This is a genomic window from Microtetraspora glauca, assembly GCF_040656155.1.
GTDB lineage: Bacteria > Actinomycetota > Actinomycetes > Streptosporangiales > Streptosporangiaceae > Microtetraspora > Microtetraspora glauca.
This window is the reverse complement of record NZ_JBFALK010000016.1, coordinates 1-115343: the sequence shown is the minus strand read 5'-3', so window position 1 is coordinate 115343 and position 115343 is coordinate 1. Positions and strand designations below refer to the sequence as shown.

At 71.5% G+C, this 115343-nt stretch carries 104 protein-coding genes; 75 read left to right on the top strand and 29 right to left on the bottom strand.

Annotation, left to right across the window (positions count from 1 at the left end):
- Positions 1-65: 65 nt before the first annotated feature.
- Complete coding sequence (locus AB0I59_RS27555; RefSeq protein ID WP_358137445.1) at positions 66-698, bottom strand: hypothetical protein; 633 nt, start codon at positions 696-698, stop codon at positions 66-68.
- A gap of 127 nt (positions 699-825) precedes the next feature.
- Between AB0I59_RS27555 and AB0I59_RS27550 the strand changes: the two genes are divergently transcribed.
- Together AB0I59_RS27550 and AB0I59_RS27545 are read left to right on the top strand one after the other, a co-directional pair.
- On the top strand, positions 826-1329 hold the full coding sequence (locus AB0I59_RS27550; RefSeq protein ID WP_358137442.1) for a DUF5713 family protein: 504 nt from the start codon (positions 826-828) through the stop codon (positions 1327-1329).
- A gap of 353 nt (positions 1330-1682) precedes the next feature.
- Complete coding sequence (locus AB0I59_RS27545; protein WP_061252704.1) at positions 1683-2534, top strand: HpcH/HpaI aldolase/citrate lyase family protein; 852 nt, start codon at positions 1683-1685, stop codon at positions 2532-2534.
- Positions 2535-2601: 67 nt separating this feature from the next.
- On the opposite strand, the gene AB0I59_RS27540 is transcribed toward AB0I59_RS27545, so the two are convergent.
- The 6 genes from AB0I59_RS27540 to AB0I59_RS27515 form a co-directional block, all read right to left on the bottom strand.
- Positions 2602-3777 (bottom strand): CaiB/BaiF CoA transferase family protein, encoded by a 1176-nt coding sequence (locus AB0I59_RS27540; protein ID WP_358137439.1) that lies wholly within the window; start codon positions 3775-3777, stop codon positions 2602-2604.
- 99 nt (positions 3778-3876) lie between these two features.
- Entirely contained in the window at positions 3877-4662 is a 786-nt protein-coding gene (locus AB0I59_RS27535; protein WP_358137436.1) for a TetR/AcrR family transcriptional regulator, read from the bottom strand.
- On the bottom strand, positions 4659-5816 hold the full coding sequence (locus AB0I59_RS27530; RefSeq protein WP_061252706.1) for an acyl-CoA dehydrogenase family protein: 1158 nt from the start codon (positions 5814-5816) through the stop codon (positions 4659-4661). Before AB0I59_RS27530 ends, AB0I59_RS27535 begins: the two co-directional genes overlap by 4 nt.
- Before the next feature lie 334 nt (positions 5817-6150).
- Complete coding sequence (locus AB0I59_RS27525) at positions 6151-7305, bottom strand: acyl-CoA dehydrogenase family protein (RefSeq protein ID WP_061252707.1); 1155 nt, start codon at positions 7303-7305, stop codon at positions 6151-6153.
- 2 nt (positions 7306-7307) lie between these two features.
- Positions 7308-8462, bottom strand: a complete 1155-nt coding sequence (locus AB0I59_RS27520) for an acetyl-CoA C-acetyltransferase (protein ID WP_061252708.1) — start codon at positions 8460-8462, stop codon at positions 7308-7310.
- A 57-nt stretch (positions 8463-8519) separates the two neighbouring features.
- The gene (locus AB0I59_RS27515; RefSeq protein ID WP_061252709.1) at positions 8520-9317 is read right to left on the bottom strand and encodes an SDR family NAD(P)-dependent oxidoreductase; all 798 of its coding nucleotides are present in this window, start codon (positions 9315-9317) and stop codon (positions 8520-8522) included.
- Positions 9318-9475: 158 nt separating this feature from the next.
- Here AB0I59_RS27515 and AB0I59_RS27510 point away from each other — a divergent pair, with 158 nt between their 5' ends.
- From AB0I59_RS27510 to AB0I59_RS27495, 4 genes are read left to right on the top strand one after another with little or no spacing between them, the layout of a single operon-like run.
- Positions 9476-9928 carry a MaoC family dehydratase gene (locus tag AB0I59_RS27510; protein WP_061252710.1) on the top strand — a complete coding sequence of 151 codons (453 nt, stop codon included), beginning with the start codon at positions 9476-9478 and terminating at the stop codon, positions 9926-9928.
- The gene (fabG, locus tag AB0I59_RS27505) at positions 9925-10710 is read left to right on the top strand and encodes a 3-oxoacyl-ACP reductase FabG (protein ID WP_435831093.1); all 786 of its coding nucleotides are present in this window, start codon (positions 9925-9927) and stop codon (positions 10708-10710) included. Before AB0I59_RS27510 ends, fabG begins: the two co-directional genes overlap by 4 nt.
- Entirely contained in the window at positions 10707-11510 is an 804-nt protein-coding gene (locus AB0I59_RS27500; RefSeq protein ID WP_358137429.1) for an enoyl-CoA hydratase/isomerase family protein, read from the top strand. The genes fabG and AB0I59_RS27500 overlap by 4 nt, the downstream gene beginning before the upstream one ends.
- Before the next feature lies 1 nt (position 11511).
- On the top strand, positions 11512-12321 hold the full coding sequence (locus tag AB0I59_RS27495) for an enoyl-CoA hydratase/isomerase family protein (RefSeq protein WP_061252712.1): 810 nt from the start codon (positions 11512-11514) through the stop codon (positions 12319-12321).
- Between the two features lie 24 nt (positions 12322-12345).
- On the opposite strand, the gene AB0I59_RS27490 is transcribed toward AB0I59_RS27495, so the two are convergent.
- Complete coding sequence (locus AB0I59_RS27490; RefSeq protein WP_061252713.1) at positions 12346-13374, bottom strand: MBL fold metallo-hydrolase; 1029 nt, start codon at positions 13372-13374, stop codon at positions 12346-12348.
- Positions 13375-13467: 93 nt separating this feature from the next.
- Between AB0I59_RS27490 and AB0I59_RS27485 the strand changes: the two genes are divergently transcribed.
- The 17 genes from AB0I59_RS27485 to AB0I59_RS27405 all read left to right on the top strand — a co-directional run bounded on the left by AB0I59_RS27485 (position 13468) and on the right by AB0I59_RS27405 (position 31695).
- Complete coding sequence (locus AB0I59_RS27485) at positions 13468-14268, top strand: enoyl-CoA hydratase/isomerase family protein (protein WP_061252714.1); 801 nt, start codon at positions 13468-13470, stop codon at positions 14266-14268.
- A gap of 193 nt (positions 14269-14461) precedes the next feature.
- The gene (locus tag AB0I59_RS27480; protein ID WP_358137423.1) at positions 14462-16105 is read left to right on the top strand and encodes a class I adenylate-forming enzyme family protein; all 1644 of its coding nucleotides are present in this window, start codon (positions 14462-14464) and stop codon (positions 16103-16105) included.
- A 76-nt stretch (positions 16106-16181) separates the two neighbouring features.
- Positions 16182-17879, top strand: a complete 1698-nt coding sequence (locus AB0I59_RS27475) for a class I adenylate-forming enzyme family protein (protein WP_082776452.1) — start codon at positions 16182-16184, stop codon at positions 17877-17879.
- The gene (locus AB0I59_RS27470; protein WP_358137420.1) at positions 17876-19126 is read left to right on the top strand and encodes an aromatic ring-hydroxylating oxygenase subunit alpha; all 1251 of its coding nucleotides are present in this window, start codon (positions 17876-17878) and stop codon (positions 19124-19126) included. The genes AB0I59_RS27475 and AB0I59_RS27470 overlap by 4 nt, the downstream gene beginning before the upstream one ends.
- A complete protein-coding gene (locus AB0I59_RS27465) occupies positions 19123-19617 on the top strand; it encodes an aromatic-ring-hydroxylating dioxygenase subunit beta (RefSeq protein ID WP_061252717.1) in 495 nt (164 codons plus the stop codon). The genes AB0I59_RS27470 and AB0I59_RS27465 overlap by 4 nt, the downstream gene beginning before the upstream one ends.
- Positions 19618-19630: 13 nt before the next feature.
- On the top strand, positions 19631-19852 hold the full coding sequence (locus AB0I59_RS27460; RefSeq protein WP_358137417.1) for a hypothetical protein: 222 nt from the start codon (positions 19631-19633) through the stop codon (positions 19850-19852).
- A complete protein-coding gene (locus tag AB0I59_RS27455) occupies positions 19845-21143 on the top strand; it encodes an acetyl-CoA hydrolase/transferase family protein (protein WP_358137414.1) in 1299 nt (432 codons plus the stop codon). Before AB0I59_RS27460 ends, AB0I59_RS27455 begins: the two co-directional genes overlap by 8 nt.
- Positions 21140-22351: an acetyl-CoA C-acetyltransferase gene (locus AB0I59_RS27450; protein WP_061252719.1), complete on the top strand. Its 1212-nt coding sequence runs from the start codon at positions 21140-21142 to the stop codon at positions 22349-22351. Before AB0I59_RS27455 ends, AB0I59_RS27450 begins: the two co-directional genes overlap by 4 nt.
- A complete protein-coding gene (locus tag AB0I59_RS27445; RefSeq protein WP_358137411.1) occupies positions 22348-23754 on the top strand; it encodes an OB-fold domain-containing protein in 1407 nt (468 codons plus the stop codon). Before AB0I59_RS27450 ends, AB0I59_RS27445 begins: the two co-directional genes overlap by 4 nt.
- Positions 23751-24944: an acetyl-CoA acetyltransferase gene (locus tag AB0I59_RS27440; RefSeq protein WP_061252720.1), complete on the top strand. Its 1194-nt coding sequence runs from the start codon at positions 23751-23753 to the stop codon at positions 24942-24944. The genes AB0I59_RS27445 and AB0I59_RS27440 overlap by 4 nt, the downstream gene beginning before the upstream one ends.
- Before the next feature lie 138 nt (positions 24945-25082).
- Positions 25083-25934: an enoyl-CoA hydratase/isomerase family protein gene (locus tag AB0I59_RS27435; protein ID WP_358137407.1), complete on the top strand. Its 852-nt coding sequence runs from the start codon at positions 25083-25085 to the stop codon at positions 25932-25934.
- Between the two features lie 4 nt (positions 25935-25938).
- Complete coding sequence (locus tag AB0I59_RS27430; protein ID WP_061252722.1) at positions 25939-27099, top strand: acyl-CoA dehydrogenase family protein; 1161 nt, start codon at positions 25939-25941, stop codon at positions 27097-27099.
- A 70-nt stretch (positions 27100-27169) separates the two neighbouring features.
- The gene (locus tag AB0I59_RS27425) at positions 27170-28033 is read left to right on the top strand and encodes an SDR family NAD(P)-dependent oxidoreductase (RefSeq protein WP_358137405.1); all 864 of its coding nucleotides are present in this window, start codon (positions 27170-27172) and stop codon (positions 28031-28033) included.
- Between the two features lie 4 nt (positions 28034-28037).
- On the top strand, positions 28038-29354 hold the full coding sequence (locus AB0I59_RS27420) for a phytoene desaturase family protein (RefSeq protein WP_061252724.1): 1317 nt from the start codon (positions 28038-28040) through the stop codon (positions 29352-29354).
- Positions 29355-29383: 29 nt separating this feature from the next.
- The gene (locus AB0I59_RS27415; protein WP_061252725.1) at positions 29384-29575 is read left to right on the top strand and encodes a ferredoxin; all 192 of its coding nucleotides are present in this window, start codon (positions 29384-29386) and stop codon (positions 29573-29575) included.
- A complete protein-coding gene (locus AB0I59_RS27410; protein ID WP_358137401.1) occupies positions 29572-30789 on the top strand; it encodes an NAD(P)/FAD-dependent oxidoreductase in 1218 nt (405 codons plus the stop codon). Before AB0I59_RS27415 ends, AB0I59_RS27410 begins: the two co-directional genes overlap by 4 nt.
- Positions 30790-30888: 99 nt before the next feature.
- Positions 30889-31695 carry a nitroreductase gene (locus tag AB0I59_RS27405; protein ID WP_358137398.1) on the top strand — a complete coding sequence of 269 codons (807 nt, stop codon included), beginning with the start codon at positions 30889-30891 and terminating at the stop codon, positions 31693-31695.
- Between the two features lie 19 nt (positions 31696-31714).
- On the opposite strand, the gene AB0I59_RS27400 is transcribed toward AB0I59_RS27405, so the two are convergent.
- Positions 31715-32407 carry a TetR/AcrR family transcriptional regulator gene (locus AB0I59_RS27400; protein WP_061252727.1) on the bottom strand — a complete coding sequence of 231 codons (693 nt, stop codon included), beginning with the start codon at positions 32405-32407 and terminating at the stop codon, positions 31715-31717.
- Positions 32408-32562: 155 nt separating this feature from the next.
- Between AB0I59_RS27400 and AB0I59_RS27395 the strand changes: the two genes are divergently transcribed.
- Entirely contained in the window at positions 32563-33573 is a 1011-nt protein-coding gene (locus AB0I59_RS27395; RefSeq protein WP_358137396.1) for a MaoC family dehydratase, read from the top strand.
- Between the two features lie 126 nt (positions 33574-33699).
- Here the strand turns inward: AB0I59_RS27395 and AB0I59_RS27390 are convergent, their stop codons facing one another.
- Positions 33700-33891 (bottom strand): hypothetical protein, encoded by a 192-nt coding sequence (locus AB0I59_RS27390; RefSeq protein ID WP_061252729.1) that lies wholly within the window; start codon positions 33889-33891, stop codon positions 33700-33702.
- Positions 33892-33988: 97 nt separating this feature from the next.
- On the opposite strand from AB0I59_RS27390, the gene AB0I59_RS27385 reads away from it, so the two are divergent.
- From AB0I59_RS27385 to AB0I59_RS27330, 12 genes are all read left to right on the top strand, one after another.
- Entirely contained in the window at positions 33989-34558 is a 570-nt protein-coding gene (locus AB0I59_RS27385; protein WP_358137393.1) for a DUF488 domain-containing protein, read from the top strand.
- A 42-nt stretch (positions 34559-34600) separates the two neighbouring features.
- Positions 34601-34726, top strand: a complete 126-nt coding sequence (locus AB0I59_RS27380) for a hypothetical protein (protein WP_358137390.1) — start codon at positions 34601-34603, stop codon at positions 34724-34726.
- Positions 34727-34796: 70 nt separating this feature from the next.
- Entirely contained in the window at positions 34797-35111 is a 315-nt protein-coding gene (locus AB0I59_RS27375; protein ID WP_061252730.1) for a rhodanese-like domain-containing protein, read from the top strand.
- 151 nt (positions 35112-35262) lie between these two features.
- Positions 35263-36603 (top strand): MBL fold metallo-hydrolase, encoded by a 1341-nt coding sequence (locus AB0I59_RS27370; RefSeq protein ID WP_358137386.1) that lies wholly within the window; start codon positions 35263-35265, stop codon positions 36601-36603.
- A gap of 62 nt (positions 36604-36665) precedes the next feature.
- Positions 36666-37256: a rhodanese-like domain-containing protein gene (locus tag AB0I59_RS27365; protein WP_061252732.1), complete on the top strand. Its 591-nt coding sequence runs from the start codon at positions 36666-36668 to the stop codon at positions 37254-37256.
- Positions 37257-37310: 54 nt separating this feature from the next.
- Positions 37311-38219, top strand: a complete 909-nt coding sequence (locus AB0I59_RS27360) for a sulfite exporter TauE/SafE family protein (protein WP_435831090.1) — start codon at positions 37311-37313, stop codon at positions 38217-38219.
- 49 nt (positions 38220-38268) lie between these two features.
- Positions 38269-38634: a thioredoxin family protein gene (locus AB0I59_RS27355; RefSeq protein WP_358137383.1), complete on the top strand. Its 366-nt coding sequence runs from the start codon at positions 38269-38271 to the stop codon at positions 38632-38634.
- 52 nt (positions 38635-38686) lie between these two features.
- On the top strand, positions 38687-39976 hold the full coding sequence (locus AB0I59_RS27350; protein ID WP_358137380.1) for an MFS transporter: 1290 nt from the start codon (positions 38687-38689) through the stop codon (positions 39974-39976).
- A 62-nt stretch (positions 39977-40038) separates the two neighbouring features.
- Positions 40039-41424, top strand: coding sequence for an MBL fold metallo-hydrolase (locus AB0I59_RS27345; RefSeq protein WP_358137377.1), 1386 nt, complete (start codon positions 40039-40041; stop codon positions 41422-41424).
- Positions 41425-41444: 20 nt separating this feature from the next.
- Positions 41445-41648, top strand: coding sequence for a hypothetical protein (locus AB0I59_RS27340; protein WP_358137374.1), 204 nt, complete (start codon positions 41445-41447; stop codon positions 41646-41648).
- 39 nt (positions 41649-41687) lie between these two features.
- The gene (locus tag AB0I59_RS27335) at positions 41688-42263 is read left to right on the top strand and encodes a PadR family transcriptional regulator (RefSeq protein WP_061252738.1); all 576 of its coding nucleotides are present in this window, start codon (positions 41688-41690) and stop codon (positions 42261-42263) included.
- Positions 42260-43183, top strand: coding sequence for an SGNH/GDSL hydrolase family protein (locus AB0I59_RS27330; RefSeq protein ID WP_358137371.1), 924 nt, complete (start codon positions 42260-42262; stop codon positions 43181-43183). Before AB0I59_RS27335 ends, AB0I59_RS27330 begins: the two co-directional genes overlap by 4 nt.
- Positions 43184-43297: 114 nt before the next feature.
- Here AB0I59_RS27330 and AB0I59_RS27325 read toward each other — a convergent pair whose 3' ends face one another.
- Together AB0I59_RS27325 and AB0I59_RS27320 are read right to left on the bottom strand one after the other, a co-directional pair.
- Entirely contained in the window at positions 43298-44656 is a 1359-nt protein-coding gene (locus AB0I59_RS27325; protein WP_061252739.1) for a hypothetical protein, read from the bottom strand.
- Positions 44657-44927: 271 nt separating this feature from the next.
- Positions 44928-47951, bottom strand: coding sequence for an alpha-mannosidase (locus AB0I59_RS27320; protein WP_358137369.1), 3024 nt, complete (start codon positions 47949-47951; stop codon positions 44928-44930).
- A gap of 308 nt (positions 47952-48259) precedes the next feature.
- Here AB0I59_RS27320 and AB0I59_RS27315 point away from each other — a divergent pair, with 308 nt between their 5' ends.
- The 22 genes from AB0I59_RS27315 (at position 48260) to AB0I59_RS27210 (ending at position 80292) form a co-directional block, all read left to right on the top strand.
- The gene (locus AB0I59_RS27315; protein ID WP_061252741.1) at positions 48260-49936 is read left to right on the top strand and encodes an NAD(P)/FAD-dependent oxidoreductase; all 1677 of its coding nucleotides are present in this window, start codon (positions 48260-48262) and stop codon (positions 49934-49936) included.
- On the top strand, positions 49933-51390 hold the full coding sequence (locus AB0I59_RS27310; protein ID WP_358137365.1) for an ATP-binding protein: 1458 nt from the start codon (positions 49933-49935) through the stop codon (positions 51388-51390). Before AB0I59_RS27315 ends, AB0I59_RS27310 begins: the two co-directional genes overlap by 4 nt.
- On the top strand, positions 51387-51743 hold the full coding sequence (locus AB0I59_RS27305) for a UBP-type zinc finger domain-containing protein (RefSeq protein WP_061252743.1): 357 nt from the start codon (positions 51387-51389) through the stop codon (positions 51741-51743). Before AB0I59_RS27310 ends, AB0I59_RS27305 begins: the two co-directional genes overlap by 4 nt.
- A 446-nt stretch (positions 51744-52189) precedes the next feature.
- On the top strand, positions 52190-53080 hold the full coding sequence (locus tag AB0I59_RS27300) for an LLM class flavin-dependent oxidoreductase (RefSeq protein ID WP_061252744.1): 891 nt from the start codon (positions 52190-52192) through the stop codon (positions 53078-53080).
- A 281-nt stretch (positions 53081-53361) separates the two neighbouring features.
- Positions 53362-54807, top strand: a complete 1446-nt coding sequence (locus AB0I59_RS27295) for a DUF7405 family protein (RefSeq protein WP_358137362.1) — start codon at positions 53362-53364, stop codon at positions 54805-54807.
- Positions 54808-55975: 1168 nt separating this feature from the next.
- Positions 55976-57334 (top strand): lysine N(6)-hydroxylase/L-ornithine N(5)-oxygenase family protein, encoded by a 1359-nt coding sequence (locus AB0I59_RS27290; protein WP_358137359.1) that lies wholly within the window; start codon positions 55976-55978, stop codon positions 57332-57334.
- Positions 57331-58395, top strand: coding sequence for an NAD(P)/FAD-dependent oxidoreductase (locus AB0I59_RS27285; protein ID WP_358137356.1), 1065 nt, complete (start codon positions 57331-57333; stop codon positions 58393-58395). Before AB0I59_RS27290 ends, AB0I59_RS27285 begins: the two co-directional genes overlap by 4 nt.
- Positions 58389-60629 carry a class I tRNA ligase family protein gene (locus AB0I59_RS27280; RefSeq protein ID WP_358137353.1) on the top strand — a complete coding sequence of 747 codons (2241 nt, stop codon included), beginning with the start codon at positions 58389-58391 and terminating at the stop codon, positions 60627-60629. Before AB0I59_RS27285 ends, AB0I59_RS27280 begins: the two co-directional genes overlap by 7 nt.
- Positions 60626-64009, top strand: a complete 3384-nt coding sequence (locus tag AB0I59_RS27275; RefSeq protein WP_358137351.1) for a non-ribosomal peptide synthetase — start codon at positions 60626-60628, stop codon at positions 64007-64009. The genes AB0I59_RS27280 and AB0I59_RS27275 overlap by 4 nt, the downstream gene beginning before the upstream one ends.
- On the top strand, positions 64006-65529 hold the full coding sequence (locus tag AB0I59_RS27270) for an AMP-binding protein (protein ID WP_358137348.1): 1524 nt from the start codon (positions 64006-64008) through the stop codon (positions 65527-65529). The genes AB0I59_RS27275 and AB0I59_RS27270 overlap by 4 nt, the downstream gene beginning before the upstream one ends.
- Positions 65519-65785 carry a phosphopantetheine-binding protein gene (locus AB0I59_RS27265; protein ID WP_061252749.1) on the top strand — a complete coding sequence of 89 codons (267 nt, stop codon included), beginning with the start codon at positions 65519-65521 and terminating at the stop codon, positions 65783-65785. Before AB0I59_RS27270 ends, AB0I59_RS27265 begins: the two co-directional genes overlap by 11 nt.
- Complete coding sequence (locus AB0I59_RS27260) at positions 65782-66414, top strand: GNAT family N-acetyltransferase (RefSeq protein ID WP_358137345.1); 633 nt, start codon at positions 65782-65784, stop codon at positions 66412-66414. The genes AB0I59_RS27265 and AB0I59_RS27260 overlap by 4 nt, the downstream gene beginning before the upstream one ends.
- Complete coding sequence (locus AB0I59_RS27255) at positions 66414-67460, top strand: C45 family autoproteolytic acyltransferase/hydrolase (protein ID WP_358137342.1); 1047 nt, start codon at positions 66414-66416, stop codon at positions 67458-67460. Before AB0I59_RS27260 ends, AB0I59_RS27255 begins: the two co-directional genes overlap by 1 nt.
- 28 nt (positions 67461-67488) lie before the next feature.
- The gene (locus AB0I59_RS27250; protein ID WP_061252751.1) at positions 67489-68331 is read left to right on the top strand and encodes an isocitrate lyase/PEP mutase family protein; all 843 of its coding nucleotides are present in this window, start codon (positions 67489-67491) and stop codon (positions 68329-68331) included.
- Positions 68328-69251 (top strand): beta-ketoacyl-[acyl-carrier-protein] synthase family protein, encoded by a 924-nt coding sequence (locus AB0I59_RS27245; protein WP_061252752.1) that lies wholly within the window; start codon positions 68328-68330, stop codon positions 69249-69251. Before AB0I59_RS27250 ends, AB0I59_RS27245 begins: the two co-directional genes overlap by 4 nt.
- 28 nt (positions 69252-69279) lie before the next feature.
- Positions 69280-71475 carry an iron-containing redox enzyme family protein gene (locus AB0I59_RS27240; protein ID WP_358137337.1) on the top strand — a complete coding sequence of 732 codons (2196 nt, stop codon included), beginning with the start codon at positions 69280-69282 and terminating at the stop codon, positions 71473-71475.
- Positions 71475-72749 carry an acyl-CoA dehydrogenase family protein gene (locus AB0I59_RS27235; protein ID WP_061252754.1) on the top strand — a complete coding sequence of 425 codons (1275 nt, stop codon included), beginning with the start codon at positions 71475-71477 and terminating at the stop codon, positions 72747-72749. The genes AB0I59_RS27240 and AB0I59_RS27235 overlap by 1 nt, the downstream gene beginning before the upstream one ends.
- 10 nt (positions 72750-72759) lie before the next feature.
- Positions 72760-73920 (top strand): cytochrome P450, encoded by a 1161-nt coding sequence (locus AB0I59_RS27230; RefSeq protein ID WP_358137334.1) that lies wholly within the window; start codon positions 72760-72762, stop codon positions 73918-73920.
- Between the two features lie 57 nt (positions 73921-73977).
- Complete coding sequence (locus AB0I59_RS27225) at positions 73978-75294, top strand: MFS transporter (protein WP_358137331.1); 1317 nt, start codon at positions 73978-73980, stop codon at positions 75292-75294.
- Positions 75295-75320: 26 nt separating this feature from the next.
- The gene (locus AB0I59_RS27220; protein WP_358137328.1) at positions 75321-78581 is read left to right on the top strand and encodes a non-ribosomal peptide synthetase; all 3261 of its coding nucleotides are present in this window, start codon (positions 75321-75323) and stop codon (positions 78579-78581) included.
- A gap of 30 nt (positions 78582-78611) precedes the next feature.
- Positions 78612-79493, top strand: coding sequence for an alpha/beta fold hydrolase (locus AB0I59_RS27215; protein ID WP_358137326.1), 882 nt, complete (start codon positions 78612-78614; stop codon positions 79491-79493).
- A gap of 1 nt (position 79494) precedes the next feature.
- A complete protein-coding gene (locus AB0I59_RS27210; protein WP_358137323.1) occupies positions 79495-80292 on the top strand; it encodes a thioesterase II family protein in 798 nt (265 codons plus the stop codon).
- Positions 80293-80307: 15 nt separating this feature from the next.
- On the opposite strand, the gene AB0I59_RS27205 is transcribed toward AB0I59_RS27210, so the two are convergent.
- Together AB0I59_RS27205 and AB0I59_RS27200 are read right to left on the bottom strand one after the other, a co-directional pair.
- A complete protein-coding gene (locus AB0I59_RS27205; protein WP_061252759.1) occupies positions 80308-80787 on the bottom strand; it encodes an OsmC family protein in 480 nt (159 codons plus the stop codon).
- Between the two features lie 149 nt (positions 80788-80936).
- The gene (locus tag AB0I59_RS27200) at positions 80937-81521 is read right to left on the bottom strand and encodes a CGNR zinc finger domain-containing protein (protein WP_358137320.1); all 585 of its coding nucleotides are present in this window, start codon (positions 81519-81521) and stop codon (positions 80937-80939) included.
- A 210-nt stretch (positions 81522-81731) separates the two neighbouring features.
- Here AB0I59_RS27200 and AB0I59_RS27195 point away from each other — a divergent pair, with 210 nt between their 5' ends.
- From AB0I59_RS27195 to AB0I59_RS27190, 3 genes are all read left to right on the top strand, one after another.
- On the top strand, positions 81732-82610 hold the full coding sequence (locus tag AB0I59_RS27195; RefSeq protein WP_358137317.1) for a glycoside hydrolase family 16 protein: 879 nt from the start codon (positions 81732-81734) through the stop codon (positions 82608-82610).
- A 242-nt stretch (positions 82611-82852) separates the two neighbouring features.
- Positions 82853-83008 (top strand): NucA/NucB deoxyribonuclease domain-containing protein, encoded by a 156-nt coding sequence (locus AB0I59_RS42145; RefSeq protein ID WP_435831086.1) that lies wholly within the window; start codon positions 82853-82855, stop codon positions 83006-83008.
- 98 nt (positions 83009-83106) lie between these two features.
- Positions 83107-83724 carry a hypothetical protein gene (locus AB0I59_RS27190; protein WP_358137314.1) on the top strand — a complete coding sequence of 206 codons (618 nt, stop codon included), beginning with the start codon at positions 83107-83109 and terminating at the stop codon, positions 83722-83724.
- A gap of 207 nt (positions 83725-83931) precedes the next feature.
- Here the strand turns inward: AB0I59_RS27190 and AB0I59_RS27185 are convergent, their stop codons facing one another.
- From AB0I59_RS27185 to AB0I59_RS27175, 3 genes are all read right to left on the bottom strand, one after another.
- Positions 83932-85320, bottom strand: a complete 1389-nt coding sequence (locus AB0I59_RS27185; protein WP_358137311.1) for a hypothetical protein — start codon at positions 85318-85320, stop codon at positions 83932-83934.
- A 449-nt stretch (positions 85321-85769) separates the two neighbouring features.
- Complete coding sequence (locus AB0I59_RS27180; RefSeq protein ID WP_061252768.1) at positions 85770-86525, bottom strand: SDR family NAD(P)-dependent oxidoreductase; 756 nt, start codon at positions 86523-86525, stop codon at positions 85770-85772.
- Positions 86525-87706: an acyl-CoA dehydrogenase family protein gene (locus tag AB0I59_RS27175; RefSeq protein WP_358137309.1), complete on the bottom strand. Its 1182-nt coding sequence runs from the start codon at positions 87704-87706 to the stop codon at positions 86525-86527. Before AB0I59_RS27175 ends, AB0I59_RS27180 begins: the two co-directional genes overlap by 1 nt.
- A gap of 84 nt (positions 87707-87790) precedes the next feature.
- Between AB0I59_RS27175 and AB0I59_RS27170 the strand changes: the two genes are divergently transcribed.
- Together AB0I59_RS27170 and AB0I59_RS27165 are read left to right on the top strand one after the other, a co-directional pair.
- On the top strand, positions 87791-89155 hold the full coding sequence (locus AB0I59_RS27170; protein WP_358137306.1) for an enoyl-CoA hydratase-related protein: 1365 nt from the start codon (positions 87791-87793) through the stop codon (positions 89153-89155).
- 15 nt (positions 89156-89170) lie between these two features.
- Entirely contained in the window at positions 89171-90283 is a 1113-nt protein-coding gene (locus AB0I59_RS27165) for a CaiB/BaiF CoA transferase family protein (RefSeq protein ID WP_061252770.1), read from the top strand.
- Positions 90284-90326: 43 nt separating this feature from the next.
- Here AB0I59_RS27165 and AB0I59_RS27160 read toward each other — a convergent pair whose 3' ends face one another.
- The 4 genes from AB0I59_RS27160 to AB0I59_RS27145 all read right to left on the bottom strand — a co-directional run bounded on the left by AB0I59_RS27160 (position 90327) and on the right by AB0I59_RS27145 (position 94628).
- Positions 90327-91310: an NAD(P)H-dependent flavin oxidoreductase gene (locus AB0I59_RS27160; RefSeq protein WP_061252771.1), complete on the bottom strand. Its 984-nt coding sequence runs from the start codon at positions 91308-91310 to the stop codon at positions 90327-90329.
- 68 nt (positions 91311-91378) lie between these two features.
- Positions 91379-92200, bottom strand: a complete 822-nt coding sequence (locus tag AB0I59_RS27155) for an SDR family NAD(P)-dependent oxidoreductase (RefSeq protein WP_358137302.1) — start codon at positions 92198-92200, stop codon at positions 91379-91381.
- Positions 92200-93822: a class I adenylate-forming enzyme family protein gene (locus tag AB0I59_RS27150; RefSeq protein ID WP_358137299.1), complete on the bottom strand. Its 1623-nt coding sequence runs from the start codon at positions 93820-93822 to the stop codon at positions 92200-92202. The genes AB0I59_RS27155 and AB0I59_RS27150 overlap by 1 nt, the downstream gene beginning before the upstream one ends.
- Positions 93819-94628, bottom strand: a complete 810-nt coding sequence (locus tag AB0I59_RS27145; protein ID WP_061252774.1) for an enoyl-CoA hydratase/isomerase family protein — start codon at positions 94626-94628, stop codon at positions 93819-93821. The genes AB0I59_RS27150 and AB0I59_RS27145 overlap by 4 nt, the downstream gene beginning before the upstream one ends.
- 115 nt (positions 94629-94743) lie before the next feature.
- Here AB0I59_RS27145 and AB0I59_RS27140 point away from each other — a divergent pair, with 115 nt between their 5' ends.
- Genes AB0I59_RS27140 through AB0I59_RS27115 form a run of 6 tightly spaced genes read left to right on the top strand, consistent with a single transcriptional unit; the run spans position 94744 to position 101486 of the window.
- A complete protein-coding gene (locus tag AB0I59_RS27140) occupies positions 94744-95622 on the top strand; it encodes a branched-chain amino acid ABC transporter permease (RefSeq protein WP_061252775.1) in 879 nt (292 codons plus the stop codon).
- On the top strand, positions 95622-97433 hold the full coding sequence (locus tag AB0I59_RS27135) for a branched-chain amino acid ABC transporter ATP-binding protein/permease (protein ID WP_358137295.1): 1812 nt from the start codon (positions 95622-95624) through the stop codon (positions 97431-97433). Before AB0I59_RS27140 ends, AB0I59_RS27135 begins: the two co-directional genes overlap by 1 nt.
- Complete coding sequence (locus AB0I59_RS27130; protein WP_358137292.1) at positions 97430-98125, top strand: ABC transporter ATP-binding protein; 696 nt, start codon at positions 97430-97432, stop codon at positions 98123-98125. The genes AB0I59_RS27135 and AB0I59_RS27130 overlap by 4 nt, the downstream gene beginning before the upstream one ends.
- Positions 98126-98164: 39 nt before the next feature.
- Positions 98165-99376 carry an ABC transporter substrate-binding protein gene (locus AB0I59_RS27125; RefSeq protein ID WP_358137289.1) on the top strand — a complete coding sequence of 404 codons (1212 nt, stop codon included), beginning with the start codon at positions 98165-98167 and terminating at the stop codon, positions 99374-99376.
- The gene (locus tag AB0I59_RS27120; RefSeq protein WP_358137286.1) at positions 99377-100543 is read left to right on the top strand and encodes an acyl-CoA dehydrogenase family protein; all 1167 of its coding nucleotides are present in this window, start codon (positions 99377-99379) and stop codon (positions 100541-100543) included. It begins immediately after the preceding gene.
- On the top strand, positions 100533-101486 hold the full coding sequence (locus AB0I59_RS27115) for an acyl-CoA dehydrogenase family protein (RefSeq protein ID WP_358137283.1): 954 nt from the start codon (positions 100533-100535) through the stop codon (positions 101484-101486). The genes AB0I59_RS27120 and AB0I59_RS27115 overlap by 11 nt, the downstream gene beginning before the upstream one ends.
- A 69-nt stretch (positions 101487-101555) precedes the next feature.
- On the opposite strand, the gene AB0I59_RS27110 is transcribed toward AB0I59_RS27115, so the two are convergent.
- The 6 genes from AB0I59_RS27110 to AB0I59_RS27085 form a co-directional block, all read right to left on the bottom strand.
- Positions 101556-102368, bottom strand: a complete 813-nt coding sequence (locus AB0I59_RS27110; RefSeq protein WP_358137280.1) for a FadR/GntR family transcriptional regulator — start codon at positions 102366-102368, stop codon at positions 101556-101558.
- A complete protein-coding gene (locus tag AB0I59_RS27105) occupies positions 102368-103192 on the bottom strand; it encodes an SDR family NAD(P)-dependent oxidoreductase (protein ID WP_061252781.1) in 825 nt (274 codons plus the stop codon). Before AB0I59_RS27105 ends, AB0I59_RS27110 begins: the two co-directional genes overlap by 1 nt.
- A complete protein-coding gene (locus AB0I59_RS27100) occupies positions 103189-104295 on the bottom strand; it encodes an acyl-CoA dehydrogenase family protein (protein WP_358137277.1) in 1107 nt (368 codons plus the stop codon). Before AB0I59_RS27100 ends, AB0I59_RS27105 begins: the two co-directional genes overlap by 4 nt.
- Positions 104292-105383, bottom strand: a complete 1092-nt coding sequence (locus AB0I59_RS27095) for an acyl-CoA dehydrogenase family protein (RefSeq protein WP_358137274.1) — start codon at positions 105381-105383, stop codon at positions 104292-104294. Before AB0I59_RS27095 ends, AB0I59_RS27100 begins: the two co-directional genes overlap by 4 nt.
- 204 nt (positions 105384-105587) lie before the next feature.
- Complete coding sequence (locus tag AB0I59_RS27090; RefSeq protein ID WP_061252784.1) at positions 105588-106511, bottom strand: RNA polymerase sigma-70 factor; 924 nt, start codon at positions 106509-106511, stop codon at positions 105588-105590.
- A 156-nt stretch (positions 106512-106667) separates the two neighbouring features.
- On the bottom strand, positions 106668-107141 hold the full coding sequence (locus AB0I59_RS27085) for a carboxymuconolactone decarboxylase family protein (RefSeq protein ID WP_061252785.1): 474 nt from the start codon (positions 107139-107141) through the stop codon (positions 106668-106670).
- A gap of 435 nt (positions 107142-107576) precedes the next feature.
- On the opposite strand from AB0I59_RS27085, the gene AB0I59_RS27080 reads away from it, so the two are divergent.
- The 6 genes from AB0I59_RS27080 to AB0I59_RS27055 all read left to right on the top strand — a co-directional run bounded on the left by AB0I59_RS27080 (position 107577) and on the right by AB0I59_RS27055 (position 113992).
- Complete coding sequence (locus AB0I59_RS27080; protein WP_358137271.1) at positions 107577-109280, top strand: ABC transporter substrate-binding protein; 1704 nt, start codon at positions 107577-107579, stop codon at positions 109278-109280.
- On the top strand, positions 109267-110226 hold the full coding sequence (locus AB0I59_RS27075) for an ABC transporter permease (protein ID WP_358137268.1): 960 nt from the start codon (positions 109267-109269) through the stop codon (positions 110224-110226). Before AB0I59_RS27080 ends, AB0I59_RS27075 begins: the two co-directional genes overlap by 14 nt.
- Positions 110223-111209: an ABC transporter permease gene (locus AB0I59_RS27070; RefSeq protein ID WP_358137265.1), complete on the top strand. Its 987-nt coding sequence runs from the start codon at positions 110223-110225 to the stop codon at positions 111207-111209. The genes AB0I59_RS27075 and AB0I59_RS27070 overlap by 4 nt, the downstream gene beginning before the upstream one ends.
- Positions 111202-112236: an ABC transporter ATP-binding protein gene (locus tag AB0I59_RS27065; protein ID WP_358137262.1), complete on the top strand. Its 1035-nt coding sequence runs from the start codon at positions 111202-111204 to the stop codon at positions 112234-112236. The genes AB0I59_RS27070 and AB0I59_RS27065 overlap by 8 nt, the downstream gene beginning before the upstream one ends.
- Positions 112233-113021, top strand: a complete 789-nt coding sequence (locus tag AB0I59_RS27060; protein WP_061252789.1) for an ATP-binding cassette domain-containing protein — start codon at positions 112233-112235, stop codon at positions 113019-113021. Before AB0I59_RS27065 ends, AB0I59_RS27060 begins: the two co-directional genes overlap by 4 nt.
- A gap of 122 nt (positions 113022-113143) precedes the next feature.
- On the top strand, positions 113144-113992 hold the full coding sequence (locus AB0I59_RS27055) for an alpha/beta fold hydrolase (protein WP_061252790.1): 849 nt from the start codon (positions 113144-113146) through the stop codon (positions 113990-113992).
- Here the strand turns inward: AB0I59_RS27055 and AB0I59_RS27050 are convergent.
- Complete coding sequence (locus tag AB0I59_RS27050; protein WP_358137259.1) at positions 113979-114941, bottom strand: LysR family transcriptional regulator; 963 nt, start codon at positions 114939-114941, stop codon at positions 113979-113981. The two genes, AB0I59_RS27055 and AB0I59_RS27050, sit on opposite strands and share 14 nt — an antisense overlap.
- A 196-nt stretch (positions 114942-115137) precedes the next feature.
- On the bottom strand, positions 115138-115343 hold a 206-nt coding region (locus AB0I59_RS27045; RefSeq protein WP_358137256.1), incomplete at its 5' end, for a hypothetical protein.

Sequence of the window (115343 nt, the reverse complement as noted above, 5' to 3'; positions counted from 1 at the left end):
CTTCGATCGATGGTCCGTCCGGAGGCGGCACCGTCCCGGCATGGTGGACCGGTCGGTCACGCCTGTCACCACTCGTCGAGCGAGCCGAAAAGCATCCACCCGGCGATCCCGGTGAAGAAGACGCCGAACACGATCTCCATGACGAGACCAACCCCGGTGTCCAGGCCGTAGGCCAAGGCATCCGTCGTCATCCTCACCGGCACGATACTCATGAACATCCAGGCGAACGTGCGGAAGGCGAGCATGAAGACCCCGTCCCACCAGCCGAACAGCAGTCCCCACAGCAGGACCCCGAGGCCGAAGAAGGCCAGGGACAGCGAGTAGCCGAGCGTTCTGCCGGACTCCGGCAGGAACCACTGTGTTTCACCCATCACCTCCACGCCGACGACCTCCCCGCGCCAGAGCCGCAGTGTGGCCGGTTGTCCCTCCCGGGCCTTGCCGTACAAGCTCGACGACACGTCGCGGGTCTGCCGGGAACCGTTGGCCCGCCGCCAGGTGACCTCGTAGTGGGTGGTCGTGGTCGTGGTCGTGTTGCCATTGGCGTCGGTGTTCGTCGTCGTCGTGGTATAGGTACGCCGCCCGACAATGGAGCCCGGCTCGTTGCCGAAACAATCGCCGGCGCCCCGCTCGCACGCCACGGCCTCGCGAAACTCCCGGGTCTGCAGATACGGTTCGGCGCCGGCGGCGAGCGCCGCCACGAGTACACCCAGACCGACCGCGACCACGATCCACCGCCCGAGGGAACGCTTGGGCAACGATACGCGGAGCGGCAGTCGACGGTACCGGCGGAGTCTCATGACCCATCCCCATGACGATCATCCATGCATGGTGTCTGTCTCCATGATGCTCGCCCGCGGTTCGTGGCGGCCCTTCCGCCGATACCTGAGTTCGATCTGGCGCATCATGTCCGCCGCGGGCCCGACGAGCGTTGTCAGTGGTGCGGTGCAGTATCGAGACACCGGCCGTATTACAGAACAGGAGATTGCGGTGTCGCCCACAAACCAGCAGGTGGCCACCCATGCGTTTCTCAGGGGCATGTACGAGGACGGGTACTTCCCGGACCATGTCGTTGACAAGGGGAAAGCGATCCTGCTGAGGCTGTGCGAGCGGATAGAGGCCGAGCGGCCGTCGGATCTGGCGGCGCTGTACGTGCTCACGGAGGCTGCGACGGAGGAGTTCAACACGCTGGAGGCGGATTTCGAGGCGGCCGGCAGCGGGATCGAGACAACTGCACGAGAGATGATCGCCGAGGATTTCTGGTTCGTGGCGTCGGCATACGGGTTCGCGGAGGCGGACGCGGAAGAGTTGGTCGCCGCCCGGGATTGGTGATTCCTCCTCGCCGGACCGCAATGGTGACCACACCACCCAGGGCCGGGTCGAAGCCGACCGCCTGCCCATCTCCCCACGCCGCGTGGCCCGCCTCCTGGCCGACCACGCTGCTCGTCTGTGACGGCCACATGGTCGTCGTCACCGGCCTGAACCTGGCCGAGGGCCGCCCATACGGATCCGGTACCCGGCATCGTCCGCGACCGCCGGGCCATGCCCTGCCTACCGGCCTCCAGGAACCAGCAGTCCATCGCCCTGCCGCAGTGCCACGTACGTGACCAAGGCGGCCGGCCCTGCCACATACTTCGTCTCCCACGCTGATAATCTAATATAGATTAAATAATGATGGGAGAGTCATGACACCTACCGCCGCACCTCGTTCGTGCCTGTCGGTTCCGGGAATGGATGCCAGGAAGATCCGCAAGGCATGGGAATCGGAGGCCGACGAGATCGTGCTCGATCTCGAGGACGCCGTACAGGCCGCGCGCAAGGCGGAGGCCCGCGACCTCGTCACCACCCTGTCCGGTCGCACGGGTTCGCGGGTCGCGGTCCGGGTGAACGCCGCCCGTTCCGCGTGGTGTCATCTGGACATCGCCGCCTGCGCCGGACCAGACGGGCCGGCCGAGTCCGTCGTGCTGCCCAAGGTGGAGAGCGCGGGGGACCTGGAGTTCCTCGACCGGCTGCTCGACGGGGCAGAGGCGGCCTCGGGGCTCGGCGAACCGCTCGGCGTGCAGGCGCTGATCGAGACCGCGAAGGGCCTGGCCAACCTGCGGGACATCGTGACGGCCACACCTCGGCTGCGCACGCTCATCCTCGGCTACGCCGACCTGGGCGCGTCGCTCGGGCGGTCGGCCGACAGGTGGTCCTACGCCCAGGACGCGGTGCTGGTCGCCGCGCGGAGCGCGGGCCTGGCGGCCATCGACGGCCCCTTTCTCGGCGTCGCCGACGATGAGGAGTTCCGCCGCCGCGCACAGCACGCGAAAGAACTCGGTTTCGACGGCAAATGGGTGATCCATCCGCGCCAGATCGGCACGGTCAACGCCGTGTTCACCCCGGGCGCGGACGAGGTCGCCCACGCCCGTGCCGTACTTGACGCCTTGCACGGCGCCGACAGGGGCGCCGTCGAGCTTGAGGGCAAGATGATCGACGAAGCGGTCGCGGTGGCGGCCAGGCGAGTCCTGGCGCGGGTGGACGGAGTGCGCCGCTGAGGGTCACACGGTCCCGATGGGCCGCCCCCGCCCGTACGGCAGGCGGCTCACCGGGTCCGCCACGGACTCATCCACGGCGCGGATCCTTCGTCGCGTCGGCGGACACCTGCACCGCCGCTCCGGATTCGATCAGGGCCGCCGCATCGGGCACACCCCACTCGTCGAGGACCTCCAGGGTGTGCCTGCCCGGGACCGGAGGGGGCGTGCCGAGCATGGTAGGGGTCAGGGAGAACCGGGGCGCGGGCGCGGGTTGAAGCAGCCCGTCGTGCTCCACGATGGAACCGCGCGCCTTGATGTGCGGGTGATGCGCGGCGTCGCGCAGGCTCATCACCGGAGCCACGCAGGCGTCGGACCCGGCGAAGATCCCCGACCACTCCGCCTGCGTCCTGGCGGCGAAAGCGGCCGCGATCCGGGCGCGTAGCGCGGGCCAGAGAGTCCGGTCATGCTGCCTGGCCGGGTCGTCGTCCAGCCCGAGTCCCGCGAGCAGCTCGACGTAGAACTTGGGCTCCAGAGCGCCGACGGCCATGTGGCGGCCATCGGCGGTTTCGTACACGGAGTAGAAGGGCGCCCCGCCGTCGAGCAGGTTGGCGCCGCGCTCGTCCACCCACGTGCCGGTGGCGAGCATCATGTGCGTCCCGGCCAGGAGGTGCGCGGCGCCGTCCACGATCGCGGCGTCGACGACCTGCCCGCGCCCGGTGCGATCCGCTTCGCGCAGGGCGGCGAGCACTCCGATCACGAGATAGTTCCCGCCGCCGCCGAAGTCACCGACCAGGTTGAGCGGTATCCGCGGCGGCCCGCCCGCTTCGCCGATGGCGTGCAGGGCGCCGGTCAGCGCGATGTAGCCGATGTCGTGGCCCGCCGTCCGTGCCAGCGGACCGTCCTGTCCCCAGCCGGTCATCCGGCCGTAGACCAGCCGGGGATTCCGCGCCTGACACTCGCCGGGACCAAGCCCCAGCCGCTCGGCGACACCCGGACGGTACCCCTCGATCAGCACGTCGGCCTCGGCGGCCATGTCCAGTACGGTCGCCACCGCCTGCGGCCGCTTGAGATCGAGGAGGATGGATTTCTTACCGCGATTCAACAGGTCGAGATGCTCGGCTCCGGGGAAGAACCCGCTGCCTCCGGGCCGGTCGACGCGGACGACCTCGGCGCCGAGGTCGGCCAGCGTCATCCCGGCGAAGGGCGCCGGTCCGATCCCGGCGAGCTCCAGCACCCTGACTCCGGACAGTGGCCCGCTGTTCATCGTCACTCCAGTCGATCCGGCGACGCGTGGCGCCGCCTGTTTGGTGAAATCACGTCCATGGGTTCCGAGCGCCCGGTCGCGAGGAGCGGGGACGGGGGATCAGGGCGTTCGGCGAGCCGGGTGCCGCTGCCCATGGATCACGCCCGGCCGGGGCGGCTCGGCCAGGTGTGATCTGCCGCTGAGGCCGTGCCGGACGAGTGACTGGGCGGTGCGGACGACCGTCTCGAACGAGCCGCGCCTGGGGTTCCACCACTCGGCCGCCCAGTTCAGGGCGCCGACCACCAGCATGTGGGCGATGCGCAGGTCGAGCTCGGGGCGGAGTTCACCGGCGTCGTCGAGGTCGCGGAAAAGGTCGCGCCACAGCTTGCCGTACTCGGCCTCCTCGGCGAGCTGGCGGGTGCGCAGATCCTCCGGAACCTGGCCCGAGTTGCGGATCAGGGCGGTGGCGAAGTCGGAGAGTTCCAGCTCGATGCGGAGGTGGGCTTCGACGGCGGCGCAGATCCGATCCATCGGGGCGGTCTCGGCGGGCAGCGCGTCGAGGGCCTGGCCGACGTGTTGCCGTACGCGCTGCGCGCCGGTCCACATGACCTCTTCGATCAGCTCTTCGCGTGACCTGAAGTAGTAATAGATCGCGGGTGCCTGGAGTTGTGCCTGGTCGGCGATGTCGCCGAGGCGTGTCCCGGCGTAGCCCTTGCGGCTGAGGACGTGCGCCGCCGCGTCGAGGATGCGCTCGCGGGTACGGCTGGACTTCGCGCCGTGCGGGTCCTTCGCGACGGGCCTCGTCCGGGGTTTTCCGTGCGCCGACCGGTCACGGGAGACGGCTCCGCCGCCCGATGGAACCGTCTGCCCATGGCCCCGGGGGATCGATGAGGGCGTGTCGATCACGTGTCGAGGCCCCCTCTGCTCACCAGCTGCGCCGCGATGACGTTGCGCTGGATCTCGTTGGTGCCCTCCCCGACGATCATGAGCGGGGCGTCGCGGAAGTAGCGTTCGACGTCGAACTCGGTGGAGTAGCCGTACCCGCCGTGGATCCGCACGGCGTTGAGCGCGATCTCCATCGCGGTCTCGGAGGCGAAGAGCTTGGCCATCCCGGCTTCGAGGTCGCAGCGCTGCCCGGTGTCGGCGCGCTCGGCGGCGTACAGCACGAGCTGGCGCGCGGCGGTGAGCTTGGTGGCCATGTCGGCGAGGTAGTTGCCGATGGACTGGTGCTTCCAGATCGGCTTGCCGAAGCTCTCGCGCTCCTGGGCGTACCGCAGGGCGTCGTCGAACGCGGCCCGCCCCACGCCAAGCGCGCGGGCGGCGACCTGGATGCGGCCGGTCTCCAGCCCCTTCATCATCTGCGCGAACCCCTGGCCTTCCACGCCGCCGAGCAACGCGGAGGCGGGAGCGCGGTAGTCGTCGAAGGACAGCTCGCAGCTCTCCACGCCCTTGTAGCCGAGCTTGGGCAGGTCGCGGGAGACCGTCAGTCCGGGGCCGTGCTCGACCAGGAGGATGCTCATGCCGGTGTGCGCCGGTTTCGCGGCCGGGTCGGTCTTGCAGAGGAGGGCGATGAGCTGGGAGCGGCGGGAGTTGGTGATCCAGGTCTTGGCGCCGTTGATCACGTAACCGTTGTCCCCATGCCGGGCGACGGTGGTCATGGCCTGCAGGTCGGAGCCGCCGCCCGGCTCGGTGAGTGCCATCGTGGCACGGACCTCACCGGTGGCCATGCGCGGCAGGTAATGTTGTCTCTGCTCCTCGGTGCCGAAGATCGAGATGAGCTTCGCGACCACCGTGTGCCCGCCCATGGCGCCGGCCAGGCTCATCCAGCCCCGGGCGAGTTCCTCGGTGACCATGACATAACAAGCGGTGGAGACCAGGACGTCGCCGTAGGGCTCGGGCACGGCGAGACCGAAGATGCCGAGTCGTTTCATCTGCTCGATCAGCGCCTCGGGGTACTCATCGGCGTGTTCCAGGTCGCGCGCGACGGGCCGGACCTCGCGGTCGACGAAGTCCCGGACCGTCGCCACGATCGCCTGCTCCTCCTCGGACAGCGCTGCCATCTCGGCTCCTCTCGTGTGCCGCCGGTCGTGTGGTCCCGGCCGGCAGCCTCGCAAATGTCTTGATACGGATGAGAATTTCGAGACCCGGGGCCGGGACGCACGGTCCCGGCCCGGAGGGCCATAGGTCGTGTCTGAGAAATCCAGCCCTGCCGCGCACGGCCCAGACGGCGCCTCGCCGCGTTGTCGCCCCACCCGCGAAAACGCCTCGCAGGCTCGGAGTTTCCGCGGGGCCCGGGAATGTCGGCCGGAGGCTCCCGCTCCGACCTTCTCCTCCGCCTTGCGAGGCATCCATCTGGATCCGCGTTCGCGACGGGCGGCATTCGTCAGACACTCCCTAGGACCGCGCCGCGACGTCCCGGCCGATGATCTCTTTCATGATCTCGGTGGTGCCGCCGTAGATGGTCTGGATCCGGGTGTCGACGAAGGCCCGGGCGACGGCGTACTCCGTCATGTATCCGTAACCGCCGTGCAGTTGCAGGCACCGGTCGACGACGCGCTTCTGCAGCTCGCTGATCCACCATTTTCCCTTGGCCGCGTCCACGGGCGTCAGCTCGCCGGCGTTGTAGGCGAGCACGCACCTGTCGGTGTAGGCCTGGGCGATGTCCAGCTCGGTCTCCATCTCCGCCAGCGCGAAGCGGGTCGCCTGGAAATCGCCTATCCGGCGGCCGAAGGCCTCGCGCTGGAAGCAGTAGTCCCTGGTCAACTCGTAGACGGCCCGCGCACCCGTCATGGACTGCGCGATGATTCCCAGCCGCTCGCGGGGCAGATGGCTCATCAGGTGTCGCAGTCCGTGCCCCTCGGTGCCCAGCAGGTTGGCCTGCGGCACCCGGACGTCCTCGAAGAACAGCTCCGCGGTGTCCTGGCCGTGCAGTCCGAGCTTGTCGAGCTTGCGGCCCCGGGTGAAGCCGGGCATCCCCTCCTCGACGACGAACAGGCTGAAGCCGCGCGACCCCGCCTCGGGGTCGGTACGCGCGGCGACGATCACCAGGTCCGCGGTGACGCCGCTGCTGATGAACGTCTTCTGCCCGGTGAGCAGCCAGGAATCGCCGTCACGCCGGGCGGCGGTGCGCATGCCCTGGAGGTCGCTGCCCGTTCCCGGCTCGGTCATCGCCAGCGCGCCGATCACGTCGCCGCCGGCGAACCCGGGTAGCCAGCGCTGCTTCTGCTCCTCGGTGGTGAGGTCCAGCAGGTAGTTCAGGACCAGGTCGTCCTGGAGCCCCAGAGTGACCGTGAAGGTCGTCGCCTGCGCGCGGGCCACCTCCTCGCACACCACCATGCGGTAGCGGTAGTCGCTCACCCCGGCGCCGCCGTACTCCTCGGGGATCTCGAGACCGGCGACGCCCTGCCTGCGCGCGGAGGCGAGAACCGCGCGGTCCATGCCGCGCTCCTCCTCCCACCGGCGGTAGTGGGGGATCACCTCGCGGACCAGGAACTCCCGTACGGTCTGCCGGAACAGCTCATGATCATCGGTATAGAGATCGCGGCGCATGATCAGCCGAGCCGCTCGATGATGGTGACATTGGCCTGGCCGCCGCCCTCGCACATCGTCTGCAGGCCGTACCGTCCGCCGGTGCGCTCCAGCTCGTGCAGCAGCGTGGTCATGATGCGGGCGCCGGAGGCGCCGATCGGGTGGCCCAGCGCGATGGCGCCGCCATTGACGTTCACGCGGGCGGGGTCGGCGCCGGTGTGCTTCTGCCAGGCCAGCACCACGCTGGCGAACGCCTCGTTGACCTCGGCCACGTCGATGTCATCGATGGTGAGGCCGGCCTTGCGCAGCGCGTGCTCGGTGGCCGGCAGCGGTGCGACCAGCAGGTTGACCGGGCTGGCGCCGCGCACGGAAAGGTGGTGGATCCGGGCCCTGGGGACGAGACCGTACGTGCGTACGGCCCGCTCGGAGGCGATCAGCAGCGCCGCGGACGCGTCGGAGATCTGGCTGGAGACCGCGGCGGTCAGCCGCCCGCCAGGCGTGAGGGGCTTCAGCCCGGCCATCTTGTCCAGCGAGGTGTCCGCGCGCGGGCCCTCGTCGTGCTCGACCCCCTCGTACGACAGGATCTCGCGGTCGAAGCGGCCCTCCCGGCGTGCCGCGACGGCCCGCCGGTGGCTCTCGAGGGAGAAGCGCTCCATGTCCTCGCGGGAGAAGCCCCACTCCTCCGCGATCATCTCCGCGCTGCGGAACTGGGAGATCTCCTCGTGGCCGTAACGGGCCTCCCAGCCCTTGCAACCGGTCCACGGGTCGGTCGCGCCGTACGGCTCGCCGGCGCCGAACGCCGACAGGATGGGGTACTGGCTCATCTTCTGCACACCGCCGGCGATGACCAGGTCGGAGGTGCCGCTCATCACCGCCTGCGCGGCGAAGTGCACGGCCTGCTGCGCCGATCCGCACTGCCGGTCGACGGTCACGCCGGGGACCGACTCGGGCAGTCCCGCGGCGAGTGCCGCGGTGCGGGCGATGTCACCGGCCTGCGAGCCGATGGCGTCCAGGCAGCCGTACACGACGTCGTCGATCGTCTCCGGGTCGAGGCCGCTTCGCTCGACCAGGGCGCGGATCGGCGCGGCGCCCAGATCGGCGGGGTGTACGGCGGCGAACCCGCCACCGCGCCGGCCGGTGGCGGTCCGGACGGCGTCAACGATGTAGGCCTCGGGCATTTCTTCCTCCATGCGATAAGTGGGGCGAATTCCACAAGAGCTGGGTGAGACTGCGGCTCAGGGCATCGCGTAACCTCCGCTGACCGAGATCACCTGCCCGGTGACCTGCCGGGCCGCCACCGGGGAGGCGAGCCAGAGCACGGATTCGGCGATGTCCCTCGCCGTGGTCAGCCGGCGCAGCGGGGTGGCCTTGAGCATGTAGTCGACCTGGCGGTCGTTGAAGATCGCGCCCTGGCCTCGCGCCCACAGGCTGGTGGCGGCGACGGCCTCCGGCCCCTCGGGGATGACCAGGCCGGGGCAGACGACGTTGGAACGGATGCCGTGCCGTCCGTGCTCCCTGGCGGTCGTCCGGGCCAGAGCGACGACGCCCGCCTTGGAGGCGCCGTAGACGCCCTGCCGGATCTCGCCGAACGCGGCGTCGCTTGCGATGTACACCAGGGACCCGCCGCCGGCCTCGCGCATCGGCCCGAGCACGGCCTGCGTGCACTCGATCGCCGCGAAGAGATTGACCTCGAAGGTGCGCTGCCATTCTGCGCGGTCGGTGTGTTCGGCGATGAACCCGGGGATGCTGATGCCCGCGTTGCTCACCAGCACGTCGATGCCCCCCCAGGCGTCCAGCACCCGGCCGGCGGCGCGGGCGGCGGCGCCCTCCTCGGCCAGGTCGGACCGTACGACCTCGACGGAGGCGGCTCCGCGGTCCAGGGCCTCGCCGCGGACCCGCCCGGCCTGCTCCCCGTCGAGGTCGCAGATGGCGATCCGCGCGCCTTCGGCGGCGAAGCCGTGCACGATGCCCCGCCCGATGTTGGAGGCGCCGCCGGTCACCAGGACCCGAGCGCCGGTGAGACCAAGATCCATGTCGCTGCGTTCCTTCGCGCTGGGGCCGGATGCTCCCGGACCGGATGGGCCGGGGTGCCACGGGTCGCGGCAGGACCCGGCCTTGTAACTGGATTCTTATCTAATCTAGATTAGAACAGAAAGCCGGGTGCGGCGGCACCCCCATCCGAGGAGGGAACATGAGGGTTTTCAGTGGCCTCGACGAGCTTGTGAAGGCGCGCGGAGAGGTGCTGGGCACCAGCGACTGGATCACGGTCGAGCAGGAGCGCGTCGACGGGTTCGCCGACGCCACCGGTGACCACCAATGGATCCATGTCGACGTGGAGCGGGCCAAGGACGGCCCCTTCGGGGGGACGATCGCGCATGGCTTCCTCACGCTGTCGCTGCTCCCGGTGTTCTTCCAGCGGATCTACCGGGTCGACGGCGTTCGGATGGCGGTCAACTACGGCCTGAACAAGGTGCGTTTCCCCATGCCGGTCCGGGTGGGCTCGAAGGTGCGGGCGACATCGCGGCTCGCGGAGGTCACCTTGATGGACGGCGCGGCCCAGGCGGTGCTGTCCACCACCATCGAGGCCGAGGGCGCCGGCAAGCCTGTGTGCGTGGCCGAGTCGGTCGTGCGGTACTTCGCATGAGCGCGGCAGGGACGGATGCCGGGACAGCGCCAGGGATGGAGGCCGGGCTGGTGGCGGGCCGTACCGCGATCGTGACGGGCGCGGCCCGCGGCATCGGGCTGGAGATCGCCCGTCTGCTGCGTGAACACGGAGCCCGGGTAGTCCTGGCGGACCGGGACGCCGAGGAGGTGGCGGCGGCCGCGGCGGGGCTCGGGGACGAGCGGGCCGTCTGGTCGTGTGGCTGCGACGTCACCGACGAGGCCCAGGTCGACGCTCTCGTCGCGGGCGCCGTCGAACGGTTCGGATCGCTGGACGTCTTCGTCAACAACGCCGGCATCACCAGGGACGCCTCGCTGAAGAAGATGAGCGTTTTGGACTTCGACGCGGTGATCAATGTGCACCTGCGCGGCACCTGGCTGGGTGTGCGCGCCGCCGCGGCCGTGATGCGCGAGGCGGGCTCCGGCTCGATCGTCAACATCTCCTCCCTGTCGGGGAAGTCCGGCAACCCCGGCCAGACCAACTACAGCGCGGCCAAGGCGGGCATCGTCGGCCTGACCAAGGCCGCGGCCAAGGAACTGGCGCACCGTGGGGTCCGGGTCAACGCCGTGCAGCCCGGCCTCATCCGTACGGCGATGAGCGAGGCGATGCCGCCCGACGTCTTCGCCGCCCGCGAGGCCGACATCCCGATGAAGCGGGCGGGCGAGCCGCGCGAGGTCGCGGGGGCGGTCCTGTTCCTCGCCTCGGATCTGGCGAGCTACATGACGGGGGCGGTCCTCGAGGTCGGCGGCGGGAGGCTGATGTGAGCGAGCGAACCGATGGGCACACCGGCACGCCCGCGCCTCCGGTGGCCGCTGACGGCGTGCGGACCCGGGTGGACGGTGGGGTCGGGCACATCGTGCTCAACCGCCCGGAGGCGATGAACGCGATCACCGTCGAGCTCGGGGCCGAGCTCGAGCGGGCGCTGCTCCGGCTCGCGGACCAGGTGAACGTCATCCTGGTGCGCGGGGCGGGCGGGAACTTCTCCGTGGGCGGTGACTTCCACGAGCTCGAACGGCTGCGTGTCCGGGGGAGGGAGGCGATGCGCCCGCTGTTCGCGAACTTCGGCCGGGCCTGCGCCGCCATCGCCGGACTTCCGGTGCCCGTGGTCGCCGCCGTCGAGGGGTACGCGATGGCCGGCGGTTTCGAGCTGATGCAGGCCTGCGACGTCGTGCTGGTGCACGAGAACGCGAGGATCGCCGACAACCATGCCAGATTCGGGCAGGTGCCGGGCGGAGGCAGTACCCAGCGGCTGCCCCGGCTGGTCGGGCGGCAGCGCGCACTCGGCCACATTCTCTCCGGTGAGAGGCTGACCGCGGCCGAGGCGGTCGCCTGGGGGCTGGCCTACCGGTCGCTGCCCTCCGACGGCTTCGACGATGCGGTGAACGCGTTCGTCACGAACCTGGCCGGGCGGAACCGTGACGCGCTGACCAGGATCAAGCGCCTGGTGTACGCCGGACTGGACCTGCCGTCGGCGGAAGGGCTCGCGCTCGAGATGGAGACCGTGCTCGACCACCTCGGCGGGGAGGCCGCCGCGGCGGGCATCGCCGCTTTCAAGGGAGCCTGACATGACACGTGAACTGATCGATTCCGGCCCGGTGCTGCTGGACCTCGACGCGGACGGGGTGGCCCGCCTGCGGCTCAACCGGCCGGAGGCGTCCAACGGGATGGATGTGCCGTTCCTGCGGGCGCTCTACACAGCGGTCATGCGCTGCCACGGCGAGCCGGGCGTGCGGGCCGTGCTGCTCACCGGAGAGGGCAGGAACTTCTGCGCCGGCGGCGACGTCAAGACCTTCGCGGCCAAGGGGGAGGGTCTGCCCGACTACCTGCGCGAGGCCACCTCCTGGCTGCAGATCTCGACGTCGGCGCTGATGCGGCTGCAGGCGCCTGTGGTGGCCGCCGTACACGGCTTCGCCGCGGGCGGCGGCGGGTTCGGCCTGGTGTGCGCGGCCGACCTGGTGCTCGCCGCCGAGTCGGCGAGGTTCCTGGCTGGGGCCACCCGGGTGGGCATGGCGCCCGACGCGGGTGTGTCGGTCACCCTCACCCGGCTGGTCGGGCTGCGCAAGGCGATGGAGATCGTGCTGACCAACCCGGTGCTCAGCGCCGCCGAGGCCCTCGACATCGGCCTGATCACGCGGGTGGTCGCGGACGACATCCTGTACGACGAGGGCCTGGCGCTGGCCCGCGCGCTCGCCGAGGGCGCCCCCCGGGCGCTGGCCGCCACCAAGCGCCTGCTCTGGGACGGCCTCGGGGCGAACGTGGAGGCCAGGCTGCCCGAGGAGGCGCGTACGGTCGCCGAGCTGTCCGGCACGGCCGACGCGCGCGAGGGCCTGGCCGCCGTGATCGAACGCCGGAGCCCGGTCTTCACCGGCCGCTGACGCCGTACGCGCACACGCGTGATCTCAGGACCGCGCGTACGCGCGGACGCCGCCCAGATCGGCGGCGACGAGCACGCCCTGGTCGGTCAGCAGATCCAGATGGGCGTCCGTCTCCAGTACGGCGAGCATCTGGCTGAAGAGGTCGAGGTCGTCCAGCGTGCGCCGCCGGCGGGTCCACGGCAGGGCCAGGGCCACCTCGTACGCGGTTCCCGCCCCGGAGCGGACCGCGTGCAAGGTGGCGTCCAGCCGCTGCTCGTGATGGACCAGCAGCTCCTCGACCCGGGTGTGGACGCTGGGGGTCACCGGACCGTGCGCGGGCAGCAGCAGGGTGTCGGGCATCCCGCGGACCAACCGCAGGGAGTCGAGATAGCTGCGGAGCGGCTTGGGATCGGGGACGACCTCAAGCCCGAGGGACGGGGTGATGTGGGGGAGCACGTGGTCGCCCGCGTACAGCAGGCCGGCCGCGGCGTCACGCAGCACCACGTGCCCCCTGGTGTGCCCGGGGGTGGCGAACACGTCGAGCCCGACCGGGCCGAGGGACACCCGCTCGCCGTTGTCCAGCCAGCCGTCGGGGAGCTTCCACGGCACGTCGCGCTCGTGATCGGAGATCTCCACGGTGGCGATGCGATCGGCGATCTCCGCGGCCCCGCAGCGGCGCAGCAGCTCGACCTGGCGAGGGTAGAGCCCCTTCTCCGGGTCGAACGCCTCGATGGAAGGCCGCTCCCCCCGGCCGATCCGCACCCGGGTGCCGAAGGCGCCGCGCAGCGCCAGGGCCTGGGAATAGTGGTCCCAGTGGGCGTGGGTCACCAGGACGCACGCGACGTCCGCCAGCCGGTGTCCGAGCGTTCTCAGCGCGTCGGCCAGCGCCTTCTCCGTGTCCGGCATCGCCCAACCGGAGTCGACGACCACCGGCCCCTCGGGGCTCTCGATCACGTAGGCGTTCACCGCGTGCAGGCCGTTCGAAGGGAGCGGCAGCGGCACCCGGTGCACGCCGGGCCGTACCGGATGGGCGCCCGGCTCGGTCCAGTCCTCGGGTTGCTCTGCGATCGTCATGGGTCGTCTCCTCACCACTGGTGGCTTGTCTCGTAGTCCGGGACGGGCCTACTCTATTATTTGAAAATAAATTCAAAAACTGAGGGTGGGAACATGCCGCAGCAACCCGACGTGACCAGCGAGAGTGCCCGCGTCCTCGTGCGGGACCACGGGGCCGTACGGGTGCTGACCCTGAACCGGCCACGCAGTCGCAACGCCATCGACATGACCCTGCGAGTCGTGCTCGCGGAGCGGATCGAGGAGGCGATGGCCGACGCGGCGGTACGGGTGATCGTGCTGACCGGGGCCGGCGGCACGTTCTGCTCCGGTGGTGACATCTCGACGATGCGCCGCCAGTCGCCCGAGCTGACCCGGCCCAGGGCGGAGGCGGCGCAGCGCATCGTGCGCGCGATGTGGTCCGGGCCCAAGCCCGTGCTCGCCGCCGTCGAGGGCTTCGCCTTCGGCGCCGGGGCGGCGCTCGCCCTCGCCTGCGACCACGTGGTCGCCGCCTCCGACGCCACGTTCAGCGCGACGTTCACCAGGGTGGGGCTCGCCGGTGACTTGGGCGTCTTCTGGTCGCTGCGGCGGCGTGCGGGAGCGGCCGCGGCGCGCAGGATGCTCATGCTGCCCCGCGAGGTCCGCGGGGAGGAGGCGCTGGCCATGGGACTGGCCGATGTCCTGACCGAACCCGGCGCCGCGCTGGACGGCGCGCTGGCCGACGCGGAGCGGCTGGCCGCGGGGCCGCCGCTGGCGCTCGCCGCGATCAAGAGGATGCTGGTCGAGGGACCGTCCGACCCCTACGAGGTGCTGGCGTGCGAGGTCGAAAACCAGGTCCGGCTGTTCGACACCGACGACTTCGCCGAGGGTGTGGCGGCGTTCCACGAACGCCGCCCGCCGGTCTTCCTGGGCAGGTAGGCGGTCCCGTGCCCGGCGATCCCCTCCGGAAGCCGGGCGCGGGATCCGCGTCCCGGCGGGTACGCCGCGACATTTGGGGTCTTACGTTTCTAATTTAGATTATGTAGCGTGTGCGACACCTCGCGATGTGAGCCGGCCGATCACGTACCCGCCGTCCCGCGAGAGTCGGTTTCGCACCCCGGAGGTAGGACCCGTGACCACTCATCAGATCACTCATCCGCAGGTGGCCCTGCCGCTGCGGGAATCCTTCTGGCCGCGTGACACCAGCGTGCCGCTCATCGAGCACACGGTCGGCTCGCTGCTCGCGGAGCGCGCCGTGACCCACGCCGACTCACTCGCCCTCGTGGGCAGCGCGCACGGCACCGGCGAGGAGCGCAGGCTCACCTATCGGGAGCTGTACACCGAGGCGCGGCGGGTGGCCGCGGGGCTGCGGCGGCTCGCCGAACCGGGCGAGCACGTCGCTCTGTGGGCGCACAACGTGGTGGAGTGGCCGATCATCCAGTACGGCGCGGCGCTGGCCGGGGTGACCCTGGTGGCGCTGAACCCGGTGCTGCGTCAGGACGAACTCCTTTACGCGCTGAACCACTCACGTGCCGTCGTGCTGCTGCACGCCGACCGCAGCCGCGACTACGACCTCGCGGCGGTCGCCAGCGAGGTCGGCCCGCACTGCCCGGCGCTCCGGCACACGATCAGCCTCTCCCACCCCGAGCTTTGGACAGCCGATCCCGGGGATTCGCCGAGGCCGGAGATCACCCCGGACTCGCCGGTGATGCTGCAGTACACCTCGGGCACGACCGGCAAGCCGAAGGGGGTGCTGCTGTCCCACCGGGCCCTGGTCAACGTGGCGAAGCTGACCGTGGAGGTCGCCGAGATACCCGCTGGGGCTGTGTGCGCCGCGCCACTCCCCATGTTCCACACCGCCGCCTGCGTGATCTCGACGCTCGGCCCGCTGTGGCTGGGCGGGACCGTGCTCCTGGTCGAGCGGTTCGATCCCGCTTTCGTGCTGGGACTGATCGAGCGGGAGTCGGCCACGGTGCTGTTCTACGTGCCGACGATCCTGATCGCGGTCCTTCAGGCCGCGCGGGCCGGAGCCGGGCCGATGCCGCGGCTGACCGCCGTGGTCGGCGGCGGTGCGAACGTTCCCGGCGCGGTGATCGAGGCCGTGTCGCGGGAGTTCGGCGCCTCGGTGCACAACCTGTTCGGGCAGACGGAACTCGCTCCGGTGCTCACCCTGACCCGTAGGTCGGACACCCCGGAAGACCTGGTGAACACCGTGGGACGCCCGATCCCGCAGGTGGACTGCAAGATCGCCGATGCGGTCACCGGAGAGGTGCGGCCGCTCGGGAGCGAGGGCGAGATCTGCGCCCGTGGCTATCAGCAGTTGATCGAGTACTACGACGACCCCGAGGCGACCGCGCTCGCCGTCGACGCCGACGGCTGGGTGCACACCGGCGACCTCGGCACGATGGACGAGCGGGGCGTCGTGACCGTCACCGGCCGGATCAAGGACCTGATCATCCGCGGCGGGGAGAACATCGCGCCGGCCGAGATCGAGTCCTGCCTGGTCGCGCACGAGGCCGTGGTGGACGCCGCGGTCGTGGGAGTGGCCGACGACCGGTGGGGTGAGACGGTCGGCGCTGTGGTCGTGCCGCGCGAGCCCGGCCGTCCCGGGCTCATGGAGGAGCTGGTCGCGCACTGCCGGGAGCGACTCTCGCCGTACAAGGTCCCGCAGCACTGGTTCTTCGTGGACGCTCTGCCGCTGACCGCCACCGGCAAGTCGCACAAGCCCACGATCAGGTCGTCCATCGCCGAGGGCCGGCTGACGCCGGCGAACTGACGGCCGCGGCACCGGGCATCCGCATGCCTTGACCGATTAATCTAATTAAGATTAAATGAACTCCAGGAGGTTCTCTGTGATCCCGAGTGTCGATGAGCGCCGCGAGCAGCTGAGCGAGCGGTTCCCCGTGTGGACGCCGCTCACTCTCGACGCACGGCTGGACCGCTGCGCGGAGGAGTTCGGCGAGCGCCCGCTCGTCCTGACCGACGAGCGGACCCTGACCTACGCCGAGGCCGCCGAGTGGTCGGCGCGGCTCGCCGACGGGCTCGTGGCGCTCGGAGTCCGGCCGGGTGACCGGGTCGGCCTGCTGATGGCCAACTACCTGGAGTTCGTCCCGCTGAAGTTCGCGATCGCCCGCGCCGGCGCGGTCGCCATTCCGTTCAACTACCTGTACCGGCAGGACGAGCTCGCCTACGTCCTCGCCCAGTCCAAGTGCGACGCACTGATCACCATGACCGGCTTCGCCGGGCTGGACTACCTGGACATGCTCGACAACGTCGCCCCCGGATGGGACCGCGGCGGGAGCGAGACGCTGCCGGACCTGCGGCAGGTCGTGCTGCTGTCCACGGACGGGAGGACCCGCGAGGGTGCTCTCACCGTTGACGGCCTCGGCGAAGTCGGCGCGCGCAACCCCGGCGCGGCCGTGCCCGGCACGCGGAACCCCGACGATCTCGGGGACATCCTCTACACCTCCGGCACCACCGGCTCGCCCAAGGGCGTGATGGTGACCCATGACGCGGTGCAGCGCACCGGCTACGCCTCCGCGCTGACCCGGGCGTTCGAGGACGGCCGGCGCATCCTGTTCTCGCTGCCGTGCTACCACATGTTCGGCTACGTGGAGGGGTTGCTGGCCGCCATGATGGTGGGCGGGGCGATCATCCCGCAGCCGGCCTTCAGCCCGGCCCGCTACTTCGAGGGGATCGAGCGCCATCGGGCCACCGAGATCCTGTGCGTGCCGACCATGACGGTCGCGCTGCTCGAGCACCCCGACCGGGTCACGCGTGACCTGTCCTCGCTGTTCGCCATCCTCTCCGGCGCCGCGCCCTCCCCGGTCTGGCTGTGGGAGCAGGTGCGCGCCGAGCTCGGCGTCACCGAGGTGACCACCGGGTACGGCATGACCGAGTGCGGCGGGGCGATGACGATGTCCCTGCCCGAGGACCCGCTGGAGCGCGCCTCGGACACCGTCGGCCGGCCGAAGCTCGCGGGCGTCGCCGGGTTGCCCGGTGACATCTGCGTCTACCGGACGGCCGACCCGATCACGGGAGAGTTCCTGCCGCCCGGCGCCGAGGGGGAGATCGTCTCCACCGGCCCGACACACATGCTGGGCTTCTGGGACAAGCCGGCCGAGACCGCGCTCGCCCTCAGGGACGGCTGGGTGTACTCGGGCGACCTCGGCCGCGTACGCGACGACGGATACCTGGAACTCACCGGCCGAAGCAAGGAGCTCTACAAGAGCGGTGGCGAGCTGGTGATGCCCAAGGAGATCGAGGACCTGCTCACCAAGCATCCCGGCGTCAGCCAGGCATACGCGGTCGGCGTACCCGACGAGAGGTGGGGCGAGACCGGGTGTGTCTGGATCGTCCCCGAGCCCGGCGCGCGGCTCGACGCCGACGAGGTCATCGCGCTCTGCAAGGAGAACCTGGCCCGCTTCAAGGTGCCCAAGCACGTGCTTTTCGCGGAGCCGTCCGAGCTGCCGACCACACCGACCGGAAAGATCCAGAAGTTTCGGCTCGTCCAGCAGGCCAAGGCACGAATCGAAGGAGGAACGTCGTGACCGTCCAGTACTCGGAGCTGATCCAGCCCGAGAGAGTGCACGGCTCGCTGTACACCGATCCGAGCATCTTCGCGGAAGAGCTCGACCGCATCTGGTACCGGACCTGGGTGTGCGTCGGGCACGCGAGCGAGGTGGCGCGGCCCGGCGACTACGTACGCAAGAAGGTCGCCGCGCAGGACGTCATCATGACCAGGAGCACCGACGGCGAGATCAGCCTGCTGCTCAACAGGTGCGCGCACCGGGGCAACCTGGTCTGCGAGGACGAGCGGGGCAACTCCGGCTCCTTCCGCTGCCCCTACCACGGCTGGACGTACCGCAACACCGGGGAGATGCTCGGCTACCCCTACAACCAGGGGTACGGCGGCAAGGGCAAGCTGTCCCTCGGTCTCGGCCGGGTGCCGCGGGTGGACACCTACCAGGGCTTCGTGTTCGCCAGCTTCGCCGCCGACGGCCCCAGCCTGAAGGAGCACCTCGGCGCCGCGGCGGGCGAACTGGATCGGCTGGCCAGGCTCTCCCCGGAGGGAGAGGTCGAGCTCACCGCCGGCTGGCTCAAGCACCGCGCGAAGGCGAACTGGAAGCTGCTGGTCGAGAACGAGACCGACGGCTACCACCCGCAGTTCGTGCACGGCTCCGTCTTCAGCGTCACCGGCAGCCACATCGGCAACCTCTACAGCGACAAGTCGACCGCCGTCACCCGCGACCTCGGCGGCGGCCACAGTGAGAACGACCTGCGCCCGGAGTTCCGCCGGATGGGCACGCCGATGACCTGGTTCGGAACGTCCGAGGCCAAGGTCCCCGAGTACGTGGCGAAGATGCGCGAGCTCCACGGCGCGCAGGCCGAGGAGATCCTCATCGAGGGCGCACCGCACGTCATGGTCTTCCCCAACCTCTTCGTCGCCGAGATCAGCGTCTTCATGATCCAGCCGACGGCGGTGGACGAGACCGTGCAGAACGTCACCGCCGTGCAGCTCAAGGGCGCGCCGGAGATGAACCGCAGGCTGCTGTCGCAGTGCGTCGGTTCGGTCGGACCCGCGGGCATGTTGCTCGCCGACGACTCCGAGATGTACGAGCGGAACCAGCGCGGCATGGCCGCCCGGATGCCCGAATGGCTCGACATCCGCCGCGGCGTGGGTCGCGAGCGCGTCGACGAGAACGGATTCCGGGTCGGCGCGGCCAACGACGAGACGGGGATGCGCGGGTTCTGGTCGCACTACCGGAGCCTGATGGAACGGGAGGACGCGCGGTGAGCAGCCTGGCCGAACACACAGGCCTGGATCTCCGGGAGGTCGAGCGGTTCCTCTACCGGGAGGCGCGGCTCGCCGACGAGCACGACTACGACGGATGGGAGGCCCTGTGGACCGACGACGCCCTCTACTGGGTGCCCGCAGGAAGCCCTGACGCCGATCCCCAGCGGCTGATGTCGGTGATCTACGACAACCGCAGCCGCATCCGGACCCGGATCAGCCAGCTCAAGACGGGTAAGCGGTATGCCCAGTCGCCTCCGTCGAACATGCGGCGGCTGATCTCCAACATCGAGGTGGTCGCGGTCGAAGGGGCCGACACCGTGGTCGGGGCGAACTTCCTGCTCATCGAGTCCCGCGAGCGCGGGACCACCATGTGGGCGGGCCGCACCACCTACCGGCTGCGCCGCGTCGAGGACGACATCCGGCTGGCCTACAAGAAGGTCGTCCTGGTGGACAGCGCGGAGGCGCTCTCCACCCTGGCGTTCCTGATCTGAAGGAGCCGGGACAGTGGATCAGTGGATCATCGCCAGCGAGTTCGCGGAGGTGGCGGTGAGCCTCGACACCGAGGCCAACGGGCCACGTCTGCGTCTTACCGACCTACGCGGCGGCCGGGTCCGGTACCTGGACGCGCTGGAACTGGAGGCGCTCGCCTGGCTGCCCGACGAGCGGATGCGTGAGCTGCTGGACCCGTCGGCCGGCCGCTGGAGCGACGGCCGCCGCGATGGCTGAGATCCTCGACCGGATCGGGCGGCTGGACCTTGCGGCCCACGTCAGGCCCGGCGACACGGTCGTCTGGGGGCAGGCGTGCGCCGAGCCGCTCACCCTCACCGAGCGGCTCATGGAGCAGCGCGCCGCGATCGGCGGCTTCCGGTGCTTCGTCGGCGCCCCCGCCTCGGGCACGGTCCGCCCGGAGCACGCCGACCACGTGTCGTTCCTGTCCTACTGCGGCAGTGGCGGCAACCGGGCGATGCACCGCGCGGGGGTCCTGGACATCCTGCCGGTCCACTATTCGACACTGCCGGACCTCATCGAGAGCCGGATACTCCCCGTCGACGTCGCCCTGGTCCAGCTGTCACCCGCGGACGCGGCCGGTCGCCACAGCCTGGGCCTCGCCGACGAGTACCTGTCCGCCGCGATCGACCGGGCCCGCGTGGTCATCGCCGAGGTGAACGACCAGGTGCCCTGGACGCGTGGGACGCGGACGCTGACCGCCGCCGACCTGGACGTGATCGTGCACACCTCCCGACCACCCGCCGAGATCCTCAGGAACGAGCCGGGCGCCGTCGAGGAACGGGTCGCCGACCACGTCGCCGATCTGGTCGATGACGGCGCCACCCTGCAGCTGGGGCTCGGAGCGCTGCCGGAGGCGATCGTCGCGCGGCTGGCCGACCGCCGTGATCTGGGCGTCCACTCGGGCCTGATCGGCGACACCGTCGCCGATCTGATGGAGGCCGGAGTGATCACCGGCGCCCGCAAGACGGTCGACAGGGGCCGCACGGTCACCGGGGCACTGATGGGCTCGTCGCGGTTGTTCCGCTACGCCCACCGCAACCCGGCGATCGAACTGCGGGACACGCGCCACACCCACGATCCCGGCGTGCTCGCGGCCCAGGAGCGCTTCGTCGCGATCAACTCGGCGATCGAGGTGGACCTGTCCGGCCAGATCAACGCCGAGGTCGCGCGCGGGTCGTACGTCGGAGCCGTCGGCGGCGCGATCGACTTCCTGCGTGGCGCGGCCCGCTCACGGGGCGGCCTGCCCATCGTGGCCCTGACGTCCACAGCGAGATCCGGCACGGCCAGATCCGGCACAGCGGAATCAGGCGCCGGGAACACCGTGAGCCGGATCGTGGCGAAGCTGAGCGGTCCGGTCAGCACGCCCCGCGCGGACGCCGGGATCATCGTCACCGAGTACGGCGTCGCCGACCTGCGCGGGCGGTCCCTGGACGAGCGGCGCGCCCGGATGCTCGCCATCGCCCACCCTGACCATCGCCCCGCGCTCGAGAAGGAGTGCCACCTATGAGAAGAGCCGCGATCGTCGCACCGGTCCGCACACCGGTCGGCGCCTTCGGCGGAACCCTGCGCCCGGTACCCGTGGAGGATCTGGCGGCCACCGTCATCAAGGCCGTGGTCGAGCGCTCGGGTATCGACCCCGGACGGATCGAGGACGTGGCGATGGCGCAGTCCTACGCCAACTCGGAGACGCCGTGCGTCGGCCGCTGGGCCGCACTGCACGCCGGCCTGCCGGTGGAGGTCCCCGGCTTCCAGATCGATCGGCGGTGCGGCGGCGGCCTGCAGGCCGTGGTCACCGCCGCGATGATGGTGCAGACCGGAGCCGCCGACGTGGTGGTGGCCGGCGGCGTGGAGAGCATGAGCAACGTCGAGCACTATTCCACCAAGGTCCGCTGGGGCAGCCGCTCCGGCGGGGTTCACCTGTACGACCGGCTGGACCGGGGCCGCGAGCGGTCCCAGCCCGAGGGCCGCTTCGGCCGCATATCCGGGATGATCGAGACGGCCGAGAACGTGGCCCGCGAGTACGGGATCACCCGCGAGCAGGCCGACGCGTACGCCGCGGGCAGCCATCGCCGGGCCGCCGCGGCGTGGGAGGCGGGCGCCTTCGACGACGAGATCGTCCCGGTCCAGGTGCCGGTACGACACGGCGACCCGGTGTCGTTCGAACGCGACGAGGGCATCCGCCCGGACACCGACACCGAGAAGCTGTCGAGGCTGCGGACGCTGATGCCGGGCGGCACCGTGACCGCGGGGAACTCCAGCCAGCAGAACGACGCCGCGGCGGCCTGCCTGCTGGTGGCCGAGGACAAGCTGGACGAGCTCGGGTTGGAACCGCTGGGATTCCTCGTCGGCTGGGCCGCGGCGGGCTGCGAACCGGCCACCATGGGCCTCGGCCCGGTGCCTGCCGTGGCCAGGCTGCTCGCCGCCACCGGCGTGAAGTTCGACGACATCGACCTGGTGGAGCTGAACGAGGCGTTCGCCTGCCAGGTGCTCGGCGTGCTCAAGGCCTGGGGGTTCGACGACCCGGCCGACCTCGGCGACCGGCTGAACGTCAACGGCTCGGGTATCTCGCTCGGGCACCCGATCGCCGCGACCGGGGTACGCATGCTCACCACGATGCTGCACGAGCTGCGTCGGCGGGGCGGCGGCTACGGCCTGGAGACCATGTGCGTCGGCGGCGGCCAGGGCATGGCCGCCCTGTTCGAGGGGGTGTCGTGACGCACATCAGGCGGGCCGCGCCGAAGGGACTCGTGGCCTATGCCACCCACCTGCCACGGCACCGGCTGCGGCACGCGGACCTCGCCGCCGCGCTCGGCGGCAGAGGCGGGCCGGGGGGCCGCGTGGCCGCCTCCTTCGACGAGGACAGCACCACGCTCGGGATCGAAGCCGCCCGGCGGGTGGCGGGGGCGCGGCCCGAGGCGATCTACTTCGCCACCACCTCGCCCGCGTATCTCGACAAGACCAACGCCGCCGCCGTGCACGCGGCGCTCGGCCAGGGTGCGGACGGCCCGGGCATCGACGGTTTCGCGGTGGACCTGGCCGGGTCGGCGCGGTGTGGCGCGGGCGCCCTGCTCGCCGCCGCCGCGACCGGGGGCCTCGCCGTACTCGCGGATGTCCGTACCGGCCTGCCGGGCTCGGCCGACGAGCGCGACGGTGCCGACGGGGCGGCGGCGTTCTTGTTCGGCGATCCCGGTCACGCGATCGCCGAGATCGTCGCCCGCGTGTCGGTGACGGCCGAGTTCCTCGACCGCTGGCGCGTTCCCGGGGAGTCGGCCGCCCGCCGGTGGGAGGAGCGTTTCGGGCTGGAGAGCTACCTGCCGCTGATCACGGAGGCGGGGCGGCGGGCGTTGAAGGAGGCGGCCGTCGGGGCGCCCGACCATGTCGTGCTCTCCTCGCCGAACCCGCTGGTGATCAGGCGAGCGGCGGGGCTGTTCCCGGCGCGGGTTCCGGTGGGGAGGATGCCGGGCCACGCGGGCGCGGCGGACGTCGGCCTCGGCCTGGCGGACGTCCTGGATCGGGCGGCCCCGGGCGAGACCGTCCTGGTGCTCGCCGCCGTGGACGGCTGCGACGCGCTGGTGCTCCGTGTCACGGACCGCATCGAGCGCGGACGGCAGGCCCGTCCGGTCTCCGCGCAGCTCGCCGCCGGGCGGGCTGTGCCGTACGCCACCTATCTCACCTGGCGCGGCCTCCTGGACCGGGAGCCGCCCCGGCGTCCCGAGCCGGAACTGCCCGCGGGGCCGCCGTCGGCCCGGTCGCAGGCGTGGAAGTTCGCCTTCACCGGGTCGCGGTGCCGCGGCTGCGGCTTCGTCCACCTTCCCCCGGCCCGGGTGTGCAAGGGCTGCGGTGCCGTGGACGAGATGGAGCTCCACCCGCTGTCCGGTGCGCGGGGCACCGTCGCCACCTTCACCGCGGACCGGCTGGCCTACTCTCCCTCGCCGCCGCTGATCGACGTGGTCGTCGACTTCGACGGCGGCGGCCGGTACACGATGGAGCTGGCCGACGCCGCACCGGACGAGGTGACGATCGGCATGCGCGTCGAGACGACGTTCCGCAGGCTCCACACGACCGGGGGAGTGCACAACTACTTCTGGAAGGTACGGCCCGTGGAGGGCGAGAGATGAGCACCAAGGGCATCAAGGACCGGGTCGCGATCGTCGCGATGGGCTGCACCCGCTTCGGCGAACACTGGTCGGCCTCCGCCGACGATCTGCTGATCGACGCGGTGGGGGAGTGCCTCGCCGCCGTGCCGGGCACGGATCTGGCGGACGTGGAGGCGTTCTGGCTCGGCACGCTCGGCTCGGGACAGTCCGGCCTCACCCTCAGCCGCCCGCTCGCCCTGGACTACCGCCCGGTCACCCGGGTGGAGAACTACTGCGCCACCGGCTCCGAGGCGTTCCGCAACGCTTGCTACGCGGTGGCGTCCGGAGCGTACGACCGGGTCATGGCGGTCGGGGTGGAGAAGCTCAAGGACTCCGGCTTCTCCGGGCTGACCCGGATGGACCCGCCCGGCGACGGCACGGCTCCGGAGAACACGCTCACCGCTCCGGCGGCGTTCTCGCTGCTCGACCCGGCGTACTGCGCGAGGTACGGCGTGGACCCCGCGGACATGCGGGACGCCATGACGCACGTGGCCTGGAAGAATCACGCGAACGGCGCGCTCAATCCCAAGGCGCAGTTCCGTTCGGCGGTGTCCAAGGAGAAGATCGCCGCGGCGCCGCTGGTGGCCGGGCGGCTCGGGGTGTTCGACTGCTCGGGCGTTTCCGACGGCGCCGCGTGCGCGCTGATCGTCCGGGCCGAGGACGCCCACCTGTACACCGACCGGCCCGTGCTGGTGAAGGCGCTGTCGCTGACGGCCGGGCCTGGGCGCGCCGCCATGGACGCGGACTTCGACTACACGACCTTCCCGGAGGTGGTGCGCAGCGCTCGCGACGCCTACCGGCAGGCCGGGATCACCGATCCGCGCACCGAGATCTCGCTGGCCGAGGTGCACGACTGCTTCACGCCCACCGAACTGGTGCTGATGGAGGACCTCGGCTTCGCCGAGCGGGGGGAGGCGTGGCGGGACATCCTGGACGGCGCCTTCGAGCTAGGCGGGCGGCTGCCCGTCAACCCGGACGGCGGCCTGAAGTCCTTCGGCCACCCGGTCGGCGCGAGCGGGCTGCGGATGCTCTATGAGTGCTGGCTGCAGTTCCGCGGCGAGGCCGGGCAGCGGCAGCTGAGCGACCCCAGGCTCGCGCTCACCCACAATCTGGGCGGCCGCCCGGGCGCCTGCGTCTCCTTCGTCTCCCTGGTCGGCGCAGAGCCGGGCTGACACCGGCCGGGACCGGCTCCGTGTCCATGGCCGGGGCCGGGGGCGGCCACCGGACGCTCCGCCTGACCGCGCCGGGTACGAGAGCTCGACCTGGCGGTAGTATTTATTCTAGTTTAAATTAACTATTTGGAGGTTCGTATGGCATCGAACGCCGAGTCGCCCGCCGCGGGCCCGCCGCCGGGCACCGGACCTGGGTCGGGGGATCTTCCCGCGGTCGGCTTCGAGTTCGCCGACGGTATCGCCCATGTCAGGCTCGACCGACCGGACACCCGCAACGCGCTCGACACCGCCATGGCCGTCGGCCTGCGCGACGCCGCGCGGCGCTGCGCGGAGGCGAGCGGGCTCAGGGCTCTGCTGATCAGCGGCGCCGGTCCGGCCTTCTCGGTAGGGGGCGACATCGGCGTGTTCGCCGAGGCGACCGACCACGAGCGAGCCGCCCTGCTGCGCGGCATGGCGGCCCTCTACCACGAGGCGCTCCGGCGATTCCTCGATCTGGACGCGCCCATCGTCTGCGCCGTCCACGGCGCGGTCGCCGGAGGCGGGCTGGGCCTGCTCTACTGCGCCGACCTCGTGCTCGCCGCCGAGGGCACCAGGTTCGCCCTCGGCTATGGGGCACTCGGCCTCTCCAGCGACGGAGGGAGCTCCTGGTTCCTGCCACGGATGGTCGGGCCCAAGCGAGCCGCGGAACTCTACTTCGAGCAGCGCATGCTGACCGCCCACGAGGCCGCCGAGTGGGGCCTCGTCTCCCGCGTCGTCCCGGCCGAGGCGATCAGGGAGGAGTCGCTCGCGGTCGCCCGGCGGCTGGCCGCCGGGCCCACCCGGGCCTACGCGGAGATGCGTCACCTGCTCAACGACTCCGGTGACCGGAGCCTGACCGACCACCTGGCCGCGGAGGAGCGTGCCATGTTCCGCACCGCCGCAACGGCCGACGCGGCCGAGGGCATCGCCGCGTTCGCCGGCCGGCGCGAGCCCCACTACCAGGGACGGTGACGACGTGACGGGACTGATCCTCGACAGCGAGGAGCACGCGCTGCTCCGGCAGAGCGTCGGCAAGATCGCCGAGCGGTACGGCCACGCCTACTTCGCCGAGCGGGCGCGCGCCGGCGGCCGGGTCGACGAGCTCTGGGCCGACCTGGGCGCGGGCGGATTCCTGGGCGTGCACCTGCCGGAGGAGTACGGCGGCGGCGGGGGCGGCCTCTCGGAGTACGGCGTGGTCCTCGAGGAGTTGGCGGCCCACGGCATGCCGTTGCTGATGGGCGTCATCTCACCCGCCATCACCGGCTCGATCGTCTGGCGGCACGGATCCGACGAGATGCGACGCGAGTGGCTGCCCGGCATGGCCGCCGGCACCAGGAAGATGGCGTTCGCGCTCACGGAGCCGGACGCCGGCTCCAACAGCCATCAGGTCACCACCACCGCGCACCGTGACGGAGACGGCTGGCGGCTTACCGGTACCAAGTACTACATCTCCGGCGCCGACGAGTCCGACGCGCTCCTGGTGGTGGCGCGCGACGGCGATCCGGGCCCGTCCGGGCGTACGCCGCTCTCGCTGTTCGTGGTTCCCACCGACGCGCCCGGCCTGCGCACGCAGCAGATCGCGACCGAGCTCGTCGTCCCGGAGAAGCAGTTCACCGTCTTCTTCGACGACGTGCGGATCGGTCCCGAAGCCCTGATCGGCGAGGCCGGGCGAGGTCTGCGCCAGGTGTTCGCCGGCCTCAACCCCGAGCGCATCCTGGCCGCCTCGCTCAGCAACGGCATCAGCAGGTACGCGCTGGACAAGGCCGCCCGCTACGCCCGCGAGAGGCAGGTGTGGTCCGCCCCGATCGGCTCCCACCAGGGAGTGTCGCACCCCCTCGCGGAGGCGTACATCGGCGTGGAGCTGGCCAGGCTGGCCACCGCCCGTGCCGCCGAGCTGTACGACTCCGGGCAGGACGCGGCGGAGGCGGCCAACATCGCCAAGTTCGCCGCCGCCGACGCGTCGCTGAAGGCGCTCGACCAGTCCATCCAGACGCACGGCGGCAACGGGCTCTCCCGCGAGTACGGCCTGGCCGACCTGTGGTTCGTGGCCCGGCTGCTGCGCACGGCCCCGGTCAGCAGGGAGATGGTGCTCAACTTCGTCGCCCAGCACAGCCTGCGGCTGCCCGCCTCCTACTGACCGCCTCCTACTGACCGCCTCCTACCGACCCCGAAAGTCGCTTCCGACAGAGAACGAAAGAGGTGCGCCCATGGCAGGTGTACAGGACCGTGTGATCGCCGTGACCGGAGCCGGAGGAGGGCTCGGCCGCGAGTACGCGCTGCTGCTGGCCCGCTCCGGCGCCAAGGTCGTCGTCAACGATCTGGGCGGTGCGCGGGACGGATCCGGCTCAGGCACGACCATGGCCGACGCGGTGGTCACGGAGATCACCGAAGCCGGCGGGCAGGCCGTGGCCAACTACGACAGCGTGGCCTCGGAGGAGGGCGGCGCGTCCGTCGTCCGCGCGGCGTTCGACGCCTTCGGCCGCATCGACGGCGTGGTGAGCAACGCCGGCATCCTCCGTGACGTCGCCTTCCACAAGATGACCGCCGAGCAGTGGGACGCGGTGCTCCAGGTCCACCTGCACGGCACGTACCATGTCGTCCGCGCGGCCTGGCCGCACTTCCGCGAGCAGGGGCACGGCCGGGTGGTGGTCGCCACCTCCAACACCGGCCTGTACGGCAACTTCGGCCAGGCCAACTACGGCGCGGCCAAGCTTGGCATGGTCGGCCTGATCAACACCCTCGCCATCGAGGGCCGCAAGTACAACATCCTGGCCAACGCGGTCGCGCCACAGGCGGCGACCCGGATGACCGAGGACGTCGCCCCGGCCGAGCTGCTGGCGAAGCTGCCCGCCGCGCACGTCGCGCCGGTCGTCGGCCACCTGCTCACCGACGAGTGCGCCGACAGCGGAACCGTCGTTGTCGTCGGCGGCGGCCTCTGCACCCGCGTGCAGCTCTTCGAGTCCACGGGCGTCACCTTCGCCGAGGTGCCGACCATCGAACAGGTCGGCGAGCGCTGGGCGGAGATCGTCGATATGAACGGTGCGGTCCCGGCCATCAACCGGGTGGGCTGAGCGGATGGAGACGACAGTGCAGGACTTCGACGCCCTCGTGATCGGCGCGGGCGCGGGCGGCCTGTGCGCCGCCGCCCGGCTCTCCCACCTCGGGTACCGCACCCTGGTGGTCGAGCGGCTCGACCGGGTCGGCGGGCGGGCGTCCACGTACGACATCGACGGCTTCAAGGTCAACAACGGGGCGATCGTGCTGGAGCTCGGCGGCGTCACCGAGGAGACCTTCGCGACCGTCGGCGCGCCGTACGACGTCCGCATGCCCAAGCCCCCGATTCTCTACCGGATCGGCGGCAAGGACATCGACGTGACCGGCGGTGGCTGGGGGTTCCTCCTCGGCAAGCTCACCCGGCAGGGCGCCAAGCTGGTCAAGGGGCTGGGCGCGGCCAGGGAGGACAGCGGACTGCCCGAGGCCGAGCTCACCACCGAGCAGTGGGTGTCGAAGTACACCACGAACGAGAACGTGCACGGGATGTTCCGCAACATGTGCGGCTCCATCTTCGCGGTCGGCTCCGAGGAACTGCCTGCCCGGGTCTTCCTCACCTATTTCACCCGCAAGAGCGCCTTCAAGAAGTTCGGCTTCCACCCGGAGGGCACCATCGGCGTCTGGCGGGCGCTGGCCGACGTGGTGACCCGGAACGGGGGCGAGGTCTGGCTGAACAGCGAGGCTCGCTCGCTGACTCTCACTGACGGCGTGGTCACCGGTGCCGTGATCTCCCGTGACGGCGAGACCGTCGAGGTCGGCTGCCGGGTCGCGGTCAGCGACGCCGGACCGGCCGCCACCGTGGAGCTGGTCGGCGCGGACAACCTGCCCGCCGACTACCGCGACGAGGTGCGGCGGCGGGACCGTCCCTGCTCGATGATCACGGTGAACATCGCCAGCAGGGAACGGCTCATCGAGGCCCAGGGCATGCTGAGCTTCGGCAAGACCCGGCGCCTGTGTTACATCGCCAACTTCACCGACCTGTGCCCGGAGATGGCCCCGGAGGGATGGCACCTGTACGCCGCCGCCGGAGTGCCCAAGCCGTCGGTCGGCGACTTCGACGAGCAGGCCGAAACCGAGCTGATCATGGAGGACCTGCGCGAGCAGGTGCCCGGCTTCGGCCGGGCCCGCGTGCTCTCCGTCGCGGTGACGCGCGACGGCTGGCCCCCGCAGCGCGCCGTCGCGGGATTCGACCTCGCCCCCGCGACGCCGATCCCGAACCTGTGGAACGTCGGAGACGGGGTCAAGGAGTACGCCAACGGCGGCACCACCGCCTGCGCGGAGACGGCCAAGATCGTCGTCGAGCTGATCGCCGAGCGTCACCCCGTCGGAGCCGGCCGCTGAGCCGGCGCCTCACGCGAAGGAAAGGAACCATGAAGATCATCGTTGACTGGAACAGGTGCACCGGTCTCGGCATCTGCGAGTCACTGGCACCCGGCGTCTTCGAGGTCGACGATGCCGGCGACCTGGTCCTGCTGTCCGAGACGGTCTCCGACGGCGACCTCGAAGGCGTCCGGCAGGCGGTCGAGGGCTGCCCGACCGAGGCGCTGCGGCTGGAACCATGAGCGGGCGGCGATTCGTCGTCGTCGGAGCGTCCCTCGCGGGCCTGCGCGCGGTCGAGGCGGCACGCAAGAGCGGCTTCGACGGGTCGATCACCCTGATCGGCGCCGAACCCCACCTGCCCTACGACCGGCCGCCGCTGTCCAAGGCGTTCCTGGACGGTGCCGACCTGCCCGCCTTCCGCGGCGAGGAGGTGCTCCGTGACGAGCTGGGCGCCGAACTCGTGCTCGGCACTGCCGCGACCGCGCTGGACACCACGGCCGGGACCGTACATGCCGGGGAGCGGGAATTCGGCTACGACGCCCTGGTGATCGCGACCGGGGCGAGGGCCCGCACCCTGCAGGGAACCGACGGACTGCGCGGAGTGCACACCCTGCGCACCCGTGACGACGCTCAGGCCGTACGACGGGCGTTGGACGCAGGCGCGCGCACGGTCGTGGTCGGAGCCGGTTTCATCGGCTCCGAGGTCGCGTCCGCCGCCCGCAAGCGCGGTCGTGACGTGACGATCGTCGAGGCGCTGCCCACCCCGCTGGTACGTGCCGTGGGCCAGACCATGGGCGCGGCGTGCGCGGCCCTGCACACCCGGGCCGGCACGGACCTGCGCTGCGGCGTCGGCGTGGAGGCCGTGGAGGGTGAGGGGACGGTCGAGCGGGTCAGGCTCACCGACGGGACCGTGCTCGCGGCCGACCTCGTGGTGGCGGGCATCGGGGCGGTGCCCGCCACCGGCTGGCTGGCCGGTTCCGGGCTGACTCTCGACGACGGCGTCGTCTGCGACGAGACCCTGTTCACCGGAGCTCCCGGGGTGTACGCCGCCGGGGACGTCGCCCGCTGGCACAACCCGATGTTCGGCCGTCACATGAGGCTGGAGCACTGGACCAGCGCGGCCGAGCAGGGAGCGGTGGCGGCGCGCAACGCCCTGGACCCGGCGGTGGCCAAGCCGTACTCCACCGTGCCGTACTTCTGGTCGGACTGGTACGGCTCCCGCATCCAGTTCGTCGGCGTTCCCGCGACCGACGAGGTCCGCGTGGTCGACGGCGGCCCCGGCGGTGACCACTTCGTCGCCCTCTACCGCGAAGGCGACCGCCTGGCCGGAGCGCTCACGCTGAACGGCCAGACCCAGATCATGAAATACCGCGGGCTCATCGCGCGCGGCGCCGCCTGGACGCAGGGCCTGGAATTCGCCGGCCGTCGCAGGTCCGCGGCCATGGAGCGCGTCTGAGTCTCGTCCGGGCGCGGATTCCGCCGGATCGTCGGCAGGCACGGCGAAGGGAGCCGGTGCCGACAAGACCACGAGAATGCGATGGGAGTGTTGCCGACCATGACCGCCAACAGAGCCGGACAGGGAGAGCCCGCCGCCATCAAGGATCCAATGGTTGTCGAGGATCCGGCCGCGGCCGGGCAGCCGGTGGCCGTCGCGGATCCCGCCGCGGTCGAGTCGTTCGCCGGGCACCCCGTCCGGCTCGACGACGCCCTGGAGCGGATCCTGTCGCGGCGGCACAGCTGCCGCGCCTTCCGCTCGGAACGGGTGCCGCCAGACCTGATCGAGCGGATGTTCGCTCTCGCCCAGCGCGCCCCGTCCTGGTGCAACTCCCAGGCCTGGCAGGTGATCCTCACCAGCGGCGAGGCGACCGAACGGTTCCGGGCGGAGCTGTACGCCGCCGGGACCCGGCCGGCGTGTTCGGACATCCCCGAACCCGCCGCGTACCACGGCGTCTACCAGACGCGGCGGCGGGAGGCGGGCTACGCCCTCTACGGCAGCCTGGGCATCGACAGGAAGGATCTCGAGGCGCGGAACCTCCAGCTCCTGGAGAATTTCCGGTTCTTCGGCGCTCCGCACGTCGCGGTGATCACATCAGACCGGTCGCTCGGTCCGTACGGCTACATCGACTGCGGGGCGTACGTGTCCACGCTCCTGCAGGCCGCGGAGAGTCTGGGCATCGCGGCGATCCCGCAGGCGGCCATCGCGATGCGCTCCGACACCGTGCGCGCGCACTTCGCGATCCCCGACGACCGCGTGATCGTCTGCGGAGTGTCCTTCGGCTACTCCGACACGGAACACCCGGCCAACTCTTTCCGTACATCCCGGGAGGAACCCGCGAACGTCGTCGAGTGGCACGACCGATGAGTCCATGCGGGGCCCTGGGTCACGGGGTGCGGCGGGTGCGCTTTCGTGGCGGGCGTGATCCGGTCTGCTCGTCGGGTTCGATCAGTTGTGATCTGGCGCTGAGGCCGTGTCGGACGAGGGACTGGGCATTGCGGACAACGGCGTCGAAGGTGTCGCGCTTGGGGTTCCACCATTCGGCGGCCCAGTTGATGGCGCCGAGGACGAGGAGGTGGGCGACCCGTGGGTCGAGGCCGGGGCGGAGGTCGCCGGCGTTGTCGAGGTCGCGGAAGAGGGTGCGCCAGAGTTTGCCGTATTCGCCTTCTTCGGCGAGTTGGCGGGTGCGGAGGTGTTCGGGGATCTGGCCGGAGTTGCGGATGACGGCGGTGGCGAAGTCGGAGAGTTCCAGTTCGATGTGGAGGTGGGCTTCGATGGCGGCGCAGATCCGGTCCATGGGATCGGTGTCGGCGGGGAGTGCGTCGAGGGTCTCGCTGACGTGTTCGCGTACGCGGCGAGCGCCGGTCCACATGACTTCTTCGATCAGGTCTTCGCGGGATCCGAAGTAGTAGTAGATCGCGGGTGCTTGGAGTTGTGCTTGGTCGGCGATGTCGCCGAGGCGTGTCCCGGCGTAGCCCTTGCGGCTGAGGACATGTGCCGCGGCGTCGAGGATGCGCTCGCGGGTACGGGCTGACTTGGAGCTTTCTTCCGAAGTGGGGCCGCCGGCTTTCCTGGACACGGAGCGATCATACGCGGCTCCCGCCCTCGAGGCGATTTAACCGAATGTAGATTAACCGACCATCAGATGTTCCGTGGAACCGAGGGAAAGATGATCGACGAAGTGGTCGCGGCAATGGCCGGGCGCGTTGCGGAGCGGGGAGAGGGAGTGGGCCGGTGACGGCGATCGTGGAAGGTCCGTACTTCGAGGAGCTGGCGGTCGGGCAGGTGTTCGACGGCGCTCCGGGAGTCACTCTCACCCCCGGGCACGCGGCGGTCCACCAGGCGGTCGTGGGCGATCGGCTGCGGTTGCCGCTGGACGCGCACCTCTGCGAGGAGGTCACAGGGAGAGCGTCCCTGGCGCATCCGGCACTGGTCTGGGACGTGGCGATCGGCCAGTCCACCCTGGTCACCCATCACGTGAAGGCGAACCTGTTCTACCGTGGACTCGTCTTCCGCCGGTTGCCGGTGATCGGTGACACGCTGCGCACGTCCACCGAAGTGGTGGCGTTGCGGCAGAACCGGCCGAAACCGGGCCGCCGTCCGACCGGGCTGGCGGCGCTGCGGATCAGCACCGTGGACCAGGACGGGGCGCCGGTGCTCGACTTCTGGCGCTGCGCGATGGTGCCGCTCCGCGATTCCGCGACGCTGACCGGTCATGACGCCGATCTCGACGCGGTGGGTGCGGCCTCCGCGGACGCGGATCTCGTCGAGGCGTCGGCGGGGCTGCTGGCGGGCTGGCGGCTCGACCGGTTCAGGGAGCGGGCGGGCGGCCGGCACTTCTCCGATGTGGCCGAGGGGGAGATGTGGCGGGTGGGCGGGGGAGACGTCGTGTCCAGTGCCCCGGAGCTGGCCAGGCTCACCGTGAACGTGGCGCAGGTGCATCACGACGTGGGCGCCGCCGGAGGCTCGCGGCGGCTGGTGTACGGCGGGCACACCATCGGCCTCGCGCTGTCCCAGGCCGCCCGAGCGCTGCCGAACCTGGTCACGGTCGTGGCCTGGCACGGCTGCGACCACGTCGGTCCCGTCCACGAAGGGGACACGCTTTCCAGCGAGGTCGTCGTGGAACGCCGCACTCCGCTGCCCGGCGGCGGTGGGCTGGTTCATCTCCGCTCGCTGGTCGGTGTGGTGGGGGACGGCGAGCCGAGGGTCGTCCTCGACTGGCGGTTCGTCGCCGTCATGGCGTAGGAACGCCCCCGGACGCGGGGAGCCATGCGATACCTCGACGAGCATTCACGGCGAGCAGAGAGAACTCCGCTTACATCTCTCCCGGGAGGCTGTACGCATCGGCTCTTGGATCGCGCCGCGCTTGGCCTACCTCACCGTGACGAACGCCCGCCCCTGTGCGGGGACGGGCACCGAACGGACCGCGTCGATCTCGCGCCGCGCCTGTGCGGGGTCCATGGAACGCGTCCGCTCGATCTCCGCCCGCCAGCCCGTGATGTCGACACCGCCCGGCAGGCGCGCCTCGTCGTATCCGATCGCCAGCGCGGCGAGCAGGTGCACGATGTCGTCCCGTCGCGGTGTCGCGTTACCGCCGGGTGACTTCCGGCGGCGTTTTGATCAGGCGATTGGCGCTCGGGCCCCCGGGTATGCGCCGCTGGTGGCTACCGCCGACCTGCGTCCGTCGTTCGCCGGCCGCGTCCAGACGCCTCCGTTGCTCACCTTCGGTCACGGCACCGCCTCCCGGACCTTGATCACCACCCTCCTTCACGGCGTGAACGCGGAGGCCGTCGTGGACGTCCGTACCGCGCCCGGGAGCCGCCGCCTCCCCCACGTGGGCAGGCACGAGCTCTCCGCCTGGCTGCCGGGGGAGGGGATCGGCTACTGGTGGGAGAGGCGGCTCGGCGGTTTCCGCACGCCGGCTCCGGACTCGCCCGACACGTTCTGGCGGAACGACTCCTTCCGGGGGTACGCCGGCTACAGCCGCGGACCGGAGTTCCACGCCGCCCTGAAGGAACTCCTGGACCGGGCGGCGGCCACCCGTACCGTGATCATGTGCAGCGAGGCGGTCTGGTGGCGCTGCCATCGGCGGATCATCGCCGACTACGCCGTGCTGGTCCACCAGGTCCCCGTACTGCACCTGGCCCATGACGGGCGACTCACCGAACACCGGCCCACCGCGGGCGCGCGCCTTCTCGACGACGGGCTCCTCGTCTACGACGCCGCCTGACCCAGATTTGCGGGAACATACCCCCCTGGGTATATTGGCCGCATGCGCATGGATGAGGCGAACATCGGTGGCGCGGTGACTCGCCTGCGGCGTGCGCATGGCCGGCTCGCCGGTGTGATCGCGATGAGCGTCGCCGAGCTGGAGAAGCTGTTCCTCGCCCTCGCGTGACCGGCTCTCCCAGCCGTTTCGCCATGACCTTCATATACCCCCGGGGGTAATTACCATGTTTGGAAATCGCATGAGCCCGGAAGTCGATCTCGCCCGCTTCGCCGAGGCGTACCGCGGCGGCGCGACGGTGGTCGATGTCCGCGAAATGGACGAGTTCACCGCGGGCCATGTGCCGGACGCGCTGCCGATCCCGCTGGATCGTCTGCCGGGGCGGATCTCGGAGGTGCCGCGCGACGGCGCCGTCTATGTCATCTGCGCCTCGGGGAACCGGAGTCGCGCGGGCACCGCGATCCTGCGCCGCGCCGGGATCGAGGCGTACTCGGTGGCCGGCGGCACCAAGGGGTGGATGCACGCCGGAGGCCAGGTGGTCGCGGGCGCGGTCTGACCGTGGTTCGGCAGCCCTTCCCGCCCGCCCTTCTCGCTGATCGTTCCTGAATCCCGGACGGCGCTCGCCTGCCGTCGGCGGCCTTGCCTGCCGCTATTTTTGCGACCTTGATACCCCCGGGGGTATTTTCCCCTGTGAAAGTGAGGTAACCGTGGAGATCCTGTCCTTCCGCACTCCCGGCCTCGGCGACCAGACCTACCTGCTCACGCACGAGGGCAAGGGGGTGCTCGTCGACCCGCAGCGCGACATCGACCGGTTCCTGCGAGCCGCCGCCGACCGCGACGTGGAGCTCCGCTTCGTGCTGGAGACCCACCTGCACAACGACTACGTCTCCGGCGGGGAGCAGGCCGCTCTTCGCACCGGCGCCGAGCTGGTTCTGCCCGCCGCCGCCGCGCCGGCCTACCGCCACACGCCGGCCTTCCACCTGGAGGAGATCAGCGGGGAGGACGGGCTCGCGATCCGCCCGATCCACACGCCCGGCCACACGCCGGAGCACACCAGCTACCTCGTGCTGATCGACGGCGAGCCGACCGCGGTCTTCTCCGGCGGCAGCCTCCTTGTGGCCTCGGCCGGCCGCCCCGACCTGCTGGGAACGGCCCGGGCGAGCACCCTGGCCAGGCTCCAGTACGGCTCGCTGCGGCGGCTCGCGGCGCTGCCGCCGCAGGTCGAGCTCCTCCCGACGCACGGCGAGGGGTCGTTCTGCACCGCGAGCGGCGCGGGCCGCTACACCTCCACGATCGGTGAAGAGATCGGCACGAACCCGCTGCTGGCCATCGACGACGCCGACCGGCTGGCCGACGAGCTGCTCGCCGCGCCCATGCCGATCCCGGCCTTCTACGCGTACATGGGCCCGGCCAACACGCTCGGGGTGCCGCCGATGCCCGCGATCGAGGTTCCCGAGCTGGCGGTCGCCGACGTGCCCGACGACGCTCACGTCGTGGACATCCGCCCGAGGAAGGCGCAGGCGGAAGGCTTCCTGCCCGGCTCGGTCGGCATCGAGGAGGGCACCGACTTCGGGAGCTGGGCCGGGTGGCTGCTGCCGTACGGGTCACCACTGGTCCTGGTCGCGGAGCACGGCCAGGATGCCGCCGAGGCGGTCACGCAGCTCGCCCGGATCGGGATCGACAGTGTGCGGGGCGTGGTGCGCGATCTCGGCCCGGCCGCTACCGCGCGGTTCGAGCTGGTGGATCTGACGGCCTTCGTCGCGCTGGTGGAGCGGCCGGACGCCCAGGTGCTGGACGTGCGGATGCCGAACGAGCGCGCCGCCGTACGTCTCGGGGGAGCCGTGGAGCGATTCCTCCCCGAACTGGTCGCCGAGGGCGTTCCCGCCGAGCTCGACAGGGACCGCCCGGTGCTCGTGGCGTGCGGCTCCGGTCGCCGCGCGGCGATCGCCGCGACCCTGCTCGCCCGCCAGGGCTACCGGGTGGTGGTGCTGAACCGTGCGGGCATCCCCGACGTCGTCGCCGCGAAGGCCGCCCGCCACGCGGCCTGACCGGCCGCGCCATGACCTCTCGCGGGTACCGCCGCGAGACGCTGAGGAAAGAGAAGATACCAATGAGCGTGGACCGCCCATCCCAGACCATCGACCCCGCCAGCGCGCGTGCTCTGATCGCGTCCAACCCGGACGTGCTCGTCGTCGACGTGCGAACCGCGGCCGAGTTCGAGACCGCGCACATCCAGAGTGCGGTCAACCTGCCGCTTGACCAGGTGGACGCCCATCTGCGGCAGATCGTCGCGGACGCCGGCGGCACGATGCTGCTGATCTGCCAGTCGGGCGGCCGGGCCACCCAGGCGCAGAACAAGCTGTGCGAAGCCGGGCTGCCCGACACGGTCGTGCTCTCCGGCGGCATGAACGCCTGGATCGCCTCGGGAGCGCCCGTCGTACGCGGCCGGCAGAAGTGGAGCCTGGAGCGTCAGGTCCGCCTCGTGGCCGGCGGCATCGTGCTCACGTCGATCGTGGCGGACCTGTGGCTGCCCGGCGCGCGTTTCGTGGGCGCCTTCGTCGGCGCGGGGCTGACCTTCGCCGCGCTGACCGACACCTGCGCGATGGGGATGCTGCTCTCCAGGCTGCCGTACAACCGCGGAAGAGTCGACGTCGACGAGGCCATGGCCTGCATCCGCAGGCCCGCGCGCTCCAGGGCCTGACCCCCGGCTCCGCCGTACGGCGGAGCGGACTGTCTCCTATATACCCCCAGGGGTATGAAGGGAAGGAATTCCATGCTCGCCCTGACCCTTGCCGGCGCCGTGGTGGTCGGCCTGACGCTCGGCCTGTTCGGCGGTGGAGGGTCGATCCTGACCGTGCCATTGCTCGTCTACCTCGCGGGCGTGCCGGCCAAGGCGGCGATCGCGATGTCCCTGTTCGTCGTGGCCGTGACCAGCGCGGTCAGCGCCGTCGGGCACGCCCGCGCCGGGCGGATCCGGTGGAAGACCGGCCTGATCTTCGGCGTGGCCGGCATGGCGGGCGCGTACGGCGGTGGCCTGATCGGGCCGCACCTGCCGTCCGCCGTGCTGCTGGCCGCGTTCGCGCTGATGATGCTGGCCACCGCGACCGCGATGATCCGCGGCCGCGCGGTGCCCGAGCAGGCGCCGGCGCACACGGACCTGCCCATCGCGCACGTGCTGGCCGAGGGTGTCGTCGTCGGACTGGTCACCGGCCTGGTCGGCGCGGGCGGCGGCTTCCTCGTCGTCCCCGCGCTCGTGCTGCTCGGCGGAATGCCCATGAGTATGGCCGTCGGCACCTCGCTGGTCGTGATCGCGTTGAAGTCGCTCGCCGGGCTCGCCGGATACCTGCAGACCGTCCACATCGACTGGACGACCGCGCTCCCCGTGACCGCGGCCGCGGTCGTCGGCGGGTTGGTGGGAGGGCAGCTCGCCGGGCGGATCCAGGCGGACCGCCTGCGCAAGGGCTTCGGCTGGTTCGTTCTCGTGATGGGCGGCTTCGTGCTCGTCCAGCAGGCGCCGTCAGCGCTGTTCCACACGATGTGGGGCGTCGCGGTGCTGCTCGCCGGCGGCGTGTCGGTCCTGGCGGTCGTCACGTACCTGCTCCTCAGGAAGGAGAAGGGGCGGGGGCACCGGGCGGTGCGCGTCCCCGAGACCAACCGTGGCTGACGCCCGGCGGGCGGAGAGACACCCCGCGGGCAAAGAGAGAGGAAGGGACATGATCACCGAACTGACCAAGGACAACTGGAGCGCGACGGTCACCGCGGAGGGCATCGTGCTGGTGGACTTCTGGGCGGCCTGGTGCGGCCCGTGCCGTCGGTTCGCTCCGGTCTTCGAGGCGGCGGCCGCGCGCAATCCCGACATCGTCTTCGGCAAGGTCGACACGGAGGCGGAGCAGGAGTTGGCGAGCTCGTTCCGTATCACCTCCATCCCGACCCTGATGGCGATCCGGGACGGTGTCATCGTCGCCATCCAGCCCGGGGCGCTGCCGGAACCCGTGCTCGACGACCTCATCGCGCAGGTCCGGACGCTCGACATGGCGGAGATCCGCCGCCACGTGGCCGGGCAGCCCGCCCGGCGCTGACGTGGCACGGAGACCGCCCCAGCCCCCCGGGCCGGCTCGCGCGGAGGACGGCATGGGCGCCGTCCGTCCGCCGAGCCTGGGGCTGCGGGCCAACCTCGCCCAGTTCACCCTGCTCGTCGCCGTCAACGCGCTGGTCGGCGGGATGCTCGGCCAGGAGCGAACGGTGCTGCCGCTGCTCGCCGGGCAGACCTTCCACCTGAACGCCTACATCGGCGTGCTCACGTTCATCCTCGCCTTCGGCGCGGTCAAGGCGATCACGAACTTCCTCGCCGGAACCCTGTCCGACCGGTACGGCAGGAAGCCCGTGCTGGTCGCGGGGTGGTTGATCGGCCTGCCGGTGCCGCTGCTGCTCATCTGGGCGCCGAGCTGGGGCTGGGTGATCGCCGCCAACGTGTTGCTGGGGGTGAACCAGGGCCTGACCTGGTCCACCACCGTCGTCATGAAGATCGACCTGGTCGGTCCGGAGCGTCGCGGCCTGGCCATGGGACTCAACGAGGCCGCCGGGTACGTCGCGGTCGCGGTCACGGCGATGGCCACCGGCTATCTCGCCGGAGAGTACGGCCTGCGGCCGACGCCGTTCCTGCTGGGCGCCGCCTACGCCGCCCTGGGGCTCGGCCTGTCGACGCTCGCCGTACGGGAGACCCGGGGGCACGCCCACCACGAGGCGGGGACGGCGGTGAGCCCGCTGAGCACCCGCCGGATCCTGACGTTGACCAGCTTCAGGGAACCGGCGCTCTCCACCGCCTCCCAGGCGGGCATGGTGAACAACCTGAACGACGGCCTGGCCTGGGGGTTGTTTCCGATCCTCTTCGCCGCCCACGGCCTCTCGACCGCCGGGATCGGACTGCTCGCCGCCCTCTATCCGGCCGTCTGGGGCTTCGGGCAACTGGCCACCGGCGCGCTGTCGGACCGGATCGGCCGCAAGTGGCTGATCGTCGGCGGGATGGCGACGCAGGCCGTCGCCCTCGCCATGGTCGCCGTGGGCACGTCGCTTCCCGTGTGGGTGGCGGCCGTGATCCTGCTCGGCCTCGGCACGGCCATGGTCTACCCGACCCTGCTCGCCGCCGTCGGCGATGTCGCCCACCCCGCCTGGCGAGCCCGGGCGGTCGGGGTGTACCGGTTGTGGCGTGACGGCGGATTCGCCGCGGGCGCCCTGCTCGCCGGAGTCGTGGCGGACCTGTACGGGATTCCCGCCGCGGTCTGGACCGTCGCCGCGCTCACCGGCCTGTCCGGGATGGTCGTCGCGGTGCGCATGTACGAGACGCGCCCGGTGGCGGCCGGACGCACCGGGGAACCCCTGACTGACCAGGGGACATCCCCGAAACAGGGACTGAAGTCCTGACCGAATCAGATACCCCCCGGGGTATGCTGGAAGCAACCCCATCGAACCGCAGGAGGACGGACATGTTCTTCACGCAGTACTACCTGGACTGCCTCTCGCAGGCCTCGTACATGATCGGTGACCGGGAGACCGGCCGGGCCGTAGTGGTGGACCCCAGGCGCGACGTGTCCGAGTACATCGCGGACGCGCAGGCGCGCGGGCTGAGGATCGAGGGCGTGATCAACACCCACTTCCACGCCGACTTCATCGCGGGCCATCTCGAGCTGGCCGCGCGCACGGGCGCCTGGATCGGCTACGGACATAGGGCCGAGGCCGAGTATCCCATCCGCACGCTGACCGACGGCGAGCGCGTCGAGCTCGGTGACGTCGTCCTGGAGATCATGGAGACCCCCGGGCACACGCCGGAGTCGATCAGCATCCTGGTGTACGAGCACGCCTCCGACACGGTGCCCTACGGCGTGCTCACGGGAGACGCGCTGTTCATCGGCGACGTGGGGCGGCCGGACCTGCTCGCCTCGCTCGGCATGACGGCCGACCAGCTCGGCCGGATGCTGTACGACAGCGTCCAGCACAAGCTGATGGGGCTGCCGGACGCGGTGCGGGTGTTCCCGGCGCACGGCGCCGGCTCGGCTTGCGGCAAGAACCTCTCGACGGAGCGGCAGTCGACCATCGGCATGCAGCGGCTGACCAACTACGCGTGCGCGCCGATGAGCGAGGACGAGTTCCTGGCCATCGTCACGGAGGGTCAGCCGCCCGCGCCCGGCTACTTCGTCTACGACGCCGTGCTGAACCGGAAGAACCACGAACTGCTCGACGTGGCCGCGCACGTCCGGCCGCTGTCGCAGGAGGACTTCCTGGCCTCGCGGGCGGCGGGCGCCGTTGTCGTCGACGCCCGTGACTCCCAGGACTTCGCCCTCGCCCACCTGCGCGGCTCGATCGGCGTCCCGGCCGACGGACGGTTCGCCGAACGGGTCGGCATGGTGGTCAAGCCGCGCAGCGAGATCGTCGTCATCGCCCCGCAGGATCGCGAGGAGGAGGTGGTGACCCGCCTGGGGAGGATCGGCTTCGACACGGTCACCGGATATCTGCGCGAGCCCGAGGCCGCCTTCCTCGCCGTGCCCGGCGAGGTGGCGCACTCCACGCGGGTCACCGCGCGCGACCTGCGCGAGGCGCTCGCCGGGGTGGAGCCGCCGCTGCTCGTCGACGTGCGCAACGAGGGAGAGGTCGCGGGCGGCGCCATCGAGGGATCGGTGAACATCCCGCTCGCGCAGCTCGCCGGGCGGCTCTCCGAGGTGCCGGTCGACCGTCCCGTCGTCGTCTACTGCGCGGGCGGCGCCCGCTCGGCCATCGCGGCCGGCCTGCTGGAGCACGAGGGGCGAGAGCGGGTGGCCGACCTGATCGGCGGCTACGACGCCTGGCAGCGCGCCTTCGCGACCGCCGGGGCATAGGTCACCACCCGGCCACGCCGGTGTGCCCCACGGAGTTCGTCACCTTCGCCGGACTCGCCATGGAGTTCGCGGACCGGAAGGTCGCCCTGCTCGGTGACTCGCTCGACTCCGGGCACGGCCACCTGGCCCGCGGCGGGATGCCGCCGCGGGCCGGCCGGTCGCGGGCCCGGCGGCCCTGCGGTCCGTGGTGGCCCTCTGGCGCCGAGGTGTCCGTCGGCTTATAGTCATCCCCATGACTACTCATATCCATGAGTATTGAGCCGATGGCCCTCAGACACGCGGTGCTGGCGGCGCTGCTCGACGGCGAATACAGCGGATACCAGCTCGCCAAGATCTTCGACATCGGCGTCTCCAACTTCTGGTACGCCGCCCCGCAGCAGCTCTACGCCGAGCTGACCAAGCTGGAGGCCGACGGCCTGGTCACGGGCCGGGAGGTGGTCCAGCGGGGCCGCCCCAACAAGCGCGTGTTCAAGGTGACCGAGGCCGGGCTCGGCGAGCTGGCCGCCTTCGCCGCCACACCGGCCAAGCCCCTGCTCATCCGCGACGACCTGGCCGTCAAGGTGCACGCCGTCGACCTGCTCGACCCCGCGCCGGTGATCGGGCAACTGCACGACCGGGCCCGGGAGGCCGCCGCCAAGCTGGAGGTGTTCGAGCAGCTCCTGCTGCGCCTGCGCGGCGAGCTGGACGAGGAGACGTTCCTGCGCCAGGGCGAGCACGTCGGCCCCTACCTGTCCTGCCTGGCGGGATGCAGGCTGGAGCGCGAGACCCGCGCCTGGTGCCTGGAGACGGCGCGGACGCTCGGCGAGCGCACGGCCCGCGCCGGAAAGGAGACCTCATGACCGTCTACAGGCGTTACGTCGCGCTCGGCGACAGCCAGACCGAGGGCCTCGGTGACGGCGACGACGTCAACGGACACCGCGGCTGGGCCGACCGCCTCGCCGAACACCTGGCCCGCGCCGACCCCGGCCTCCTGTACGCCAACCTCGCGGTCCGCGGCCGGCTCGCGGGCCAGATCCGCTCCGAGCAGCTGGCCCCCGCGCTGGCGCTGCGCCCCGACCTGGCCACGGTCATGGCGGGCATGAACGACCTCATTCGCCCCGGCTGCGAGCCCGCCGCTGTGGCGGAGGTGCTGGAGGAGATGTACGCCGCGCTGACCGAGGCGGGCGCGCACGTGGTTACCGTGACTTTTCCTGATATCGGGAAGATCGCCCCGATAGCCCGGCCGCTCCGGCCCAAGGTGCTCGACCTCAACGCCCGCATCCGCGCCGCCGCGGCCCGCCACGGGGTCACGGTGGTGGACACGTTCGCGATGGAGTTCGTCACCGACGCGCGCATGTGGGGCATGGACCGGCTGCACGCGAGCCCGGAGGGCCACGCCCGCATCGCCGCCGCCATGGCCCACTCCCTCAGCCTGCCCGGCAGTGACGACACGTGGATGCTGCCCTTCCCGCCCTTGCCCCCGGCGCCGGCGTGGCGGGTGGCGGCGGCCGAGCTACGCTGGTTCGCCACGTTCGCGGGCCCGTGGATCGGCCGCCGCATCCGCGGCCGCTCCTCGGGCGACGGCCGCACGGCCAAGCGGCCGGAGCTCACGCCGTGGGCCCAGCCGGCCGCGAGCCCCCGCGCGCCGCAGTCCGCTCCCTCGGCCGGATCGGCGGCGGGCTCAGAGGTGCCGGTGCCCGCGGCGGGTGGACGGCAGGTCGTGCCGCCCGGAGAGGAACTCCTGGAACGCGATCCTGGCCTTGATCACCGGTCGCCGTAACCGCTCTTCTCTTCCGCCGAGCCGGCGCGTGCCGGGTGGTCAGGCCGGCCGGCGCACCTGGCCCTGGTCCAGGAGGAGGGCCAGGGCCGTGGTCAACGCCGCGCCCTCCTGGCGTCACATCCTGTGCAGGAAGGCGGTCCACTGCTGCCAGAACAGCGAGTTGCTCGTGGTGACGAAGGGCTCCTTCTGCAGCTTGAGGCGGTACAGCGTGTCGAAGAGCGCGTCGCTGCCCTGCATGTCGCCGAAGCTCGGCCTCGTCACCAGGCCCAGGTAGACCTTGAGCGCGGTCGCGTGCCCCCTGGCCTCGGCGATGAACCGGAACAGCGACCAGCCCAGCGCGTAGTTGAACGAGCGGTACTTGTCATCGTAGAAGTGCTCGTTGTTGGGCAGGTCCGCGCGCAACAGGCCCTTGGCCAGGCCGTCACGGATCACCCACCTGTTGGCGGCCGCCGGGGTCCCGCGGTTCTCGATGTAGCCGGCGAAGCCCTCGGTGGCCCACCGGGGCGCGGCCAGGCTCAGCCCCTTGCCGCCGGCGCCGCCCACCGGGCCGAGCTGGATGTCGACCGGCTGCACCGCCGTGGTGATCGCGTGGGTGATCTCGTGCTTCATCACCAGCAGCGGGTCGTCCGACTTGAGGGCGGACCTCATGTTGATCACGATGCGGGAGCCCGCGTAGTGGCCCGTGACCTCGACCTTGTCGGCGCTCGCGCCGAGCAGGGAGATCTCCACACCCTCCGACCAGCTGGGCGTGCCCGCGCCGAACCACTTCTTGTAGCTGGCGGGCCTGCCGGTCAGGAACAGGGCGAAGCCGCCGGGCGCCAGGTTGTCCAGCCAGTCGCGGCGCACCTCGGCGCTGGCCCTGGCGGCGACCTTGACGTAGGCCTCGAAGTCGGGCACCGACCCGTCCGTGGCCAGCACCACGTCCCCGCGCTTGGCGACGGTCAGCCGGGTCAGCTCCCACGGCGGGTCGTAGATCAGCCCGTAGTCGTCGGTGACGGGCCCGACGTCGACCATCGTGTACTGCCCGTTCATCATCGCGAACAGGTAGATGGAATCGCTGGCGCTGCTGTCCCTGTCGACGCCGGCCAGCTTGGAGACCAGGCGGACCTTGAAGCCGTTGACGTCCTGCGGCAGCGTCTTGACGTAGCGCTGGGCCTCGGCGACCAGCGGGCCGTCAGAAGGCCCGCTGGACAGCTGCAGGGTCTCCCACCGGAACTTGCGCAGGTTCGCGAACTGCAGCTTCTGGGCCGCCATCAGCGCGGCGTTGGACGTGTCGACGCCCGCGAGCCAGGCCTGCTCGTCGCCGGAGCGCAGCGCGGCGTTGCGGCGGTCGATGAAGCGCTTGACGTCGGCCTGCATGTCCGTGGCGTCGCGCGTCTTCTCCACCCCGGTCAGCACGCCGGGCAGGCGGCACCCGCTCAGCAGGAACACCGATCCGGTGAGCGTGAACAGGGCATGACGGCGTGTCAGCACGTAGACCTTCCCCCGTGGAAAGTTGATGCTCGGGCAGCGATTCAGGCGGCGACCATGGTTGCACTTGAACGGGGTGAAGGCTAGCCAAATGATCTACAACCCGCGCATACCGGGTCGGGTGTTACAAATGCCACCTTCCGTGTCGTGACGTCATAGGCGTCGGTGGCCGTGCCGTACCGCCGGCATCCTGTGAGAGCGCCGCTCTACGCTTCGTTGACTTTGACGCCTTCTCGCACGTGGCGAACAGTGGGGCGGAGCTCGAGAATGACGGCTAGCGCTTCAGCCGCAGCGTGACCAGTTCGAACGGGCGGAGTGTCAGGGGCACCGTGTCGCCGTGCCGCCGCGGTTCCGCGATGGGCCGCTCCAGCAGGTCCGTCGCCACCACGCCGGTGATCGGGAAGCTCGCGGTCAGGGTGGCCCGGGCCCGGCCGCCGTGCGCCTCGTGGAACCGTACGATCACGTCGCCGCTGCCGTCGTCGGCGAGTTTGACGGCGGTCACGACGACCGCGTCGTCGTCGATCGTCACCAGCGGGGCGACCTCGGCGTCGCCGCGCATCCGCCGCGCGGGCAGATTGATGACGTAGCCCTCGCGGACCGCGTCGCCGATCGTCGCGCCCGGCACGAGCGCGTGCCGGAACCGGTGCACGCCCTGGTCGGTCTCGGGGTCGGGGAAGCGGGGCGCGCGGAGCAGGGAGGCTCGCAGCGTGGTGGTCGTCCCGCCGTCCGACGCGCGGACCGCGCGGACCGCGCGGGTCACGTCGTGGCCGTAGGTGGAGTCGTTGACCAGGGCCACGCCCCAACCGGGCTCCTCCAGGTGCACGAAGCGGTGGTTGCACGCCTCGAACTTGGCGGCCTCCCAGCTCGTGTTGGTGTGCGTCGCCCGGTAGACGTGGCCGTACTGGGTCTCCGAGGCGTACCGCTCGGCACGCAGGTCCAGGGGGAAGGCCAGTTTGAGGAACCTCTCGGTCTCGTGCCAGTCGACCTCGGTCAGGATGTCGAGCCGCTTGGCGCCGGGCGAGAGGCTGAGCAGTTGGGTCACCGTCGAGCGGCCGAACGAGCGGATCACGCGGACCGAGCCCGGCTCCTCCCCGGGCACCACCTCGTCGGCGTCCACCAGGTCGGTGACCGTGTTGCGGTAGAACTCGTCCACGTCCCAGGCGTCCCACATGTTGGGGAAGTCGGGGTGGATCTGCAGCAGGTTGGCCGCCCGGCCGGGTGCGACGGCCTCCCGCTCGGCGGCGAGGTCGTACGCCGACACGACCAGGCCGCGCCCGTCGATCTCCACGCGGAGCAGGCCGTTGTCGAGGAGGTGACCGCCTCCGTCACGCGGGCGGACGCCGGTGCCGCCGCCGGCGGCGAGAGGCGCGGAGGCGCCCCCGGCCGCGACACCCTCGCGGGTGTGCGGCGCGGAGTTGAAGAGGAGCGGCATGTCTCCGCCCGGGTCACCGGCGAGGGCACGCTGCGCCGCGTCGATGATGCCGTCGAGTTCGCCGGCCACGACAGCGTAGGTCCTCTCGGCCTCGCGGTGCACCCAGGCGATGGACGAGCCGGGCAGGATGTCGTGGAACTGGTGGAGCAGCACGGTCTTCCAGAGCCGGTCGAGCTGCTCGTACGGGTACGGGTGTCCGGTCCGTACGGCGGCGGTCGCGGCCCACAGCTCGGCCTCGCGGAGCAGGGACTCGCTGCGCCGGTTGCCCTGCTTGGTCCTGGCCTGGCTGGTGAGAGTGGCGCGGTGGAGTTCGAGGTAGAGCTCGCCGACCCAGACGGGCGGATTGGAGTATTCGGCTTCGGCCTTGGTGAAGAACGCGGCGGGCGTCTCCCAGGTGACGGTGGCCGAGCCCTCCAGGTCGCGCATCCGGGCCGCCTTGGCCACCATCTCACGGGTGGTGCCGCCGCCCCCGTCGCCCCAGCCGGTGGGGGCGAGGGAGTGCCGGGCGACGCCCTTGTCCTTGAAGTTGCGCGCCGCGTGGGCGATCTCGCTGCCCTTCATCGAGCAGTTGTAGGTGTCGACGGGCGGGAAGTGCGTGAAGATCCGGGTGCCGTCGATGCCCTCCCACAGGAAGGTGTGGTGCGGGAACGTGTTGGTCCGACTCCACGAGATCTTCTGGGTGAGCAGCCACTTCGATCCGGCGGCCTTGATGATCTGGGGGAGACCGGCGGCGAAGCCGAACGTGTCGGGCAGCCACACCTCGTCGTTCTCGATGCCGAACTCGTCCAGGAAGAACCGTTTGCCGTGGACGAACTGCCGGGCCATCGCCTCCGAGCCCGGCATGTTGGTGTCGGACTCCACCCACATGCCACCGGCCGGGACGAACCGTCCGGCGGACACCGCCCTGGTCACCCGGGACCACACCTCGGGCCGGTGCTCCTTCACCCAGGCCCACTGCTGCGCCTGCGACATGGCGAAGACGAAGTCCGGCTCGTCGTCGAGCAGCGCGGTCATGTTGGACGTGGTGCGGGCGACCTTGCGCACGGTCTCGCGGAGCGGCCAGAGCCAGGCCGAGTCGATGTGCGCGTGGCCGACGGCGCTGATCCGGTGCGCGGACGGCGCGGCGGGCGTGGCGAGGACGCCGGCGAGCCGCTCGCGGGCGGCGGCCGCGGTGCCGTTCACGTTCTGCAGGTCGACCGCGTCGAGCGCCCGGTCGACGGCGCGCAGGATGTCCCAGCGGCGGGCGCCCTCGACCGGCAGCTCCCGCATGAGCTCGCCCAGCACCTCCAGGTCCATCACCAGCCGCCACACCGTCTCGTCGAAGACGGCCAGGTCCATCCGGGCCAGGCGGTACTGCGGCTCCGTCCCCGCGGTCTCCTTGTCGCCGAGTTTCGTCGGCAGGAAGGGGCGGTAGTCGAGGATGACAGGGTTGGAGGCGGCCTCGATGTGCAGCCGCACCTCCTCGCCGCCCTCCACCGGCGCCCCGACGCGTACCCACTGGTTGCGCGGGTTGAGCCCCTTCACCGGGGTGCCGTCGGGGCGGTAGACGAGCCCCTCGCACTGGAAGCCGGGCATGTTCTCGTCGAATCCGAGGTCGAGGATCGCCTCGACGGTGCGCCCCGCCCACGCGGCGGGCACCGTGCCGGTGACGGTGAACCAGCTGGTGCCCCATGGCGCGCCCCAGCCGTCCCCGACCGCTATCGGCTCCGGGACGGCCGACAGGCCCTCGGCGACCGGCACCGGCTCGCCGGGCGCGTGCCAGACGGCCACGTCGAGCGGCACGGACTCGGGGTACACGGCCGGACGGATGCGCTCGTCGAGCACGCGCTTGAGCCGGGCTTCGACCAGATTGCGGTCGTCATGCATCAGGACTCCTTGAACATCTGAACGATCAACCCTTGATCGCGCCCTCTTCGACGTGGCGGGGAACGCCGTGGGCGCGACCCTCGCCGGGTATGCCCTCACGGTGACGTACTGGGACACGATCGTCACCTCCCCGGGCAGTACGAGCGTGGACGGGAACAGCCCGAGGAGCAGTTTCGCGCCCCGAACCGCAGCATGGCCCGGCCAACCGCCCGCAGGGCCTGGTGACGCCGGTGCTGATCGACGCGGATGGATGACCGTGGTCCGCCGTGCGGGTCGTATCGTGAGCTGACAAGTCCCGGAGGTGCAACATGGCGGAAGCCGTCGGCGCAGCGCGTACGGTCATCCTGACCGTGGACGACGACCCTGCGGTGTCCCGCGCCGTCGCCCGTGACCTGCGCCGACGCTATGGCGACCGGTACCGCGTGGTCCGTGCCGAGTCCGGCGAGTCGGCGCTGGAGGCTCTGCGCGAGCTGAAATTGCGGGGCAGCCACGTCGCGGTGCTCCTGGCCGACTACCGCATGCCGCGGATGAACGGCGTCGAGTTCCTGGAGCAGGCCCTCGACCTGTTCCCCGGCGCCCGGCGCGTGCTGCTCACCGCCTATGCCGACACCGGCGCCGCGATCGACGCCATCAACGTCGTCGACCTCGACCACTACCTGCTCAAGCCGTGGGCCCCGCCGGAGGAGAAGCTCTATCCGGTGGTGGACGACCTGCTGGAGTCCTGGCGGGTCTCCGACGGCAAGGAGACGCCCACCACCAAAGTGGTCGGTCACCGCTGGTCGGCACGCTCCTCGCAGATCCGGGAGTTCCTGGCCCGCAACCAGGTTCCCTACCGCTGGTACTCCTCCGACGAACCGGAAGGCCGGCGCCTGCTCCATGCCGCGGGCCAGGACGGGCTTCGGCTGCCGCTGGTGGTCACCCCGGACGGCACCGCGCTCGTGGAGCCCGAGGAGCGTGAACTGGCGGGCCGGGTGGGGCTGTCGACGACCCCGGCGGCCGACTTCTACGACCTTGTCGTCGTCGGTGGCGGACCGGCCGGCCTGGGCTCTGCCGTGTATGGGGCATCCGAAGGGCTGCGGACGGTCCTGGTCGAGCGCGAGGCGACCGGCGGCCAGGCAGGTCAGAGCTCGCGTATCGAGAACTACCTCGGTTTCCCGGACGGCGTCTCCGGGGCACAGCTCACCGATCGGGCGCGGCGTCAGGCGACGAAGTTCGGGGCCGAGTTGCTGACGGCGCGCCAGGTCACCGCGCTGGAGGTGCGGGGCGCGGCACGCACGCTCCGGTTCTCGGACGGTTCCGAGGTCTCCGCGCACTGCGTGATCCTGGCGACGGGCGTGTCGTACCGGCAGCTGGACGTTCCGGGCGTCACCGAGTTGACCGGGTGCGGGGTGTACTACGGAGCAGCGCTGACCGAGGCTCCCGCGTGCCAGGGGCAGGACGTGTACATCGTTGGCGGGGCGAACTCGGCCGGCCAGGCCGCGATGTTCCTTGCCCGGGGTGCCAAGTCCGTCACCCTGGTGGTGCGCGGGTCATCGCTGGCCGCCTCGATGTCGCACTATCTACTCCAGCGGGTCACGGAGTCCCCGGTGATCTCGGTGCGCACCGACACCGTCGTGGAGGCCGTCCACGGTACGGATCATCTGGAGAAGCTGACGCTGCGCAACACGGTGAGCGGAGAGACCGAGACCGTGGAGACCCAGTGGATGTTCGTGTTCATCGGGGCCGCGCCGTTGACCGACTGGCTGGACGGCACGGTGCTCAGGGACGGGCACGGGTTCGTCCTGACCGGCCCCGACCTGTCGCCGGACGGGCGCCCGCCCGCCGGATGGGCGCTGGATCGGCCGCCCTACCACCTGGAGACCAGCGTGCCGGGCGTGTTCGCGGCGGGCGACGTGCGGGCCGAGTCCGCCAAACGGGTCGCCTCCGCGGTCGGCGAGGGGGCCATGGCCGTCATGCTCGTGCACCGCTATCTGGAGCAGTCATGACCCGACCCGGTACGCGGTGCGACGAGGAAGAGCTGCGTTCCCTGTTCCTTTTCGAAAAGCTCTCTGACGACCAGCTCGCCCGGCTGTGCCGGGACGGCCGGGTGGAGTGGTCCGACCCGGGCACGGTCTACCGGGAGGGCGACCCGGCCGCGTACCTGTACGTCCTCTTCGAGGGCACGGTGGTGCTCTCACGCCGCGTCGGCGGCGAAGACGTGGACGTCAACCGCACCTCCACGCGCGGCGTGTACGCCGGGGCCTTCCAGGCGTACCTGGGCGACCAGGTGCCACAGGTCTACAACAACTCGATGCGGGTCACCGCGCCCTCCCGGTTCTTCGTCCTGCCTGCGGAGACCTTCGCGGAGATCATGCGCGACTGGTTCCCCATGGCCGTCCATCTGCTGGAGGGGCTGTTCTTCGGGACCAAGAACACGCAGCAGGCGATCGGCCAGCGCGAGCGTCTGCTGGCCCTCGGGTCGCTGACGGCCGGGCTCACGCACGAGCTCAACAACCCGGCCGCCGCCGCGGTGCGGGCCACCGCCGAACTCCGGGAGCGGGTGGCCGGAATGCGCCACGGGCTCGGCGACATCGCGGCCGACCCGATCCGGCGGGACAGTGTCGACGCGCTGGCCAGGATTCAGGAGGACACCGCCGAACTCGCCGCACGGGCCCCCGCCCTCAGCCCGCTGGAGGCTTCGGACCGGGAGGACGTCCTGACAGAGTGGCTGGACGAACACGGCGTCGCCGACGGATGGCAGCTCGCGCCGACGTTCGTTCAGGCCGGTTTCGATACGTCCTGGCTGGACCGGATCGCCGCGGCTGTGCCCCCGGACGTGCTCGAGGCGGCCATGCGCTGGCTGAACTGCACCGTCGAGACCGAACTCCTCCTCGACGAGATCGAGGACTCGACCACCCGCATCTCCGCCCTGGTCGACGCGGCGAAGCACTATGCGCAACTCGACCGGGCGCCATACCGGCACACCGACGTACATGACCTGCTCGACAGCACGCTGGTCATGCTCTCGCAGAAGATCGGGGCGGGCGTCAGTGTCGTCAAGGACTACGACCGCACGCTGCCCGAGGTCGCGGCGTGCCCCGGCGAGCTCAACCAGGTGTGGACCAACCTCGTCGACAACGCGCTCTCCGCCATGGGCGGCACGGGCGCCGACGGCACACTGTCCGTGCGCACCGCACGGGACGGCGACCGCCTGCTGGTCGAGATCGGCGACACCGGCCCCGGCGTGCCTCCCGAGATCCGTGACCGCATCTTCGACCCTTTCTTCACGACCAAACCCGTCGGCGAGGGCACCGGGCTGGGCCTGGACATCTCCTGGCGCATCGTCGTCGGCCGGCACGGCGGTGACCTGCGGGTCGAGTCCGTACCCGGCGACACCCGTTTCCAGGTCCGCCTGCCGCTGTCCCCCTCCGACCCGGACACCCCAGAGGAGTCGCCATGAGCCCTGAGCGAGCGATCGACCCCGCCGTTCCGCCGAGCGGCACCGGCTGCGTCGAGTGCGACGCGGCCGGCGGGTGGTGGGTGCACCTGCGGCGTTGCGCCCTCTGCGGCCACATCGGCTGCTGCGACGACTCGCCGTCCAAGCACGCCACGGCGCACGCCAAGGAGACGGGACACCCGCTGATCCGCAGTTTCGAACCGGGCGAGGAGTGGTTCTGGGACTACACCACCTCGAAGTTCTACAAGTCCGGGCCCGCGTTGGCGCCGCCGGAGAGCCGCCCCGTCGACCAGCCCGTCCCCGGGCCCGCCGGGCGGGTACCCGCCGACTGGGCCGAACGCCTGGGCGGCGGGTGACCGTCCCTTTGCGCCCGACCCGCGGTGCCCGGGGGAGACGGGCGGAAGCCCGACGGTGCACGAGAGCTCGACGCGGCGGATGGCGGCGCGCGTACACACGCGGTCGGGAAGCCATGCGCCGACGGGCAATCGAGCGGCGGCGTGCGCCCTGGCCAGATGGCCGAGGAGACCGTTGCCGAGCGGTACGTCAGACGAACACCCCCTCGGGCGTCACCGCGGAGCCCGCCGCCGATCCCGTGTGCCGGCCACCGGGCGGTTCGGGTGGCGCGCTGTCGGCACACGGGACGCTCGAACGGACGGACTGAGGCGCATTCTCGCCCTCCGGCCTGGGCACGAACACCAGGCGCACGCGTACCAGCGCATACGGCAATCATCGGTGAGCCGTCACCAGGACACGACCCTGTGCTCGGCCGGAGTGCGCGGATCGGGGACAGTGAGGGGGACACATGAACGTCGGTCTCGGGCTGCCCATCAGCGAACCCGAATGCCTGCTGAAGTGGGCGCGGCGCGCGGACGATGGGCCGTTCAGCACACTCGGCCTGCTGGACCGCCTCGTCTACGACAACCCCGAGCCCCTGGTGGCACTCGGCGTGCTCGCAGGGGCCACCTCTCGGATCCGGGTGCAGACAGAGGTGCTGCTTGCCCCGCTGCGCGAGCCCGCGCTGCTGGCCAAGCAGGCCGCGACCCTGGACCGCATGTCGGGTGGCCGTTTCACGCTCGGTATCGGCCTGGGGGCGCGGCGGGACGACTACGAGGCGGCAGGGGTGGATGTGCACACCCGGGGAGCTCGGCTCAATGAGACGATGGTAGTGATGCGGCGTGTGTGGTCCGGCGAGCCATACGTGCAAGAGATCGGCTCGATCGGCCCCGCGCCCGCCCAACCGGGCGGGCCGGAGGTGCTCTTCGGATCCTTCAGTCAGGCCGGACTCCGGCGCGCGGCGCGCTTCGGCGACGGCCTGCTGTGCGCGGCCCACCTCGCCGACGCCGACCGCCAGTTCCGGGACGCCGAGCAGGCGTGGCAGGAAGAGGGCCGCGCCGGCCGTCCGCGGCTGGTCGCGCAGTTCAACGCCGTCCTGGGGCCCGACCACCTGATCGAGCGGGCGCGCGAGTCACTGCGTGCCTACTACGGGGGCCCTCACTATATGAATCTGCCCGCGGGGTTCGCCGAGGGCGCGGTGGCAAGCATGCTCACCACCCCCAGTCAGATCCACGACACGCTTGTCCACATGAGCGATATCGGTGCCGACGAGGTCATGCTCTACTGCTGGGCGTCGGATGCGGCCCAGGTGGATCGCTTCGCCGAGACGCTGGGCGAGTGGGGGATGCCCGCGCGATGAACTGATCCAGGGCTGGTGTCCGGCGGTCTCCTCATGGTCGAGAGACCGGCATCCGCGTGCCAGGAGGACGAGGGAGAACAACTCCGAGACGCCAGGCGCACACGTCGAATGATGACAGAACGAAGCGTTTGATTAGCCCGACGGTGTGGCACGACGCCACTATGGCAGATAGCGACGGAACACCCTCATATGGTGCGGAGAATCATAGAACGCTGAGCAGGCGGAGCGTACTAAAAGGGGGAACATTCGCCGCGGCCTTGGCTTCCGGGGGAATCTACGAGTTGGTCGACGCGCTGGTCGGGCCCCCCGAGCGACCGCCGATCGGGACGGCTCCACAGCCCCTGCGTCCGGAACAATATGCCATTCCGAACCCGCGGCTCATCATGGACGACGGCTTCGGGCTCGCCAGCAGTAAGGGTAAGATCCCCGTTCTTATCCCGCCGTTCCACAACCATATCGTCACAGCGAAGCTGAATGTGCCGGCGGGGGCGAAGTCCCTGCAGGAGGCGCAGCGGCACCTGGAAAGCGTGCTCCAGCGCCTGGAACAGCAGTTCCCGCCCCCGCCGAGCGGATTGGGCGTCGTGGTCGCCTGGGGACTCCCTTATTTCGAGCATTACATCCCCAGGCTCGGAAAGAGTTCCAGCTATTTCCGCGCGGGAACGTCGTACCCGGCCTATTTGCCGGTTGACTTGATGACGTCCAAGCAGCGTGGCCGCACGGTCTATGCGCTGCAGGAGTCCAGAACATTCCCGAGCGACGAGCCGCCCCCCGGCTTCGGGCCGGTTCGCCTGGAACAGAACGATGTGGCCGTGCTGCTGCGCAGCGATTCGCTTGACCACATCATGACCGCCACGAACGCCATTTTCGGAACGGGAAACAACCAAGCGGGCGGCCTGTTCAAGGTGACCAGCATTCGCCGCGGCTTCACCGGTGGCGCCCACACTGGCGGGCAGGGGCTGGCGAGCAAGCTGGCACTCGCGGCCGGCATTCCCGGCGCGGATATGATCCCCAGGAAGTCACCGATCTTCCTCGGGTTCACAACCACAATCCGGGACGCGGAGAGCTCCGTCCCGGTCTCCAACTTCGAGACGCTGCCCGGCTGGACCGACCAATGGCCCAACGGATACTTCAAGCACGGGACGATCATGCCGCTCTCGCACCTGTTCCAGGACCTCGTCGCTTGGTATTCGAAAATATTTCCGACCTTTGATGCTCGTATCCATGCGATGTTTCGTCCGGGAGTCTCCTTCGCGCCCGGGACGGTGACAGCGGACCCGCCCGAGCAAAATGAGGCCGACGTCCTGACCGGCGTGCAGAAATATCATGCGTACGGCCATAATGGAAGCATGCAGCCGGTGAACCGCCTGCAGGAGCAAACGACCGGCAACTACGGTCACGTCTATCCCGTCAATACGGCCATCACGAATCGCGGGGACTTCGCCACACTGGACAATCCGTTCCACTACACCTCGGATCCCGCCGGGGACCATTTCAGTGATCAGAAGGCGGCCGGATTGCATTTCCTGCTCTTCGCTCCGACCACCGAGACCTTCAACCGCGTGCGGCTTGCCATGGACGGCGAGTTTCCCGACGGCAGGCGCGCCCCTTTCTCGTCGCGCTCCTCGGGCGCCGGTTTGAATTCTGTTGTGCACACGACGCACCGGCAGAATTTCCTGATTCCGCCGCGCTCCCACCGTTCCTTCCCGCTCACCGAGTTCCTCGACTGACCAGACGATCTCCGAACCGGGACGTCGTCCACGCGGTAGATCAAGATATTCTTCACGTGAACGTGACAGCTCGGGTTTCGCGAATGAGCGGTGGACGGCTCCTTGTCCGCTGAACGCCGACCCAGCGGCCTTGGTCGCGTTGAACTCGACGCGGCTCCCAGGTAAGAGCGACCTCGTGGTGGTCCTTCTTCCTCAGCTCGCGACCGCCTGAGTGGCTTCGCGCGTGAATTCGGTGATGGTGGAGCGAAGGTGTCGGGCTGTTCGAGGTGCCCCAGATGGCCGCTGTCTCCGAGGAGGACGAACCGGGAGCCGGCGATGCCCTCGTGCAGGAGACGCCCCCAAGGACGCCGCGGGCCCCGGTGGGCGTGCTCACTCCTTCCCGCTGACCAGACATTCCGGATCCGCCCGCCCGCGCGGGTGGCGGCCACGCGCCGGGATCGATCCCACGGTGGCCCGGGTGCAGGCAGGCCGTGCTGTGTGTTACCTCGAATCACTACAAAATGGGCGATTCGGATGTTCGATGATGGGCTGGGAGTATCGGTTCGATGGCCGAAACCGGCCTGACGCGAATCCGTAACCTGGAACAGCGCGGCACTACCGACAAGTAAACATGACTCTGCGTAATTATCATTGATAATGTCCAGGCCCGGAACTCCGGAAAACCGCAGTCGAAATCTCCCGGTCCGAGCCAGCGCCAGCCGGGAAGGAGTCGCCGGCGGCCCTGGCCGCGGCTCTCCGGCGGACGCGTGGAGGCCGCCTTGGAGTCCTCTTGGCTGCCTGCTCACCGGGCCTGCTCCCGTCGATCGCCGACGATTGTTCACCGTGGCGACCACATGACGTCATCGGGCGATGACGGAGCCGCGAATCATCATGAGGGAAACGAAAGAAACTGCGCCGCGTAACGTTATTGGGCTCGGTTTTTCCGTTATTGACAGCTCTGGTGCGACATGATTATGGTGATCCTCATCGCAGTTGATCGACTCGGGTAGTCAAATGTTCGGCTGGGTGAATTTTCCTCTGCAATCCCCTGACCGGGGGATTCGCATGATCAACGCCATCCAAAGGGGATTGGGACCGGTGAGGAGGAGGTTTCGTCACGCCTCGGCAAAACGCGATCAGTGATGCGCGAAAACCGGATGGCGCGGGCTGTCGCAAACATATCGGAAAGGTGATTCCGATCGTGCAAGAAAAGGCACCTGTTCCTGGCGGCGACTATTTCCGTTGTATCGGCGTGGGTGTGGGACCGGCGAACCTGAGTCTCGCCTCGCTGTTGTACGCGCATCCCGAAGTGACGAATCGCTTCATAGAAAAGCGACCCTGTTTCGGGTGGCATGACGGCCAGCAGCTCGAGGACGCCGCATTACAAGTATCGACTCTCAAGGATCTGGTAACCCTCACCGATCCGACGAACGCGTTCTCGTTCCTGTCGTATCTGCGTGCCCACGGCCGGCTGTACCACTTCATCAACGCCCAGTTCGACTCGGTCCCCCGCCAGGAGTTCCGTAACTACATGGAGTGGGCCAGCCGCATGAACCACAACGTGGTTTTCGGCGAAGAAGTGCTGTCGATCGACTTCGACGGGCTGTTCCACATCAGGACCACGAGCAACACCCTGCGCGCCGAGAACGTCGTGCTCGGCGTCGGCACGGAGCCCTGGCTGCCCGCGCATGCCCGCGACGCCGTAGGCGACGAACAGTTCCACGTCAGCGAGTTCGTCGGCAAGGCAGGCGATCTCGGCGGTAAGCGGGTGGCCGTGGTCGGCGGCGGACAGTCCGGCGCGGAGGCGTTCCTCAACCTCATCTCACGCCCCAAGCGTCAGTTGCCGCGCCGGGTCGTGTGGATCTCGCGCCGGCAGAATTTCCTGCCCATCGACGACTCGCCGTTCACCAACGACTACTACACGCCGTCGTTCTCCGACTACTTCTCCCGGCTGGAGCCTTCGGTCCGCGAGGCGTTCAACCAGCGCCACATCCTGACCAGCGACGGCATCTCCGAGGTGACGCTGCGCGAGATCTACCAGCGCGCGTACGTGCATCGGTTCGTCGAAGGCGCGGTCGACCTGTTCGCGCTCTACCCCAACCGAGAGGTGTTGCACGTGACAGGCGACGACGGCGGCGGATGGGATCTGGCGATCGGCCACAACGACCTCCGCCACGTCACGGAGCACATCGACGTCGACGTCATCGTCTGGGCAACCGGGTTCCGTCCGGCGCGGACGGATTTCCTCGCCCCGATCGCGCACCGCCTGGAGCGTGAGGGCGACGAGTACCGGATCGACGACAGCTTCGCGGTCGTGTGGGACGGTCCGCAGGACCGCAACATCTTCGTACAGAACGGCGCGCGGCAGCAGCGCGGCCTCGCGGACCCGAACCTGAGCCTGAACGCCTGGCGGGCCCAGCGCATCCTCGACCGCCTGCGCGGCGTGAACACCGAGAGCCAGACCGCCTCGTTCATCGAGTGGTCGGCCAAGCTCCAACCCGACGATCGGGCGGGCCGGGAGCACCAGGGCCAGGAGATCCACCGGTGAGCCGGCCGACGGTCGTGGTGGTGGGCGCGGGCATCGTCGGATGCCTCGTCGCACGGGAGATCACAGATCGCGCCGCCGACGCCGAGGTCGTCGTCGTCGACCGGGACGGCGTGGGCAGCGGCGCGTCCCGGCGCTCGGCCGGGCTGCACTTCCCGCGCGGCGCCTCCGAGCGGGTGCGCCGGATGACCGCCTACAGCGAGGACTGGTACCGGCGGCTGCTCGGCGCCGACCCCGGTGCGCCGATCCACCCGCTCCCGATGACCGTGGTCGCCTCATCCGAGCGGGCCGCCGAGGTGCACGAGGCGTACCTGCCCAGCGCCAAGCTGACACCGGTCGCGGCGCCGGACGACGACCGGGTCGTGCTGCCCACCGGCGCGGTGGCGTGGACCGGCGAAGGCTGCCAGCACGCCGACGTCCACGCCCTGTCGCTGCGCCTGGCACGCGGGCTGCGCCCCGCCGTCCCGTTCCGGGAGGGCATCGCCGTCACCGAACTCGTGTCCCGGGCGGGCGGCGTCACGCTGCGGCTGGGGTCGGGGGAGGACCTCACCGCCGACCAGGTGGTGCTCGCCCCCGGGCCCTGGATACACGCGCCGGCCTGGCGCGACCTGCTCGCCCCGCACGGGGTGCGGGTCAAGAAGGTGATCGCCCTGCACATCGAGGACCGGCCGGGCCCAGGCGCCCCCTGCGTCGTCTTCCACGACGAGGACGCCTTCCTGCTCCCGCTGGCCGACCGCGGCCACTGGTTGTTCAGCTACACCTGCCAGGAATGGGACGTCGACCCCGACCAGTCGACGGACGGCCTGCACGCCGAGCACCTCGCAGAGGCCCGCGCCACGCTCGCGCTGTACGCGCCGGAGCTCGCCGCCCGCTGCACGTCGGGCCGGGTGTTCTGTGACGCCTACACACCCGACCGCCGGCCGCTGGTGCGGGCCCTCGATCCGGCCGGCCGGATCGTGTTCGCCGGTGGCGCCAACGGATCCGGATACCGCCTCGCCCCGGCGATCGCCGCCGAGGCGGTCGACCTCCTCGACCTGACGTCCAGCCGTAGGAGCCAATGGTGATCATCAGTTCGTACGACGCAGGCGCGCTGCATGAGCTGTTCGGCATCGACATGAGTTCGATCGACGGGCTGGGGGTCGGCGCCGGATGGGGCCGCGTGGTGCCGGGCGGACGGTCCGACGCCCACCAGCACGACGAGACCGAGACCTTCGTGATCGTCCAGGGCGCCGGCGACCTGATCGTGGACGCGCGCAGGTACCCCGTGCACGCGGGCGTCGTGGCCCAGTTCGAGCCGTTCGAGACGCACGTCATCGAGAACACCGGCGATGAGGACCTGCTGTTCGCGACGCTGTACTGGCGGGATCCGGAGCGGGCCGGCCGGCAGGCGGCGCGGGTCGAGCGCGGCCGGCTGCGGGACCGTCCGGTCTTCGTCTTCTCCACCCCGCCCACCCCGAACGGCGACCTTCACCTTGGCCACCTCTCCGGCCCGTACCTCGGCGCGGACGTCTTCGTACGGTTCCAGCGCCTCAACGGCGCCCAGGCCTGGCACCTCACCGGCAGCGACGACTACCAGAGCTATGTGACCGAGTGCGCCCGGCGTGAGGGCCGCACCCCGGCGGAGACGGCGGCGCACTACAGCGCGGAGATCGCCGAGACGCTCCGGATGATGGACATCCCGCTGGACCAGTACACGGTGACCGACGCGGACCCGGCCTACCGCCCCGGGCTGCAGGCGTTCTTCTCCCGGCTGGCCGCCTCCGGCGCGGTCGCCCCCGCCGAGGCGCCCGCCCTGCTCGGGCCGGACGGCCGCTACCTCTACGAGGTCGACGTGTCCGGCGGCTGCCCCACCTGCGGCGGGTCCACCGGCGGCAACATCTGCGAGGAGTGCGGCGAGCCCAACTTCTGCCACGACCTGGTGGACCCGGCCATCCGGCACTCCGACGCGGCCCCGCGGGTCGCCGAGGTGACCCGCTTCATGCTGCCGCTGCACCGGTTCGCCCCCGACGTGGCCCTGCACCACCATCTCGGCCGCGTACCGGCACGCCTGCGCGAGCTCGCCGAGCGCCTGTTCGCCCGGCCCGGCGTCGACGTGGCGATGACCCACCCGTCGGACTGGGGTGTGCCGCCGCTGGAGGACGGCGCACCGGGCCAGGTCATCTGGGTCTGGCCGGAGATGTCGTACGGGTTCCTGCACGGCATCGCCGAGCTCGGGAGGCGACTGGGTCAGGACTGGCGCGCCGACGCGCCCCAGGCGGACTGGAAGATCGTGCACTTCTTCGGGTACGACAACAGCTTCTACCACGCGATCCTCTACCCGGTGCTCTACAAGCTCGCCTTCCCGGACTGGGCGCCGGACATCGACTACAACGTCAACGAGTTCCTGCTGCTCGACGGCGCCAAGTTCAGCACCAGCCGGCGGCACGCCATCTGGGGCAAGGAGATCCTCACCCCCGGCACGGTCGACGCGGTGCGCTACTACCTGTCCCGGATCCGCTCCGAGGGGCGGCGCACCAACTTCGAGGTCGGCGCGTACGAGAGCGCGGTGCGTGACCGGCTGGTCGGGACCTGGCAGGACTGGCTGCACGACCTCGGGCGGCGGATGGCGGAGCGGTACGACGGCCTGGTCCCCGACGCCGGCAACTGGACGCCGGAGCACACCGCCTTCCTGGCCCGGCTCGACACCCGCCGCGCCGCCGTCGCCGGGGCGCTCGGTCCCGACGGGTTCTCGCTCAACCAGGCCGTGGCCGAACTCGACGGGCTGGTGGACGACGTACGGCGGTTCGCCTCGCTGGAGGAGAGATCGTCGACGTCCCCGGCCTGGCGCGACGAGGCCCGCACCGCCATCGCGCTCGAGCTGGCGGCGGCCAAGCTGCTGGCCGTCTGCGCGGCCCCGGTGATGCCCAGGTTCGCCGCGAAGCTCGCCGCCGCGCTGGGCGGCGGCGAGATCGACACCTGGCCGCAGACGGTGACGCTGGTCGCCCCCGGATCCCGGGTCACCCTCGCCGACCAGACCTTCTTCACCGATCCGCGTCCCGCCGTCGACGCCGAGCTGGCCGGCTGGCTCACCGCCACCGTGGCCGAGACGCTGCGGCTCGAAGCGGAACCGCCGGCCGCCGACCTGAGCCTGGTCTCCCTCGGAGCGGCGTCGCTGCACGCGGTCACCCTGCAGTACCGGATCCTCGAACACACCGACGTCGAGGTCTCGGTCGAGGAGCTGCTCGGGTCCACCATCACGGAGCTGGCCGCCCTGATCGCTCAACGGACGCAGGCGGGGATGGAGGTGGCTCTGGCGTGAGCGTCACCGAGCTGCTGCACGATGTCACCTCGCGCGGCTTGACGCTCACCGCGGTCGGCGGCGACCTGCGGCTCCAGGGGCCCACCGAGAGGATGGACGCGGAGCTGGTGGCCCGCATCCGGGCGGCCAAGCCCGACCTCCTCGCGCACCTCACCGCGCCGGCCGGCCTCGAGCTGACCCCGCTGCAGGGCGCCTACCTGTACGGCCGCAGCGAGCTGGTCGAGCTCGGCAACGTCGCCAGCCACGTCTACCACGAGATCGAGGGCGTCTGGGACGTCGAACGGCTGGAGCGGGCGCTGTGGGCGGTGGTGCACCGCCACGACGCCCTGCGCGTCTCGTTCACCCCGGACGGCCGTCAGATCGTGCATGATCGGGTGCCGGTGCGCATCCGGGTGCGCGACCTGCGGGCCCTGCCGGAGCGCGCCAGGCTGAGCAGCCTCGAGTCGTATCGGGAGCGCTGCTCGCACCGGATGTCGCCCGTCGACCGGCCGCCCCTGGTCAGGGCCGAGGTCAGCGTCCTCGCCGACGACCGGATGGTGCTGCACGTCGGCCATGACGGACTGGTCATGGACGGGATCAGCATGTTCCTGTTCTTCCGCGAGTGGTGGCGCGCGTACCAGGACGACGGAACCGGGCGGGACGGCCGGGACGATCCCGGCGTGCCGCTCGCGGACTACGTGGCGGAGCTGTGCCGGGCCCGCGACCGGGCGCCCGCGCGGCGCTCGCGGCGCTACTGGACCGACCGGGTCGACGACCTCGCGCCCATGCCGGACCTTCCACTGGCCACCAGCCCGTCCTCGATCGCCCGGCCCCGGTTCACCCAGCGGCTGGTCCGGCTCGACGCCTCCCCGTGGCGCGAGCTGAAGCGGCGCGCCGCCGCCGGCGGCATCACCCCACCGGCGCTGCTGCTGGCGGGCTACGCGCAGACGCTCCACTTCTGGGGGGCCGGAGACCGGTTCACGCTGAACACGACCTTCGCGAACCGGCCGCCGATCCACCCCCGGATGGCCGACGCCGTCGGGCAGTTCTCCGACGTCATGCTGGTCGAGGTCGGATTCGGGACCGGCGCCACCTTCGAGGAGTGGGCGCGGTCCCTGCAGGGGCGGCTGCACGGCGCCATCGAGAACCGGCACCACTCCGGCGTCGAGGTGCTGCGGGAGCTGGGACGGCGCGGACGCGCCGCCCGAGCGCCGTACACCTTCAACTGCGCGATCGGCCACGTCCAGGCGGACGTGGACGGGACGGCGCTGGAGCTGTTCGGCCGGGAGACCTTCACGGTGAGCCAGACCCCGCAGGTGTGGCTGAACGTGTTCGCGATGGAGCGGCACGGCGGGCTCGTCATCCAGATCGACGGGGTGGACGAGCTGTTCCCCGAGGGGCTGCTCGACGCGCTGGCCACCGGCTACCAGCGGCTGCTGGACGGGCTGTGCGCCGGAGACGGCTGGACCGCCGTGGCCCCCGACCTGCTGCCGCCCGAGCAGCGGCGGCGGCGCGACGAGGCCAACGACACGTCCGCGCCGCAGTCCGACCGGCCACTCGCCGACGCGTTCGCCGAGCACGCCCGCCGGCGGCCGGACGCCCCGGCCGTCATCGCCGGCGGCGCGGTGATGAGCTACGGCGAGCTGCACCGGCGTGCCCGCCGCGTCGCCGCCTGGCTGCGGCGGCACCAGGTGGGCCGGGACGAGCTGGTCGGCCTGGTGATGGCGCGCGGGCCCGAGCAGATCGTCGGCATCCTGGGCACCGTGCTGGCCGGCGCGGCCTACCTGCCGGTCGACGCGGGGCTGCCGGCGGCGCGCCGGACGTACATGCTCCGCGACGGGCGGGTGCGGTGCGTGCTCAGCAACGTCGGCGTCCCGGACGGCGTCCCGGACGGCGTGGAGGTGCTGCGGCTGCCCGGCGACGTCGACGCCGCCGCGGAGGAGCCGGCCGACCCGTCCCCGCCGCCGGGCGCGGGCCCGGACGACCTCGCCTACGTGCTCTACACCTCCGGCACCACCGGAGACCCCAAGGGCGTCATGGTCAGCCGGCGCAGCGTGGCCAACGTCGTGGCCGACTGCAACGCCCGTTTCGGCGTGGACGCGAGCGACCGGTTCTTCGGCATCAGCGCGTTCAACTTCGACCTGTCGGCCTACGACGTCTTCGGGGCGCTCAGCGCCGGGGCGGCGATCGTGCTGCCGGACGCCGACCGGGCGGCCGACCCGGACCACTGGCTCGACCTGTGCGCGTCGGCCGGGGTGACGGTGTGGAACTCCGTACCGGCGATCGTCGGCCTGCTGAACGAGCAGGCGGCCGGTCGTCCGGAGCCGCTGCCCGACCTGCGGCTCGTCATGATGAGCGGCGACCGGATCCCACCGGGGCTGCCCGCCCAGCTCCTGCGGCTCAAGCCCGACCTGGAGATCTGCTCGCTGGGCGGTCCCACCGAGACCACGATCTGGAACATCCTGCACCCTGTCGGGGCCGCCGACGACGGCGGCCGGAGCATCCCGTACGGCCGGCCCAACGCCAACAACCGCGCGTACGTGCTCGACGCCGCCGGGCGGGACACGCCCGACTGGGTGACCGGCGAGATCTGCGCCGCCGGGGTCGGGCTGGCCCGCGGCTACTGGGGCGACCCGGAGCGCACCGCGGAGCGGTTCCGGGTCGACGAGCTGCCCGGCGAACGGCAGGGCGAGCGGCAGGGCGAGCGGATCTACCGAACCGGCGACCTCGGCCGATACCTGCCGAACGGCGAGATCGAGATCCTCGGTCGCGGCGATTTCCAGATCAAGGTGAACGGCTACCGCATCGAGGCCGGCGAGGTCGAGACGCGGCTGGTCGGCCTGGAGACGGTGAAACAGGCGGCGGTCGTGCGCCAGGAAGGCGCGCGGGGCGACCGGCTGGTGGCCCACCTCGCCGCCGCCGGCGACGCCAGGCCGGACGCCGAGGAGATCCGGGGACGGCTGCGCGTGCACCTGCCCGACTACATGATCCCGTCGGCGGTGGTCTGGCACGACGCACTCCCGCTGACCCGCAACGGCAAGGTGGACCGGGCGCGGCTGACCGCCGTCGTGTCACCGGAGGCGGCGTCGGCGGAAGCGGTGTCGGCGGAGGCGGAGGCGGAGGCGGAGGCGCTCTCGTCGGAGGCCGGGACGCGGCCACCGGACGGGATAGCCGGCGAGATCGCCATGATGTGGCGGAAGGTGCTGGACGTGCCCGACGTCCCGTACGACGCGACCTTCTACGAGCTCGGTGGTGACTCGCTGGCCGCCGCGCGAGTGCTCGTCGAGGTGCGCAGGCGGTTCCACGTGACGATCCCGCTCGACCAGCTCTACGAGGTGCGCACGGTGGCGGCGATGGCCGCCAGGGTCGCCGCCGCCCGGCGCGGGGAGGGCACGCGATGACCGACTCGATCATCAACCGGATCGTCGGCACCCCGCCGGCTCCAGGTCATCACCTCCGCATCGCCGGGCTCGGCGGAGGTCCGACCGTCGAGCTGACCGAGGTGTACGCGGCGGCGGGCCGGGTCGCGGCCCGGCTGCGCCGGCTGGGCCTGAAGCCGGGCGACCGGATCGGCATCCTCGCGGCGAACTGCCTGGAGTGGGTGCTGCTGGACCTCGCCGCCCTCCGGTGCGGTGTGGTGACCGCGGGTTTCGAGCCGGGGAAGTTCGCTCCGGACCCGGCCTTGCTCGACCGGTACGGCCTGGCCCTGCTGTTCACCGACCGGCCGGAAGCGGGCGGTGCGGATCCGAGGCTGCGGCCGATCGGCGAGGTGAACACGCTGGCCGCGGACACCGGCGCGGTGCCGCCGGAACCGGTCGGCCATCCGCCGGACGCGATCACCACGATCAAGTTCACCTCGGGCAGCACCGGCGAGCCGAAGGGCCTGGGGGCCTCGGTCGGCAGCATCGACTCCTCGCTGCGCGCCGTGCAGCAGATGTTCACCCACGGCCCCGGCGACGACATCTTCGTCTTCCTGCCGCTCTCCCTGCTGCAGCAGCGGTACTGGATCTACTCGGCGCTGGCGTACGGCCACGACGTCACCCTGAGCAGCTACGAGGCGGCCTTCGCCACGATGCGCCGCGTCCGGCCCACGGTGGTCATGGGCGTCCCGGGCTTCTTCGAGGCGGCGAAGCGGCACATCGAGAGCGAGGCCGAGCGCGGCGGGCTCGACCCGGCCGAAGCCGGGCGGCGGCTGTTCGGCGACCGCATCCGCTACCTGTGGACCGGGTCGGCTCCGGCGAGCGCGGCCATGCTGCGGTTCTTCGACGCCAACGAGCTGCCCATCTACGAGGGATACGGTCTCAACGAGACCTGCATCGTCACCAAGAACCATCCGGGCGCCAGCCGCGAGGGCAGCGTCGGACGGGTGCTGCCGGGCAAGCGGGTGCTGATCGGCCCCGACGGAGTGGTCAGCATCGCCGCCGACCATCCCGTGAACGTGCGCTACGAGTACGCCGCGCCCGGCGAGTCGGAACGGGTCTTCGGCCCCGGCGGTTTGGTGCGTACCGGCGATCTGGGCTACCTCGACGAGGACGGCTACCTGTTCATCCTGGGCCGCGCCGACGACGTGATCGTGCTCGACAACGGCAAGAAGGTGATCGTGCGGCCGATCGAGGAGCGGCTGCGCGCCAGCCCGGAGATCGAGCAGTGCGTGGTCTTCTGCCCGACGCAGACGCATCTGGTGGCGGTGGTGTCGCCGGCCCGGCAGCCCGCCGACGCCGAGGCGATCGCGGCGCACCTGGCCGAGGCCAACGAGGTGCTCGCGCCCGACGAGCGGATCCACCGCGTGGTGGTGGCCGGTACTCCGTTCAGCATCGGAAACGGCCTGCTCACCTCGCAGTACAAGCCGCGACGCAAGGAGATCTTCAACATGTACCAGTCGGAAATCACGTCGATCGGGGAGGGTGTCCATGTCCGCTGAGCTGGAGGCGACCGTCCGCGACCGGGTGGCACAGGTGGTCGAGGACGTGGCCGCGGACGAGATCGACCTCGACGCCGACCTGGCCGACGAGTACGGCCTGACGTCGTTGAACAAGGTGCTGCTGCTCACGGTCGTCTGCGACGACACGGCGGTGGACCTGTCCAACTTCACCGAGCACGACCTGGCGGCGATGCGGACCGCGCGCCAGATCGTCACCACGCTGTCCGCACACAAGGAACGGATCACGCACGTATGAGCAAGGAAGCGACGGTGACCTGGCGGCGACTGGCGCCGGCACTGCTGGAGAACGAGCACGCGCTGCTGCGCCCGATCACCGAGGCAGACCGCGGGCCCATCCACGAGGTCGCGATGGACCCGGATATCTGGCGATACTTCGTGTCCCGGGTGGAGACCGAAGACGACTTCAGCGTGTTCTTCGACACGATGCTCGCCGACCAGGAGGCCGGCCGCCGGGTCGTCTTCGTCGTCGTCGACAAGCGTACGGGACGCGTCGCCGGCAGCATGAGCTACGGCAACCTGTCCGAACCGGACCGGCGGCTGGAGATCGGCTGGTCCTGGCTGGGCCGTGACTTCCGCGGCCAGGGCGTCAACCGCTGGGCGAAGTACCTGCTGCTGGAGCACGCGTTCGAGGTGCTGCACGCCGAGCGGGTCGAGTTCAAGACCGACGTGCTCAACCTGCAGGCGCGGGCCGGGTTGCGCAACATCGGCGCGATCGAGGAGGGCGTGCTGCGCAGCTTCAACCCGATGCCGGGCGGCCGCCGCCGGGACGCCGTCTACTACAGCGTGCTGCGCGCCGAGTGGCCCGAGGTCAAGGCGCAGCTCGCCAGCGGGCCCAAGGTGGCGGTCCGGAGCGGAGCCTCCTGATGGTCGCGACGTCCGTCGTGCCGTTCCTGTCCCTCGCCGGCAGCCCGTACGAGATCGGGCTGCGGCACGGACGGGAACGGGCCCCGGCCCTGCGCGCGTTCCTCGACGACGGGCTCTGCCGGCTCAACCGGGTCCTGCCCTCGCCGGTGACGCGCGACGCGCTCGCCCCCGTGCTCGCCGCGTACGGCGAGGCCATCGAGGCCGCCACCCCGGACCTGGCCGAGGAGATCCGGGGACTGGCCGACGGGGCCGGCATCGCGTGGTCCGAGGCGGTCATGCTTCAGGTACGCCGGGAGATCCTCGGTTACCGGAAGGTGCCCACGATGGGCGACTGCACCACCTACGCCCGCAGCGGCGACGTGCCCGTACTGGCGCAGACCGTCGACCTCAACGGCGACCTCGACGACCAGATAGCGGTGCTGCGGGTGGCGGTCTCCGGCTCACCGCGCCGGACGCTGGTACTGAGCTTCGGCGGCCTGCTCGGCTACCTCGGGTTGAACAGCAGCGGTCTCGCCATCGGCCTGAACCTGGTGCTCGGGGGTGAGTGGCGGCCCGGGCTGCCGCCGTACCTCGCGATCCGGCACCTGCTGGAGGTCTGCGACAGCGTGGAGCAGGCCGTCGCGGAGCTGCGCGCGCTGCGGCTGGCCAGCTCCAGATCCATCATGCTCTGCGACCGGCGCCAGGCCGGGTACGTCGAGATCCTGGGCGACGAGACGCGCCTGCGGACGGCCGACCGGCCGGTGCACACCAACCACTACCTCGAGCCCGAGTTCGCTCCCCACGACGAGGTGAACGTGTTCGCACGCAACTCCTCGCGGCGCCGTCTCGCCGCGGCGGGGGAGGCGCTGGAGCGGCTGCCGGCCGACGCCGGCGCCGAGCGCCACTTCGAGATCCTTTCCGCGCCGCCGATCTGCGTCGGCGACACCGGCGACATCCGCCGCGAACGCACCGTGGCGGCTGTCGTCGCGTTCCCGGACCGGGGGGAGCTCCACGTCCGCCCGGGTGATCCGTCGCGGTCTCGGACGAGTGTGTTCACCGTAGGGTGATCGGATCGCTACGAGAAGGGAAGACCCGATGACCCTGAACTCCGCCGACCAGCGCCGCCGCGCCGAAGCGTTCGCCTCGCTGCACGAAGGCCCGGCGTTCGTCATCCCGAACCCATGGGACGCCGGCACCGCGCAAGTGTTCACCCGGATGGGATTCTCCGCGCTGGCCACCACGAGCTGCGGCCTCGCCCTCGTCCTCGGCCGGCCGGACGGCGCCAACCAGGTCACGCGTGAGGAGACGCTGGCCAACATCGGCGCCATCGCCTCGGCCACGCACCTGCCGGTGTCGGCCGACCTGGAGAGCGGATTCGGAGCCGGCCCCGAGGACGTGGCCGACACGATCCGCCTCGCCGCCGAGGCCGGTGCCGTGGGCGGCTCGATCGAGGACGCCACCGGGGATCCGTCCCGGCCGGTCGCCGACCTGGACGAGGCGGTACGCCGGGTCGAGGCGGCGGTGGAGGCCGCGCGGGCGCTGCCGTTCCGCTTCACACTCACCGCCCGTGCGGAGAACTTCCTCTACGGACGGCCCGACCTGGATGACACGATCGCCCGGCTGAAGGCGTACGAGGCGGCCGGCGCGGACGTGCTCTACGCCCCGGGCCTGCCCGACCTCGACGCGATCCAGGCCGTCTGCGCCGCGGTCGGCAGGCCGGTCAACGTGCTCGCCGGCAGCTCGTCCGGCGTGACCGTCGCCCAGCTCACCGCCGCGGGCGCCCGGCGCATCAGCCTCGGGTCCTCGCTGGCGCGGGTCGCGGTCAGCGCCACGGTCGCCGCGGCGCGAGAGCTCGCCGAGCACGGCACGTTCGGTTTCTCCCGCGGGGTGCTCGGCTACGCCGAAGCCAACGCGCTGTGGACGGAGGACGCCGGATGATCGCGCCTCCGGTGTTCCTGAGCGCGCCGCACTACGTCCTCGGCGAGACCGAGGTCGACCACGCCGAGCTTTCCGGCCTGGCGGAGCGGGCGCGGGCGTACCGGATGCAGATGTCGCCGGGCCTGTGGGGCTGGGGCAAGGTGCGGCGCACCGACCGGAGCCTCGCCGAGCTGGCCGTCGAGACCGGCCGGGCCACCCTGGCGGAGGCCGGTCTCGACCCGGCGGCGGTGTCCGCGCTCGTGCTGTGCTCGACACGGTTCCCGGGCGGCCCCGCCACGCACGGGCAGTTCGTCGCGGAGATCACCGAGGGCATCGGGCTGCGCGAGGCGGCGTTCACCGGGCTCACGCTCAACCGATGCACCAACCTGCTGGCCGGCATCGACCTGGCCGCGGCGCTGGTGGCCGGCGGGCGCCGGCGCACCGTGCTGGTCATCACGACCGACCGCGTCGAGGACGAGGCGGAGCGGATGGAGCAGTTCGCGCTGTTCAGCGACGGCGCGGCGAGCTGCCTGGTGGGGGCCGACCCGTACGGCTCGCCGTACTACGAGATCGTCTCGTGCGCCTCGGCGCAGGACAACGCGGACCTCGACTGGTCGCACGAGATCAGCGCGGACCTGTCGCGAAGGGTCAACGAGGCGCTGCTCAAGCCCGGTGGGCTGATGCTCGGCGACGTCGACGCCCTGCTGCACGCGAACCTGTACATACCGATCCTGACCATGAAGGAGCGCCTGGCGGGTTTCTCCGCCGGGCAGCTCGACACCCGCAACGTCGCCCGGGTCGGCCACTGTTTCGCGGCGGACCCGTTGATCAATCTGGTCGACCGGGCGGCCGAAGGGCGGGTCGCCGCCGACGCGGCGTTCATCCTCGCCGTCAGCGTGCCCGGTGTGCGGCACGGCATCCTGCTGCGCGCCGGCCGGTAGCGGCGGCCACGACTCTGGGGAGGTAACAGTGCCAGGCTTCGAACTTCCGGATCGGATGACGTCGCTGCCGGCCGCCAGGGCCGAATTCGACCCGGACGTGCGCCAGGCCGCCCGCGACCTGCTCGCCGCGCCGCCGGTGGACATCCTCACCCGCCTGCTGCACAACCAGGAGTCGCAGGTCGCGCTGCTGGTGGCACGGCACGTCATCGAAGGATTCCGGACGGCGGCCGACCACGACGCCCCCACCGGCGATCCCGTCGACGGGCTCGTCGACGACGTCGCCGGCCGGGTTCTCGGGCTGCGGGCCGACCTGGTGCGGAAGCTGGCCGCGCTGCCGAGCGCTCCCGCCGAGGTCACCGCCGCCGTGCTCCGGGAACGCGCGGCGGTGGCGCTCATCGGCGGCTGCTGGCTCGACGTCGTGTCCCAGCCGGCCACCCAGCCCGCCGTGGTGGTGAACCGGCTGTTCGGGCAGCACTTCCGGCTGCAGGGCGAGGGAAACCCGCGGAAGGGCGTGCATCACCTGCGCCGCGTGGCGCTGGAGCGGGCCGGCGTCCATCTGCCGGACGTCGGAGCCGACGACTTCGCGGCCAAGGCGGGGACCCGGCCGCTCACCACGCTGCACGCGCTGTTCTACCTGAGCCTGTCGCGGCTGCCGGCGAGTTTCCTGCCCGAGGTCGTCGCGGTGCACTACGTGTGCCACACCCTGGGCGTCGACGAGGCGCTGCTGGGCCTGCCCGCCCCGCTGGACGAGGCGGAGCTGCGTGCCGGGCTGGCCGAGTACGTCGAACTGACCCGCGGCTCGCCCACCGGGCAGGCGGACCGGCGCCGGCTGCTGGCCGCCGTCGAGCTCGCGATGACCCTGGAGCGGGAGCAGGTCGACGTGCTCGGCGAGGTCGCCCGGCGGGAGGCGGAACTGCCGCTGGAGGCGAGGGTCGCCGCGATCATCGAACGGCACCGGCCGTTCGCCGGGCGCCAGCATCGCGACGTACGCGTGGCCGGCCGGCGGCTGACCGAGGTGTTCGACGACCCCGGCTTCGACGTGGCCGCGTTCGTCCGCACCTTCCGCGACTCCCGCCAGCTCAAGCCGATCCACGGCGGCGACGGCCGTTTCCTGCGGGCGATCAAGTTCGGCGGGCCGATGTTCGGCGTGTTCGACGAGCGCGAGGCGGCGGTGTTCGCCGAGTGGGCGGCGCGGGCGGCGGCCGGCGACCTGCCCGACATGGAGATCCCCGCCGACAGGTGCGGCGAGGCGGCGGCCGCGCGCTGGGCGGCGGCGGTCACCGCGAGCGAGCCGTCCGGCGTCAGGTTCGCCGAGGCGCGGCCGGCGGACGACCGGGAGCTGTTCCACCGCCTGGTCAACATCGAGGCGTTCCCCAACACGCTGCCGATCGCCCGGACGAAGGCCCTGGCGAACCTGGACGCGGCGGAGGTGTTGTTCGGCCGCGGCGCCGCCGGGCGGTACACGGACGCGAGCTGGTTCGACTACACGCCGCAGGCCCTGCTGGACCGGGTCGACCACATCTACTGGGACAAGCTGGTCGAGCCCTACCGTCCGCTGACCGAGATCCCGGACCGGGACGAGGTCGTCTTCATCCAGAAGACGTTCGCGCTCGGCAGTCTGATCGACGGCACCTGGGCGCACCGGATCGGCAACGTCGGCCGGTACCGGCGGACCAGTGACGGCATGCTCGCCGCCATCTACGCCGACGAGATGGGCCGCGGCGACCTGCGGAAGAACCACATCACGCTGATCCACCAGGTGCTGCGCAGCATGGACATCCAGGTGCCGCACATCCGCGATGACGCGTTCCTCGACCAGGACGAGCTGCCCGACCACCTCTACGGGTTCTCCATCCACCAGATCTGCCTGGCGCTGTTCCCGGACACCTTCTACAACGAGATCCTCGGCTACAACCTCGGCATCGAGATGTTCGGGCTGGGCGAGATGCGGCTGCACGAGGCGCAGAAGCTCCGGCACCACGGCTTCGACCCGATCTACGAGGAGGCCCACCTGTCCATCGACAACTTCTCCGGCGGCCACGCCCGGCAGTCGGCCGAGATCATCATCGCGTACCTGGACGAGGCGGGCCGCACCGTCGGCGACCACATCGTGCAGGAGGAGTGGCGGCGGATCTGGCGCGGCTACGCCTCCTTCGCGTACTTCGTCGAGCACGCGCTCGTTCGCGAGGCCACCACGCCGCGCACCGCCGAGCTGGTGATCTGATGGCGATCACCGCGACCGCGGCGCCGCCCCGGCTCGGCGGCCCCGACCCGGCCATCCTCGCGCTTCCCTTCTTCGAGCCGCGGCACGCCGAGGTCGCGGCGCGCGTCACCGGCTGGTGCCTGGACCACGGCGAACTGCTGCGGCACGCCGAGGACGCCCCGGACGAGGGCGGCCGCCGCATCCTGCGGGGCCTCGGCGAGGCGGGGCTGCTGGCGTTCCTCGATCCCGGCTCCGATCCCGGCTCCGGATCCGACGCCGGGCACGCCGGAGACGGCGACCTGCGCAGCCTGTGCGTCGCCCGGGAGGTGCTGGCCTACGCGGGCGACCTGGCCGACTTCGCGCTGGCGATCCAGACGCTGGCCGCCACCCCGATCCTGCGGTACGGCACGGCCGCGCAGCGGCGGCGCTACCTGCCGGGCCTCGCCGCCGGCACGCTGCAGGCCGCGTTCGCGGTCTCCGAGCCGCAGGCCGGATCCGACGTCGCCGCGATCACCACCACCGCCGAGCGGGACGGCGACGGCTACACGCTGCACGGTGTCAAGGCGTGGATCGCGGGCGGCGGAACCGCCGACGTCTACTGCGTGATCGCACGTACCGGCGAGGGGGGCGGGTCGCTCGGCCTCAGCGCCCTGCTCGTGCCGGCCGGCGCTCCGGGGTTCACGGTGGAACCGGTCGCGGTGACCGCGCCGCGGGCGTTCGCCCACCTGCGCTTCGACGGCGTCCGGCTGCCCGCCGACGCGCTGCTCGGCCGGGCGGGCGGCGGCTTCCCCCTGGCGATGGAGGTGCTCGACCGGTTCCGCATGACCGTGGGCGCCGCCGCGCTCGGCTTCGCCCGCCGGGCCGCCGACGCGGCACTCGCGCACGCCCGGCGGCGGCGCATCTACGGCGGACCGCTGCTCGACCTGGCCACCACGCGGGCGGCGCTCGCCGACATCGAGGTGAAGCTGAACGCCGCCGCTCTGCTCGTCGCGCGCGCCGCCTGGGAGGCCGACCAGGGCAACCGCCGCTACCCGCGGCACTCCAGCATCGCCAAGCTGTACGCGACCGAGGTCGCGCAGGAGATCGTCGACGCCTGCGTGCAGATGCACGGTGCCGCCGGCCTGGTCGCCGGCAGTTTGCCGGAACGCCTCTACCGGCAGATCAGGTCTCTGCGAATCTACGAGGGCACGTCGGAGGTGCAGCGCTCCGTCATCGCCGGCTCCCTGGACGTCCGGCGGGCGGAGAAGAGCCACGACCTGTTCGCCGACGACGCGAGCCACGTCCGAGACCGCTGAAGGAGCGACAATGACGAGCCCGTCCGAGCTCACCCCGATCACCGCGGTGACCGCCGCCGACCCCTACCCCTGGTACGCCGACCTCGTCAGGAACCGGCCGTTCGGCTGGGACGAGGGACTCGGCATGTGGGTCGCCGCGAGCGCCGAGGCGGTCACCGCCGTCCTCGGCGAGCCGGCACTGCGGGTCCGCCCGCCGGCCGAGCCGGTGCCCGCGGGCATCGTCGGCACCCCGGCGGGGGACGTGTTCGGGCACCTCGTCCGGATGACCGACGGGCCGGCGCAGCAGCGGTACAAGCGGGCCGTACGCGCGGCGCTCGGCCACCCGCGCACCGAGGAGATCACCGGCCTGGCCGCCGAGCGCACCACCCGCGCGCTCAAGCACTCCGGCCCGCCGCCGCTGCGCGAGCTGATGTTCTCGGTGCCGGCGCGGGTCGTCGCCGCCCTGTGCGGGCTGGACGACGAGGCGGCCGACGAGGCCGGCCGGCTCATCGCCGACTTCGTGCAATGCATTCCGGCGTCGGCCACCCCGGAACAGCAGGCGGCCGCAGCCCGGGCCGCCGCCGCGCTGCAGGGCCTGCTCACGCCGTACCTGGACGAGCACGGGACCGGAGTGCTGGGCAAGCTGATCCGCGCCGCCCGCCGCGACGGATCGCCGGCCGTCGCTCACGAGGACGTCGCGCCACTGCTGGCGAACGGCGTCGGCCTGCTGTCACAGACCTACGACGCGACCGCCGGCCTGATCGGGAACACGCTGGTCGCCCTGGCGACGGGCGTCGCCGAGGCCCCGCGCGAGCCCGGGCGCTGGCGGGCGCTCGCCCGGGAGGTGGCCCGGTTCGACGCCCCCGTGCAGAACACCCGAAGGTTCGCCGCGGCCCCGGTCACCGTGGCCGGCGCCGAGGTGCCGGAGGGCGCCTCGGTGCTCGTGGTGCTGGCCGCCGCCAACCGCGACCCGGCGGCGAACGCCGCACCCGACGAGTTCCGCGACGACCGCTCCGACGCGGCGATCTTCACATTCGGTGCGGCCGCGCACCGCTGCCCGGGTGAGGAGGTGGCCGTCGCGATCGCCGCGGCCGTGGTCGCCGAACTGCTCGCGCAGGGCTTCGACCCGGCCTCGCTGAGGCGGCCGGTGAGCTATCTGCCGCTGGCGAACGCCAGGATCCCGGTCCTGTGACCCACCCCGGGTCCTGACACCAGACCGAATACCGACACAACGGCACCGGAGGGCCGCATGTCCGAGGTGGTGAAGACTCCAGGCGCGTTACGCGACCCGGAGTTCCTGAAGTTCTGGATCGGCGAGACGGTCTCGCTGATGGGCGCGGAGCTGACGCGCTTCGCGCTGCCGCTGGTGGCCGTGCTCAGCCTCAGCGCCTCGGCATTCGAGGTCGGCGTCGTCAACGCGATGCGGTACGGGCCCATCGTCGTGGTGTCGCTGTTCGCCGGTGCCTGGCTGGACCGGCGCCGGCGCCGGCCGGTGCTGATCGCGAGCAACCTGGGCCGCGCGCTGTTCATCGCCCTGGTGCCGATCGCCGCGCTCTCCGGCTTCCTGTCGATCTGGCTGCTCTGCGTCGTCGCCGTCGCGATCGGCACGCTCACCGTCATCTTCGACGTCGGGTCGCTGTCGTTCGTGCCCAACGTGGTCGACCGGTCGCAGCTCGCCGACGCCAACGGCCGGCTGCAGACCTCCTTCTCGCTCGCGATGATCGCCGGACCCAGCCTGGGCGGCCTCCTCGTCGGCCTGCTCACCGCGCCGGTGACGCTGACGGTCAACGCCGTCTCGTACCTGTTCTCGGTCGTGATGATCCGCTCGATGCGGGTCACCGAGCCCGAGCCCGAGCCGCCCGCCGAGAACGTGACCCTGCGCGACCGGATCGCCGAGGGCCTGCGGGCGGTGTACGGCAGCGCGGTGCTGCGCAACCTGCTCACCCAGTCGGCCACCTTCAACCTCGCGCAGAACGCGATGTTCACCGTCTTCGTGGTGTACACGGTGCGGACCGTCGGGCTCAGCGCCAAACAACTGGGCCTGGTGCTCGGCATCGGGGCCTTCGGCTCGCTGGTCGGCGCGCTGACGGCCAACCGGGTGACCAGATCGCTCGGCCTCGGCCGTACCCTGCGGGCCGCGACGTTCACCGCCGCTCTGGCCCCGCTGCTGATCCTCACCGCCCGGGGCGACGGCATCGCGTCCGTCGCGGTCCTCACCGTGGCGCACGCGCTCGCCGGCTACATGCTGGTGATCTACAACGTGAACACGGTGACGCTGCGCCAGGTGGTGACCCCGAACCGGCTGCTCGGCCGGATGAACGCCAGCTACCGGATGGTCCTGTTCGGCACCATCCCGCTCGGGGCGCTGCTCGGCGGCGCGCTCGGCCAGTACCTCGGCCTGCGCCCCGCCATGGTGATCACGGTGGTGCTGCTGACCACGCCGATCGTGTGGACGTTCTTCTCACCCGTGTTCCGGTTGCCCGAGATGCCCACCGGCCCGGTGGACGACATCGCGGCGTTCACCGAGCCCCGACCCGAGACCGAGCCGGACACCGCGTCTGCCTGACCTATCCCACCCCCCAGGAGGTTGCGATGTTGAGCGAGACCCAGAGAGCCGCGCTGGCCGCCCGGCTGCGCAAAGGACGCGGCACCACCGCGATTCCGCGGCGCAGCCCCGATCTCACCGAGTTGCCGCTGTCGTACGGCCAGGAGCAACTCTGGTTCATCGACCAGTTCGCCCCCGGCCTGCCGACCTACAACATCGCCAGCAGCCTCCGGATCACCGGTCCCCTCGACGCCGACGCGCTCGGCCGGGCCGTCGACGCGGTGGTCGCCCGGCACGAGACGTTGCGCACCCGCCTGGTCTCCAGCGAGGGGCGGCCGGTGCAGGTCGTCGACCCGCCGGAGCCGACGGTGTGGACCGTGCTCGACCTGTCCGGGGCGGCCCCCGCCGAGCGCGAGGCGCGCTTCGCCGAGGAGGCGGTCGCCTACGGGCTGCTGCCGTTCGACCTGGCCAAGGGGCCCCTGTTCCGGATCCGGCTGGTCAAGCTGGACGAGCGGGAGCACGCCCTGCTGACCAATGTCCACCACAGCGTCTTCGACGGCTGGTCGTCCGCGGTGTTCTTCCGTGAGCTCGCCGAGTGCTACGACGCGGAGGTGGAGGGCCGGCCGGCCGACATGCCGGAGATGCCGATCCAGTTCGCCGACTACGCGATCTGGGAGCGCGACCGGCTGGAGGGCGGCGGCATCGACGAGCTGGTCTCCTACTGGAGCGAGAACCTGCGCGGCGTCGGCTCGGTGCAGATGCCCACCGACCGGCCACGGCCGGTGCTCCAGTCGTTCGACGGCGACGTGGCCCGGCTGCCGATGGGCGCCGACGTCCTCGACGGGCTGCGCGCGCTGGCCCGCGGCGAGGGCACGACCATGTTCGTCACGCTGCTGACCGTGCTCCAGGTGCTGCTGCACCGCTACAGCGGCCAGGACGACATCGTCGTCGGTACGGCGAGCGCCAACCGGGGCCGGCCGGAGCTCGCGCCGCTGATCGGCTACCTGGTGAACACGTTGCCGATCCGCACCGACGCGTCCGGCGACCCGACCTTCCTCGAACTGCTGGCCCGGGTCAAGGAGACGACGCTCGCCGCGTACGCGCACCAGGACCTGCCGTTCCCCAAGCTGGTCGAGGCGCTCAAGGTGGAGCGGGATGCCAGCCGGGCGCCGCTGTTCCAGATCGGCTTCACCATCGGGGAGGACCCCGAGGGGCCGATCACGGCCGGCGGCGCCGTGATGCGGCCGGAGGCGGTCGACGCGCCGACGGCCAAGTTCGACCTCAACTTCTTCATGCAGGCGCACGACGACCTCGTTGTGGAGATCGCGTACGCGACCGCGTTGTTCGAGGCGGCGACCGTACGCCGCCTGCTGGAGTCGTTGCGGGTGCTGATGGCCGGTGTGGTCGCCGATCCGGCCCGGCGGCTGTCGCAGCTCCCCGTCATGACCGAGGAGGACCTGCACCGCGAGCTGGTCGAGTGGAACTCCAACACGATGGAGTTCCCGACGACGTGCCTGCACGAGCTGTTCGAGGCGCAGGCCGCCCGGGTGCCCGACGCGCCGGCCGCCATCATGGGCGACGAGGTGCTGAGCTACGCCGAGCTGAACGCCCGCGCCAACCGGGCCGCCCGGCACCTGCGTGAGCTCGGCGTGGGGCCGGAGACGCTGGTCGGCGTGCACATGCGGCCGTCGCTGGAACGGCTCGTGGGCATTCTCGGCATCCTCAAGTCCGGTGGCGCCTACGTTCCGCTCGACCCCGAGTATCCGCAGGACCGGCTGCGCTTCATGCTCGAGGACGCGGCGGTCACCGTGGTGCTCGCCGACGCCGACGGCGAGGAGCCCATGCGCGAGCTGGGCGCCACGGCCGTCGTGCCGGAGCGTGACTGGCCGCTCGCGGCCGACGCGGACGGCGCGGCCGACCTCGGCGTGCCCGTCCAGCCGTCCGACGCGGCGTACGCGATCTACACGTCGGGCTCCACCGGCCGCCCCAAGGGGGTCATCGTCGAGCACCGCAACGTGGTCAACTTCGTGCAGGGCATGGTGGCGCACTGGCCGCTGACCGAACACGACCGCTTCCTGCAGTTCGCGTCGCTCAACTTCGACGTGTCCGCGATGGACATGTTCCTCGCGGTCTGCTCCGGCGGTGCGGCCGTGTTCGGGGACCGGCAGACCCTGCTGTCCCCGCCCCGGCTGGCCGAGCTGATGCGCCGGCACCGGGTGACGTTCGCCTGTCTCCCGCCGGCGGTGCTCAACCTGCTGACCGGCGAGGAGTTCCCCGACCAGCGGGTGCTGATCTCCGCGGGTGAGGAGCTCTCCTCCGAGCTCGTACGTACGTGGCTGCGGCCCGGACTGCGCATGTGCAACGGGTACGGCCCGACCGAGGTCACCATCGGCGCCACCATGATGGAGCTGCGGCCGGACGACATCTCGCCGCCGCCGATCGGCATGCCCAAGCCGAACTACCGGGCCTACGTCCTCGACACGCACCTGAACCCCGTGCCGGTCGGCGTCGCGGGGGAGCTGCACCTCGGCGGACCCGGGGTGGCGCGCGGCTACCTCAACCGTCCGGAGCTGACCGCCGAGAAGTTCGTCGAGGACCCGTTCGCGGGGGTGCCCGGCGCCCGGATGTACAAGACCGGCGACCTGGTACGGCGGCGCCCCGACGGCAACATCGTGTTCCTCGGCCGTATCGACGGGCAGGTCAAGATCCGTGGCCTGCGGGTCGAGCTCGGCGAGATCGAGACGGCGATGGCGGCGCACGAGGCGGTGGCGCAGGCCGTGGTGGTGGTCCGCGACGACCCCGCCGGTGACAAGCAGCTCGTCGGATACGCCCGGCTCCACCCGGACGGAGCCGGGGTGAGCGTGGCCGACCTGCGCCAGCACCTGTCCCAGCGGCTGCCCGCCTACATGGTGCCGGCGCACATCATGATGCTGGAGGAGTTCCCGCTCAACGCCAGCGGCAAGGTCGACCGCGCCGCGCTGCCCGAGCCCGACGCCGCCGGAACGGCCACCGCCTTCGTCGCCCCGCGCACGCTCATCGAGACCGTGGTCGCCGACATGTACGCCACGCTGCTCAAGGTCGAGCAGGTCAGCGTCGAGGACAGCTTCTTCGACCTCGGCGGCAACTCACTGCAGGCGATGCGCCTGATCGCCAAACTGCGCACCGAGCTGGCGGTGGACGCCGACGTCACCGCCATCTTCCTCGCCCCGACCCCGGGCCAGTTGACCGTGCTGCTGCGGGACAAGTTCGGGCTGGAGGACGTCGAACTGGGCGAGGACGGGCTGGCCGGCCTGGAGGGGCTGGAGTAGCCGGGACGCGGGCAGGGGAGAGGAGTCCGAATGCTGACCGACGCGCAACGCGCCGCCCTGGCCGCCCGGCTGCGCCAGGGCCGCCGGAACGGGCCCGCATCGCCGGCCGCGGGCCCGGTCGTCGATCTCGCCACGAGCGGGACGACGCCGGCGTTCCTGCTGCACGCCGTAGGCGGGTCGGTGTTCGAGTACGCCGCCCTCGTCCGCGAACTCGCCACCACGTTCCGCCTCTACGGTGTGGAGGCGGCCGGGCTGCGGCCGGGCGCCCGGCCCGGGACGTCGCTGGCCGAGATGGCGGGCCGGTACGCCGACGCCGTACGGGCGGCCCAGCCGGCCGGGCCGTACCGGCTCATCGGGTGGTCGATGGGCGGTGTCCTGGCGTTCGAGACCGCCCGGAGGCTCGAAGAGGACGGCGCGGACGTCGGGCTGGTAGTGCTCATCGACGCCCCCTATCGCACCGTCCCGTCGTACGCCGAGCACGAGGAGGGCCTCGCCGCGCTGTTCGCCGCCGAGGTCATGCCGGATGGCCGCGGGGCGGCCGCGGACCCCGGCGAGCCGGTCGAGGTGCAGCTCGACCGGCTCGCCGATGTCCTGACCGCGGACGGCGACGACCGCGCCGTGGTGCGTGAGGAACTCGACCGCCGGTATGCCGTCTTCGTCGCGCACATCTCCGCGCTCGCGGGCTACCAGCCGGCCGCGCCGGTCGGTGCCGACGCCGTCCTGGTCGGTGCCGCCGACACCCCCGACTCGGTGCCCGAATGGGCGGGGATGTTTCGCGGCCGGGTGCGCACCCTGTACACCGGGGCAGGGCACCACGCCTGCCTGCGCCCCCCGGCCGTCACCGAGATCGCCCGGCTCGTCCGCTCCGCCGAGGCGGAGTGGGGACGCCCCGCCGACGTCTTTGGAGGATGAGATGCCCGCCGGTCACCGTGGAAGCTGGTTCGTCGCCGACAGCGAAGGTGCGGACGACCTGCCCCGCGTCTACTGCTTCGCCCACGCGGGCGGCAACGTCCGGACGTTCCTGCGCTGGCAGGCGGAGCTGGACGGGGCGGCGCAGGTCACCGGCGTGGTCATGCCGGGCCGCGCGCACCGGTATGAGGAGCCGCCGCCCGCGGACGTCGGCGAGTACGCCGACGGCGCCGCCGCGGCGATCGCCGCGGCGAGCGCGGGGCGGCCGTTCGTCCTGTTCGGTCACAGCCTGGGCGCGCTGGTGGCCTTCGAGGTGGCCCGGCGCCTGGCCGGGGCGGCCGAGCTGCGGCATCTCGTCGCGTCCGCGGCGTCGGCGCCGTCCCTGCTGCCGTCGGCCCGGGTCGTCGAGGCCGCCGCGCTGGAGGGGCGCGCGTTCGCCGAGGCCGCCGGATTCTTCGGCGGTCTCCCGCCGGAGATCCTGGCCAACGAGGAGCTGCACCACCTGCTGCTGCCGGTGATGCGGGCCGACTTCCGCTTGGTGGCGCGGTACCGCTACCGTCCCGCCGCCCCGTTACCGGTGGGCATCTCGCTGCTCAACGGGCTCGACGACCCGCACATCAAGGCGGCCGGTCTCGGTCCGTGGGAGGCGGAGACCGTACAGCCGGTGCGTCGGCTTTGGTCGCCGGGCGGTCACTTCTACTTCGAGGACCGGCCCCGGGCGGTCACCGACGCCCTGCGGGAGCTGGTCGCCCGGGAGGTCGCCGCGCCGGCCTCGCCCGGCCACTCCGAGCTGATGATCTGACCGGTGTCGCGCCGGTCAGATCATCAGCTCGGCGGCGCTGACGACCGGCTCGCACCGGACCGGAAAGGCGACCGATTTGGCGATGTAGCAGTTCCGGTGCGCTTCGGCGTGCAGCCGGACGGCCTCCTCGGTCATGGCGGAATCGGCCACCGTGACCTGCGGGCGCAACACGACCTCGGTGAAGCGTCCCCCGTCGGCATGGGCGGTCATGTCGCCGGTCGCCCGGTCGAGGTAGGTGGTGACGACGACACCCGCGCGGGCGCACAGGAACAGGTACCACAGCAGATGGCACTGCGACAGCGACGCGACGAGGAGCTGTTCGGGGTTCCACCGGGCCGGGTCGCCGCCGAACGCGGGGTCGGAGCTGCCTGTGATGACGCCCGGGCCGTCGGCCGCGATCTCGACGTCGGGGCTGTAGTCGCGGGGGCCGCTGGTGCCGGTGCCGCGATCGCCGGTCCAGGTCACGATCGTCTCGTAGGTGTGCGGTCGCGCCACAGGTGGTCAACCTCCCCGGCCCGGTGAAGATCTTCGGCTCATCATCGCACGTCGCCCGGCGTCGCGGACCGGAATCCTCGGCTGATCGGGAAATCCCCGGCCGGATGGGATATGGAGTGGTGGGGGTGTCAGGGATTCGAACCCTGACCCTAGGGATTCGAGTCCGCTTTGGTCCTGGCCCGGTATGCCCGCGTCGCCATCTGGGCGCCGCACGTGCGGGCGTCGCAGTACACCGCGGCCTGGTTGCGCGAGCGGTCGTAGTAGCCGAGCCCGCAGGGCGGGTTGCGGCACGCCTTCACCCGGCTCCAGGTCCCGCGCATGGCCAGCTCCGCGGCGGCCGCGAGCACCCGGGCGAAGGCGCCCGCGGCGCCTCCGGCGGTCGGGTGCAATGCGGCGTCGAAGGCGCCGACGACGGGACGGACCGGGTGCAGCTCTCCGAAGCGCCGCAGGCGGTCGATGTCCTCGTCGCGGACCGGGGCGCCGGCGTGTGAGAGCAGGACGCCGATCAGAGCCTCGCGCAGCTCGCGTGCCGCCGCGAGGTCGGCCGCGGTGACGCGGACGCCGGAGTCCGCCGGCCCGGTGGTGACCAGCCAGGCGCGGAAGGACTCGGTGTCCGCCAGGCGCTCCCGCTCACCCCGCAGCGCCCGGGTGTTGACGAAGGCCAGCACCAGCTCGGCGGCCGGGGAGGGCGTCAGCGGGCTGCCGCTCGTCGCCGCGCTGGTCACGGTGGTCACGGTGGCAGCCTACGGGCTCGCCGGCGGGGCGGCGCCGTGCCGGCGGCACTGGACATGTCATGAGCAAAATCGCTACGGTAATGACGCCTGGTGCGAGTTTCCGGCATCGACAGGAGGTTCCGTGGCATCGTTTCCCCACTTCACCGCGGCCCGGCGGGTCGCCCTCGTCACCGGCGCGGCGCGCGGTCTGGGCCGCGCGATCACACGATCGTGACGCGTCGCGCGGACGGCGGGCACGGCACGCCCGACCCGGTCACCAAGAACGGCTACGAGCTGGAGTTCGAGGACGTCTTCGACGGCGATCGCCTCGACGAGAGCCGATGGGTGCCCCGCTATCTGCCCCAGTGGGCCACCGGCGCGGCATCCCTCGCCCGCCATCGGGTCGGCGGCGGCGTACTGCGGCTCCTGATCGAGGAGGACCAGCCGCCGTGGTGTCCCGAGGTGGAGGGGGAACTCCGCGTCTCCTCCCTGCAGACCGGCGTCTTCTCCGGACCCGTGGGCAGCGGCATCGGGCAGCACGGGCGGCGGCCCGGCATGGTCGTCCGCGAGGCGCAGGCCGACGTCAGGCTCTACACCCCCCGGTACGGCCTGATCGAGATGCGGGCCAAGGCGACCGACGACCCCCGCGCCATGGTCGCGCTGTGGATGATCGGCTACGAGGACGAGCCGGAACGCTCGGCCGAGATCTGCGTCTGCGAGATCTTCGGCCGGGACGTCCGGCCGGACGGCGCGCGCATCGGCATGGGCCTGCATTCCTTCGGCGACCCGGACATCACCGACGAATTCACCGTGGAATCCGTGCCCATCGACGCCCGCGACTTCCACGTGTACGCGGCCGAGTGGACACCTGAGCGCGTGACCTTCCTCATCGACGGTGAGCCCGTCAGGACCGTTCACCAGTCGCCGCGCTACCCGATGCAGCTCATGCTCGGCATCTACGAGTTCCCCCGTACGGGCCCGGGGCCGGCGCGCGAGCGGCCGTATCCAAGGGAGTTCACGATCGACTATGTCCGCGGCTACCGTCCCGCGGCCGGTTGCGACGGCCCGTCCGAACGCACGAATGGGCGGGCCGGCACTGGCCTGACCTGACAAAGCATTACTAGCGGCCGAGGCCGGCGTCGCTGGCCCGCCGGGGACGACGGCGAGCTCCTCCGGCTGGAGATCAAACCGACCGGCGGCGGCGGCTCCATCCGCACGACGACCTCGGGCACCAGTCACCAGGCGAGCCCTGCCGGCTGGAAGGCCGATGGAGATGACGAGTTCGTCTTCACGCTGCAGGACACCGACGGCGATAAGGCGGGACAAGTGCCGCCTGCGCCCAACCATGGTCGATGTGGATGACGAATGGACCCACAGGCCTCCCTGTGTACGAGGAGGCCGAGTGCGATGAGTATCCGTTCGCCTCAACCAAGAACGGAGCGGGCTACACCGCGGAGAATGGTGTGAAGAACAACTACTCTTTGGTCTGGGTTCGGATAGTCGGCTGATCCCAGGATTGCACTGACCAGTCACTGACGTATTCGGGGTGCCGGCGGCCAGTCGGGCACGCCGGATACGGGCCAACCAAGCAAACGGAGAAGACAAAATGGCCGATATCCAGCACGTATTGCCTGAACATGATCAGCATGGACTGCTGGTGGCTCATGGGTTCGATGAATCCTTCTTCGGGCTCTGGGTGGAACGGGACGACCTCGACGAGCTGGCCGAGCTGCTGCGCTTGGATCCGCGATCCAGGCGTGACGTGCGGCTGGGCGAGGAAGCGGCCACGATGACAGACTGGTCCGTCCCACTCGATGAGAAAGACAGTCTCTGGATCGGGCCCCACAGTCCTGGCTGGTCTGTTGTGATCAGCACCAGCGGCCCGCAAACAGGCGGGTGGTGGCTCAGCTCCGGAAATCGAGGAATGTTTGTAGTCGGCTGGCACCGGGATATCGATGGCCTCTCCGACCTCGACTATTATCGAGATGGTAACGTAGTGGCCGAGATCCCGGCTTTTCCGAACGGTGAGTTGCTGCCCGGTCCGGTGTTTGAGCCCTATGCCCATGGTCTTCCCCGTGACGGGGATCCAAATGAGGGTGAAGAGCGGCTGGCGCACGCCTTTCTGACCATCGTGGGACGGATAACAGGCCGCTTCCTCGATGAGGACTGGTTCCGTACCCCCGGCCGCGCCTATGGATTTCCCTCCGTCGACGCACAAGGATAGTCACCAATCCACTCGATATCCCGGCGACCGGGGTGGCTCCCATGGGCTCCATGGTCGATCGCTATACCGACGGATTGGTACCCCAATCGGCCAGGTGGCCCGGCTGTCGTGGGAGGACACCGTACGGGAGGGCGCCGGGACCGCCCACTGCCGAAACGATCGGCAGTGGTGGACGCGATCGACTGGTCGTTCGCAGGGGTCGGTCGGTCACCAGGTGAGTCCGCCGAGATAGGTGTCGCCCCGCCAGACGACCTTGTGGGGGAAGGCGCCGGCGCCCGTCGGGGTGAGGCCGACGCGGAGCAGCTCGTGGTTCTTGCCCCCGCATGGTCTGTTGCCGGCCCCTGAATCGTTCTCGTTGTCCTTGCCGACCAGGAGATGCCGGCCGGATCGCTCCAGCGCCATCGACACGATCTCGCCGCAGCTCAGGGTGAGCACCGTGGCCACCTTCCGGTCCCCATCGTAAAGGAGCAGCTCGGACGGCTGCTCGTAGCTGCCCTGGCGCACCCGCAGGGTCCGGCCGTCCGGCAGCGGATGAGGGAGAGTGTGGCTGCCGTTGTCGCGGGGCGCCCGGACGAGCACCGCCGCGGTCGGCGGGTCCGGCGCGGGCAGTCGCACGTCAAGGGCGCCCTCCCAGGATTTCACCAACTCCGGCTTCGGCGGGTAGGTGACCCCGGTGAAGTGGATGTCGTCGGGAAGCACCAGAGTCTGGGCGTCCCTCCAATAGAACCCGTGAGCGGCGGCCCGCCATTCGACGTTGGGGCCGAGGACGCCGACGTAGGTGGTCCGGTTGTGGTCGCGGTCCTCGGTCTGGCGGCTGTAGGCGATGCGCCCCTCGGGCGACACCACGATCCGGTCGACGCTCCCGTTCAGCCTGCCCGACAGCGCCTGGCCCAGCTTCGCCTGGCCGTCGGCGTCCACCGTCAGGCGGTGGATGCGCGAAACGAAGCCGCGTGGCGACCAGGTGTCCTGGCCCTGCCGCAGGGTCACGCTCACTACGTACTCGCCCGGCTCCCGTGTGGCGGCCACTGCCTTGATCTGGGTCATGCGCCTGCCGAGGTACGGCATGTACTCATGGGCGATGCGGCCCGTATCCAGGTCCACCGTCTCCAGATAGCCGCCGGCGAGCAGCGCGTACCGGGGGGTGCCGTCGTCCGCGACCGGTGGCGCCGCCAGTCGCTCCGGCAGGATCCGTACGGCCTGCACGACGAGCGCGATCACCCCGAGCGCCACGACCAGCCGCAGCACGGAGCCCCGGTCCGGGCGCACGCGCGTCCCGGCGACGCCCGCGAACAGGATCATCGTCAGTGGCGAGATCACCCAGGCCAGGACCACCGGCAGAGCTCGGAACGGCGCCGGATCCGGCAGGCAGCCGGGCGGCGGCTCCGCGGGCGGGCTGAGCACCTCCGCGGCGACCGCCAGTGCCTCGGGCAACGCGACGAGCCCGAATCCGAGAGCCGCGGCCATCAGATGGACGCGGGCATTGTCGCGCCTGGCCACGAACAGGGCGATCACCGCCAGGAGGAACGGCCCTGCCAGATACAGCACGCCCGCGGCCGCCTCGGCCACTTCGGCGGCTGTGCGGCGGACGGGACCCACCGGGTGCAAGATCGGTGGCCCGACACACGTGACTCGCCGCGGGGGCGTCAGCACCTCCCAGATGATCTCCCATAACGCGTACGAGGCCGCCAGCCACCACCAGAACACCGGATGACGCCGCCGCGGCCCGAGAGTCGACACGGAGAGCACGGCGGCCCGCCCTTTCTACCGATCATCCCGAATGATCAGGAACCCTACCGGGCGGGACAAGCAGCGCGTACGGCTTCAATCGGGCACAGCGGGTTCCGCGCAGCAAAGGTGACCAACGCTCGGGCACGCGTCGGCGCGGCCGTGGGCCTGGATGCGCCGTCAATCCTGAACCCCCGCGCATCTCGATGTGCGGGTAGCCGGCCCCGGGACGGGCGATGCCCCCACCACTATGGCTGGATGTGCCTCTATCGGGCCATCTCTGGTTTCTGGAGAGTTTTCCGGGTTCGTGACTGCTGAGGTCAGCGGGGTGTCATCCGGAGCGCGCCGTCCATCCGGATGACCTCGCCGTTGAGGTAGTCGTGGTGGATGATCGTCAGCGCCAGGTGGGCGTACTCGTCCGGGCGGGCCAGCCTCCGCGGGAACGGAACGCCGGCCGCCAGACCCTCCCGGAATTCCGCGGAGACCGTGGCCAGCATCGGCGTCTCCACGATGCCCGGGGCGATGGTGTTGACCCGGATGCCGTACTGGGCGAGGTCGCGCGCCGCGGGCAGGGTCAGCCCGACGATGCCGCCCTTGGACGAGGAGTACGCGGCCTGCCCGATCTGCCCCTCGTAGGCGGCGACCGAGGCGGTGTTGACGATCACGCCGCGCTGGCCGTGCTCGTCCGGCTCGGTGCGGGCGATCGCCTCGGCGGCCAGGGCGAGCACGTTGAAGGTCCCGACGAGGTTGACCTGCACGACGCGCGCGTACAGGTCGAGGTCGTGCACGCCGTTCCTGCCCAGGATCCGCGCCGACGGGCCGATGCCCGCGCAGTTGACGACCGCGCGCAGCGGCAGGCCGGCGGCGGCCCTCGCGACGGAGGCCCGCACCTCCTCGGGGCTGGTGACGTCGGTGGGGAGGTACTCCACCCCCGGCACCGGGTCCACGGCGTCGATGCTCTGCTTGAGATCGAACACGAAGACGTGCGCGTCCTCCTTGGCCAGCAGCTCGGCGGTCGCGGCGCCGAGGCCGGAGGCCCCGCCGGTGACGATGACTGCGCTGTCGGCGACCTGCATCAGTGCTTCTCCCTGTCGACTGCGGTGATCACGGGTGGGGTGTTCCCGGCGAGTGAGCGGCCGATGACCATGCGCTGGATCTGGTTGGTGCCCTCGAAGATCTGCATGACCTTCGCCTCGCGCATGTAACGCTCCACCGGGAAGTCGCGGGTGTAGCCGTAGCCGCCCAGCACCTGGACGGCGTCGGTGGTGACCTTCATGGCGTTGTCGGTGGCGACCATCTTGGCGATGGACGCCTCCCGGCCGAACGGCAGGCCGAGGTCTTTCAGCCGGGCGGCGTGCAGCGTCATCGCGCGGGCGGTCTGCACGGCCGCCTCCATGTCGGCCAGCAGGAACGCCAGGCCCTGGTGCTCGATGATCGGCCTGCCGAACGTCGAGCGCTCCTTCGCGTACGCCACGGCGTGGTCCAGGGCGCCCTGGGCCAGACCGGTGGCGACGGCGGCGATGCCCAGTCGGCCGGAGTCGAGGGCGGCCAGCGCGATGCCGAGACCGTCGCCCTCCGCGCCGATCCTGCGCTCGGCCGGCACCCGCACGCCGTCCAGCCGCATCGTCGCGGTCGGAGAGGCGGTCAGGCCCATCTTGTGCTCGGGCGGGTCGGCGCTCAGGCCCTCGGCGCCGGCCGGGACGAGGAAGCAGGAGATGCCCCTGCGGTCGTCCGAGGTCCGCGCCATCACCGTGTAGAAGTCGGCGCGCCCGCCGTGCGTGGTCCACGCCTTCGCGCCGGTGAGCACGTAGTCGTCGCCGTCGCGGACGGCGCGGGTGGTCATGGCGGCGGGATCGGAGCCGGCGTGCGGCTCGCTCAGGCAGTACGCGCCGAGCAGTTCGCCGCCGAGCATGTCGGGCAGCCAGGCCCGCCGCTGATCGTCGGTGCCGAAGTCGAACAGCCCGAAGCACGACAACACATGCACGCTGGTGCCGACGGCGACGCTGGACCAGACCCGGGCGACCTCCTCCAGCACCTGTAGGTACACCTCGTAGGGCTGACCGCCGCCGCCGTACTCCTCGGGGTACGGCAGGCCGAGGACGCCGATCGCGCCGAGCGTGCGGAACACGTCGCGAGGGAAGTCCTCGTCCGCCTCGGCCTTCGCGACCCGGGGGGCCAGCTTCCCGTCGGCGAGGTCCCGGACGATCTCGATCAGGTCGGCACTCTCTTCGCTTGGCATGACACGCGATGCGGGCATCGAAGCTTCCTTTAGAGTACGGAATCAAGTACCAAAGTATCAGAAACTGTACTGATTGCCAGGGGCTGCCGTAGAGTCGGTGCCATGCCGTCGCCCGACAGGACTCGCACCCGGCGCGAGGAGACACTGGCGCAGCTCCGCGAGCTGTTCCTGGCCGAGGGATTCGCGTCGTTCAACATCGGCGACCTCGCCGAGCGGCTGCGCTGCTCCCGGACCACCCTGTACGCGGTGGCGCCCAGCAAGGAGCAGATCGTGGTGGCCGCCGTCCGCTCGTTCTTCAAGGCGGCGGCCGACCGCATCGAGGCCCGGGTCGCCGCCTCCGGCGACCCGGCCCGGCAGCTCGCCGTCTACCTGGAGGCCGTCGCCGCGGAGCTGCAGCCCGCCTCGGCCGCGTTCCTCGCGGATGTGGCCGCCTTCGGCCCGGCCAACGAGGTCTACCAGGAGAACACCCGGTACGCCGCTGAGCGGGTGCAGAGCCTGGTGACGGAGGGGGTCAGGGCCGGGGTGCTGCGCCCGATCCACGCGTCGTTCGTGGGGGCCGCGGTGGCCGAGGTCATGAACTCCATCCAGCGCGGCGCCATCCAGTCGGCCACCGGGTTCGACGCCGCGCAGGCCTACCGGCACCTCGCCGACCTGGTCCTCGCCGGCCTGACCACCGCACCGGTGGACGAGCATGCGGTCACCGGGACCTCGGTGCGGTACGGGGTCGCAGACGGGGTGGCGACCATCGAGCTCGACCGGCCGGAGTCCTCGAACGCGCTGGACCTGCCCATGGCGCGGGCGCTCGGCGACGCCGTCGAGGCCGCGGCGGCCGACCCGGGGGTGCGCTGCGTGCTGCTGCTCGGCCGCGGCCGCAACTTCTGCGCCGGAGGGGACGTCACCGCGATGCACGGCGCCGCTGACCGCGCCGGCTACGTGCTGGAGCTGGCCCGGACGGCGCACCGCGCGGTCCTGGCCCTCGCCGGGCTGGAGGTCCCCGTCGTGGCCGCCGTCCAGGGCGCGGCGGCGGGCGCCGGACTGGCCCTCACCCTGGTGGCCGACGTGGTGCTCGCCGGCGAGTCCGCGACGTTCCTGACCGCGTACGCCCAGGCGGGGCTGACCCCGGACTGCGGCACGTCCTGGCTGCTGCCGCAGGTGGTGGGGCTGCGCCGGGCGCTCGCTCTGACGTTGACCGATCGCCGGCTGACGGCAGGGGAGGCCGCCGACTGGGGGCTGGTCACCGACGTCCACCCCGACGAGGAGCTCGCCGAGTCGGCCCGGCAGGCCGCGGCGCGGATCGCGGCCGGGCCGTTCCCGGCGCTCGGCCGGACCCGGCGCCTGCTCCGGGATGCCCCGGCGCGGTCGCTGGCCGACCAGCTCGGCATCGAGGCCGCGACGATCGCCGAGGCCGCCGCGTCCGCCGCGGCCGGGGCCCGGCTCGACGCGTTCGTGAACGGCAAGCGCGAGTAGAGAGGCGGGAACCCGATGAAGGACGGCCCCCTGGCGGGACTGCGAGTGGTGGAACTGGCCGGGCTCGGCCCGGCCCCGCACGCGGCCATGGTGCTCGCCGACCTCGGCGCCGACGTGGTCCGGATCGAACGGCCGCCGGGCCGCGGGCTCCGGCTCGGCGCCCCGGACGCGACCGACGCCGTGCTGCGCGGCCGGCGCCCGGTCCACGCCGACCTGAAGTCCGCCGACGGGCGGGCCGTCGTCCTCGGCCTCGCCGAACGCGCGGACGTGCTGATCGAGGGCCTGCGCCCCGGCGTGGTGGAACGGCTCGGCGTGGGCCCGGACGCCTGCCTGGCCCGCAACCCCGGCCTGGTCTACGCCCGGATGACCGGGTGGGGCCAGGACGGACCGTGGGCCGGCCAGGTCGGCCACGACATCAACTACATCGGCCTGACCGGCGCGCTGCACGCCATGGGCCGCGCCGACCGGGCCCCGGCGCCGCCGCTCAACCTGGTCGGCGACTTCGGCGGCGGGTCCATGCTGCTGCTCGTCGGCGTGCTGGCCGCGCTGTTCGAACGGTCCCGGTCCGGCCGCGGCCAGGTGGTCGACGCCGCCATGGTCGACGGGACCGCGCTGCTCAGCCAGATGACCCTCGCCCTGCGCGGCATGGGGGCCTGGCGCGACGAACGCGAGGGCAACCTGCTCGACGGCGCCGCGCCCTTCTACGACACCTACACCTGCGCCGACGGCGGGTTCGTCGCGGTGGGCGCGCTGGAGCCGCACTTCTACGCGGCGCTGCTGGCCGGGCTGGACATCGACCCGGCCGAACTGGGCGCGCAGAACGACCCGGCCAACTGGCCGGCGATGCGCAAGCGGTTCACCGCCGCGTTCGCCTCCCGCACCCGCGACGAGTGGGCCGCGCGCTTCGCCGGCACCGACGCGTGCGTCACCCCGGTGCTCAGCTTCGCCGAGGCCCCCGGCCACCCGCACCTGGCGGCCCGCGGCACGTACGCCGAGGCGGACGGCGTGGTCCAGGCGGCCCCGGCGCCCAGGTTCTCGCGCACCCCGGCCGCCCCGGTGGCCTCGGTGCCGCGGACGGCGGCTGACGCGGCGGACGTGCTGCGCGAGTGGGGGCAGCCGGGGAACTGACCGCCCGGTGCCGGGAGCGGCCACACCGCAGTGCCGACGCGGGTCAGGCCGCCGGGAGGAACCCCGGCAGCCGGTGGCGGATGATCTCCTCGGCGTCCGCGACGATCCGGTCCACCACGTTCCGGCAGCTGTCCACCTCGGTGATGAGCCCCTGGGCCTGGCTGGCCCACCACAGCCCGTCCTCCATGTCGCCCGCCCCGAGGACGCGTTCCCGTCCCCGTACCCCCGAGGCGAGGTGGGCGACGTCCTCGAAGGACGAGCCCGGCCGGCGTGAGATCTCGGAGATCTCCTCCGACACCGAGTTGCGCGCCACCCGCGCCGAGTTGTGGAACTCACGGAAGACGATGATCGAGTCCCGTTCGGAGTTCGCCACGATCTGCCGCTTGACGTTGTCGTGGACGGGCGCCTCGGTCGTCGCCATGAACCGGGTGCCCATGTTCGCCGCGCACGCCCCGAGGGCCAGCGCCGCCACCAGGCCGGCGCCGGTGGCGATGCCGCCGCTGGCGATGACCGGGACGTCCAGCGCCCGGCTGGCCGCGGCGATGAGCACGAGGCCGCCGATGTCGTCCTCGCCGGGGTGGCCGGCGCACTCGAAGCCGTCGATGCTGACCGCGTCCACGCCGAGCGCCTGCGCCTTGACGGCGTGCCGTACCGCGACCGCCTTGTGGATGACCTTGATCCCGGCGGCCTTGAAGTCGGGCAGGTGCGCGTCGGGGTTGCCACCGGCCGTCTCGACGACCGTGATCCCCGACTCGATGATCGCCGCCCGGTACTCGTCGTAGGGGACCGGGCGGATGGTGGGCAGGATGGTGAGGTTCACCCCGAACGGCTGGTCGGTCAGCTCGCGGGTGCGCTTGATCTCCAGGGTGAGCGCCTCGGGCGTCGGCTGGGTCAGCGCCGTCAGGAACCCGAGGGCGCCGGCCTCGGCGACGGCCGCGATCAGTTCGGCCCGGCCCAGGCCGGTCATCCCGCCGCACAGCAGTGGGTGCCGCACGCCGAAGGTCTCGGTGAAGGCGGTAGTGATCATTTCAGCGGTGGCTTTCGTCTCGAACGGTGGTCCGGCCGCGGACCCGGGCCGGGGTGGACAGGGGGCGTTCAGGCCGCGGCGGGGCCGCCGAGCCGGGCCAGGACCCCCGCGATCGACTCGGCGGGGTCCCCGGCCGTCCAGCCGGTGACCGGGGTGAGGGCTTCCGGCGTGTACACGCCGAGATCGGTGCCGTCGAAGCGGACGATCCGGCCGGTCACGCCGCTGGTGGCGTCGCTGAGCAGCGCGACCACCACCGGCGCCACGTCCCCGGGCGCGCCCATCGCGGGCCGGTCGGGCCGGGTGTCCAGCGCCGCCATGCCGGTCTCGGCCAGCGGCGACACGGCGTTGACCCGGATGCCGGCGGACGCGCAGTCCCGCGCCCAGCCGGCGGTCATCGCGGCCACCGCCCCCTTCGTGGCGCCGTAGGCGCTCATGCCGGGGATGCCGAACCGGGCGCCGGACACGACCGTGACGATCGACCCGCCGGCGCCCCGCCGGACCATCGCCCGCATGGCGTGCACCGCGGCGAACTGCACGCCGAGCACGTTGACCTCGGTGATCAGCCGCAGCCGCGCCTCGTCCTCCTCCCACGGCGGGGCGTGGTGGGTGATCCCGGCGTTGGCCACGAGGCCGTCGAGCCGGCCGAACTCCAGCTCCGCCGTCCCGGCCAGCCGGGCCGCCACCTCCCACGACCCGGCGGAGCCCGGTTCCGCCACCGCGTACCCGCCGGCGGCGGCGATCTCCGCGGCCACGGCGTGCGCGGCGGCTCCGTCCACGTCGTTGACCACGACCCCGGCGCCGTGGGCCGCGCACGCGAGCGCGTAGGCGCGGCCCAGGCCCGTCCCGGCGCCCGTCACGACGACGCAGCGCCCGTCAAGCAGGCCGCCCATCAGTCGGTTTCCGGGTCGAACAGCTCGGCCACCGCGGCCTTGTTGATCTTGCCGGTCGGGTTGGTCGGCAGCGAGCGGACCACCCGCAGCAGCTCCGGCTGCTTGTGCCGGGCCAGCCCCTGGCCGGTCACCGCGCGGCCGACCTCCTCCAGGGTCAGGTCCTCCCGCTCCGAGACGACGGCCGCGCCGATCCGCTCACCGAGCCGGCCGCCGGGCACCGGGACGATCGCCACGGCCGCCACGTCGGGGTGTCTCACGATGGCGTCCTCGATCTCCCTGGCCGAGAACTTCTCGCCGCCGCGGTTGATGACGTCCTTCAGCCGCCCGGTGACCCGCACCTGCCCGTCGGCGGCCAGCGAGCCGAGGTCCCCGGTGCGGAACCAGCCGTCAGGGGTGAACGCCTGCGCGTTCAGCTCCTCGCGCACGTAACCGAGCATCATCTCCGGGCCGTGCAGCAGCAGTTCGCCCACCTCGCCCGGCTCGACGTCCCGCCCCGAGGGGTCAACGACGCGCAGCTCCACGCCCGGCGCGAGCCGGCCGTCGGTCTCCGCCCGGAACTCCAGCGGGTCCAGCTCGTTGGGCAGCGTCGCGGTGGGTAGCTCGGTCATGCCCCACGCCCGGTACGCCGCGATGCCCAGCTCGTCGGCGCGCCGGATGAGGTCCGGCGGCACCGCCGCGCCGCCGCAGCAGTACTGGCGCAGCGGCGACCGGTCGCGCCCGCCGGCGGCGTACACGTCGAGCAGCTCGCGCAGGAACGGCGTCGCGCCCGCCATGTAGGTCGCGCCGGTCCGGTCGGCCAGCTCGGCGCACGCGGCCGGGTCCCAGCGTTCCATCAGCACCGCGGCGGCCCCCACCCGGCAGGGGATCATGAAGCCCTGCAGCAGGCCGGTGATGTGCGTGATGGGGGAGGCCATCACCATCCGGTCGCGAAACGTCAGGCCCCACTCCACGACGGTCATCCGCAGCTCGTGCCGCAGCCCTGCCACGGAGTGCACCACGCCCTTGGGCTCGGACTCGGTACCCGAGGTGAACAGCACCAGGCAGGGGTCCGCGGGGGCGGCGGGCTCGATCCCGGACGGCAGCGAACCGGTCCCGGCCTGGTCCGCCGCCCGCCAGCCCGCCGACCGGCCGGTGGTGAGCAGCCGTACGGCGGGCTCGTGCGAGAGGTCGCGCAGTGCCTCGTCGAACTCGTCCGGGAAGGCCCGGCGCCGGTCGTCGGCGTACGTGACGATGGCCGCCGGCCGGATCTGGTCCAGCACGGTGCGGATCTCGCGCGGGCCGTACAGCGGCACGATCGGGCTGCTGATCGCCCCGATCCGCCAGATCGCCGCCGCGACGGCGACGGCGTCCGGGCCGGTCGGCAGCAGCCAGCAGACGGCGTCACCCGGCCGTACCCCGCCGGCGATCAGGGTCCGCGCGACCGCGGCGGACTTCGCGGCCAGATCGGCGAAGCTCGTCTCACCGTGCGTGGTGATGATCGCCGGTCGGTCCGGCCACCGCGTCGCCCCGTGGTCCAGCAGGTCGCCGATCCGCTCCTCGGTGAGGAAGCCCCGGCGGCGCCAGACGTCCGCGAGCTCGGGGGTGACCACCCGCGGCCTGCGGTTCCAGTCGGCTGTCTTCACGACGTCGTCCACTTCGGTTCGCGCTTGTCCAGGAAGGCGGCCGGGCCCTCGACGGCGTCCGGATGGTACCGGTGCCGCCGGATCAGTTCCCAGCCGAGGTCCATGTCGGTGGCGATGAGCCGTTCCTCGAACGTGCGCAGCACCCGGCGGCTGAGCCGCACCGCCTCCGGCGAGTTCCGCCCGATCATCGCGGCCAGTTCCATCCCCCGGTCGACGAGCGCGTCCGGTTCGACGACCTCGGAGACGAGACCGGCGCGCTCGGCCCGCTCGGCCGACAGCGACTCGTGCCGGCCGAGCAGGACGAGGCGGGTCAGCAGGTCCGGCCGCATCCGCATGCGCAGCTGCAGCGGTTCCAGCGCGGACACCTGGCCGACGCTGACGTGCGGGTCCAGGAAGCGGGCCGCCGGCGACGCGATGCAGATGTCGGCGTCCGCCACGAAGTGCAGGCCGCCTCCGGCGCACACCCCGTTCACCGCGACGATCACCGGTACCCCCAGGCGCGGTCCGGGCAGGAAATCGAGCTCCTCGGCCGCGGTGTCGCCCACCTTCGCCCTCGGCACCGAGAGCATGGACACGTCCGCCCCGGCGCAGAACGCCTTGCCCGCGCCAGTGAGCAGCACCGCGCGCAGCTCCGGCGCCCCGGCCGCCGCCCGCCACAGGTCCGCCAGCCCGTCCATGAGCTCGTCGTCGAGGGCGTTGGCGGATTTCGGACGGTTGAGGGTCACGACGAGCGTCCCGCCGACGACCGTGCTGAGCAGCACCCCATCCGCACGTTCCAGGCCTGCTCGGCCGCTCTTCCCCGACACGGGCGCCTCCCCATGGGCGCCGAGACGCCCTTCTTGACTGTCATCCAAATCATATATACGTTTCGCGCCATGGTGAAGAGAGACGTCATGTCACACGCCGGGAGCGGGTCCCCCCATGGATGAGTTCCTCCAGACGGTGCTCGTGCCGGGTCTGGCGGACGGCGCGATCTACGGGTTGGTTGCGGTCGGCTTCGCCACGCTGTTCACGACGACCGGCGTCATCAACTTCGCCCACGGGCAGATGGTGATGCTCATGCCCATGTCGGTGCTGGTGGCGGTGGGCGCCGGCCTGCCGGTCTGGCTCGCCTACGTGGCCGCGCTCGCCGTGATGGTGGTGGTGGCGCTCACCGTCGAGTGGACCGCGGTGCGGCCGTTCGTGCAGTCGGGCCAGTCCGCCTCCTGGCTGCTGTCCACCCTCGCGGTCAGCGTGGTCCTGGCCGAACTGCTGGCCGTCCCCTACAGCGGGGAGTCCCGCAACTTCACGTACGGCGTCAGCAAGCACCGGTTCGACCTGGCCGGCCTGGCGGTGTCGCCCGCCGAGCTGACCGCGGTCGCCGCGCTGTTCGTCGTCGCCGGACTGCTCGTCGTGTTCTACCGGCGCACCCGGATCGGGCTGGAGCTGCGCGCGATCGCCGACGACCTCGACGGCGCGGAGGCGATCGGCATCTCCCGGGCCCGCGCCTCGCAGATCGCCACGGTGCTGTCCGCGCTGGTCGCCGCGGTGACAGGGGTGCTGGTGGCCTCCACCCAGCTCGTCACCCCGTCGCTGGGGCTGTCGTACACCTTCTACGGGTTCGTGGCCACCGCGATCGGCGGCATGGGCAGCATCGGCGGCGCCGTCGCCGGCGGCCTGGTGATCGGCGTGGTCAGCCAGTTCGCCGGGGTCCACGTCGGCAGCCTCACGGTGAACTTGACGGTGTTCCTGCTGCTGGTCGTCGTCTACGTGGTGCGCCCGCACGGCCTGTTCGGCGCGGCACCGGTGCGGGCGGTGTGATGTCGTACCGGCTCTCCGCCCTGTCCCGGACCCTGCGCGCCGCGGCGGCACGCGGCCACGACGCCACCCCCGCGCCCGTCCGGCGGGTGCTCGCCAGGCCCGCCGCGCACAGCGCGGCGCTGCTGGTCACGGCGACGGCGCTGCTGGCCCTGTGGGGCCCGCTGTCCTACAACGGCTACGTCCTGCAACTGGTGTGCCTGTACGCGGTCGCCACGCTGGGACTCAACATCACCACCGGCTACGCCGGCGCGCTGTCCCTCGGGCAGGGCGCGTCGTTCGCCATCGGCGCCTACGTCACCGCCGTTCTGGTGGTCTCGCACGGCTGGCCGATCTGGGCGGCGCTGCCGGTCGCCGCGCTCGCCGGGCTCGCCGCCGGGGCGCTGGCCGGGTTCCCGGCCGGACGGCTGGGCGCGATCGGCCTGGCCATGATGTCGCTCGGCCTGATGCTCGTCGTCAACGACATGCTCATCCAGTTCCAGTCGGTGACCGGCGGCAACAACGGCCTGGCCGGCATCGACGCCCGGTTGTGGTTCGGCGGCGAGCCGGTCTCGACCCCGTGGGTCGTGGCGATCGTGATCGTCGTCGTGGCGAGCGTCAGCTACTGGCTGCACGCCCGGTACCGGACGTCCCGCCTGGGCCGGGCCACCGTCGCGGTCCGCGACGAGCCGATCGGCGCGTCCGCGCTCGGCGTCTCCGGCTACCTCACCAAGGTCGTCGCCTTCGCCGCCGGGTCCGCGCTGGGCGCGCTCAGCGGAGGGCTGTTCTCGTTCCTGTCCGCCTACATCTCGCCGGACGCCTTCTCCTCCAACCTGTCCATCCTGTTCCTGGTCATGGTGGTGCTCGGCGGCAGCGGCTCCCGGCTCGGCCCGGTCGTCGGCGCGGTGCTGCTCGTGCTGATCCCGCTGCGCCTCGACGCGTACCCGCACCTGAACAACCTGCTGTACGGCGCGCTGCTGATCGTGCTCATGCGGCTGCGGCCGCGCGGCCTGTTCAGCCGCACCGCGGCGCCCGCCCCTCAGGCGCTGCGCGACCTGGCCGCCACTCCGGAGGTGGAGGTGCCGGAGCGCGCGCCCGGCGAGCCGATCCTGAAGGTCACCGACCTGCGGCGCAGCTTCGGCGGCGTGGACGCGCTCGGCGGGGTGTCGATGGAGCTGCGGCGCGGAGAGATCGTCGGCCTCATCGGGCCGAACGGGTCGGGCAAGACGACGCTGCTCAACGTCGTGTCCGGGCACTACCCGCCGACCGCCGGCCGGATCACCCTGCACGGGACGGACCTCGGCGGCCTGGGCGCCGCTGCGGTCGCCAAGCGCGGCGTGTCCCGCACCTTCCAGACCCCGAAGACGTTCCCCGGCATGAGCATCGAGGAGCACCTCGCGCTCCCGGCCGTCCACGGGGAACGTGACGAGGCGATGCGGGACGCCTGCCGGCGCGGCGCGCTCACCCTGCTGGAGCTCGGCGGCCTCGACCCGCACGACCCGGCCGCCGGCACCCGGGAGAGCCGGGTGATGAGCCACGGCCAGCTTCGCTTCCTTGAGGCCGCCATGGCCCTCGGCACCTGTCCGGAGGTCCTCCTCCTGGACGAACCCGCGGCCGGGCTGTCGGCCGCGGAGATCGAAGGATTCGAGCGCGTCGTCAGTGACGTCGCCGCAGCGGGAGTGGCCGTCGTGATCGTCGAACACCACCTGGACATGATCAGCCGCCTGGTCGACCGGGTCGTCGTCCTCGACCTCGGCACGGTGCTGTGGGAGGGCGAGCCCGGGGACCTGCACAGCGTGGACAGCGTCCGCGCCGCGTACATGGGGGTCGCGTGAACGGCGGCCGGCTCAAGGTGGACGCGCTGCGCGTCCGGTACGGCGGCGTCACCGCCGTCGAGGACCTGTCCCTCACCGTCGAGCCCGGCACCTGCCTGGCCCTGCTGGGCGCCAACGGCGCCGGGAAGACCTCCACGCTGCGCAGCATCGGCGGGCTGGAGTCGGCCGGCGGCGGGATCTGGCTGGACGACCTGCGCCTCGACAACCTCCCGGCGAGCAGGCGGGCCCGGGCCGGGCTCGGCCACGTGCTGGAGGGCCGGCACGTGTTCAAGAGCCTGTCGGTGGCCGAGAACCTCCGAGTCGCCGCGGCCCGCGCGGCCCACAAGCCCGAACTCGACCCGCTCGACCTGCTGCCCGAGCTGCGCCCGATGCTGCAGCGCCCCGCGGGCGGCCTGTCCGGCGGCCAGCAGCAGATGCTCGCCATCGCCCGCGCGGTGGCCGGCGCACCCCGCGTGATCATGCTGGACGAGCCGACGAACGGCCTGTCGCCCAAGCTGGTCGGCCGGACCATCGAGATCCTCGCCGACCTGCGCGACGCCGGGTTCGCCGTCCTGCTGGTCGAACAGCGGGTCGAGGTCGCCCAGAAGCTGGAGGCGGACGTCGTGGTGCTGCGGCACGGGCACGTCGCGCACCGGGTGCGCGGCACCGACCCGGAACTGCCCGACCTGCTGCAGGCCGCCTACCTCTCCTGACCCACCCCCACGGAAACCCCCCAGGAAGGACGACCCCCCATGAGGACACGTGCCACAGTGGGCACCGCCATGGTGTGCGCGGCGCTGCTCGCGCTCGCCGCGTGTGGCGACGACGGATCCTCCGGCGACCAGGCCGAAGGCTCCACCATCAAGATCGGTTTCGTCGGGGCGCTCACCGGCCCGCTCTCCCCGAGCGGTCAGAACTCGCTGGCCGGGCTCAAGGCCGGCGCCGAGTACGTGCAGCAGCACAACCCCGGCACGAAGATCGTGATCGAGCAGCGGGACACCAAGGGCGAGCCGACCGCGGCCGTCGCCGCCACCCGGGCGCTCGCCCAGGACGGCGTGTCCGCGCTGTACTTCACCACCGAGGCGTTCCCGCCCGTGCAGGACGTGCTCAACCAGGTGAAGGTGCCCGGCGACACCGCCGGCGGCATCGGCTCGATCGCGGCCGACGTCGGCGACTCCAAGCGGTACAAGTACGCGTTCAGCACCGGTGCCGGCACCTCCGGAGAGACCTCGATCACGCCGCTGCTGGCGTACGCGGCGTCGGCCGGCAAGACGGTCGCCATGCTCGACGACTCCTCGGCCTTCGGCACCTCGCAGACCAAGGACACGCTCGCCATCGCGCAGAGCCGGTTCCCGGACGTGAAGATCGTGCACGAGAGCTTCCCGAACACCGCCTCGGACGTGACCGCGCAGCTCACCAAGCTCAAGGACTCGGGCGCCGAATCGCTCATCGTCTGGTCGTACGGCGCCCCGCTGGTCGCCACCATGTCCAGCCTGAACAAGATCGGCTGGAACCCGCAGATGTCCGCGGTGCTCGGCATCGGCGACCCGGCGACCACCGAGCTCATCCCGGAGGGGATGAAGAAGACCCTCGCCGCCGGGCCCATCGCCAAGACGTTCCTGTCGTCCTCGACCGGCGACGCGTCGATCACGGCGGACTTCGTCAAGCTCTACCTCAAGGCCAAGGGCAAGACCGAGTTCAACGCCCTCGACTCGGTGGGCGCGGTCTCCTTCGACTGGGCGCTGCTGGTGACCCAGGCGTCGCAGCAGGCCAAGTCCACCGAGGCCGACGCGATCAAGAAGGCGCTCGTCTCCGGGGGAACCTTCCAGGGCGCCAACGGCACGTACACGTTCGGTCCCGACAAGCGCATCGGAATCGATGCCGACCAGCTCGGCGTCTTCGTACCCGCTCAGCCGTGCCCGGACGGCAAGTGTGTCGAAGCCGCCGTGAGTACAGGAGAGTAGATGCCCGAGGAGACCTCAGTGGATCTCCGGCTGGGAACGCGGGCGGACGCGTTGCGCGGCCGCCTGCGGGCCCTGCTGGCAGAGCTCCTCCCCGACGACTGGACGACCTCGTTCTCCCCGGACCAGGCGGTCCAGTCGGTGGTGACCAGGGTCGTCCGGCGGCTCGCCGAGGAGCAGCTCCTCACGCTCAGCTGGCCCGAGGAGTACGGGGGCGCCGGCACCGACATCTGGCAGCAGGCCGTCCTGCGCGAGGAGATGTGGGCGCACTTCGAGCCCCGCGGCCCGCAGTACATGGGCCTGAACTGGGTCGGGCCGGTGATCATGGAGGTCGGCACGCCGGAGCAGAAGGCCGTCCACCTGCCCGCCATCTCCTCCGGCACGGCCGTGTGGTGCCAGGGGTTCAGCGAACCCGGCGCGGGCTCCGACCTCGCCTCGCTGCAGCTGAACGCCGAGCTCCATGACGGCGAGTGGGTGCTGAACGGCCAGAAGGTCTGGACCTCGTACGCGGGACTGGCACAGTGGTGCTTCCTCGCCGCCCGCAGCGGCAGGGGGACGGCCAAGCACGACGGCATCACCGTCTTCCTGGTGCCGATGGACTCACCCGGCATCCGGGTCGTCCCGATCGACTCGATCATGGGTGAGCAGCACCTCAACGAGGTGTTCTTCGACGACGTCCGGGTCGGCCCCGGCGCGGTGCTCGGCGAGGTCGGCCGCGGCTGGGACGTCATCCGGCGGGTGATGAAGCACGAGCGGATCGGCATCTCCCGATACGCCCGGGACGAGCGGGTGCTCGCCGCGCTGGCGGGCCACCCGTCCCTGGCCGAACCGGCCGCGCTGCACGAGTACGCCCGCGCACTGGTGCACGCCCGGGTGGCCCGGCTGCTCAACTACCGCGCCGTCGCGCTGAACGACGCCGGTCGGCTCACCGACCGGGAGGCCTCCACCGCGCGGCTGGCCTCCATCCAACTCGACCAGGAGGTGGCTCAGCTGGCTCTCGACGTCTCCGGCGCCGACGCCCTCGTTCCCGACCCGTCGGCCGGCCTGCTCGGCCACGTCGAGGACGTGTTCCGGTACGCCCGTTCGGCGACCATCGCGTCCGGCACCATCGAGGTGCAGCGCATGCTCGTCGCCCGGTCGTCGATCGAGGGGGACCGGCGTGCGTCGTGACTGGCCACAGGCGGCCGTCGCCTACCAGGAGAGCGTGACCGGGGCCCTCGACGCGCTGGGCGGGGTGGACCTCGCGCGCGCCGCCGAGGCGGACCGGACCCGGCGGGAGGCGCTCGTCGCGCCCGCCCTGGACCGGCTCGGCCTGCGCGGCCTCGATCCGTGGGGCGAGGAGGACGAGTCGGCCGCCATCATGCTGGCGGCCCGGGCGGCGGGCGCCGTCGTGCTGCCCTGGCCGCTGGCGCACGAGCTGGCCGTACCCGCGGACCTGCGCGGTGACGTCGGCGGCGTCCACCTGGCCTCGGGGGACACCGGACGGCTGGACCACGCGGACCTGCTGCGCGACGCGGTCGCCGTCGACCTGGACCGGGGTGTCGCCCGCCGGGTGACGGCCGGTGCGCCGCGTCCGGCGCCGCTGGACCCGTTCGCGTCCGACGCCGTCCTGGGCGCAGAGGTGCCGGGCGTGGACGCGGCGCGGGTGACGGCGATGCGCATGCTGCTCGACGCCTTCTGGGTCGCCGGCGCGCTCGCCGCCGCCGCCGAGCTGGCGGTGACGCACGCCCGGGATCGGCAGCAGTTCGGCAAGCCGATCGGCAAGTTCGGCGAGATCCGGTGGCGCGTCGCGGACATCTCCCTCGCGCTCGACGGGCTGGAGGAGCTGGCGCTGCACGCGTGGTGGCTCGTCCGCCGGGGCGAGGCGCGGTCCGCCGACCTGCTGGCGCTGCGGGTGCAGATGATCGAGGCGGCGAACACGGTACTGGCCAACGGGCATCAGGTGCTGGGCGCCATGGGCCTGTGCGAGGAGCACGACCTCACCGTGATCGACCGCCACCTGCAGAGCGTGCTGCACCGGCCGGCCGGGCGGATCAGGTCGACCGATCTGCTGGCGCGGGCCGTCGCCGCGGAGGGGTTCGACGGCATCTACCCGGTGGCCGCGTGGCGGTAGCCCGCGAACGGAAAGGCCGGCCAGGTCCAGGACCTGGCCGGCCTTCGCGTACCGGTTCGTGGTCGCCGGTCAGTCCCGGGAATCCATGCGCGGGTTGCCGTACTCGTCCAGCACCTGGACCGGCGGGGCGTCGTCCGAGGCGACGTAAAGCTGCGACGCCTCCAGGTGCGCCCGCATGAGCTTGCCGGCCAGCGCCGCGTCCCCCGCCTCGATGGCCTTCTCGATGGCGCCGTGCGCCCGCAGCACCGCGTGCCGCCGGTCCACCGCCGGGTAGCTCGCCTCGTCGTACGCCCGGCGGGCCCACCCCCGCTCCTGCACGCTCCAGACGCTCTCCAGCATCCCGACGACCACCCGGAGCGTCTCGTTGCCGGCCGCGTCCACCAGCCCCTCGTGGAACCTGACCGACGCCCCGGTGAACGCCGGCCCGTCCTCCACGACCTGCGCGGCCTCGTCGTTGAGCTGCCGGAGCCGTTCGGCGACGGCCGAGTGGTCGTCGCGGCGGGCCGCGTGCTCCGCGCACAGCGGCTCCAGCAGGTTGCGGGCCGCCGCCAGGTCCCGCATGGGGGTGGCGCGCGCGTGCAGCAGCAGCCCCATGTGGTACGCGGCGGACCCGGGGGTCGGGGCCTTGATGACGGTGCCGCCGCGCTTGCCGCGCCGGACGACCACCAGCCCCTCCGTCTCGAGGATGCGGAACGCCTCGCGGAGGCTCGGCCGGCTGACCGGGTACTCCTGGAGCAGCACCGGCTCCGTGGGCAGTTCCGCCCCGTCGGCGAGATCACCTTCCAGGATGCGCAGCCTGAGCTGCGCCGCCAGGGCCTCGGCCACCCGGGGTGTCCGCAACGGCATGCGGCGGGGGCGTGGTGGGATCTCGGACTCGGTCATCAGAGTGTTTCACCGCCGTCGATGAAGATGGTCTGGCCGGTGATGAACGAAGCGAGGTCCCCCGACAGGTGGACGGCCAGCGCCCCCAGCTCCCTGGGGTCGCCGGTGCGCCGCATCGGGATGCGCTCCTTCAGCCAGGCCTGACCTTCGGGACTGTCGTGAAGAGCCTGCGTCATGCTGGTGCGGAAGTGCCCTGGAGCGATGGTGTTGACGGTGACGCCGAACGCCGCCCACTCCTTGGCGAGCGCCCGGGTGAGCTGGGCGATGGCGCCCTTGGCGACCTGGTAGCTCACCGTCAGGTTGGCCGACCGGGCGACGCTGCTCGATGCGATGTTGATCACCCGGCCGCGCCCCCGCTCCAGCATCCCCGGAACGAATGATCTCACGAGGTGGAGTGATCCGCGGACGTGCGTGTCCAGCACCGAGTCCCACTCCTCGTCGGTCATGGCGACGCCGGCCGGCCCCGAGCCGGGCTGCCCCACCTTCTCCCCGGACGCCTCGTCCACGGGCAGCGGGACGACCGGCCGCTTGACCAGGTTGCCGGCGTTGTTCACCAGGATGTCGACGCCACCCACCTCGGCCAGCACCGCGTCGCGCAGCCGGTCCAGGTCGGCGGAGCTGCGGATGTCGGCGGGGAAGGCGTACGCCTGGCCGCCCGCGGCCTTGATCTCCGCCGCGAGGCTTTCCAGCTCCTCCGCGTTGCGGGAGACGCCGCACACCACGGCGCCCGCCCCGGCCAGCGCGGTGGAGATCGCCCGGCCCAGTCCGCGCCCGGCCCCGGACACGACGGCTGTCCTGCCCAGCAGGGGGTGGGTGTCTGTCATGGCGTGCCTTTCGGTAGTCCGAGCGTACGCTCCGCGATGATGTTGCGTTGGATCTCCGACGTGCCGCCGTAGATGGTGGCGCCCAGCGATTCGAGGCGCTCGTCGAAGAGGGCGGGGTCGTCGAACGCCCGCGCCCCGGCGGTCTCCAGCGACAGCAGGGCCGCGCGCTGCACCGACTCCGAGCCGAGCAGCTTGAGGATCGACGACGCGGGGGACGGCAGGCCCGCCCACCGCTGGGCGGCGGTCCGCAGCCCGGTCAGCCGCACCCCCTCCGCGTCCGCCAGCGACCGGCCCAGCCGGACGAGCTGGTGCTCCGACAGCTCCGGCGCTGTCAGCGTGGGTTCCAGCGCCCGGGTGGTCTCCAGCCAGGTGTTGATCCAGATCATGTCCCGCTCGTGTTCGAGGCTGGACATGGCCACGCCCCAGCCGCCGTGCAGCGGGCCCAGCAGCGCCTCCTCGGGCACCTTCACGTCGTCGAGGAAGACCTCGCTGAAGGACTCGACCGCCGGCCCGGCGGTGCGGATCGGCCGGACCTCCACCCCGGGGCTGCGCAGGTCGAGGACCAGACAGGAGATGCCGCGGTGCGGCCTGGCCTCCGGGTCGGTGCGGACATACAGCGTGCACCACCTGGCCTCGTCCGCCTGCGTCGTCCACACCTTCTGGCCGTTGACGGTGAACACCCCGTCGGCGAGCGTCGCCGTCGTGCGCAGCGCGGCGAGGTCGGACCCGGCGCCGGGCTCCGACATGCCGAGCGCCCACCACTCGTCCCCGCGCGCGGCCGGCCGGAGCAGCCGCTCCCGCTGGGCGGCGGTGCCGAACGCCCGGATGGCCGGCGCCGCGACCCCGACGCCCTGGATGTTCATCAGCCGCGGCACCCGGCGGCGCGCGCCGGCGAGCTTGACGGCCAGCGCGTCGGGGACACTCAGGTCGCGCCCGCCCTCACCTGGGCCCCACTCGGGGATCAGCCAGCCCGCGTCGAACGCGGTGGCCTGGTACTCGGTGCGGAGCTTCACGTCGCGGCGGTAGCGCTGGTAGTTCTCGGCGTAGTCGGCGGGCAGGAAGCCGTCGAGGAACGCCTCGAACTCGGAGGTCACATCCGTCATCGGGAGATCCGCCTTTCGATCCGCTCGATCCGCGCCGCCGCCAGGTACAGGTCGTCCGGCTCCCCGAGCAGGCAGGCCGTCTGGTGGGCGCGCCGCAGGAACAGGTGGCAGTCCGCCTCGAAGGTGACCCCCATGGCGCCCATCAGCTGGGTGAACAGCGACGCGACCCGGACGGCCGTCTCGGCCGCGACCGCGTTGGCCAGCAGGCAGTCCCGGGTGGCCGAGTCGCCGGGCGGCTCCCCGGCCAGGCTCAGGGCCGCGCCGTAGGCGAGGCTGCGGGCCTGTTCGACCGCCGTGTAGGCGTCCGCGAGCCGGTGCTTCACCGCCTGGAAGGTGCCGATGGCCCGGCCGAACTGCCTGCGCTGGAGCACGTGTGCGACGGCCGCGTCCAGGGCGCCCGCGGCGGTCCCCACCAGGTCGGCGGCGACACAGGCGCGGGCTCCCGCCAGCATCCGGTCCAGGTCGCCGAGCGGCAGCTCCCGGCACTCGGCGCAGGCCACGCCTGCCTCGCCCCCGAGCCGGAACACCGGGAGCGGCCGGGAGGGGTCGATCAGGGTCGCCTGCCCTACCGGCTCGACCCCCTCGGCCTCCGGATCGACCACGACGACCCACGCCCGGTCCGGTCCCTTCACGATCAGGGTGAACGCGGCGGCACCGGGGCCGCCCAGGACGCGCGCCCGCTCGACGTGGCACCGGCCGTTCCCGTCGTTCCCGTCGTCCCCGTCGACGACCCCCTCGGCGATCCCGAAGCCCGCGGGCGCCCGCCGGAAGTCCTCGCGGTGCACTCCGGCCGCGACCTGCGTCCGGTACGCGAGTGCCGACGCCAGCAGGGGAGCGGTCAGCAGGGCGCGCCCGGCTTCTTCGAGCATGACCACCAGGTCGATCATCCGGCCGATCCCGCCGAGGTCCTCGGGTATCCCGATGTCGGCGTAGCCGCCGTCCGCGACCGTCTCCCACCCGTCCGGCACACCGCCGTCGAGGGCGGCACGCATGGCCGCCGCGCCGTGCAGCGATCGGAACTGGGCGCGGGCGGTGTCGGCGAGGGCGAGGGCGTCCTCGTCCGGGGCTAGAAGCTGCCAGTCCGTCATCTTTGTCCGGATTCTCCTCAATGGTGTGGGATCGCCATCAAGGCAGATGGTACCGGATTTTCGCCTTTGCCTATATATGATTTAGATGTTACCTCTTGGAGCCGCGGTGGCCGGCAACTGGTCGGGTGAGCGGGCGCGGAAGAAGACGTGGAGCGTTCCGCCCAGGGCGGTGACGTAGTCTCGAGGTGCGGTCGGCTGTTGCCGTTATTCCGTGGGCCGGCGTGCCTGTCTCAGTGCGCGGTCGATCGCCCAGGCGTCCGCTACTGGGCCCACGTGCCCGAGCTTGTCGGGGTTGATCACCGAGCGGATCGTCTGGATCTGCCCGTCGAGTACATCGAGCGCCAGGATGTGGAGCACCTTGCCGTCCCGGTCGAGGAAGATCGCGCCCGGCTGGCCGTTGACCTCGTGCGGCTCGAACGTCACGTCGATCCGGGCCATCCGCGGGAAGACGGAGGCAAGCAGCCGGGCCACGTTCTCGGCGCCGACGACGGCCCTGGCCAACTGCGGGGCCTTGCCACCGCCGTCGCCGACCATCGACACGTCGGCGGCGAGCAGTTCTCGCAGGCCGGCGACGTCGCCTTCGCGGAGGGCGTCGAAGAACCGCGACGCCAGTTCCTCCCGCTCTTTGCGAACCGCTTCGAAGCGCGGCCGCCCGGCCTCCATATGTCGCCGCGCCCGCACCAGCAACTGCCGGCACGCCGCCTCCGACCGCCCCACCGCCGCAGCGACATCGTCGAACCCGAAGCCGAACACCTCCCGCAGCACGAAGACCGCCCGCTCGAGCGGGCTGAGCCGCTCCAGCAGCACCAAGGCCGCCATCGACACCGAGTCGGCCAGCTCCGCTGACCGCTCCGGGTCCTGGTAAGGGTCGGCGAGCAGCGGCTCGGGGAACCACGGCCCGACGTACGCCTCCCGCCGGACGCGGGCCGAGCGCAGCACATCGATCGAGATCCGCGTCACCGCGGCCGACAGAAGAGCCTTGGTCGACGCGGGCCGGGTCGCCGAGCCGTCGAAGCGCAGCCATGTCTCCTGCACCGCGTCCTCGGCCTCACCCACACTGCCCAGAATCCGATAGGCGATCGAAAACAGCAGCGGCCGCAGCTCCTCGAACTCCTCGACCTTGCTCACGCCCAATCCCCTCCCCTTGAAACCCTCCCACCCTGCCGTACTCGCTGGCGCAGGCATCTTCTGGTGATCATCCAGACCACCGGCAGGCCAGAGCGATGTCCCCGAGCCCGGGGCCCGGAGCCCGCAGCCGGACCCCGAGCCAGTTGCTGATGCCGTTCACTGGAACTGCCCGGGCTCGTAGTTGCCGGCCGGCTGCTGGGTGATGATATTCAGCCGGTTCACCGTGTTCATGAAGGAGACAAGGATCACCAGGGCGGTGAGCTGCTCCTCGTCATGGTGCTTGGCGGCGTAGGCCCACACCTCGTCGCTGACCCCACCGGCCGCATCCGCGACCCGGGTCCCCTCCTCCGCCAGTTCCAGCGCGGCACGCTCGGCCTCGGTGAAGACCGTGGCCTCCCGCCACGCCGCGACCAGGTTCAGCCGCACCGAGGTCTCGCCGGCAGCGGCGGCCTCTTTGGTGTGCATGTCGATGCAGACTGCGCAGCCGTTGATCTGACTTACGCGAAGCGCCACCAGCTCCTGCGTGGCGGTCGGCAGTGGCGAGTCCTTGAGCGCCTTGCCCGCCGCCATGAAGTACTTGAGGGCCTTGCCGGCGGTCGGGTCGGCGAAGTAGTTCAGTCGCGCGTCCATGGTGTGCTCCTCTGTGGTCGTCCGTTGCTACACCCCCTGAGACGGGGTAGCCCGCCTCCCTGTGACATGGACGAAATGAGACCTGCGTCTCCCGGTCGCCGGGCCCGGCGAACTCGGCGTCGATCTGCTGGGCCGGCCACCGACACCACCCTCTGTGCAGGGCGTTGATACGGGTGTCGTCGGCGGGGGAGATCGGCGTCATAAGGCGTACGCCAGGTCCCGCCCGGGGGTGTGCGCCGCGGGCTTCCTGCCACCGGGACCGCCGGGCTATCGTGGACGCCGCGCGCGCAGATCTCCGCGATCTTTCAGATTTTCTGAAAGATCCCCTGTAGAACTCCTCGATGGACGCGCGCTCTCGCCCGCCAACAGACTCCCTTCCTGAGATCCAAGCAGCGGACCCGACCGATCGGGACCGCCTCACAGGAAGCGCGATCTATGGCGAATCGATCCCGGAGAGTGGCGCCCGCAGGGCTCGCGCTCGTCCTGGCCCTCGTGACGGCGGGCTGCAACGCGAACTCGCAGTCCACCGAGCCGACGAAGGACAAGGACACGACGGCGCTCGAGTCCGTGCCCCAGGGCGGGACCCTGCACTACCTCTCGCGGCGCGCGACCGAGTCCTTCGAGACCGCCAAGGCGCAGATGGTGCCGACCACCCGGCTGCGGTGGGTGCACCGCGGGCTGACGTCGTGGCAGACGTTCCCGGACAAGGACACGATCCTCGTGCCGGACCTCGCCACCGACACCGGTAAGACGGACGACGGCGGCAAGACGTGGACCTTCACGCTGCAGGAGGGCCTGAAGTTCTCCGACGGCAGCCCGATCACCGCGCAGGACGTGAAGTACGGCATCGAGCGGTCGTTCGCGCCGATGTTCCAGGGTGGCCTCGGCTACCACAAGACGCTGCTGGTCGGCGGCACCGACTACGACGGCCCGTACGACGGAAAGGAGCTCGACTCCATCGAGGTCGTCGACGACCACAAGATCGTCTTCCATCTGACGCGTCCGTTCGGCAACTGGCCGTGGATCGTCAGCATGCCGGCCTTCGCGCCGGTGCCGGCTGCGGCCGACACCGAGCCGGAGACGTACGGCGAGCACCCGGTCGCCAGCGGCCCGTACCAGGTGACGAGCTTCCGCAAGGGCTCGCAGGCGGTGCTGGAACGCAACCCGAACTGGAAGGCCGACACCGACCAGGTACGGTTCGCCGGCCCGGACAAGATCGTTCTCGACATGGGCCTGAACAACGACACGATCGTGCAGCGCCTCATCGACGACAAGGGCGAGGACAAGACCGCGATCAGCAACGCGCTCATCTCGCCGTCGCAGTTCCAGCGGATCGAGTCCGACCCCTCGATCTCGGGCCGCATGGCCAACAGCCCGTCGGGCTACTTCCGCTACCTCGCCATGAACGTCAAGCGCCCGGTCCTCTCCGACGTCCGCGTGCGGCAGGCGATCAACTACGCGATCAACAAGGCCGAGCTGCAGAGCGTGTACGGCGGCCCGAAGTTCGGCGGCCAGATCACCTCGACCATCATGACGCCCGGCATCCCCGGCTACACCGAGTACAACCTGTACGACGGCGGTGCCACCGGCAACGTCGACAAGGCGAAGGAACTGCTCGCCGACGCCGGCGTCTCCGACCTGAAGCTCACGCTGACCTACCCGACCGACGTGAGTGCGATCGAGGAGAAGGAAGCCCAGAGCATCAAGAACTCGCTGGCGCGGGTCGGCGTCAAGGTCGAGCTCAAGGGCCTCGACGGCGACACCTGGTACGAGCTCATCTCGTCCGCCGACGGCGACTACGACATGACGACGAACGGCTGGGGAGCGGACTTCCCGAGCGGCATGAGCACCATCCAGCCGCTGTTCGCGTCGAGCGAGATCGGCAACGGCGGCGGCAACGCCTCGAAGTTCTCCAACCCCAAGGTGGACGCCGCGATCGAGGCCGCTACCGCGGAGCCGAACCTCGACAAGGCCGCCGAGATGTGGGCCGCGATCGACAAGCAGATCATGGAGGACGCCCCGATCGTGCCGATCCTCGTGCAGCGCACGCAGGCCCTGGCCGGTTCGAAGATCAAGAACTACTTCATCCCCGCCTACCCGCCGTTCGCGAACGAGCTGGTCGTCCGTGTCGATCGCTGAGATCCAGCAGGCGGAGGGCCGGGGTACGCCGGCCCTCGGCCGATTCCTCCGGAAGCGGTCGGTCCTCGGCCGTTTCCTCCGGAAGCGGTCCGGCGTCGCCGGCCTGATCATGCTGGTGGTGCCACTCGTCGCGGGGCTCTGCGCCCCGCTGCTCGTGTGGATCGAGGGACAGGACCCGAGCACCTTGCACACCGACCTGCTCGACCCGGACGGCGGCCGTCCGCTGGGCGCCTTCGGTGGCGTCAGCGCCGACCACTGGCTCGGCGTCGTCCCGGTGACGGGCGTCGACCTGTTCGCCCAGATCGTCTACGGCATCCGCTCGTCGCTGTTCATCGCGTTCGGGGCGAGCATCCTGTCGATCGCCTTCGCCGCCGTCCTCGGTACGGCGATGGGGTACTTCGGCGGCTGGCTCAACGCCGTCGCTGGGCGGGTGATCGACTTCATGTTCGGCTTCCCGGGCCTGATGTTCGTCATCGCGATCATGGCGATCGTGCCGCCGGAGATGCCGCGGGGCCTGGTCCTCGTGCTGGTACTGGCCTTCTTCGGCTGGGTTACCCCGGCCCGGATCATCGGCGCCCAGGCCGGCGCCATCAACGCCCGCGCCTTCGTCGAGGCGGCGCGCGCGACCGGGGCTCCGCCCTGGCAGATCATCCGCCGCGAGATGCTGCCGCACCTCTTCGGCCTGGTCGTCGTCCTGTTCGCGATGTCGCTGCCCGGCAACGTCAGCGTCGTCGCGGGACTGTCGTTCCTCGGCGTCGGCCTGCGTGGCGACGTCCCCGACCTCGGCAAGCTGCTCTCGGACTCGCTGCCGTGGATCTACAGCGGTGCGGACGTCTGGTACATGCTCTTCCCGGGCGCCGTGGTGTTCCTGATCGTATTCGGCGCCACGCTCGCCGGTGACGCGCTCCGCGACGTCCTCGACGTGCGCACGGAGGATGCTGCATGATCGTCTATATCGCCCGCCGCATGGTCACCGCGGTGTTCATGCTCCTCGCGATCGCCTTCGTGACGATAGCCCTCTTCTTCGGGGCCTCGAAGGACCCGGCCCGCGCCATGTGCGGCAAGCCGTGCCCGCCCGAGACCCGGGCCAAGGTCAGCGCCTACATGCAGACCGACCAGAGCGCGGTGTGGCAGTACACCGAGTTCGTGAAGGGCCTCTTCGTCGGCCGTACGTACGGCGAGGGCGCCCAGCGGGTGCACTGCGACGCGCCCTGCTTCGGCTACTCGTTCCCGAACCGCAGCGACGTCACGACGCTCATCGCCGAGCGGCTGCCCGTCACGTTGTCGCTCGCGTTCGGCGCGGCCGTCCTGTGCCTCGTCGTGGGCATCGGCCTCGGCGCGTTGTCGGCGATACGCAAGGGCGGGATCGTCGACCGGTTCTCGACCGGCTTCGCGATGTTCGGGCTGTCGGTGCCGACCTTCCTCGTCGGCCTGCTCGTCCTCCAGGTCTTCGGCTTCATGCTCAACGCGCTGCCGTACTCCGGCTTCGTGTCGTTCTCGGAGTCACCGACGGACTGGGCCTGGCACCTGATCGGCCCGTGGATGGTGCTGTCGTTCATCCTCGCCGCCGGCTACATCCGGGTCACCCGCACCCAGCTCCTCAACGAGCTCTCGGCCGACCACCTCGTCGCGATGACCGCGCGCGGCGCGTCGACGCGGCAGGTGAACCGGCACGCCGTCCGCGGCGTGATGGTGCCGGTCGTGGCGATGTTCGCGCTCGACGTCACCGCGCTCCTGGGCGGGTCGGTGATCGCGGAGAAGGTGTTCAGCCTGCACGGGCTCGGCGACCTGCTGCTGTCCGGCGTGAACGAGTCCGACCTGAGCATCGTCGTCGGGGTGACGCTCTTCTCCGCCTTCCTCATCATCGTCGGCAACCTGATCGCCGACCTGCTGATGCCGCTTCTCGATCCGAGGATCCGCCGTGCCTGACCCCGTACTCCAGGTCGAGGACCTGTGCGTCTCGTTCACCAGCGGCGGCGTCACCGCCGATGTCGTACGGGACCTCTCCGTGAGTCTGGACGGCGGCCGCACGCTCGCCGTGGTCGGCGAGTCGGGGTCGGGCAAGACGATCACCGGCCGGGCGATCATGCGGCTGCTGCCGCGCGGGGCGAGCGCCCGAGGCCGGATCGTCGTCGCCGGCCGGGAGATGCTCTCCGCCGACGAGCGCGAGCTGCGCCGGGCCCGCGGCTCCGACGTGGCCATGGTGTTCCAGGACTCGATGTCCGCGCTCAGCCCGTACCTCGACATCGGTGCGCACATCGCCCAGGCGGTCCGCCTGCACGACCCGTCGGTCACCCGCCGCGCTGCGCGGGCCCGTGCGGTCGAGATGCTCGACCGGGTCGGCATCCCCGAGCCCGCGGACGCCGTACGCCGCTTCCCGCACGAGTTCTCCGGCGGCATGCGGCAACGCGCGGTGATCGCGATGGCCCTGGTGAACCGGCCGGCGCTCCTCATCGCCGACGAGCCGACCACCGCGCTCGACGTGACGGTGCAGGCGCAGATCCTGGCCCTGCTCCGCGAGCTCCAGCGGGAGTACGGCATGGCGATGCTCCTGATCAGCCACGACTTCGGGGTGGTGGGGAGAGCGGCGGACGACGTCCTCGTGCTGTACGCCGGCCGCCAGGCCGAGTACGGCAGCCTCCGCGACATCTTCGAGCAACCCGCCCACCCGTACACCGCCGGTCTCCGCGCGGCCACGCCGCGGCTGGACGCCCGGCTCGACACTGGAGGAGAGCGGACCCGGCTCCGCGCCATCCCCGGCGCGCCCACGTCGCTGCGCGACGCCGGGCCGGGTTGCGCCTTCGCGCCGCGCTGCGGCCTCGCGGACCAAGTCGGCGAGCGCTGTGTCGTCGAGGCACCGCTGCCCACCGTCCGCCCGACCAGCGAGGGCGGCGGCCCGCACCTTGCGGCCTGCCACCTCGACCGTCTCCCCGCACTGAAGGAGGTCGCCCGGTGAGCGAGCCGATCCTGGAGATGACCGACGTCAGCAAGCGCTACCGCACCGCCGGTGGATTCGGACGCGGGCGCAAGGGCTTCCTCGCCGTCGACGGCGTCTCGCTCCACGTCGAGCGGGGCGAGGCGCTCGGCCTGGTCGGTGAGTCCGGCTCGGGCAAGTCCACGCTGGCGCGGATGGCCAACGGCCTGGTGGTGCCGACGTCCGGCACCGTCCGTACGGACGGGCAGGACATCGCACGCCTCGGCCGGCGAGGACTGCGGCGGCTGCGGCGCAACGTCGCCATGGTCTTCCAGGATCCGTTGGCGTCGCTGAACCCGCGGCAGACCGTGCGGCAGACGCTGGAGAACGTCTTCCGTGCGCACGGCGAGACGACGTCGACCGCCGAGCTGGTCGCGCTGCTGGAGTCGGTCGGCCTCGGTGCCGACTACCTGGGGCGCTACCCGCACGAAGCGTCCGGCGGGCAGCTCCAGCGCGTCGCCGTGGCGCGCGCGCTCGCCCTCAAGCCGGACCTGATCATCGCGGACGAGCCGACCTCGGCGCTCGACGTGTCGGTGCGTGCCCAGATCCTCAACCTGCTGGCCGACCTGCAGCGCGACCAGGGGATCTCGTTCCTCCACGTCAGCCACGACCTGGCGGTGATCCGGCTCTACAGCGACCGCGTCGCCGTCATGCAGCGCGGCCGCATCGTCGAGACCGGCCCGTCCGACGAGATCTTCCGCTCCCCGCAGCACCCCTGCACGCGCGCGCTGGTCGAGGCGACACCGGAGGCGGAGCTGCCGGCCTGACCTGCGGGAGCGTTGCGCGACGCCGACCAGGCGTGTCACGATCATGAACCATGACTCACCGAACGACCACCCCGTCGTGAGCCGGCCGGAGGCCGGCGCGACAAAGTACTGAATGAGGACACGTGGGAACCGACCTGTTCGTCCGAAAGTACGGGCGGGACGCAGCAGATGCGCCCGCCATCCTCATCCTGCACGGTGCCGTGGAGTCCGGCGCGTGCTACGGCGACGCCGTCGACCGCTGGGGCGGTGACTACCACATCGTGGCGCCGGACGCCCGGGGCCATGGGAAGTCGCCCAGCCGCCGGCCCGAGCACGAGGGCGTTCCGTCCACCGACGTGATGGTGCAGGACGCGATCGACATCCTCAAGGACATGCTCGACGAGACCGGGCGCAAGACGCTCGTCGTCGGGCACTCCATGGGCGCGCGGATCGCCGCCTTCGTCGCCGCCGACGCCCCGCACCTCGTGGCCGGCGTCGTGCTCGAGGACCCGCCGTGGTGGGTGCCGGAGGCCGGTCCCAACCCGTGGCTCAGCGTCGAGCAGACCGTCAAGGATCCCTTCGACTACGCCGACACGGCGTCGGTCGAGGAGCTCATGGACATGCAGCGCGAGCTCAACCCCCACTGGGCGGAGCAGGAGCTTCGCCCGCTCGCCGAGGCGATGAAGGCCGTCGACACCGACTACATGGAGCAGCGGCTCCACGAGAAGCGCCGGATCTGGACGCCGACCGCGCGGCAGATCACGGTCGGCCCGGCCGGCGTACCGGCGCTGCTCATCACCGGCACCGGCGACGTCATCGTCGACAAGCACTCCCGTGAGCGCCTCACGGCCGTCGCACCCGGCTTCGACGTCGTCGTGATCGAGGGCGCCCACCACTGCGTGCGCCGCGACAAGCCGGACGAGTACCACCGGCACGTCGACGCCTTCCTCCGCGAGAACGCGCCGTCGGCCGGAGCCGTCACTCCACGCTGAAGGTGTCGGACCGCGCGAGCGGGCCGTAGGTCTCCGAGTCCGGATCGGCGACAGCGGCCCGCATCGCCTCCAGCCCCGCGCGTACGACGGGGTGGCCCTGGTTGTCGCGCCGCGTCGTCATGATCACCTTGCGCAGCGGCGCGATGCCGCGCGTCGGCAGGATCGTCACCCAGTCGGCGTCGCGGGCGGAGAGCGCGGACTCCGGCACCAGGCAGATCCCCGCCTCGGCGGCGACCAGCGCCAGCGCGGCGCGGTAGTCGTCCGAGACGTGGGAGATCGGCGGGTGGAAGCCGAGCTCGGCGCACGCCTGCAGCACCATCGTGCGGCACGGGTTACCGGGCGAGGGCATGATCCAGCCCTCCTCGGTGAGCTGGGTGAGCCCGATGCCCTCCTCGCCGGCCAGCGGATGCGCGTGGGGGAGGACGGCCTTGAACCGCTCGATGTAGAGCGGGAACTTCACGATGTCGGGGGAGTCGCGCTCGGGGCCGGACTCGTACTCCAGGCTGACGGTCACGTCGATATCGCCGCGCATCAGCATCCGGTGGCTCATGTGCGCCTCCGCGTCGACGACCGTGACGTCGACGCCCGGCGCCTGGCGGCGCAGCTCGACGATGGCGGGTGCCACCAACCAGCTGATCGCCGTGGGGAAGGCGCCGATCCGGAGCTGCCCGAGGACGCCGCCCGCGTGCGCGGCCAGGTCGGCCTCGGCGATCTTCAGCCGGGAGCTGATCTCCTCGGCATGCCCGGCGAGGATGCGCCCGGCCGGCGTGAGCGCCAGCTTGCGCCCCGTGCGCACGACGAGCGCGTGGCCCACCTCGCGTTCGAGCGCCGCGAGCTGCTGCGACACCGCGGACGGCGTCAGGTGCAGCGCCGCCGCGGTCGCGGTGACCGAGTCGGACAGCACGAAGGCGCGAAGGACGAGGAGACGTCGGGGGTCGATCGTGGGCACGCGGGCTCCGTCGCGAGTCGGCCGGGCGTCCGTCGCGGTGGGGGCATCCGCGAGGCGGGACCGGGGGACCCCGATGGTAGCGGGCGCTTCCGGACGCGGGGCGCTCCGGCATGGGGTGTCCTGCCGCACGTGAGTGTTCACCGGCGGAAAGTCCGGGCCCCGGTCGAGGCCCGGACTCGTGAGCGTGCGGGTTCGCTCAGCCGTCAATGCGGTGGGTGGTCCAGAACGATGACAGGTCGACCGAGGTGGCGGCCTGGGCGGCGGCCTTGAACTCGGCGGTGGTCGAGATCCCGTACCAGTGGGCGCTGGCGTAGTTCCTCAGCAGGTTCTCCATCGCCGTGGTGCCGATCGTGCGCCGCAGGTCGTGCAGCGCGCACTTGCCGTAGGTGTAGACGACGGTTC

Bases quoted from the DNA above. Each gene is read 5' to 3' on its own strand.
- AB0I59_RS27265 (WP_061252749.1), top strand. From the start codon at position 65,519: ATGTCCGCTGAGCTGGAGGCGACCGTCCGCGACCGGGTGGCACAGGTG.
- AB0I59_RS27220 (WP_358137328.1), top strand. From the start codon at position 75,321: ATGTTGAGCGAGACCCAGAGAGCCGCGCTGGCCGCCCGGCTGCGCAAA.
- AB0I59_RS27230 (WP_358137334.1), top strand. From the start codon at position 72,760: ATGACGAGCCCGTCCGAGCTCACCCCGATCACCGCGGTGACCGCCGCC.
- AB0I59_RS27155 (WP_358137302.1), bottom strand. From the start codon at position 92,200: ATGGGCGGCCTGCTTGACGGGCGCTGCGTCGTCGTGACGGGCGCCGGG.
- AB0I59_RS27440 (WP_061252720.1), top strand. From the start codon at position 23,751: ATGAGCACCAAGGGCATCAAGGACCGGGTCGCGATCGTCGCGATGGGC.
- AB0I59_RS27305 (WP_061252743.1), top strand. From the start codon at position 51,387: ATGAGCCCTGAGCGAGCGATCGACCCCGCCGTTCCGCCGAGCGGCACC.
- AB0I59_RS27380 (WP_358137390.1), top strand. From the start codon at position 34,601: ATGCGCATGGATGAGGCGAACATCGGTGGCGCGGTGACTCGCCTGCGG.
- AB0I59_RS27355 (WP_358137383.1), top strand. From the start codon at position 38,269: ATGATCACCGAACTGACCAAGGACAACTGGAGCGCGACGGTCACCGCG.
- AB0I59_RS27260 (WP_358137345.1), top strand. From the start codon at position 65,782: ATGAGCAAGGAAGCGACGGTGACCTGGCGGCGACTGGCGCCGGCACTG.
- AB0I59_RS27100 (WP_358137277.1), bottom strand. From the start codon at position 104,295: ATGACGGATGTGACCTCCGAGTTCGAGGCGTTCCTCGACGGCTTCCTG.
- AB0I59_RS27120 (WP_358137286.1), top strand. From the start codon at position 99,377: ATGCCCGAGGAGACCTCAGTGGATCTCCGGCTGGGAACGCGGGCGGAC.
- AB0I59_RS27160 (WP_061252771.1), bottom strand. From the start codon at position 91,310: ATGATCACTACCGCCTTCACCGAGACCTTCGGCGTGCGGCACCCACTG.
- AB0I59_RS27110 (WP_358137280.1), bottom strand. From the start codon at position 102,368: ATGACCGAGTCCGAGATCCCACCACGCCCCCGCCGCATGCCGTTGCGG.
- AB0I59_RS27540 (WP_358137439.1), bottom strand. From the start codon at position 3,777: ATGAACAGCGGGCCACTGTCCGGAGTCAGGGTGCTGGAGCTCGCCGGG.
- AB0I59_RS27250 (WP_061252751.1), top strand. From the start codon at position 67,489: ATGACCCTGAACTCCGCCGACCAGCGCCGCCGCGCCGAAGCGTTCGCC.
- AB0I59_RS27125 (WP_358137289.1), top strand. From the start codon at position 98,165: ATGAGGACACGTGCCACAGTGGGCACCGCCATGGTGTGCGCGGCGCTG.
- AB0I59_RS27510 (WP_061252710.1), top strand. From the start codon at position 9,476: ATGAGGGTTTTCAGTGGCCTCGACGAGCTTGTGAAGGCGCGCGGAGAG.
- AB0I59_RS27135 (WP_358137295.1), top strand. From the start codon at position 95,622: ATGTCGTACCGGCTCTCCGCCCTGTCCCGGACCCTGCGCGCCGCGGCG.
- AB0I59_RS27070 (WP_358137265.1), top strand. From the start codon at position 110,223: ATGATCGTCTATATCGCCCGCCGCATGGTCACCGCGGTGTTCATGCTC.
- AB0I59_RS27105 (WP_061252781.1), bottom strand. From the start codon at position 103,192: ATGACAGACACCCACCCCCTGCTGGGCAGGACAGCCGTCGTGTCCGGG.
- AB0I59_RS27235 (WP_061252754.1), top strand. From the start codon at position 71,475: ATGGCGATCACCGCGACCGCGGCGCCGCCCCGGCTCGGCGGCCCCGAC.
- AB0I59_RS27335 (WP_061252738.1), top strand. From the start codon at position 41,688: ATGGCCCTCAGACACGCGGTGCTGGCGGCGCTGCTCGACGGCGAATAC.
- AB0I59_RS27450 (WP_061252719.1), top strand. From the start codon at position 21,140: ATGAGAAGAGCCGCGATCGTCGCACCGGTCCGCACACCGGTCGGCGCC.
- AB0I59_RS27515 (WP_061252709.1), bottom strand. From the start codon at position 9,317: ATGGATCTTGGTCTCACCGGCGCTCGGGTCCTGGTGACCGGCGGCGCC.
- AB0I59_RS27215 (WP_358137326.1), top strand. From the start codon at position 78,612: ATGCTGACCGACGCGCAACGCGCCGCCCTGGCCGCCCGGCTGCGCCAG.
- AB0I59_RS27270 (WP_358137348.1), top strand. From the start codon at position 64,006: ATGACCGACTCGATCATCAACCGGATCGTCGGCACCCCGCCGGCTCCA.
- AB0I59_RS27350 (WP_358137380.1), top strand. From the start codon at position 38,687: ATGGGCGCCGTCCGTCCGCCGAGCCTGGGGCTGCGGGCCAACCTCGCC.
- AB0I59_RS27225 (WP_358137331.1), top strand. From the start codon at position 73,978: ATGTCCGAGGTGGTGAAGACTCCAGGCGCGTTACGCGACCCGGAGTTC.
- AB0I59_RS27085 (WP_061252785.1), bottom strand. From the start codon at position 107,141: ATGGACGCGCGACTGAACTACTTCGCCGACCCGACCGCCGGCAAGGCC.
- AB0I59_RS27425 (WP_358137405.1), top strand. From the start codon at position 27,170: ATGGCAGGTGTACAGGACCGTGTGATCGCCGTGACCGGAGCCGGAGGA.
- AB0I59_RS27315 (WP_061252741.1), top strand. From the start codon at position 48,260: ATGGCGGAAGCCGTCGGCGCAGCGCGTACGGTCATCCTGACCGTGGAC.
- AB0I59_RS27455 (WP_358137414.1), top strand. From the start codon at position 19,845: ATGGCTGAGATCCTCGACCGGATCGGGCGGCTGGACCTTGCGGCCCAC.
- AB0I59_RS42145 (WP_435831086.1), top strand. From the start codon at position 82,853: ATGTGGATGACGAATGGACCCACAGGCCTCCCTGTGTACGAGGAGGCC.
- AB0I59_RS27175 (WP_358137309.1), bottom strand. From the start codon at position 87,706: ATGCCCGCATCGCGTGTCATGCCAAGCGAAGAGAGTGCCGACCTGATC.
- AB0I59_RS27360 (WP_435831090.1), top strand. From the start codon at position 37,311: ATGAAGGGAAGGAATTCCATGCTCGCCCTGACCCTTGCCGGCGCCGTG.
- AB0I59_RS27330 (WP_358137371.1), top strand. From the start codon at position 42,260: ATGACCGTCTACAGGCGTTACGTCGCGCTCGGCGACAGCCAGACCGAG.
- AB0I59_RS27365 (WP_061252732.1), top strand. From the start codon at position 36,666: ATGAGCGTGGACCGCCCATCCCAGACCATCGACCCCGCCAGCGCGCGT.
- AB0I59_RS27255 (WP_358137342.1), top strand. From the start codon at position 66,414: ATGGTCGCGACGTCCGTCGTGCCGTTCCTGTCCCTCGCCGGCAGCCCG.
- AB0I59_RS27245 (WP_061252752.1), top strand. From the start codon at position 68,328: ATGATCGCGCCTCCGGTGTTCCTGAGCGCGCCGCACTACGTCCTCGGC.
- AB0I59_RS27180 (WP_061252768.1), bottom strand. From the start codon at position 86,525: ATGCAGGTCGCCGACAGCGCAGTCATCGTCACCGGCGGGGCCTCCGGC.
- AB0I59_RS27300 (WP_061252744.1), top strand. From the start codon at position 52,190: ATGAACGTCGGTCTCGGGCTGCCCATCAGCGAACCCGAATGCCTGCTG.
- AB0I59_RS27435 (WP_358137407.1), top strand. From the start codon at position 25,083: ATGGCATCGAACGCCGAGTCGCCCGCCGCGGGCCCGCCGCCGGGCACC.
- AB0I59_RS27345 (WP_358137377.1), top strand. From the start codon at position 40,039: ATGTTCTTCACGCAGTACTACCTGGACTGCCTCTCGCAGGCCTCGTAC.
- AB0I59_RS27410 (WP_358137401.1), top strand. From the start codon at position 29,572: ATGAGCGGGCGGCGATTCGTCGTCGTCGGAGCGTCCCTCGCGGGCCTG.
- AB0I59_RS27095 (WP_358137274.1), bottom strand. From the start codon at position 105,383: ATGACGGACTGGCAGCTTCTAGCCCCGGACGAGGACGCCCTCGCCCTC.
- AB0I59_RS27310 (WP_358137365.1), top strand. From the start codon at position 49,933: ATGACCCGACCCGGTACGCGGTGCGACGAGGAAGAGCTGCGTTCCCTG.
- AB0I59_RS27520 (WP_061252708.1), bottom strand. From the start codon at position 8,462: ATGCCCGAGGCCTACATCGTTGACGCCGTCCGGACCGCCACCGGCCGG.
- AB0I59_RS27140 (WP_061252775.1), top strand. From the start codon at position 94,744: ATGGATGAGTTCCTCCAGACGGTGCTCGTGCCGGGTCTGGCGGACGGC.
- AB0I59_RS27530 (WP_061252706.1), bottom strand. From the start codon at position 5,816: ATGGCAGCGCTGTCCGAGGAGGAGCAGGCGATCGTGGCGACGGTCCGG.
- AB0I59_RS27080 (WP_358137271.1), top strand. From the start codon at position 107,577: ATGGCGAATCGATCCCGGAGAGTGGCGCCCGCAGGGCTCGCGCTCGTC.
- AB0I59_RS27280 (WP_358137353.1), top strand. From the start codon at position 58,389: ATGGTGATCATCAGTTCGTACGACGCAGGCGCGCTGCATGAGCTGTTC.
- AB0I59_RS27415 (WP_061252725.1), top strand. From the start codon at position 29,384: ATGAAGATCATCGTTGACTGGAACAGGTGCACCGGTCTCGGCATCTGC.
- AB0I59_RS27550 (WP_358137442.1), top strand. From the start codon at position 826: ATGGTGTCTGTCTCCATGATGCTCGCCCGCGGTTCGTGGCGGCCCTTC.
- AB0I59_RS27375 (WP_061252730.1), top strand. From the start codon at position 34,797: ATGAGCCCGGAAGTCGATCTCGCCCGCTTCGCCGAGGCGTACCGCGGC.
- AB0I59_RS27485 (WP_061252714.1), top strand. From the start codon at position 13,468: ATGCCGCAGCAACCCGACGTGACCAGCGAGAGTGCCCGCGTCCTCGTG.
- AB0I59_RS27170 (WP_358137306.1), top strand. From the start codon at position 87,791: ATGCCGTCGCCCGACAGGACTCGCACCCGGCGCGAGGAGACACTGGCG.
- AB0I59_RS27490 (WP_061252713.1), bottom strand. From the start codon at position 13,374: ATGACGATCGCAGAGCAACCCGAGGACTGGACCGAGCCGGGCGCCCAT.
- AB0I59_RS27525 (WP_061252707.1), bottom strand. From the start codon at position 7,305: ATGCGCCGCGATCTCTATACCGATGATCATGAGCTGTTCCGGCAGACC.
- AB0I59_RS27405 (WP_358137398.1), top strand. From the start codon at position 30,889: ATGACCGCCAACAGAGCCGGACAGGGAGAGCCCGCCGCCATCAAGGAT.
- fabG (WP_435831093.1), top strand. From the start codon at position 9,925: ATGAGCGCGGCAGGGACGGATGCCGGGACAGCGCCAGGGATGGAGGCC.
- AB0I59_RS27210 (WP_358137323.1), top strand. From the start codon at position 79,495: ATGCCCGCCGGTCACCGTGGAAGCTGGTTCGTCGCCGACAGCGAAGGT.
- AB0I59_RS27320 (WP_358137369.1), bottom strand. From the start codon at position 47,951: ATGCATGACGACCGCAATCTGGTCGAAGCCCGGCTCAAGCGCGTGCTC.
- AB0I59_RS27495 (WP_061252712.1), top strand. From the start codon at position 11,512: ATGACACGTGAACTGATCGATTCCGGCCCGGTGCTGCTGGACCTCGAC.
- AB0I59_RS27545 (WP_061252704.1), top strand. From the start codon at position 1,683: ATGACACCTACCGCCGCACCTCGTTCGTGCCTGTCGGTTCCGGGAATG.
- AB0I59_RS27420 (WP_061252724.1), top strand. From the start codon at position 28,038: ATGGAGACGACAGTGCAGGACTTCGACGCCCTCGTGATCGGCGCGGGC.
- AB0I59_RS27190 (WP_358137314.1), top strand. From the start codon at position 83,107: ATGGCCGATATCCAGCACGTATTGCCTGAACATGATCAGCATGGACTG.
- AB0I59_RS27165 (WP_061252770.1), top strand. From the start codon at position 89,171: ATGAAGGACGGCCCCCTGGCGGGACTGCGAGTGGTGGAACTGGCCGGG.